We start from the raw sequence: 110,897 nt of genomic DNA on the forward strand, positions 1-110,897 counted from the left end.
GAGAAGGTCCACGCGACCTGCAGCTTGCCGACGTTGCCGGTATTGATCTGCTTGAGCTTGCTGTAGCGCTGGTTGTACATGTCACCAGCCTGCATCGCCCAGTTCTTCGGGTCGGCGATGTTCTTTTCCACATCCGCATTGGCGTGGGCCAGCGCGGGTAGCACGAGCATCGCGGCGGCGGCGAGGAACTGCCGCCATGGGACACGGGGTCTTGCCATATCAATGTCTCCTTTGAAATTGCGAACAGCGGGGGAGCTCAGGCCTGGAACGGGTGGGCGGCGGTCGCCTTGCGGGCGACGACGTCGGCGGCGGTCGGCTCGTTGTTCACCGCGCGCTTGATGGCTTCCTTGGTGGCGCGGTAGTTGAAGTCCTGGATCTTCTTGTCGTCCTCGGCCTGCCAGTGGATGAAGACGCCGACGCAGATGAACAGGTTGTCGGCCTCGGCCTTCGGGATCGTCTCGTCCTCGACGCAGTCGGCGACGGCCAGGGCGACGGCATGTTGCGCCGGGCCGAACATCTGGACGGCCTGCTTGGCGCCCTTGATGGTGACCTTGTTGAACATCACCGTGGCCGGCTTGGCGATCAGGTTCGGGGCCACCACCGCCAGCAGCGAGGTGAAGCCGTCCTTGTTGTTCACCAGGGCGTTGGCGAAGGCGGTTTCGGCGGGCGAGCCGCGCGGCCCGATGATGAGGTCGATGTGGGCGACTTCGTTGCCCTCGCCGACGAGGGATTCTCCAACCAGCATGCGGTCGATCTTGGCCATGTGCGTTCCTCCGGTCCGTTGTGGGGGATGGGACTCGCCCGGCTTCCGCCGCGGCGCACGAGTCCGCTCACACATTCCATGCCGGCTCGACTCAGTAGAAACGCGAAGACGGCGGCTGCGCCTGCGTCAAGGCCGCCACCAGGGCCACGGCGACGCACAGATCCGCACTGGTGCCGGGGTTCAGGCGGCGCGCCTTGAGGTGTTCGTCCCAGGCGGCGAAGGCCGGGTCGTCGTCCAGGACTTCCCCGCCGCGGGCGCGGGTGCGCCACTGCGCCGCCTCGCTCATGACACATTGCGCCACGGCGTCGCCGTGCTTTCGCACAATGTGTGAGTCGGGCAGGCCCGCCACGAATTCCACGAAGGTGCGCTGCATGCCGCGGCCCGGCGCACCGGCCGCCGCGAGGAAGGCGGGCAGTCCCAGCTCGAAGATGTCCGCGAACGCGTGCAGGTACTGCCAGGCGATGCGGTCCCGGTGGGCCGCCAGCGCCATCGCCTCGCGCAGGCCCACGCTGGGTGCTTCGGCCACGTCCTGCGCCGGCGCACGGCCCAGGCCGCCGGGGTTGGCGACCGCAATGGCGCGGTAGGCCGCGCGGGCGTCCTCCAGGTCGAGTGCGGCCAGCACCTCCTCCAGCGCCTCGCGCAGGGCGCCGGGCCCGCCCTCGCCGCCGCGCCGTTCGAAGGCGGCCAGCAGCGGCGCGCACAGCAGCACGATGCCCAGGTTGGTGTTGCAGTGGGTGGCCTGCCAGGCAGCGCGCACCGCCACCTCGATGCGCTCGCCGACCCCGGCGCCGGCCGAGCTGATCGGCCCGGCCGCCGCGGCCGCCGCCGCCTTGAAGTGGCACGCTTCCATGCCGTGGCCGGGCGAGGCTATGCTCACGTTGCCCGGTTTGCGCACCTGCACGTCGAGCGCGCAGGCGCGCAGGAAGGCGCGTCGGCCGAATTCCGCCCGCGCCGGGGCGGGCAGGGTGTCTGCGGGCTTCACGCCTGCCGGCGCAACGCGGAGGCCGGGCATTTGCGGTCCAGCAGGTCGCGCACCAGCGCCTGGGCGATGTTGAAGGGCGTGACACGCTGCAACCCCTGCCACGCGGCCACGCCGTTGACCTCGATGACCTGGGGGCCGTCGGCGGCCGGCAGTAGGTCGACGCCGGCGTAATCCATGTCCAGCGCGCGGCTCGCCGCCTCGGCCAGCCTTGCCAGTTCGGGGCCGATGCCTGCGCTGAGCGACTGCGGCTCGCAACGGGCGCCGCGCGCCACGTTGTGCACCCAGTCCTCGCTCACGCGGCGCATGGCCGCCACGGCGGTGCCGCCGACGACCAGCACGCGGTAGTCGTGCGCCGGTGCGGCGACGAAACGCTGCAGGTAGGCGAGGCTGCCGTAGGGGCCCTCCAGCGGCGGCAGCGGCACGTGCGCACCGTCGACCCAGCCGATGCGCTGCAGGCCCTGGCCCTGCGAGCCGAACAGCGGCTTGAGCACGAGCGAGCGGCCGGCGGCGCTTTCGCGGGTGACGAGTTGCTGCGCGGCGGCCGCCGATTCCATCGCCCAGGTCGGCGGCGTCGGCACACCGGCGGCGTGCAGCAGCAGGCTGGTCATGGACTTGTCGACGCTGCGCTCGATCGCGCGGGCGTCGTTGTAGACCGGCACGCCGAACTCGCGCAGCGCGTGCAGGATGCCCAGGCGCTTGGTCACCTGTTCGAAGCTGCCGCCGGCGATGCCGCGGACGATCACCGCGTCCGGCAGCGACTCGCCGAAGCCGGGGAGGACGAGGCCGTGCCACGCATGCGGGGTGGCGATGCGGCACTGCGCCAGGTCGATGCAGCGGCCGGCGCAGCCGCGCTCGCGCAGGGCGCGCAGCAGCTGGCGGGTGTGCCAGCCGGTCTCGTCGCTCATGATCGCCACGCGCAGGCCGGCGCGCAAGGGAAGAACCTCGCTCATGCCTGCTGCCACAGCTCGCGCAACAGCCCCATGTGCAGGCCCCCGGCGTGCCAGGTCTGGCCCGAGCCGACGTGGCTCACCCAGACCTCGGCGGGCGCGAACAGGGCGCCATCGAGCTGGTAGAAGTCGTAGCCGGCGGCCTCGAACAGCGCGCCGAAGGAGCGGCCGTGGTCGCGCGAATTGGCGGAGGGCAGCTTGAGCGCGAGTTCGCGGGCGGCGTCGGCCTCGCCGCCGACCGTCAGGTGCACCTGGCCGCCATAGAGGATGGCGTCGTTGGTGCGGGCCATCGCCTGCAGGCCGTCGGCGCCCACCGCCGGCAGGGGCGCGCAGGCGCTGCCTTCGAGGATGTGGTGCAAGGGAAAGCCCAGCCCGTGGGCCCGGTGCAGCGCCACCTCCAGCACGCGGGCGACCACCTGGGTCGTTCCGGCCAGGCTGGCCGTCGGCGTGAGCACGATCGCCAGGCCCGCCGGCTGCAGGGCGCAGTCGCGCAGCACCTTGTCGATCACGACGGGCGGCGGCGGCCGGTCCACCTCCAGCACGAGCACGCCGCTGTCGGCGCGGTCGCGGTAGGCCAGTTCCTCGAACAGCGGCTCCTTGCAGGCCAGGGCGCGCGCCGGCCCGGAGCCGAGGGCGAAGAACTTGCGGCCGCCGGTTTCCTCCTTGCTGGCCGCCAGGCTCCAGCCGGCGTACTGGCTCGCCAGGCAGGCCAGCACCGGCTGCGAGCTGCGCACCTGCAGCCAGGTCGGCCAGCCTTCGCGCGGCAGGCCGGCCAGGCGCACCTCGCCCAGGCCACCCATGCACAAGGCGCCGATCTGCAGGCCGGCCGCGATGCTGCCCGGCACGGCGATGCCCGCATCGATGAGGGTCAGCCCCGACGCCTCGCGCGTGACCGCGATGCGCAGGCGATCGGCCTGCGCAACGAGCTGCGCGAGCAGCGGGGCGGCCAGGCCATTGACGCTGGGGGCATCGGTGTTCACGCGACCAGCTCCTCGCAAGGACTCAGGCGGCGGAGCACGCCGCGTGCGCGCGCCTCCAGTCCGGCCAGCACGGCGTCTTCGTCGGCTGCGGCCGCGCTGACGGTGCACACCGGTTCGCCGGGGCCGAAACGCAGGCCCGGCGGCGGCAGGTCATGGCAGGCGGGTGACTGCGCCAGTTCGGCGGCCAGCGAGAGGCCGACGCGGCATTCGCGGCCGGCGAAGACGGTCAGGCAGCCGCGCACACCCGCTGGATGGGCGGGCGCAGCGGCCGGCAGCGCACCGGCGAGCGCCTGCACATGGGCCTGCAGCAGGCCGTCCGGCCAGGTGTCGCCGTGCAGGGCCATGGTCGCCGAAGGGCGCGCATTGATTTCCAGCAGCCAGGCCCTCCCGGCATGGGCCAGGAAGTCGAGGCTGGCCAGCCCGCGGAGGCCGAAGGCCGGCACGAGCGCGGCCAGGGCCTGCTCCAGTTCGCGGGCGAGGGCTGCGTCGTGCACCGGGCCGACGGCGCCCGCATAGACGTAGGGCAGGGCGCCGAGCGGGCGCACAATCAGCCGGTTCAGGGCCACCAGCCGCGCCTGCGCGCCATCGGCCAGGAACAGGGCCGACATCGGTTCGCCGGGATGGACCCGTTGCCAGTACACCGGAGGACCGCTTGCGCCTTCGCGCGCCGGGCGGATGTGCCAGCCACCGCATCCGGCGGCGCTTTTCGCCAGCCAGCCTTCGGGGCTGGCGGGCGGCTCGAAGGCAACCTCGGGGTGGGGCAGACCGAGACGATCGAGCCGGCCGAAGAAGGAAGCCGGCTCGCGCACGGCCCGCAACGCCGCGCCCGCCATGCCCAGGAAGGGCAGGCCCGGGATCCGCGCCTGCAGCAGCTCGGGCGCGGCCTCGAAGCCGCTGCCGGCGACCCAGCCGATCGCACCGCGCTCGCCCGCGGCCAGGTGCAAGGCGTGCCGCAGCAAGGCCGGCTCGATGGTGCAGGTGCCCGGATCGCCGATGCGGTGCCAGCGCAGGCCGGCGCGGCGCGTGTCGGCGTCCCCGAACAGGTCGAGCGCGATCACCTGCCAGCCGGCCTGCCGTGCCGACTCGGCGAGCACCCGCGCGCTCAGCCCGGCGACGACGACGGTGGCAGCCATGCCCGTCAGCGGCTCTTCTCGGCGACCACCTCGCGCGCGGTCGCGAAGGCCTCCGCGAAGCCATAGGCGACCGGACGCTCGGCCTCGCGCATGCGTGAGAGCAGCCGGTGCTGCACCTGGTATTTGACGTTGCCCACCGCCAGCGCGCCGATGCCGACCGCCGACGTGCCGGCCAGCGGCTTGCGGTCGTCCATGGCGCCGAGTCCGGCGATACCGGCCGGCGGCACCGCGTTGATGTCGACGGCGACGCGCAGCCGCCTGGCGACCGCCAGGTCCGCCTCGCTCGCCACCTGCACGCCCGCCGCGGCGACGCCCATCACCACGTCGGCCTTGGCCAGCGCCGCACGCAACTCTTCCGCGGTGCCGGTGGGCGCGCCCTGCAGGGCGACGCCGAAGCGCTCGCCGGTCTGGCGCGCCGCCTGCTGGGCGTCGGCTCCCTTGCGGCTGCCCAGGCTCACCCGCGCGCCTTCGCGGGCGCACAGCACGGCGGCGATGCGGCCGACCGGACCCGTGCCGCCCAGCAGCAGCACCTGTGCGTCCGCCAGGCCTTCCTTGCTGCCGTGGCGCAAGGCGGCTTCGGTGCAGGCCACCATGGCTGCCGCCGTGGTGTAGGCGCCGCTCGGGTCGGCGCAGACCGAGACGATGAAGGGCGGCACCATGGCCTTGCGGACGTGGTCCATCATCTCGTCGGCCAGCATCACGTCGCGCCCGCCGACGAAGAGCCCGGTGCGCGCCGCGCCCTTGGGCCCGCGCGAGAAGATCGCGTCCTGCGTCAGCCCGGTGATGCCCTCCAGGGTGACGTGGCAGTAGGGCGTGAGGATCTGGTAGCCGGCGTCGGCGGCCATGTTGACGTCGAACGGGCTCATCTGCGGGCCCGGCGTGAACATGTGCAGGATGTAGGGACGTTCCATGGTTCAAGCTCCTGCGCGCTGATCGGACACGGTGGCGCCCTGGTTGCGGGCGCGGATCACTTGCACGGCCAGGCCGGCATCGACGACGCCGGCCGCGCGCGCCGCAGCCAGCACCGCATGCGCCTGCGCCTCCGAGGGCAGGAAGGCGAAGCCGGTCGGTCCCCAGGAGCTCTGGCCGATGCCGGCCTGCGAGTTGCGGGCCACCCAGCGCAGCAGGCGTTCCACCGCCTCGCTGGCGAAGCCGCGGCCCTCCTGCGCGGGGGCGAAGTGCTCGCCCAGCAACTGCTGGATGTGCGTGAGGCCAGCGGCGAAAGGCTCGAATTCGGCCCCGGCCGCACCGGGCAGCACGCGCATCAGGACCTCGTGGCAGATGTCCGCCGCCGCCGCGCGGGGCAGCGGCGCGAGGCGCGCCAGGGCCGCCTTCTCGGCGGCGCCGCTGAGTCCCTGCAAGCGCGGGTCGAGCACCAGCAGCACCCGCCAGGCGGCCGGCAGGTCCACGCGTGCCAGCAGGGCCGCCGGGGAGCCGTCGGCGCGCGGGCCGCCGTCGACGAGCAGGCCGCCCTTCTCGAAGCCTGCCACGCCGACCCCCGAGCGCGCGCCGCGCCCCAGCGCGAAAGCGAGTTGCGGGGTGGTGAGCGGGATGTCGAAGGCGGCGCAGAAGGCGCTGCCCACCGCGAGTGCGAGCTGCGTTCCCGATCCGAGCCCCGCGTGCGCCGGCAGCACGCTGCGCAGGCGCAGGGCCAGCGGCGTGCGGCAGCCGGTGGCGCGGCGCAGGGTCTCGACGTGGGCGCGCGCCCGCGCCAGCGCATCCTGGTCGCGGGCCGGAGCGTCGAAGCTGTCCGCGCACGCCGGCCCGAGCTCGACGTGCGTCTGCGGCCCGTCGATCACCAGCCCCAGGCTGCCGAAGCGCCGCCCGAGCGTGCCGGCCGGATCGAGGAAGCCCAGGTGCAGCCGGCCGGGCGCGTGCACCTGCACCCGGCCGAAGGGCCAGGAGCGGCTGGCCGCTGCGACGCCGGTGTCGAACTCGGTGTGCATGGCGGGCCGCGGGATTCAGCGGCTGCCGGGAACCAGGCCCTGGCCGATCAGCCGCAACGTGGCGCTGCGTGGCGGCAGCGCCCGGGGCTCGCGCCGGCGCTCGATCATCACGCCGACCGCCGCCGTGTCCTCGAACTTGCGCGGCTTGGCGATGCGCACCCGCACCCAGTGGGCGTGGAAGTCGTCGATGGCGATGCGGGCGATCTGCTCCGCCAGCGCTTCGAGCAGCCGCACCCCGTGCTCCTGCAGCAGGCCGTGGATGCGCTGGCGCAGTTCGCCATAGTCGATGGTGTCCGCGATGCAGTCGGTCTCGCAGGCCCGCACGCGCGGCACACCGGCGCAGACGTCGATTTCCAGGGGCTGCGGCCGGTGCAGTTCGTTGTCGTGGATGCCGATCACCGTGTGGCCGGTGAAGCCTTCGATGAAGACCAGGTCCAGCGGTTCCGGCGCGGCGGCGCCCGGCAGGCGCTCGCCCACGGCGGCATGGTCAAGGACCTGGAACATGGAGACCCCCCGCAGATGCTTCGTTGCGGGCAGTCGAAGCAACTTGCGCGCCATTGGTTTCGCGCCGGCCGCACTGCCGTCCGCGGCGAGCATGGAAGTGCCCGGTACGGAAGTTCACAAATTCCTCAAGCGGTGCGCGACAGTCTGTTCCAGAATGTTGACGCACTGCCCGGGACACGTCCCCCGGCAGGCACAGCAGGGGGAGACAAACTCATGCCGAATTCGGATTCGCTCGCGCATGCGCATCGTGTGAACGATGTGGTGCGCGGTGGAATGCTCTACATCACGAGCGACGCCGTGGCGCACTCGTGGGCCCGCTGCATCAAGGAGCACGGGCTCGATCCGAGCGAACCGCGCAGGCCGCCGGTGCTGGGAAGCACGGACCTGCCCACGCGCCTGCGCCGCATGTCGGCGGTGATCGACTGCGCGCGCTACGAGATGACCACCCTGTACCAGCAGCTCGGCGATCCCGAGCTGGCCGTGGTCCTGACCGATACCGACGGCGTGATCCTGCACATGGTGACCTCGCAGGAATTCGAGCGGCTGGCGCAGCCGCTGGGCCTCGAAGTCGGCGCCGTGTGGAGCGAGGCCGAGGTCGGCACCAACGGCATGGGCACCTGCGTCGTGGAGGCCGGGCCGGTGGTGGTGCAGCAGGCCGACCACTTCCTGAGCCAGTACACGGGCCTGACCTGTTCCGCCGTCCCGATCTACGACCCCGCCGGCCAGATGACGGCGGTGCTGGACGTGAGCAGCCGCTCGGTGCAGCCGCAGAAGCACCTGCTGCTGCTGCTGGGCATGACGGCCCGCATGATCGAGAACCGCCTGATCGACATGCGCTTCCGCGAGGCGCACCCGATCCACTTCCACAGCCGCCCCGAATTCGTCTACACGCTGCACGAAGGCAAGCTGGTGGTGGACGACAGCGGCCGCATCCTGGCGGCCAACCGCAGCGCCCTGATGCAGCTGGAGATGAGCCACGGCCAGTTGCGCGGCGCCAAGCTCGAACAGATCTTCCAGACCACGCTCGACGACATGCTGGAACGCAGCCACCGCGCCGCCTTCCACCCGATCGTCACCTACCGCGCCCATGCCGCCAACCGCTTCTTCGCTGTGGCACGCCTGCCCGCGGGGGAGGAAAACGGCGGTCCGCCCAAGCTTGCGATCCCGACGCGACCGCGGCTGGTCCCGCCTCCTTCCTCGGCGGCGCTGGTGCCGGCCGCCCGCATGAACCGGCTGCCCGCCGGCCCCGGCCTGCCCGCCGCGACCTTCGGCGACCCGCGGCTGGTGGCGCACCTCGCCACCGCCCGGCGCGTGATCGCCGGCGGCACGCCGCTGCTGCTGCGCGCCGAGACGGGCGCCGGCAAGGAGGTGTTCGCGCGCGCCGTGCACGTGGCGGGCAACCGCTCGGACGGCCCCTTCGTGGCGATCAATTGCGCCAGCCTGCCGGACACCCTGATCGAGGCGGAGCTGTTCGGCTACCGCGCCGGCGCCTTCACGGGCGCCGAGAAGGGCGGCCGGCGCGGCAAGATCATGCAGTCCGATGGCGGCACGCTGTTCCTCGACGAGATCGGCGACATGCCCTTGCCGCTGCAGGCGCGGCTGCTGCGCGTGCTGGACGAGCGCATGGTCACCCCGCTCGGGACCGACGAAACGCGTCCGGTCGACTTCCAGCTGATCAGCGCGAGCCACCGCAATCTCGCCGACATGGTCGCCGAGGGCACCTTCCGCGAGGATCTCTATTACCGGCTCGCCGGCATCGAGCTGCAACTGCCGCCGCTGCGCGAGCGCACCGACCGCGCCGAGATCATCCGCAACCTGCTGGTGGCCGAAGGCCGCAGCGATGCCGCCGTCACCACAGCGGCCTGGGACTTGCTGTTACGCCATCCATGGCCTGGCAATCTCCGACAACTGCACCACGTGCTGCGCAGCGCGGTGGCGCTGGCGGCCGGGGCGCCGCTGGGGCTGGAGCACTTCCCCTCGCTGGGCGTGCCCACCGCGCAGCCGCCGGCCAGTCCCGTGGCCCCGGCCCCGGAGGCACCGGTGCTGCCGCCCCAGCTGGCCAAGGAGCGGCAGTCGCTGGTCAACCTGCTGGAGGCGCAACGCTGGAACGTGAGCCACGTGGCGAAGTCGCTGGGCGTGAGCCGCAACACTCTGTACCGCCGGATGCACAAGCTGCTCATCCCGGTGACGCACAGCGGCTGAGGACGGCCGCCGGCGGCCGCTTCGCCTGGGGCCTCACCGGCTCCGGCCATTTCCTGCTGGAATCGATCGCGCTGGCGCAGCGGCTGCCGCGGGTCGACCTGTTCCTGTCCGCGGCGGCGGAGGAGGTCCTGCCGATGTACGGCGTGCGGCTCGAATCGCTGCGCGACCGCTTCCGCATCTTCCGCGACAAGAGTGCCAGCTCGGTTCCGGTCGGCACCCTGTACGAGGAGCACTACCACACCCTGGTCGTGGCGCCCGCCACCAGCAACACCGTGGCCAAGTGCGCCTTCGGGATCAGCGACACGCTGCCCACCAACATGTTCGCCCAGGCCGGCAAGCTGGGCATCCCGAGCTACGTGTTCGCCTGCGACACCGAACCCGTGGTGGTCACCCGGGCGCCGCACGACTGGGTGGTGCTGCGGCCGCGCCGCATCGAATTCGAGAACCTGGAGCGCCTGCGCGCGATCGACCACTGCAGCGTCGCCTGCTCGATCGCGGAGCTCGAAGCCGCGCTGGGCGCCCGCCTGCAGGCCCTGTCCCTCGCATGGAACACATCGTCTTCCTGACCGGCCGGCTGGCCGAGCCGGCGTTGCAGCGCGTGCTGGGCCAGGTCGCGCCGCCGGGCAGCGATGCGCCCTTCACCTGGGAAGTGCGCGAGATCGGACTGCAGGTCGCCGCGCTCATGACGGCGGACATGGTGCAGCGCCGCGTGGCGCCGCCGGTGGCTGCCGACCGCATCCTGCTGCCGGGCCGCTGCCGCGGCGACCTGGAGGCGCTGTCGGCGCATTTCGGCATCCCGGTGCAGCGCGGCCCGGAGGAGCTGAAGGACCTGCCGCAGTTCTTCCGCCGCCAGGCCCGCCCGGTGGACCTGGACGCCTATGCGATCGCCATCTTCGCGGAGATCGTCGATGCGCCGCGCCTGCCGGTGGACGCCATCGTCGATCGGGCGCTGGCCTTTGCCGCCGACGGCGCCAACGTGATCGACCTCGGCGGCCTGCCGGACACGCCTTTTCCCCACCTCGAAGACAGCGTGGGGGCGCTCAAGGAGCGCGGCCTGCGCGTCAGCGTCGATTCGCAGGACAGCCAGGAGCTGCTGCGCGGCGGCCGGGCCGGCGCCGACTACCTCCTGAGCCTCACGCTCGACACCCTCTGGATCGCCGACGAGGTGGCTGCCACCCCGGTGGTGATCGCCCGCGACCCAACCGACGAGGCATCGCTGTGGCAGGCCGTGGAACGCATGCAGGCCAGCGGCCGGCCTTTCCTCGCCGACGCGATCCTCGATCCGATCCCTTACGGCCTGCTCGCATCGCTGGTGCGCTACCAGCGGCTGCGGGAGCGTTTTCCCGAGGTGGCCATCCTGATGGGGGTGGGCAACCTCACCGAGCTGGTGGAGGCGGACACGAGCGGGATCAACGCGGTGATGATGGGCATCGCGGCCGAACTGGGCGCCAGCGCCATCCTCACCACGCAGGTCAGCCCGCATGCACGGCGTGCCGTGCGCGAGGCGGACTGGGCCCGCCGGATCATGCATGCCGCCGTTTCGCAGCAGCTGCTGCCCAAGGGCCTGAGCGACCAGCTCATGACCGTGCACGCGAAAAGCCCGTTTCCCGACGCACCGGAGGAAATCGCGGCCATCGCCAGCCAGGTGCGCGACCCCAACTTCCGCGTGCAGGTGTCGCAGCAGGGCGTGCACGTCTACAACCGCGAGGGCCTGCACGTGGCGCAGGATCCCTTCGCGCTGTGGCCGCAGCTGCGGCTGCAGGACGACGCCAGCCATGCCTTCTACATCGGCGTCGAAGTGGCGCGGGCGCAGATCGCCTGGCAGCTCGGCAAGCGCTACGTGCAGGACCAGCCGCTGGACTGGGGCTGCGCCGTGGACCGCGAACGCGAGGACCTGCTGCGCTGGAAGGCGCCGGGCACGACGATGACGGACAGGGGAGCGAAATGAGCGAACGGATCTTCGAGACGGTGGTCACCACCTGCTCGCCGGCGGGCCAGGTGCACGTCGCGCCCATGGGCGTGCGCTATCTCGAGGGCGAGGTCGTGCTGAAACCGTTCCGGCCCTCGCAGACCCTGGACAACATCCTCGCCACGCGGCGCGCCGTCCTCAACGTGATCACCGACGTGCGCGTGTTCGCCGGCTGCGTCACGCGCCTGCGCGACTGGCCCACCGTGCCGGTCAACGCGCCGGACGGCTCCACCGCCGTGCGGCTCGCCTGCGCCCATTCGCATGCCTTGCTGTGCCTGACGCAGGCCAGCGAAGACGCGCAGCGCCCGACGCTGCGCCTGGTCCGCATGCACGAGGCCCAGCACTCGGCGTTCCCCGGCTTCAACCGGGCCCAGGCCGCCGTGATCGAGGGTGCGGTGCTGGTCAGCCGGCTGCACCTGCTGCCGCGCGAGAAGATCGAAGGCGAACTGGCCTACCTGCAGATCGCCATCGACAAGACGGCGGGCCCGGAGGAGATGGAAGCGTGGCTCTGGCTGCTGGAAGCGGTGGCGCGGCACCGCGCGCTGACGCCGGAGGCCGCATGATGCGGCTGCTCGTGAGCGTGCGCGACCTCGACGAGGCGCTGGCCGCCGCGCAGGCCGGCGCCGATCTCATCGACCTGAAGGAGCCGGCGGACGGCGCCCTCGGCGCCCTGGTGCCGGAGCACATCGCGCAGATCGTGTCCGCACTGCGGCTGCGCCATCCGCAGTTGCGCATCAGCGCCACGGTGGGCGATCTTCCCGTGGGCGAGCAGCGCGAGATCCTGCGCCGGGTGGCGCGCGTGGCCTCCTGCGGGGTCGACTACGTGAAGGTCGGCCTCTGGCCGGTGCCGTCGGCGCCTGGCGCGGCGCGTGGACTGGTCGATGCGCTGGCGGGTTGCCCGGCGAACATCGTGCCGGTGCTCGTCGTCGACGGTGGCGTGGACCAATCCCTGGTCGCGCACGCGCTGGAGTACGCGTCGTTCCCGGCGCTGATGGTCGACACGGCGGAAAAGCGCCGGGGCAGCCTGCTGGAACGCCTGCCGCTCGCGTCGCTGGCAGCTTTCGTGGAGGCGGTGCACGCGGGTGGCGCGCTGGCCGGCCTGGCCGGGTCGCTGCGCGCCGAGGATGCGCCTGCGCTGCGCGCGCTGGCGCCGGACTTCGCGGGCTTTCGCGGCGCCGTCACGCGCGGTGCCCGCACCGCGGTGCTGGACCCGCGGCGCGTGCGGCTGCTACGCCGCCGGCTTGCGGCGGGGACGTGCGCCCCGCTGGCTGCCGCTGCGTGAAGCCACCACGCGCGCCAGCGTCACCGGCGGCCTGAAGGCGGTGCGCCCGAGCAGCGCATCGCGCACCTGCTCCATCGCGTCGCATTCCACCACCTCGATCGGGAAGGGCGCTTCGCGCGCCCAGGTCGCGAAGCGCGCATCGAGCACGCCCTGGGCCGACAGCTCCGCGAAGCTGCTCCCCGGCGGCACCTTGCAGGCCTTCACCAGGATCAGGCGCTCCGCGTTGAGCACCCGCGCCAGCCACAGCGCGAGGCTGTCGCTCGTCACGTCCCAGGTGGTGAGCAGGTCCGGTGCGTCGCGCAGCAGGCCGAAGGGCAGCCACAGGGCCGGGTGCCCGGCATGCAGCTCGCGCCGGATGCCGGCCTCGTCCGCTGCCAGGGCCAGGCGCGGTTCCAGCGCGTGGAACAGGTGTGCGGTCTGCGCCATGGCGAGCACGGCCATGTTGTGGGCGGGCAGGTCGGTGAAGTGCCAGTGGCGCTGCGAGGCGCGCACCGCGTCGGCGAAGGCGCCGCCGCCGGGCACCACCGTCACCCGGCCGCCGCCCAGCTCCGCCAGCAGGGCGAGCCACTGCACCAGGCGCGGGTCATGCGCGAGGCTGCCACCGAGCTTGACGATCCACATCGCTCATTCCCGCTCGCAGGCGAGCAGCGCCACGGAAACCGCCGGGGCGCAGACGTCGGCCCAGTCGGCCAGCGCGGCGTCGGGCCCGCCGGCCGGCAAGGCGACTTCGGCGTAGCGCAGGAAGGGCCGGCCGCAGCGGCGCGCCAGGTCGGCGGCGAGGAAGGCGCCGCAGCCGGCGCCGACCACGGGTGCGTCGGCGGGCAGGCGGGCGTCCGCCGCCACGCGCGCGAGCTGCGTGCCGATTTCGCGCAGCTGCGCCTCCTTCCACCAGCGGGCGAGGGCCAGCCATTCGGCTGCGCTCGCATCGGCAGCGTCGCGGCCCACCATGCGCGCCAGGCGCTGGCGGGTGGACTGCGCGTCCTTGCCGCGGCCGTCGGCGGTGCCGGCCTGGTCGTGGCTGGCCGCCAGTTCGCCGGTCAGCCGGTAGACGTCCGCCGTGGTGGCGAAGAATTCGTTCATCACGTTCACGCCGCCGCCGCCCCAGGGCACCCGCGGCGCCAGCGCGCACAGGGGCGTGCGGACCACGCCCTGGTAGACCAGCTCGCCCGTGGCCAGCCGCTCGGCGTCGCTGGCACCTTGTGCCGCCACGCGTCCGCCCCGCAGCGGGATCAGGTCGGTGGTGGTGCTGCCGATGTCGATGAGCACGCCATCGCCGCAGCGCGCCGCGAGCACGCGTGCCGTCGCCTGCCAGTTGGCCGAGGCGATGGAGCGCCATCCGGGGCCGGCTTCGCCCGGCCTGCGCCAGCCGCCTCCGGCGTCGAACAGGCGCAGCGACGGCCCGAGCACCTCCGCGAGCTGGCCGGCGATGCGCGCCACGCCCTCGGCGCGGTCCTCGAACAGGTCGACCATTTCTCCCGTCATGGTGGCCGCGTGTGCCACGCCGGCTTCCCACGCGCCCGACCAGCGGGAACGCGCCTGGCCCAGCGCCGCGGCCAGGTGCTCCATGCCCTGCCACAAGGGGCAGGGCCACTGGGCGATGTCGCGCAGCGTGCCGCCTTGCAGCAGGCAGGCCTTGACGTGGGCGCCGCCGATGTCCCAGCCGAGTTGGAGCTGCAGGGCCTCAGGCCGCGACATCGGCACTCGCCTTGCTGTCCAGGGCCGTCGGCTGCAGGGCCAGGATGTCCTGCGCCACATTGCGCCGCAGGATCGCCGAGAGCCCCACGTACGCGCAGGTCACGCGCGGATTGACTTCGATGACCACCGGTCCTCCTCCTTCGTTCCACACCACATCGACCCCGACGTAGCCCCGCAGCCCCGGGATGGCCGAAGCGACGCGGGCGGCGAGCGCATGCAGCATCGGCGTGCGCGCGTCCCCGGGCGCGATGGCGGCTGGCTGCACGCCCAGGTCCTGCAGCCAGCCGTCGGCGTCCATGGCCAGGCGCTGCCGGTTCACTGCCAGCGCCCGTGCAAGATCCGGACCGACGATCATCGAGAGCGAGAGCGGCTCGCCTTCGACGAACGGCTCCATCACGGCCTGCTGGCCCGCTGCCCGCCGGTCCTGCAGGTCGGCTTGCGCCGCGGTGCGGCTGGGATGGCGGCGGGTCTGCAGGGTGCCGGCGCCGTCGTCGGGCTTGACGATCCAGGCGCCGCGATGCTGCGCCGCGAAGGCGAGCGGCGTCGCGACGCCCGCCGCCGTCAGCACCGCGGCCGTGGCGCACTTGCTGGCCGTGACGCGGATCGCCGCGGCGCTGCAGCCGATCCAGCGCGCTTCGCCCACGGCCTCGTGCAGGCGCAGCAGCAGCCCGCCGGACTCGGGTGCGACGATCCAGCACAGTTCGTGCTGCAAGGACTGCCGGCGCACGAAGGCGAGCGAGGATTCGCCCGCGGCCGGCCTGGCCAGGCGCAGCGCATGGCCTGCCTCTTGCTCGCCCGCCGCGACGGTGACCGCGACTCCCTCGATGTGCGCCAGGTCCGCGGCAAGGGCGTCGCGCATGGCGCGGCCGGCGGCGCGCATCTCTTCATGCGCAGCGCTGCCGGGCCCCAGCGCCCGGGCGGTTTCGGGGTCGTCGGCGCTCAGGGGTTCATACACGAAGATGCGAGTCATGCCTTCTCCGGACAATGCAGGGATCCAGGTCATCCCGGTGCTCGACCTCATGGGCGGCCAGGTCGTGCGCGGCGTGCGCGGCGAGCGCCACGCCTACCGGCCGATCGTTTCGCGGCTGGCCGACGGCAGTGCGCCGCGCGATGTGGCGCGCGGCCTGCGCGCCGCCGCACCGCCTGTGGCCGGACGCGAGCCCGTGCTGTACGTCGCCGACCTCGACGCCATCCAGGGCGGGCCGGTGCAGGCGGCGGTGCTCGTCGACCTGCTGCAGGCGCAGCCCGACCTGGTGCTCTGGCTCGATGCGGGCTTTGCCGAACCGGCGGCGGTGCAGGCGCTGCGCGCCGCGATCGGCCCGGCGGCGGCGGGGCGCGTGCGGCCGGTGTACGGCAGCGAGTCGCTCGCCAGCGCCGCGGCGCTGGACGAGGTGGCCCGCGAGCCGGATGCCATCCTCTCGCTCGATTCCCGCTTGGCGCGCCCGCTCGATCCCTCCGGCAGCTGGCAGCGCCCGCAGGCCTGGCCGCGGACGGTGATCGTGATGACGCTGGACCGCGTCGGCGCCGGCAGCGGCCCCGACCTGGAGACCTTCTCGCGCCTGCGCGCGCTGGCGCCGGACCGCACCTGGATCGGCGCCGGCGGGGTGCGCGACGCGGCCGACCTGCAGGCGGCGCAGGCCGGCGGCGCGGCGGGCTGGCTGGTGGCCAGTGCGCTGCACGACGGCACCTTGCAGATCGCCTGAACCCGAATGCCCGGCCATGGGCTGGCGAATCAGGAACCGTGCCATGCCAGGCCCAGGGGCCAGGCCCGTTTGGCTGCCGCCGACGCGCCCGGTTCACGCGCTGCTGCGGCGCAGCGCGTCACACACTGTTCCACTGCCGCAGGTCAGACTGCGCTTTTCGCACCTGCGCTGCCCGACGGGCGACTTGGCACACCCCTTGCGGTCGACCCCAGGGTGGAGCCCGACTGGACCTGCCCCTTCTGTTCGCTGCTGTGCGATGGTTTCGCGCTGGAGCGCGCTGCGCCGGCGCTGGTGCTGCGCGGGACCGACTGCCCGCGCGCCCGGGCCGGGCTTGCGGCGCACGCGGGGGGCGAGGCACCCGCTGCATGGATCGATGGCGGCGTCGCGCCGCAGGAGGAGGCGATCGCCGAGGCGGCGCGCCGGCTGGCGCGCTGGCGCCAGCCGCTGCTGGGCGGGCTGGGCACGGACATGGCGGGAGCGCGCGCGCTGTTCCGGCTCGCTGCCCGCACGGGCGCGATCTGCGACCACGGCGACGGCGAGTCGCTGATGCACGGCGCGCGTGCCGTGCAGGACCGCGGGCAGTGCTACACCACGCTGGCCGAGATCCGCGCCCGCGCCGATGTGGTCGTCTGCGTCGGCACGCAGGCCATCGCGCACTACCCGGAGTTCTTCCGCCGCTGCGGCCTCGATCGGCCCGACACGCCTTGCAAGCGCCTCGTGTTCCTGGGGGTGGAGCCGCCGCCGGGCCTGCCGGATGCCGTCCCCGTGCAGCGCATCGCTGGCTCCGGCGACCTGCTGGCGGATCTGCAGCAACTCGCGGCCTTGCTGGTGCCAGCGCGATGCCGCGCCCCGGATCCCGAACTCACCGAACTGGCCACCATGCTGCGCGAGGCGCGCTATGGGGTGCTGGTATGGGAAGCTGCGATGCTGCCGGCGCACGGCGCGCTGGCCGTCGAACTCCTGAACCGCATCGCCGGCACGCTCAATCGCACCACGCGCGCCGCGACCTTTTCGCTGGGCGGCAGCGACGGCGCCTATGCCGTGCAACAGGTGTTCACCTGGATGTCCGGCCTGCCGCTGCGCACGCGCGCGACGGCCGGCGGGCTGGAACACGACCCCGTCCGTTTCGCCGGCCAGCGCCTGCTCGATGGCGAGGCGGTCGACGGCCTGCTGTGGGTCTGGAGCTTCGCACCCGAGCGCCTGCCGCCGGCCACCCGGCTGCCGCGGATCGTGCTCGGCCCGCCCGGCATGGGACCGCGCTTGCAGCAGGCCGACGTCGCCCGGCGCTGCGTCTTCGTGCCTGTGGCCACACCGGGTCTCAACGCCGCGGGCCACCTGTTCCGCACCGACGGCGTGGTGGTGCCGCTCGTGGCCGCGCGCGACGACGCGCTGCCGGCCGTGGCGCAAGTCGTGGCGCGCCTGCTGGAACACCTGGAGTCGCCGGCATGACGACCCGGCGCCTGCGCGGCGGCCGCGTCTTCGATCCGGCCAACGGCGTCGATGGCGAAGTGCGTGACGTGGTGATGCGCGAGGGCCGCATCGTGGCGCTCGATGCGCGCGAGGCAGTCGACGAGGAGATCGATGCCGGCGGCTGCATCGTGCTGGCCGGCGGCGTCGACCTGCACAGCCACATCGGCGGCGGCAAGGTGAACCTCGCCCGGCTGCTGCTGCCGGAGGACCACCGGCGCGGGTTCGCGGCCCCGGCCGGATCCGACAACGCCCTCGAGCTTCCCTCCTGCGGAAACTGCGCACCGGGCACCCTGGCCACCGGCTACCGCTATGCGGAGATGGGCTACACCTCCGTGTTCGAGCCCGCGATGGCGGCCAGCAACGCGCGCCACGCCCACATGGAAATGGGCGACGTGCCGATCGTGGACCACGGCGCCTACGTGATGCTCGGGAACGACGAACTGTTCCTGGAACTGCTTTCGAAAGGCACCGACCCGCAGCGCCTGCGCGACTACGTGGGCTGGGTGGTGCATGCGACCAAGGCGCTGGGCGTGAAGGTCGTCAACCCCGCCGGCATTTCCGCCTTCAAGTTCAACCAGCGCAAGCTCGATGTCGACCAGGCGCACGTGCACTGGCAGGTCACGCCGCGGCAGGTGATAGGCGCCCTCGCGCGCGCAGTGCACGAACTCGGGCTGGCGCACCCGCTGCACATCCACGCCAGCAACCTCGGCGCCGCCGGCAACATCGCCTCCACCCTCGCGACCATGGAGGCGCTGGAAGGCCTGCCCGGGCACCTCACGCACGTGCAGTTCCACTGCTACGGCGCCGACGGTCCGCGCAGTTTCTCTTCCGCCGCCCTGGCCCTGGCGGAGGCGCTGGAGAAGCACCCGAACTGCTCCATCGACGTCGGCCAGGTGCTGTTCGGGCAGACCGTCACGGCCTCCGGCGACACGATGCGCCAGCACGGCAACGCCGACCTGTCGCACCCGCGCAAGGGCATCCTCGCCGACATCGAATGCGACTCGGGTTGCGGCGTCCTGCCGTTCCGCTATCGGGAGCAAAGCTACGTCAATGCCTTGCAGTGGAGCATCGGCCTGGAGCTGTTCCTGCAGGTGCGCGACCCGTGGCGCGTGGTGCTGACGACCGATCACCCGAACGGCGCTCCTTTCACCAGCTACCCGCACCTGATGCGCCTGCTGATGGACAAGCCCTTCCGCGACGAACAACTCGCGCGCCTGCACCCGGACGTGGCGGCGCAGTCGGCCCTGAAGCACATCACGCGCGAGCTGACGCTGTCGGAGATCGCGATCATGACGCGCGCGGCGCCGGCCCGCCTGCTCGGATTGCGCGAGCGCGGCCACCTCGGCCCCGGCGCGGCGGCGGATGTCGCGGTGTACCGGGAGCAGGGCGACGTGGAGGCGATGTTCACCCGCGCGGCCTGGGTCTTCAAGGACGGCGAACCCGTCGTGCGCGACGGCCGGGTGGTCGCCACGCCGGTGGGCGCCACGCACTTCGCGCAACCCGAGTTCGATCCGGGCGTCGAGCGCCTGCTCGACGAGCGCCCCCTGGGCGTGCACAAGCGCTATGCCGTGATCGGCCACGACGAGCTCTGTGCCTGCTGCAACGGCGGACGGCTGCTGCCCTCGGCCTGCGAGGCGCGGAGCGTGTGATGCGCATCAACGGCGTCGCCATCGACGACAGCTTCGCGGAGGCCTTCCCCATGAAGGCGACGCGGCTGGTGATCACCGCGCACGAGCGCACCTGGGCGATGCATGCGGCGGTCAGCGCCACCGGCATGGCCACTTCGGTGATCGCCTGCGGTTGCGAAGCGGGCATCGAGCGCGAACTGGCGCGCGAAGAGACGCCGGACGGCCGCCCCGGCGTCGCGATCCTGCTGTTCGGCGTCTCCGGCAAGGAACTCGCCAGGCAGGTGGAGCGACGCGTGGGTCAATGCGTGATGACCTGCCCCACGACGGCGGTGTTCGCCGGCCTGCGCGAGGGCGAGCCGGTGGCGCTCGGGCGCAACCTGCGCTTCTTCGGCGACGGCTGGCAGATGTCCAAGGTGATCCAGGGCGTGCGCTACTGGCGCGTTCCCGTGATGGACGGCGAATTCGTGGCGCAGGAAACCACGCCCGTGACCAAGGGCGTGGGCGGCGGCAACCTGCTGCTGCTGGCCCGCGACACCGACACGGCACTCGCCGGCGCCAGCGCCGCCGTGCAGGCGATGCGCAGCGTGCCGGGCGTGATCCTGCCCTTCCCGGGGGGCGTGGTGCGCTCCGGTTCCAAGGTGGGCAGCAAGTATGCGGCGGTGGTCGCGTCCACCAACGATGCGTTCTGTCCCTCGCTGGTCCACCTGAGTCCCCGCAGCGAGCTCGACGAGGAGGTGCGCTGCGTGCTGGAGATCGTGATCGACGGGTTGGCCGAAGCCGATGTGGCGGCGGCCATGCGCGCAGGCATCGCCGCCGTGGTGGAACGCGGGGCGCAGGCGGGCATCACGCGCATCTCGGCCGGCAACTACGGCGGCAAGCTCGGGCCCTTCCACTTCCGGTTGCACGCGCTGGCGCCGCAGGGGGAAGGGCGATGAGGCACACGCTGGTCGCGCGTGCCGCGCCGTCGCTGCGCATCGACGGCCGCGGCATCGTTCCGGCGGCGCTGTGCGCGATGACGCGGGAGGAGGTGCTGCGGCTGCCCCTGCCGCACGGACGCGAGTCCATGCCGCTGGGCGAGTGGTTCGCGGTGAACTCGGAAAGCGTCGACGACGCGAGCCCGTGCCTGCGGCTGGAAGGCGATCTGGCGCGCTTCGACGGCCTCGGCACCGGCATGGCGGACGGTCTCCTGGAGCTGCACGGCAGCGTCGGCGACAGCGCCGGCCTCGGCATGGCCGGCGGCACGCTGCGCGTCCACGGCAGCGCCGGCGTGCTGGCAGGCTGCGCCATGAGCGGCGGCTGGCTGGAAGTGGAGGGCGACGTCGGCGATTTCGCCGCCGGCGGCCTGCCGGGCGACATGGAAGGCATGCGCGGCGGAACACTCGTGGTGCACGGCAGTGCCGGCGCGCGCCTGGCCGACCGCATGCGCCGCGGCACCGTCGCCGTCCACGGCGATGCCGGCGAGTTCCTGGCTTCGCGCATGGTGGCCGGCACCGTCGCCATCGGCGGCGCCTGCGGGCGGCACCCGGGGTGGGCGATGCGCCGGGGCAGCATCGTCTTCGCCGGTGCCGCGCCTTCGCCGCCGTCCACCTTCGTTCCCGTGGCGTCCGATGCCCGGGTGATCTGGCAACTGCTGGCGCGCGACCTCGCGCGCCTCGGCGGGCGCTTCGAAGACCTGCCGCGGCGCGCGTTCACGCGCTGGGTGGGCGACCTCGCCGTGCAGGGCCAGGGCGAGTGGCTCCTGCCGCACTGAGGCCGGGCCGGCACCGCCGATGGACATCGCGCTGTTCGATCTCGACCACACGCTGATCCCCTTCGACAGCGGATCGGTCTTCACGCGCCACCTGGCGGCGCGCGGCGCGCTGCCGCCTGACTTCGAGGACCAGTACCTGGCGTACTGCCGACGCTATGCCGAAGGCACGGTGGACATGGTGCAGATGCATCGCTTCACCGTCGGCGCGCTCGCCGTGCACGCGCCGGCCACGCTGGCCCGGTGGCTGCTCGAATTCCGCGCGACGATCGCCCCGAAGATCCCGCGCCGCGCCCGCCAACTGGTCCAGCATCACCAGGGCGCGGGCCGCGCCTGCGCGCTCGTGACCGCCACGACCCGCTTCGTGGCGGAGGCTTTCGGCGCGGTGCTCGGGCTGGAGACGGTGCTGGCCACGCAGCCCGCGCTGGGACCCGATGGGCACTACACGGGGGAGATCGTCGGCCAGCCCTGCTTTCGCGAACACAAGCGCACGCACGTGCAGGAGTGGCTGGCAGGGCAGGGCGTGCGCTGGAGCGACCTGGGGCACAGCTGGTTCTATTCCGATTCCGCGAACGACCTCCCCTTGCTGGAGGCGGTGAGCGATCCCGTCGCGGTCGACCCCGATGCCCGGCTGCTCGCCGTGGCGCAGGCGCGGGGCTGGCCCGTGATCAGCCTGCGCGACGCGTAGCCGCCTTACCGCTGTGCCGGATCGGCTTGCGCGTGCTCGCAGTGCACGTGCAGCATCGACGCGCCGACGGGCAGGTACGCCCCATAGCGCAGGATGTACTCGCGCTGCACCGCATACGCCTGGTGCTCCCACTGGATCGACTGCTCGCACGAAGGCGCGATGTTGAACGCCACGCCGCCCTTGAGCGCGTCGTCGCCGCGCGCCACACCCTGCAGGTAGTGCACCATCTCATGGACGAGGATGGAGCTGGCGAACAGGTTGTTCTCGGGGTCGAGCGACGCGTCGATGTAGACGTTCTTGCCGCCGGCGTACCAGCCGAGCACCTTGCATTCCTGGCCGTGGCAGGCTTGCTCGGTGAAGAAGGCGTGTGGCTTGACCACGACGACGGGCGGCTCGGCCGGTGCAGGGTACCCGGACAGCGTGATGGCCCAGGACAGCAAGGTGGCGTACAGATCACTCATGGACGCCCACTCTATAGGGAAAACCCCAGATGAGCACGCAATGACCTGTCAGCCAAAGGACGTATCCCGGGCCGGACGGGTGCCCGAGGTGTCGAACGCCTCAACGGATGGCCTTGTCGACGTTCTCGGCCGATGCCATTCCCTTCGCCTCGGCGACCCCCTTGGCCCCACGCAGGATCGTGCCCGCCATGTCGGCTTCGGTGAAGTCGGCGCCCGTGACGTCGGCGCCGCTCAGGTCCGCGCCGGCCAGCTTGGCGCGGAACAGGTTGGCGCCCCGCAGGTTGCTGCCCCGCAGGTCGGCGAAGGAGAGCAGGGTGCGGTTCAGGTCGGCCCCCGCGAGGTTCACGCCGGCCAGGTTCGCGCTCGTGAGATCGGTGCGCATCTGGCCCATGCCCTGGTTCTTGATGTTCACGCCGATGCGCGCCTGCGCCAGGTCGGCGCCGCTCAGGTCCGCGCCCGGCAGGTCGGCGATCATGCGCGCACCGCGCAGGTTGGCCGACTTGAAGGTCGGCATCTTGCGCACCGTGCCGCCGAGGATCACGACCGAGAGCAAGCTCGCGTCGCGCAGGTCCGCGCCGGTGAAATCCGCGCCCATCAACCAGGCGCCATTGAGGTTCGCGCCGGCCAGGTCGACGCCGCGCAGGTCGGCCGAAACGAGCTTGCTGCCGAACAGGCTGGTGCCGCGGAAACTGGCGCGACGCAGGTCGAGGTTGCTCAGGTCGACGTCGGAAAGGTCCTTGCCGTCGAAGACCACGCGTCCGGAGGCCGCAGCCGCCAGGGCCGCCGAGACCTGCTCGCGCGAAAGCTCGCCGGCGGCTGCCGCCGCCCCCAGCGCGATCAGAACGAGGGCGCGCGCGCCGAGCGGGATGCACCTGCGCCAGGAAGTCACGGTGGCAGTCTCCAGGTTCTGGCCGGTCACAGGCACGCCGTCCCTGCGCGGGCCTCGTCAGAAGGGTCCCCGCCGACGAGGGTAGCACTGCGCAGCCGCAAGCCACGCAGAGGGCGACAGGAGGCGGCGCCGGGACGGCCCGGCCGGCCCCTCAAAGCTGCGCGCGGGTGATGGTGGTCGCGCCGAACTCGGCGCGCGCGTGGGCCACCAGCCCCTCGCGCCGGGACTCGGGGGCCTCCACCGTGAAGACGTGCCAGAACATCATCTGCCGGGTCTCGTCGAAGAGGACATGAGGGAACTGTTTCGCGAGGTAGTGTCGCAGCCCCCTCGCGCCGGTGACCGGGACCTTCAGCAGGACCACGTACTCGCCACGTTCGCCCTGCATCGAGGGTGTGGGCTGCTCCGCGTCTCCATAACGGCTCGGCTTCATGCGAGGCATTCTGGCTCTGCGGCTTGAAACTGCCTTGTAGGACTGCACCGCAGGCGAGGCGAGGCCGGACCCTACACGCCCAAGAGGGCTACGGGCGCCCGGCGCCAGATGCATTTGTGGAAATGGATTCCGCAGATGTCCTGTGCTGCGGCGTCGGCTGCCGTCCGGCAGGCGCACGCCAGGGGCTTTCGCCCTGACGCGGCCCATCGCGCACGGGCGTTGCAGCCCTGTCGGCATGGATGCACCTGTCGACGCCGTCACGGCCACGAGCTGGGTACGAGGCCTCCTCCGCGCTGGCGTGCGTAGTGCGGCCGCGCATTCGCGCCCCGGGTTCGTCCTTACGGGGGCCGCACCGCAAGGGCGCCAGCCTCGCGCGGGTGCCGCCCCAACGGACTGCGCGCCGCGCGCCGAGGAACTCCCCGCCCCGGTACCGATCCCACTTTCTCGCCCCTGAAGGGCTGGGAGGATGCATGCGGCGCACATGGAAACTTGCCGGAAGCCTGGCGTTCGTCCTGCTCGCGGGAAGCGTCGCTTCCCTCGCGGTGTGGCGCTTCGTCGGCCCGTGGGAGACGCCGGCTTCCGCCGACGTCGAGGCGGCGATGCAGCGGCGTGCGGCCTTGCGCGCCGCAGCCCAGGGAGCGGAAATGAGAGCGGCCGACGCCGTCAGCGCCGCCCTCAGCGGCCGCGGCCACTGCGAGTTCGCGCCCTTGCTCGCCAGCAGCGGCGGCGCGGACCGGCAGTTCAGCATCGCGAACGCCGTGCTGCCGGAACGCGGCGCGGATCCCGGGAGCTACCTGACCGTCGCCAGGGAGGCGCAGCAGCAGAACCGCCTCCGCGATGCCGAGGTCGCGCTGATCGTCGCGTGCCGGCTGGCGGCGCGGCAGCCGGAACGCCCGAACGTGGTACTCGGTGACGTCGAGAAGATGCTCGCGGACCACTACGCCGAGGTGGCGAACACCGCGGGCGGGGCGGCACCCCGCGGCGAACTGCTGGCGCGCGCGACCACCCTGATGCACGGCGCGCTGGAGACGTACCGCGCGGCGTTGGGGGAGCACTCATCCAAGACGCAGCTCGCGCAGCAGCGGCTGGCATCGCTCGATACCTCGTCGATGGCTGCCGCGGCGCTGCTCGCGGCGACCCGCACGGATCCCGAGCCGGTGCCGCAGCGGCGGCTCGCGCATTCCGCGCCGCCGAAGGCCGCTGCCACCACGCTGCGGGTCACGCGGGCGGCCCCGGCCCGCGGCAGCCTGCTGGACGAGCGCATCCCCGCGGCGCCAGCGGTGCGCGAGGATGTCCGCGCGGACGCCGAGCTGGCGCAGCTCGAAAGGGACCTCCAGCGGCTTCGCGCGCAGGTCGCGGCCGTGAGCGACGATCCAGACGGCCTGCGCCGGCGTTCGGCGCAGGCCGTCGCGCAGCGGGAACGCTGCCGCGACAAGGCCTGCCTGCTGCGCTGGTACGCCGCGCGCAGAGGCCAGCTGCTGGACGAGTTCTGATCCGCGCGCCGCGGCGGACCGGCCCGGCGGCTTGCGCTGCTCCAGGACGACCGCCGCGCCGCGCCGCGGCGTTTTGGTCCACAGTAGCGGCCATGCAGGATCCGGTGCTGATGGGCGCTGGTGCACGGCTTTCGCTGCGCCGGCTGTGGGTGCGGCTGCGGGCGAGCTTCTGGTTCACTCCGGCGCTGATCGTTCTTGCGTCCATGCTGGTGGCGGTCGTGCTGGTGGAGTTCGACGCCGTCCGATCCGCCGACCTGGCGAGATGGTCGCCGCGGCTGTTCGGCGCCGGCGCGGACGGCTCCCGGGCCATGCTCTCGGCCATCGCGACCTCGATGATCACCGTCGCCGGCGTCGTGTTCTCGATCACGATCGTGACGCTCTCGCTGACGGCCACCGAATACTCGCCGCGGGTGCTGCGCAACTTCATGCGCGATGCACCGACGCAGGTCGTGCTGGGCGTGTTCGTCGGCATCTTCGCCTATTGCCTCGTCGTGTTGCGGACGATCCGCGGCGGCGATGAAGGGGAATTCATTCCCTCGGTGGCCGTTCTGGTGGGCCTCGGATACGCCTTTGCCGGCATCGGCGTCCTGATCTACTTCATCCACCATGTGGCCCTGAGCATCCAGGCCTCGTCCATCCTGGGCCGCATCGCCGCCGACACGGAAAGGGCCATCGACCACCTGTTCCCGCAGGAGGTGGGGGAGGCGCTCGCCGGGCAGGCAGGAGAACGCATGCTGCCGCGGCAGTGGCACACGATCCAGGCGCATCGCAGCGGGTATGTGCAGTCCGTCGATGCCGACGTGTTGCTGCGGTACGCCTGCGAGCGCGACACGGTCGTGCGCCTGTGCGTGAACGTCGGCCAGTACGTCTCGGAAGGCACGCCCTTGCTCGAGGCCGGTCTCGGCGGCGCATCGACGCAGCAACTGGAGGCGCTGCGAAGTTGCGTGGGCGTGGGTCGGCAGCGGACGGTGGAGCAGGACGCTGCGTTCGGGCTGCAGCAACTGGTGGACGTGGCGCTGCGGGCCCTCTCGCCCGGCGTGAACGATCCCACCACCGCGTGCATGTGCGTCAACGAACTGGGCCGGCTGCTGGCGCGGCTCGTGGGGCGCGCCATGCCTGAATCCCATCGCTTCGGTGGCGGACGCCTGCGCGTGATCGCGACGGTGCCGGACTTCGGGCGCATGGTCGACGAGGCGCTGCTGCCCGTGGTGCGCTACGCCGCGGGCAATCAGCAAGTGCTGGCGCACGTGGCGGATGCGCTCGCCAGGATCCGCGAGGCAGCGCCGTTGCCGGCGCGCAAGGCGGCGCTGCGCGCCTGCTTCGCCGAGTTGCGGGCCGAGGTTGCACGCGTTCGGCCGCGGCGGCGCTCGGCGGCGTTGCGGCGGCGCCTGAGGGACATGGAGGCAGGACGGAGCTGAAGCTTCTTGTCCGCGCCGACGGCAGCGCCGCAGCAACCGGTCGAACAGCACGGTGACCGCCCTCCTTACAGCGAAGACGCGTGGCCTTCGCGTTCGCCCTTAAGGGCCGACCCGTTGTTTGCACGCCTGCCGCATGATGGACTTCCGCCCCGCTGCGCGATGTCCTACGGCTGCGCTTGCCACGCGGCGCGAGCATATGCCGATGGAATCTCGATTCAACCAAGGTCGCTCGAACGCAAGCCGCCCGGCTCCGGTGCATGCGCATCGGCGGCAGCGCGCCGTGCACGCCGCCCGGGAGCAGCAAGCATGAAGGGTGTTCCGGAGTTCTCCGAACTCGCGCAGTTCCTCGTCGCGCCCGGCGCGCCGTATCCCCTGGGCGCCACCTGCGACGGCGAGGGCGTCAATTTCGCGCTCTATTCCGAACACGCGACCAAGGTGGAGGTCTGCCTGTTCGACGCCGCGGGCAAGGAGTCGCGGATCTGCCTGCGCGAACAGACGGCTTTCGTCTGGCACGGCTACCTGCGCGGCCTGCAGCCGGGGCAACGCTACGGGTTCCGGGTGCATGGTCCCTACGACCCGGCCCGCGGCCTTCGCTTCAACCCGCAAATGGTGCTGCTCGATCCGTATGCGCGTGCCGTCGATGGACTGGAGGACTTTTCGCGGGGCGGCTTCGCCTATGTCCCGGGCTCGCCCGAGGCAGACCTGGAACCGGTGGGCTGCGAGCAGCGCGCCGCACCGCTTGGCATGGTGATCGATCCGTGCTTCGACTGGGGCGACGACCGCTGGCCCAACACGCCCTGGAACGAAACGGTCCTCTACGAAGCGCACGTGAAGGGCCTCACGATGCTGCATCCGGACGTCCCGCCGAAACTGCGCGGCACCTATGCCGGCCTGGCCCATCCGGCCATGCTGCGGTACCTGAAGAAGCTGGGGGTGACCGCGGTCGAACTCATGCCGGTGCACGCGCACGTGGACGATCCCTTCCTCGTCGACAAGGGCCTGCGCAACTACTGGGGCTATTCGACGCTCGGCTACTTCGCTCCGGACCTGCGCTACAGCGCCTCGTTCCGCCGGGGCGACGCCGCGGGTGCGGTGCGCGAGTTCAAGGAGATGGTGAAGGCACTCCATTCCGCTGGCCTGGAGGTGATCCTCGACGTGGTCTACAACCACACCGCGGAGGGCAACCACCTCGGGCCTACCCTGAGCCTCAAGGGCATTGACAATCCCACCTACTACCGGCTGGTGCCCGAGCAGCCCCGCTACTACTTCGACTACACCGGCACCGGCAACACGCTCAATGTGCGGCATCCGCAGGCGCTGCAACTCGTCATGGATTCGCTGCGCTACTGGCTCACTTCCATGCACGTCGACGGCTTCCGCTTCGACCTGGCCAGCACGCTGGCGCGAGGGCTGCACGAGGTCGACCAGCTTTCCGGCTTCTTCACCATCATCCACCAGGACCCGGTCCTCAGCCGGGCGAAGTTGATCGCCGAACCGTGGGACGTGGGCGAGGGCGGCTACCAGGTCGGCAACTTCCCCGTGAAGTGGACGGAGTGGAACGGCATCTATCGCGACTCGATCCGCGCCTTCTGGCGCGGCGAGGGCGGGCGTGCCAGTGACCTGGGCCTGCGGCTCACCGGTTCCAGCGACCTGTACCAGGGCGATGGCCGCAAGCCCTCGGCCAGCATCAACCTCGTGACGGCGCATGACGGCTTCACGCTGCGCGACCTGGTCACCTACGACCGCAAGCACAACGAGGCGAATGGCGAAGGCAACCGCGACGGCGACGACCACAACCGCTCGTGGAACTGCGGCGCGGAGGGACCCAGCACCGACGGCCAGGTGAGCGCACTTCGCGTGCGCCAGCAGCGCAATCTGCTGGCGACCCTGCTTCTGAGCCAGGGTACGCCGATGCTCGTCGCCGGCGACGAATGCGGTCGTACCCAGCGCGGCAACAACAACGCCTACTGTCAGGATAACGAAATCAGCTGGATGGACTGGCAGGGGCGGGACGAAAGCCTGCTGGCCTTCACTCGCAAGCTGCTTCGCATCCGCAGGGGCCACCCGGCGTTGCGGCGGCAGAAGTTCTTCTCGGGCCGGCCGATTCGCGGTGGCGACATCCGCGACGTGATGTGGTTCCGCCATGACGGGGAGACGATGACCGACGAGGACTGGAACAATCCGCACACCCAGTCGCTGGCGATGTTCCTCGCCGGCAACGGCCTGGAGGAGACCGACAGTTCCGGCCGGCCGCTGTGCGACGACAACCTGCTGCTGGTCATGTCGGCATGGAGCCAGGACATGGAGTTCACGCTTCCTGAACTGCCAGGCTGTGCGGGTTGGGAACTGGTCCTGGACACCAGCAGGGACGTTGCGGAGGAAGCTTGCAGGCCAGGCGAGGCAACCCTGCTCGTCGCGCACTCGCTCAAGCTGTTCCGGTCGCCCCTCGCCGGACCGCCAGCGTCCTGAGCACCGAGGCCCGCAGTCGCGGCCGGGTCTGCTCTTACGGAAACCGGGCCTTGCGCCTAGCATTCCGCGGCCGGCGCTCGCCGCGGCCGTGCGGCAGGATCGCATTTGTCCAAACAGATCCCGGCCGGCGGGTACGAAATCCCGCCGTCGGAGTGCGCGTACAGCGTCGCCTCGTGGGGTCCGAGTTGGTCGCTCCTCCGGCGCCTCCACCTGCAATGTGTTCGAATTTCCGGGAGATCCGAAATGCAGTCCAGACCCACCGTGCAGGCCGCACTGGCCGCATCCTTGCTTGCACTCGCTTGTGGCGCGAATGCGCAGCAGTACATCGTCGGCAGCGCCGACATGGACCATGATGGCATCGCCAACCGCTACGACCGCGACAGGGACGGCGACAAGGTCCCGAACTCCCGGGACCGCCACCCAAACCGGTTCGACCGGGTGGCGCGAACCGGCCCCCGCGGCGACCTCGACCACGACGGCGTGCAGAACCGCTACGACCGGGATCGCGATGGCGACGGCATCGTCAACGGGCGCGACTCCCATCCTGACCGCTTCGACAAGCGCGTCGCGCGCAACGGGCCGCGGGGCGACCGCGATGGCGATGGGATCCAGAATCGGCACGACCACGATCGCGACGGCGACGGGGTCGCGAACCGGCGCGACCCCCATCCGGATCGCAAGGATGTCGCAGGCGTCGGGCGCACCGGGCCGGGAAACGATCTCGACGGCGACGGCATCCAGAATCGCCACGACCGCGATCGCGATGGTGACGGAGTGCGCAACCGCAGAGATGACCACCCGAACCTTCGGCAGCGCGGCTAGGGTTGGTGGGGCGGGACCAGACCATTCCTCGCGAAGCTGAGGCCGCTTCATCTGTCTGAAACGCAAAAGAGTCAGCAGGCGCTAACCTGCTGACTCTTTTCTTGTTTGGCTCCCCGACCTGGGCTCGAACCAGGGACCTACGGATTAACAGTCCGGCGCTCTACCGACTGAGCTATCGGGGAACAAGCCTTAGATTATATACAGCTTTTCTGGCTCATCCGTGCGCGGGCCGAGATTCAGCAAATCGTCAGTCGAACACCGGCGTCTCGACGCCCAGCACCTTGTGCAGCTTCGGGCTGGTGGTCGTGTACTGCAGGTGGATCTTTCCCTTCTCGGGGAAGATGATGGGCGCGGCGCCGAAGGCGGCCAGCGCGCACTCGTGGAAGCCGGAGAGGATCAGCTTCTTCTTGCCCGGATAGGTGTTGATGTCGCCCACCGCGAAGATGCCCGGCACGTTGGTCGAGAACTTCTCGGTGTCCACCTTCAGCTGCTTGCGCTCGATGTCCAGGCCCCAGTCGGCGATCGGGCCCAGCTTGGGCGACAGGCCAAAGAAGACCAGCAGCATGTCCGTCGGCACGGTGCGGGTGACGCCATCGCCGCCGGTGACCTTGGCGGCCGTCAGCTTGCCGTCCTTTTCCTCGTAGCCGGTCACCTGGCCGACGATGAACTGCATCTCCATCTGCTCGCACAGTTCGTGCATCCGGGCCACCGAGGCGGGCGCGGCACGGAAGCCGTCGCGGCGGTGCACCAGGATCACGCTCTCGGCCTTGTTGGTGTTGCCGTCCTCGTTGCCGGGCGTGAAGTTCAGCGCCCAGTCCAGCGCGGAGTCGCCGCCGCCCACCACCAGCAGGTTCTTGCCGGCGAACTCGGCCGGGCTGCGCACGCGGTAGAAGAGCTGCCTGCCCTCGAACTTGTCGAGGCCTTCCACCTTCAGCGTCCGCGGCTCGAAGGCGCCCACGCCCGCCGCGATGAAGATGGTCTTGGTGAGGAATTTCGTGCTCTTGGAGGTCTCGACGTAGAAGCGGCCGTCGTCCTGCTGCTCGACCACCGTGACGGTCTGCCCCAGGTGGAAGGTGGCGCCGAAGGGCTCGATCTGCTTGAGCAGCGAATCCGTCAGTTCCTTGCCGGTGCAGACCGGGATCGCCGGGATGTCGTAGATCGGCTTGTCGGGATAGAGCTCGATCGGCTGGCCGCCGGGGTAGGCGAGCGAGTCGATGACGTGCGCCTTGATCTCCAGCAGGCCGAGTTCGAACACCTGGAACAGGCCCACGGGACCCGCGCCGATGATCACGGCATCCGTCTCGATCGGGCCGTCATGGGCGGCGGCGGTCTTGATCACTTCTTCGTTGAGATTGGGTTCCATGGTCCTTACTTGACAAGCTCCTTGAGCTTGTCTTTCCTGTCTTTCCATTCCTCCGCATCCGGCAGCGCGGGCTTGCGCTTGGTGATGCTCTTCCAGCCGGGGGCATGCGACAGCTGGGCGTTCAACTTGGTGAACGCGACCTGGTCGGCCGGCACGTCTTCTTCCGCGTAGATCGCGTTGACCGGGCATTCCGGGATGCACACCGCGCAGTCGATGCACTCGTCCGGGTCGATCACCAGCATGTTCGGCCCCTCGCGGAAACAGTCCACGGGGCAGACGTCCACGCAATCGGTGTACTTGCAGCGGATACAGGTTTCGGTGACGACGTGTGTCATTGTTGTACGGCAGGTCGGGGGAAGCGCCGATTTTACCGGGTCATGCAGGGCGGCCCTTGTGCCTGCCCGTATGCCCCCGCGGGTTTGCGCTGTGTCAACCGACGAGCACGGCCCCGGAGGTCTTGTGCGTGGCGGTATCCACCAGCACCAGCGCACCCAGGGACCGCGAGCGCGCATAGGGCAGGGTGGCCAGCGGCTCCTGCAGGCTCAGTTCCACGTGGCCGATGCCATTGGGCTCCAGGTGGTCGGCGTCGTGTTCGGCCAGCGTGTTCACGTCCAGCTTGTGCACGATGCGCTTCACCTTGGCCTTCACCCAGCGGTGGCCGTGCAGCGCCCAATAGGCGCGGCCGGCGACCAGCGGCTCGTCGTCGAGCCACGCGACCGTGGCGCGGATCTCGCGCGTGGGCGCGAAGGCGCCGGGCGCCAGCAGCCAGTCGCCGCGCGAGACGTCCACCTCGCGGTCCAGGATGATGCCGGCGCTGTGGCGGGCACCGATCTCGGTCGGCGTGCGCGCGTGATCCAGCACCTGCGCCACCTTCGCGGCCCGGCCGCCCGGAAGCACCGTGACTTCATCGCCCGGCCGCACGCTGCCGGTGGCCACGCGGCCCCAGAACACGCGGCGGCCCTGCGAGGTGTCCGCGGACGACGCGAACTTTTCCACCCACTGCACCGGGAAGGCGAAGGCTTCGGTGGTCTCCGCCGGCGTCACATCGATCTGCTCCAGCAGGGTCAGCAGCGCGAGGCCGTGGTAGCCGCACCAGCCGGGCTCGGCCTCGACCACGTTGTGGCCCTTCAGCGCGGAGATCGGCACGATCGCGCGGGCCTCGATGTTCCCCGCCTGCGTGAAGCGTTCCAGCGCATCGCGGATGTTGGTGAAGGCCACCGTGGGATCCGCCACCGCATCGAGCTTGTTCACCGCGAAGACGATGGCGGGCACGCGCAGCAGCTTGCACAGCAGCGTGTGGCGGCGTGTCTGCGGCAGCAGTTCCAGCCCCGGCTGCTGCCACTTGAGCTTGGTCGCGTCGACCAGCACCACGGCGGCGTCGGCGCTCGAGGCCGCCGTCACCATGTTGCGGGTGTACTGCTCGTGGCCCGGCGCGTCGCCGATGATGAACTTGCGCGCCGGGGTGGCGAAGTAGCGGTAGGCCACGTCGATCGTGATGCCCTGTTCGCGCTCGGCGGACAGGCCGTCGGTCAGCAGCGCGAGGTCGGCCTCGCCGGACTTGGAGACGGAGGCGAGCTGGTCCTGCAGGACGGCGCGGCTGTCCACCAGCAGGCGCCCGATCAGGGTGCTCTTGCCGTCGTCGACGCTGCCGCAGGTGATGAAGCGCAGTGCGGCGTCGTGGTCGGTGAGGGTCACGGTCATCAGAAATATCCGTCCTTCTTGCGCTTTTCCATGGAGGCGTCGGAGGTCTTGTCGTCCATCCGCGTGGCGCCCCGCTCGCTCACGTCGGCCAGCAGCGTCTCCGCCACCACCTCGCTGGCATTCGAGGCCGGGCTTTCCACCGGGCAGGTGCAGGTGATGTCGCCGACGGTGCGAAAGCGCACGGTGCGCGTCACGACCTCTTCACCGGCCTTGGGTTGCGTCAGGTCCGTCACCGGAACCAGCAGCCCGCGGCGCTCGACCACCTGGCGCCGGTGCGCGTAATAGATGGAGGGCAGGTCGATGGCCTCGCGTTCGATGTACTGCCACACGTCCAGCTCGGTCCAGTTCGAGATGGGGAACACGCGGAAGTGCTCGCCCGGGTGCAGGCGCGTGTTGAACAGCGTCCAGAGTTCGGGGCGCTGCGCCTTCGGCTGCCACTGCCCGAAGCTGTCGCGGTGCGAGAAGATGCGTTCCTTGGCACGGGCCTTCTCCTCGTCGCGGCGGGCGCCGCCGATCAGCGCGTCGAAGCCGAATTCCTCGATCGCCTCCAGCAGCGTGACGGACTGGTGGGCGTTGCGGCTCTCGTCGGGGCGCGCCAGGCGCACGGTGCCCCGGCGCATCGAATCTTCCACGCTGCGCACGATCAGTTCGGCACCGAGCTGCTCCGCGCGGTGGTCCCGGAAGTCCGTGACCTCGCGGAAGTTGTGCCCGGTGTCTATCATCAGCAGCGGATACGGGATGCGCCCGCTGCCGAAGGCCTTCTCGGCGCATTTCAGCAGGACCAGCGAGTCCTTGCCGCCCGAGAACAGCAGCGTCGGCCGCTCGAAGGCCCCCGCCACTTCACGCAGGATGAAGATGGCTTCTTCCTCCAGCGCGTCGAGGTGCCGGTTGCTGATGCGGCCCAGGAGCTGGGGTTCGGTGCGTGCGTTCATGCGGCGGCCTTTTCTTCTGTCTTGACGTGAAGCCCGCACTCTTTCGCGGCCTCGTCCTCCCACCACCAGCGTCCCGAGCGGAAGTCCTCACCGAGGCTGATCGCCCGGGTGCAGGGCGCGCAGCCGATGCTGGGATAGAACTGGTCGTGCAGCGGGTTGTAGTCGACCCCGTTGACGCTGATGTAGTGCCAGACGTCGCCCCAGGTCCAGTTGGCCAGGGGATTCAGCTTGGTCCGGCCGTTCGTGGCGACCTCCGATGCATCCACCAGGGGCACGTCGGCGCGCGCGGCGGACTGCTCGCGGCGAAGCCCGGTGATCCAGGCTTTCTGCCCCGCCAGCGCGCGCGCGAGCGGCTCCAGCTTGCGGATGTGACAGCAACTCTTGCGCAGCGCGATGCTGCGGTACATGGCCTCGCGGCCCTCCCGCGCGACGAACTGGATCACGGACTCCTGCACCGGCCGGTAAACCTCCACCGGCGCGCGCGAGCTCGCCTGGGTGCGTGCCAGCAGGTCCAGCGTTTCCTGGTGCAGCTCACCGGTCTCCAGCACGAACACCGGGATGTCCAGCTCCAGCGCGTTGATCAGGTGCGTGATCACGACGTCCTCGGCGCCCAGGCTGGACGCCTGCTTCAGCGGCGTGAACTCGGAAGCGGCCTGGATCAGCAGCCGCTGCGTCTCGGCGAGCCTGGCTTCGAAATCCTTCGAAGGCCGCGCGTGCAGGTCGATGGCGCTCATGTCAGCTTCGGGCGAACAGCGGCTGGGGCGTCACTACGTCGGCCTGGTAGAAGGCGGCGTAGCGGTCGAACTGGCGCTGGGCGTCGGCGATGTCCTTGCCTTCCTTGAGCACCGCGCTGGAAAAGCCGGTGCGCTGCATCTGCACCAGCTGGTCGATCAGCACGTCGCCGGTGGCGCGGATGTCGCCCGTGAACTTGCGGCGGCGCCGCAGCAGGTAGGCCTGGCTGAACGCGCGGCCGTCGCTGAACTTGGGGAAGTGCAGCTCGATGCGGTCGACGCCTTCGAGCGGCAACTCGGCGACGTCGGCGTCGTTGGCGACCACCAGCACGTTCACGTTCTCTTCCGCCTGCACGTCCTCGGCCTGCAGGATCCTGATCACACGCGCGGTCATGCGACTTCCCTTTCGACGAAACGGGCGCCATTGGCGGCCGCCTTGAACGGCTCGTGGCCCACGCGGCGCAGCGTGGCGATGAAGGTTTCGAACCTGCCGTCGCCCGTGGGCTGGCGCAGCTGGCGGTAGGCGTCGATCAGGGCGTCGATCACGCCGGGCACTTCCTCCTTCGCGAAGGAGGGGCCGACGATCTTGCCGGGGGTGGCCGGGCCGGAGAGCTCCGAGCCGTTGGAGCCGCCGAGCGTGATCTGGTACCACTCCTTGCCGTCCTTGTCGACGCCGAGGATGCCGATGTGGCCGGCATGGTGGTGGCCGCAGGAATTGATGCAGCCGGAGAAGTTCAGGTCGATCTCGCCGATGTCGTGTTCCTCGTCGAGGTCCTGGAAGCGCTCGGTGATGGCTTCGGCGATCGGCAGCGAGCGCGCGTTGGCCAGCGAGCAGAAGTCGCCGCCGGGGCAGGCGATCATGTCGGTGATCAGGCCGATGTTCGGGCGCGCCAGGCCCAGCTTGCGGGCGGCCGCCCACAACTCCGGCAGGTCGTCCTGGTGCACCCAGGGCAGCAGCAGGTTCTGTTCGTGCGTGACGCGCGCCTCGCCGGCGGAGAAGCGCTCCGCCAGGTCGGCGCAGGCATCGAACTGGTCGGCGTTGCAGTCGCCGGGGTTCTGGCCCAGGCGCTTGAACGACAGCACCACGGCGCGCAGCTCGGGGTTGCGGTGCGGCAGCACATTGCGCTGCAGCCAGCGGTCGTACAGCGGGTCGGCCTCGGCGTCGGCGCGGATGATCTCGTGCACGCGCGCATCGGCGGAGTCCCGCTGCGGGCGCCGGACCTCGGGGGCGACGAACTGCGCGGCGATGCGCGCGTATTCGGCCTGCGTGATGGTGTGCGGCGCGCCGTCGATCTCCAGGATCTGGCGGAATTCCTCTTCCACCTTGTCGATGTAGCGCTGGCCCTCGGCCTTCACCAGGATCTTGATGCGGGCCTTCCACACGTTGTCGCGGCGGCCGTACTGGTTGTAGACGCGGATGCAGGCCTCGAGGTAGGAGAGGATGTGCCGCCACTGCACGAACTCGCGCACCACGGTGGCGATCACCGGCGTGCGGCCCATGCCGCCGCCCACCAGCACCTTGAAGCCCAGTTCGCCGGCCTCGTCCTTCACGAGCTGCAGGCTGATGTCGTACCAGCCCAGGGCCGCCCGGTCTTCCTTCGCGCCATTGAGCGCGATCTTGAACTTGCGCGGCAGGAACGCGAATTCCGGGTGCACCGCGGCCCACTGGCGGATGATCTCCGCGAACGGGCGCGGATCGGCGATCTCGTCGACGGCGATGCCCGCCAGCGCTTCGGTCGTGATGTTGCGGATGGCGTTGCCGCTGGTCTGGATGCCGTGCATGTTCACGCTGGCCAGCAGCTCCATCACGTCGGCCGCCCTGGTGATCGGGATCCAGTTGAACTGCACGTTGGTGCGCGTGCTGAAGTGGCCGTAGCCGTAGTTCAGCTTGGTCACCACCTGGCGGTTAGTGCCGGAGATGGGCACCGGGCCGAGGGCCAGCTGCTTTTCCTGCGCCTCGGCCAGCAGCGCGGGATCCGGCCGGTCGTATTCGCGCGCCACCCGGGCCAGCACGCGCAGCTGCGCACTGGAGAGCTCGCCGTAAGGCACCGAGATGCGCGCCATCGGCGCGTAGCGCTGGATGTACCAGCCGTTCTGCAGCCGCAGCGGCCGCAGTTCCTCGTCCGAGAGCTTGCCCGCCTGCCAGCGTTCCAGCTGGTCGCGGAACTGGGCGGCGCGGGCGCGCACGAACTGCCGGTCGAATTCTGTGTATTGGTACATGGAGCAAGCCTGGGCGGCCCCTTACGGAGCCGGAGCCGAGACTTTAGGGAAGGGCGTTATGGGCGCGAACTATTTTTTTGTTCGCCTCTTATGCGGATAAGCTTATGCACGAAGGCTGGCAAGGCCCGGCGCGGCATTTCCGCAAGCGAACGGACAAGGCTTGTCAGGGAGCTGTCGCCGGCCGGCGATAATGACGAGTCATCACGGGAACATGGCCCAGCGCGTCTTCATCAAGGTGGTTGGTTTTTCGGACGAGGAGCGCCACGCCCTCAATACCGTCTTCCGCCTGTCCGAGCAGTGCCTGACCATGTACCAGCTCTGGACGCCGACGGCCCCCGAGCCCCCGCGTGTCGCCCTGCTGGACGGCCTGAGCTGGGAGGCCCGGGTCGAGGCCGAATCCCCCCTGCGCCGTGACCTGCACCTGCTCTGGGTCGGCCCGAATCCGCCGGCGGCCGTCTCGCGCGCCTTCCCGCGGCCGCTGCCCTGGCCGGACGTGGTCGACGCCCTGGACCAGCTCTTCGCCCCCGAAGCGGAACTCGACGTCGACCTGGCCCAGGGCCCCGATTCCGTCATGTCGCAGAAGCAGGCCCTGATCGTCAGTGCCAGCCGCGACCAGCGCCTGTACCTGCGGGCGCGCCTGGCGCTGGCGCGCCTCACGCTGGCCGACGAGGCCGAAACCGGCGCCGCGGCGCTGGAGCTGGCGCGCGCCAAGCAGTACGACCTGGCGCTGCTCGATTGCAACCTGCCGGACGTCGATGCGTGGCTCCTGCTGCGGCAGCTCAAGCAGGGGGCGCATGCGATCCAGCACGTCGCCATGACGCAGGCCGAGCGCACCGTGCCGGAACGCCTGCGTGCCTGGCTGGGCGGGGCGGACGCCCTGCTGGAGAACCCGCCGCACCCGGGCCGGCTCGATGCCTGGCTCAGCCGGATCGAGCTCGGTCCTGCCTCCTAGCGTCCAGGGCCTGCGCCAGCCGCGCTTCGAGCGGCAGCGGCTCGCCATGCAGGCGGGCGGCGATCAGTTCACCGCACAAGGCCGCGAAGGTCAGGCCGCGCGAGCCCATCGCGGTGCTCACCCACAGGCCGGGCTCCAGTTCGCCGGCCAGCGGCCGGCGGTCCGTCGAGGCGCAGCGCACGCCGCTCCAGGAACGCGTCTCGCGGCGTTGCAGCGCGCCCTGGAAGGCCGGGGCCGCGCGCGGCAGCACCTGCCGCACGCGCTCCAGGTTGGCGGCGTCGTCCTCGCGGCGCAGCGACTCGTCGGCATCGCCGCGGCCGTAGGTCGAGCCCGTGATCCAGGCCTCGCGTTCGACCAGGGGCACGCGCGGCAGGAAGTGGCCATGGCCGTTGACCGGAAAGGGCGGCAGCAGGGCCGCATCGTCGGCATGCGGCGCCCAGGTCACCTGGCCGCGGACCGGGTGGAGCTGCAGGCGGTTTTCGAGCAGTGCGGCGCTGTCATGCGCGGCGGCGACGACGACCAGCGAGGCCTGTCCCATCGCTTCGCCTGCACCGTTCTCCAGCCGCCAGCTTTCGCCCTGCCGCAGGACGCGCGCGACCTTGCGGCCGCCGCAGAAGCGCACCCCGGGCGTGCGCAGCCAGGAGCGCACCAGCGCGGCCGGCTCGATCCATGCCGCGTTGTCGTGCCACCAGGCGGCCTGGTCCACCGCGATCCCGGCGGCACGTTTCTGGCCTTCGGTCGCTTCGCGACTCCAGGGTTCGAGGGCTTCGCCGATGCCGGGCAGCGGCCGGTGATCGTCGGCGCGCCATTCGAGCACGCCGGTGCGGCGCCACTCCAGGCCGTCGGCCAGCCGCGCCTGCGCTTCCTGCAGCGTGAGGCGCACGCCGGCGCGCGACAGGCGCGACAGCAGGTTGTCGTCGGGCGACTGGTGCGGCGCGAGCAGGCCCGCCGGCAGATCCGAGGCGCCGGTGGCCGGGCCGGCAGCGGTGTCGAACACGCGCACCGACCAGCCGCGGCGCGCCAGGCTGGCCGCCGCCGCCGCGCCCGAGAGGCCGGCGCCGATGACGATGCAGTCTGCCGCCTCGGCCTCGCCTGGCGCCTCCAGTCCCTTGACTTCCCACCCGGGGTCGTAGCGGCCGGCCAGGCATTCGCGCTTGGGCGGCAGTCCGGCGCGCCGGGTCAGCTGCCAGCCGCAGGACTTCAGGTCGCGGCGCAACTGGCCGACGACCGACCACGTGGCGAGCAGGGCGCCCCGGTGGCACAGGCGCGTGACGGCCTTGAGCGTCTCCAGGCTCCACATCTGCGGATTGCGTTCGGGATCGAAGCCGTCCAGGAACACGGCGTCGGCGCGGAAGGCCTGTTCGCGCAGCATGGGCGCGACGTCGCCCACGCACAGCGTGAGCAGCACGCGGCCTTCGGCCAGGACGAAGCGATGGAAGCCCGGCGTCAGGCCCTGCCACTGCTGCGCGAGTTCGGTCGCCAGCGGCAGCAGGCCCGCTTCCGTGGCGGCGCTGCGCAGCAGGTCGTCGGCCGAGACGGGAAACGCTTCGATCGAGGCGAAGTGCAGCACGCGCGGCCGCTGCGGATCCTGCAGCCAGGCCAGCCAGGTCGCCAGGAAGTTCAGGCCCAGGCCGAAGCCGGTCTCCAGCACCCGCCATTGCGGGCGCCCGGCCCATGCCGCGGGCAGGCCGCAGCCATCGAGGAAGACGTGGCGCGCCTGGGCGAGGCCGCCGGTGGCCGAGCGATAGATGTCGTCGAAGCGCGGGCTGCGCGGCGTGCCGTCGTCGTCCCAGGCGACGACCTCGCTCATGGAATCATTCGGTGGGCGGGACGTATCCCGCGGCTGCGTCCGCGCCGCTGCCGAAGAAATGGTTTTCCATCTGGCGCTTCAGGTATTCGCGGGCGCGCTGGTCGGCGAGGTTCAGGCGGTTCTCGTTCACCAGCATCGTCTGGTGCTTCAGCCACTGCTGCCACGCTTCCTTGCTGACGTTCTCGTAGATGCGCTTTCCCAGTTCGCCGGGATAGGGTGGGAAATCGAGCCCCTCGGCCTCGCGGCCAAGCTTGATGCATTGCACGGTGCGTGCCATTCACGCCCCTTTCTTCGGATTAGCTTATGCGGATATGCAACCAAGAACTCTGTCGTTCGTGGCGCGCGCGCCGGCTTCCAGAATGCGCCCCATCGACAACGGGAGCATTCCATGAGCCTTCGCCGCGACTTTATCAAGATTCCGCTCACGCTCGGCGCGGCAGGCGTCCTGGGCCTGACCGGCCTGCCCACGCTGGCGCAGCCGCTGCAACTGCTCAATGTGTCCTACGACCCCACGCGCGAGCTGTACGTGGAGTTCAACCAGGCCTTCGCGAAGTACTGGAAGGGCAGGACGGGGCAGGACGTGCAGGTGAAGCAGTCGCACGGCGGCTCGGGCAAGCAGGCCCGCTCCGTCATCGACGGTCTCGAGGCCGACGTGGTGACGCTCGCCCTGGGCGGCGACATCGACGCGCTCGTCGCGCACGGCGGCTGGGTGGCCAGGGACTGGCAGAAGCGCCTGCCGCACAACGCATCTCCCTACACCTCGACGATCGTGCTGGTGGTGCGCAAGGGCAACCCGAAGAACGTGCGGGACTGGGACGACCTCGTGCGACCCGGCGTCTCCGTGATCACCCCGAACCCGAAGACCTCGGGGGGCGCGCGCTGGAACTACCTGGCCGCGTGGGAGTTCGGCAAGCGCAGGTACGGCGGCGACGCCAGGGCCAGGGACTTCGCCGCGCGGCTGTTCGGCAACGTGCCGGTGCTCGACACCGGCGCACGCGGCGCGACCATCACCTTCGCGCAGCGCAACCAGGGTGACGTGCTGATCGCCTGGGAGAACGAGGCCTGGCTGCTGCAGAAGGAGTTCGCGGGCAAGGTCGACATCGTGTACCCGACGCTGACCATCCTCGCCGAGCCGCCGGTAGCCGTGGTGGACCGCAACGTCGACAGGCGCGGCACGCGCGCCATCGCCGAGGAGTACCTGAAGTTTCTCTACGCGGAGCAGGGGCAGGACATCATCGGCAGGAATTTCTACCGTCCGGCGGTCTCGAAGGCGGCGCAGGCCAAGTACGCGCAGCAGTTCCCGAAGCTGAACCTGTTCACCATCGACGAGGCCTTCGGCGGCTGGGCGAAGGCGGACAAGGAGCACTTCGCCGAGGGCGGCAGCTTCGACCAGGTCTACACGCGCAAGTAAACAGGAGTACGCTGGCCGGCCAACCGCTGCGGCCTCGGCGAGGTCGCGTGACCCATGACAGGAGAACCAAGATGGCCTACCGCATAGCCGTGATCGTCGGCAGCCTGCGTCGCGAATCGTTCAACGGACAGCTCGCGGCCGCGCTGCAGAAGCTGGCGCATCCGCAGCTCGAGTTCACCACGGTGCGCATCGGCGACCTGCCGCTGTACAACCAGGACGAGGAGAACAACCCGACCGAGGCGGTGCGGCGCATGAAGACCGAGATCGCCGCCGCGCAGGGCGTGCTGTTCGTGACGCCCGAATACAACCGCTCGATCCCTGGCGTGCTGAAGAATGCCATCGACCATGGCTCCCGGCCCTATGGCCAGAGCGTGTGGAGCGGCAAGCCGGCCGCGATCATCGGCATCTCCGTCGGCGCGATCGGCACCGCGATCGCGCAGGGCCACCTGCGCACGGTCCTGGGCTACCTGGACATGCCGACGCTCGGCCAGCCGGAGATGTACCTGCAGAACAAGCCCGGCTTCTTCGGCGCCAACGGCGAGGTCGGTTCGGACGGCACCCGCGAGTTCCTGCAGAAGTTCGTGGACCGCTTCACCGAGTGGGTGAAGGAGCACGCGGACCGGGCGGCGAACCGCTAGCTAGGAGCCGTTGGCGGAGGCGCAGGCGCCCACGCGCACGCGCACGCGGACTGGAGATGGCGAACCGCTGGAACTCCCGTCATCCCCGCGGAGGCGGGGACCCAGGGCTTCCAGAGAAAAACCGCCCGCGGGCGGCTTCTCTGGGCCCCCGCCTTCGCGGGGGTGACGGCATGAGCGGGGGCGACAGCACAAGCGGGGAGACGCGTAGCGAGGCCCAACGCAGCGAAGTTCAGGCGCGGATCGCGGCCTTGCCCTCGTTCGCGGCTTCGGTCACGTGCGCCAGGATGTCACCCTCGGCCGCAGCCAGCCCCGCGGCCTTGGCGGCGTCGCCCATGGCCATGCCTTCGGCGCGCACGAAGCGCACGTCGGTCACGCCGAGGAAGCCCAGCACGGTGCGCAGGTAGCTTTCCTGGTGGTCCATCTGCGGCGCGCCCGCGTAGGCGCCGCCGCGTGTGGAGGCCACGATCACCGTCTTGCCGCCGGCCAGGCCCACCGGGCCCGCCTCGGTGTACTTGAAGGTGCGGCCGGCCTGCGCGATGCGGTCGATCCAGGCCTTCAGCTGGCTCGGGACGCTGAAGTTGTACATGGGGGCACCCACGACCACCACGTCGGCCGCGAGGAACTGGCTCACCAGCTGTTCGGACAGGGCGTTCTCGCGCTTCTGCGCCACGGTCAGCGTCGCGTCGTCGAGGCCGAGCCGGAAGCCGAGCGAGTCCATGTTCAGGTGGCCGGGCGCGTCCACCGCCAGGTCGAGGTACTCGACGACGGTGCCCGGACGGGTGGACTGCCACTGGGCCACGATCCGGCGCGTCAGTTCGCGGGAGACGGAGTTGGCGCCCAGCGGGCTCGAATCGATGTGCAGCAGTTTCATTGCAATCTCCTGTGGATCGGCCGGAGGGGGAATCGGCACTAGGAGAAGATTGTGCGGATGGATCGATACCGCGATAAGACGGCAATTTCGCGTTTGATTGTCCTGTACATGGGACAATCGGCCGCATGCAGGATCTCAACGACATGCTCTTCTTCGCGGAAGTGGTGGACCGCGGCGGTTTCGCGGCGGCGGGCCGGGCGCTGAACCTGCCCAAGTCCAGGCTGTCGCGCCGCATCGCCGACCTGGAAGGCCGCCTGGGCGTGCGCCTGCTGCATCGGACCACCCGCAAGCTGTCGCTGACGCCCGCCGGCGAGATCTACCACCGCCACTGCGTGGCCATGCGCGAGCAGGCCGAGGCGGCGGAGGAGGCCGTGCTGCACGTGCAGACGGAAGCGCGCGGCACCGTGCGCATGACGTGTCCCGTGACCCTGGCGCAGACCACGATCGGGCCGCTGATCCCGCGCTTCCTCGCCGCCCACCCGCAGGTGCGCATCGACATGCAGGTCACCAACCGCGTGATCGACCTGGTGCAGGAAGGCGTGGACATCGCGCTGCGGGTGCGCGCCAACCTGGATGACAGCGGCTCGCTGGTGATCAAGAACCTGGGGCAGACACACGGGGTGCTGGTGGCCAGCCCGCAACTGCTGCAGCGCTTCGGCGCACCCGCGAACCCTGAAGAACTGCATCACCTGCCGACGGTGGCCATGACGGCCGCCGACGGTCGCGCGACGATGCACCTGCTCGGGCCGCGCGCGGCGGAATTCGAGTTGCAGCACCATCCGGTCTATACCGCCGACGACCTCATGACGCTGAAATTCGCGCTGCTGCAGGGCGTGGGCATGTGCGTGCTGCCCGACTACCTGTGCCGCGCCGAAATCCAGCGCGGCGAACTGGCCGCCGTGCTCCCGGGCTGGGAGCCGCGCACGGCGATGGTGCTGGCGGTCTATCCCTCGCGGCGGGGGATGGTGCCCGCGGTGCGGCGGCTGCTCGATTTCCTCGGCGAGAACATGGTGGGCGAGCGGATCGTGGGCGAGCAGGGGTCTGCGTAGGCTGGTGGTTGCGTAGGCTGGTGGTGGAGCGAAGCGCAACCCCAGCGCTGCGCGCAAGCGCTGGGGTTCCCGGCGCGCTCCGCGCGCGGTCACCGCCAGCCTACGGATTCGCGTCGCGCGCGATCACCGCGTCAACCACGGCATTCGCGCAGTGCGCGGCCAGCGCCCGAATTACGGCACGGTGACTTCGCTCGCCGTCCCCCCATTCGCCAGCACGCTCGCGGCCTGGTACACCTCCAGGTACTGCAGCGCGCTGTCCTCCCAGCCGAACTCGCGCGCCATGCCGTTGGCCTGGATGCGGTGCCACTGCCGGCCCTGTTTCCAGGCGGCCAGTGACCGCACCAGCGCATCCTCCAGGCCGGCGGCGTCGCAGGACCGCATGACGAAGCCGGTGCCGTGCTCCGGGTCCGCCGTGGCATCGGTCACCGAGTCCAGCAGCCCGCCGACCGGCGCCACGATCGGCGGCGTCCCGTAGGCCTGGCTGTACATCTGGTTCAGTCCGCAGGGCTCGAAGCGCGAAGGCATCAGGAAGGCATCGGCACCGGCCTCGATCAGGTGCGCCAGTCCTTCGTCGAAGCCGAGCGTCACCGACACCTGCTTCGGATGCCTGCGCGCCGCCTCGCTCAGCGCGGCCTGCAGCTCCGGCGCGCCCTGTCCCAGCACCACGAGCTGGCCACCGGCCTGGACGAGGCCGGGCAGCGTGGCGAGCACGAGGTCGATCCCCTTCTGCGCGGTGAGCCGGCTCACCACCGCGAACAGGGGTGCCGTCTTGTCCGTGGCCAGGCCCACCCGCTGCTGCAGCACCGACTTGCACTGCGCCTTGCCCTTCATCGCATCGCGGCTGAAGCGCTGCGGCAGCAAGGCATCCTGCGCCGGATCCCACAGCTGGCGGTCGATGCCGTTCAGGATGCCGCGCAGTCGGGAGGCGCGCGCGCGCAGGATGCCGTCGAAGCCGACGCCGAAGGCCTCGGTCTGGATCTCGCGCGCATAGGTGGGGCTCACGGTGGTGATCGCATCGGCGAACTGGATCCCGGCCTTGAGCATCGACAGGTCGTTCCAGAACTCCACGCCTTCCATGCCGCGCCAGTGGTGCGGGATGCCCAGCGCATCGGCGTCGCCCATGGGGAAGACGCCCTGGAAGGCGAGGTTGTGGATGGTGAGGATGCTGGCGGCCGTGCGCTCGTGCGGCGCGATCATGCGCGACTGCGCCAGGTACAGGGGCGCCAGGCCGCAGGGCCAGTCGTTGGCATGCACCACGTCGGCCGTCCAGCCGCGCAAGGGCGAATGCACGGTGCCGAGCTGCGCCGCCACGCGCGACAGCAGGCCGAAGCGCATCGCGTTGTCCAGGTAGTCGCGGCCGTTGGCATCGACATACGGACCGCCGGGGCGCTGGTACAGGGCCGGGCAGGCCAGCAGCAGCAGCGTGACGCCGTTCTCGGTCTTCACCGGCACCAGCTGCGCGGCCGGCCAGTGGCTGTAGGCCGGCAGGTCCACGCCGTCGCCGATCTCGCCGCTGACCTTCATGCCGCGGTACGCGGGCATCAGCAGGTGCACGTCGTGGCCCAGTTTCGCCAGCATCGCCGGCAGCGCCGCGCTGACGTCGCCGAGGCCGCCGGTCTTCACGTACGGCGCGCACTCGGGCGTCGCGAACAGGATCTTCATGCGCCTTCCTCCGCTTGCGCCACCAGCACCGCGAACGGCAGCCCGCCGGCACCGGCGAACAGGTCCTGCAGGGGCAGGGTGGCTTCCTCCGTGCCGGCGACCGTGCTGTCCTGGCCGGTGAGCCAGTTGCGCCAGCGGCGAAAGCGCCGGATGCTGCCTTCGCTGCCGATGCGCAGCAGGGTGTCCTGCCACAGCGCCGGCGACCAGTTCTCGTCGTCGCCGTCGCACAAGGTGCAGGTCAGGCGGGCTGCCACCACCAGCACGGCGTGGCCGTCGCAGAGCCGGGCGAAGGCCAGCGCGTGTTCCTCCGCCGGGCCCTCCACGGCCAGCTGCACGTAGCTGCCCTGGCGGAACAGCTCCCTGCGCTCGCGCCGCAGGGCCAGCAGGCGCCACGTCACGAGCTGCTTGATGCGGCCGTCGGCGGCGTTGGCGTGCAGCGTCTTCCAGTGTTCCGCCATGGGCCAGCCCTGGCGGTACAGGGCCTCGACGGCCTCGAGAGAATGCGCCAGGGCCTGGTAGTCGACCGGGCGCCGGTTGTCCGGGTCCACCAGGCTGAAGTTCCATTGCTCGCAACCCTGGTACACGTCCGGCACGCCGGGGCAGGTGAACTTGAGGGCGAGCTGCGCCAGGCTGTTGCGAAAGCCGAAGGGCGCGATGCGCTCGGTGAACTTCTGCAGTTCGTCGGCGAACGGGTTGGGGCCGGCGCGCAGCACGCCGTCGACGTAGCGCTCCACCGCCGCCTCGTACTCGCTGTCGGGGCAGACCCAGGTCGTGTGCAGCTTGGCCTCGCGCACCGCCTTCTGCATGTAGGCCTGCAGGCGCTGGCGCAGGTCGGCGCGCTGCTGGTCGTCCGGCGGCTGCGCCGGCCACAGGCCGGCGAGGGTCTGGAACAGCAGCCAGATGTCGTTGGTGGAGGGCCAGGTGCCCTTGGGCGTGCGGGTCACATAGAGCTGCGCCCATTGCGACAGGCGCAGCAGGCAGTCCTCCCACTGCGCGGGGAGTTCCGACAGCACGTTCAGGCGGGCGCGCAGGTCCTCGCCGCGCTTGCTGTCGTGGGTCGACGTGCCGAGCAGGCAGTGGGGCCGGTCGCGCTGGCGCTTCTGGTTGGCGTAGTGGAAGGCCGAGACCGACACGCCGAAGCTGCGCGGCTCGCTGCCCACCTCGTTGAGCGACAGCAGCGGCACGTAGCGGTAGAAGGCCGTGTCCTCCATGGCCTTGGCCGTCACCGGCGCGGTGAACTGCTGCCAGCGGGCCAGGAAGCGCCGCCGCTCCTCGCGCTCCATGTGCTTCGCCTCGCCTTCGCCGAGCAGCACTTCCCGCAGGTACTCCAGCACCGTCGTTTCCGATGCGCCGAGCCGCCGCTGGGCGCTGGCGATCGCCCAGTCCAGGTGGCGGCGGTCCATCTCGCTGGCGGCTTCGTCCACCCGCAGGTAGGTGCGGTAGACCGGGAAGGCGGCCGCGACTTCGGCCATCGCCCAGCGCAGGCGGTTGCGCGTGAAATCACAGCGCCGCCGGTTGCCGCGCGTGAGCCGGTGCAGCGCGTGCGCCAGCCAGTTCAGCTCCGAGTACAGCGAGGTCTCGATGATCAGCTTCTTGCACTGGTACACGACCTCCTCGAACTCCGTCTCCTGCCCGGTGAAGGCTTGGTAGGCGGCGAGGATCGCGTTCTCGTTGCGCGCGTGGACGAAGACGCCGTTGACCAGCGTGCCGAAGCGGTAGCCGGTGTCGCCGTGCACCGGCCAGGTCTCCGGCAGCGATTCGTGTTCGGCCTGGATCTTCTCCACCACCAGGTAGAGCGCGCGCGGCTGGCGGCCGCCGACCTCGGCCTGCGCGACGTAGCGCGCCTGCAGCTGCTCGAAGTACGCCTGCGGATCGCTCAGGCCGTCGGGATGGTCGATGCGCAGGCCGGAGAGCTGGCCGTCCTGCAGCCAGTGCAGCACCTTGCGGTGCGTGGCGTCGAAGACCTCCGGCCGCTCCATGCGCAGCGCCGCCAGCGTGTTGACGTCGAAGAAGCGGCGGTAGTTGACGTCGTCGCTCGCCACCCGCCAGTCGGCCAGCCGGTAGGCCTGGGCCGCGATCAGCTGCTCCAGCGCATCGAAGCTGGCGGCCTCGCCGGGCTGGCCGTTGAGCCGCTGCACGCACGCCTCGATCCAGCGGGCCAGCCACTCGTTGCGCGCGGCCAGGCGCGCCAGCTGCCGCTTGTAGACGCCGCTGTCGCGCACGCGCGCCCTGCGCACTTCCGGGTCCGCGTCGTCGCGCGAGGGCAGGCGGCCGAAGGCATCGAGCAGCGCCTCGACCACCGCATGGCTGTCGCCTTCGCTGTCGTCGCGCGCCGGCGGTGCGGGCAGGGCGGCGAAGATCTGCGGATAGCTGCTCGGGTCGAGCGGGAACCGGTGCGCCCAGTAGCGCAGGCCGAACTCGCCGCTTTCCGCCTCGAAATGCAGCTGGATCTCGCCGGCTTCCAGCACCTTGCCGAAATGGTCGCCCAGCACCGGCAGCAGCACGCGGCCGGCCATCTCGGGCTGCGCCGGCTTCCATTCGATGTCGAAGGTGTCGGCGTGCGGCGAGGCGCGGCCATGTTCCAGCACGTCCAGCCACCAGGCGTTGTCGGCCTCCAGCACGCCCATGTGGTTGGGCACGATGTCGAGGATCTGCCCCATCCCGTTGCGGCGCAGCGCCAGGCACATGCGGGCATGCGCCGGCTCGTCGCCCACCTCGGGATTGAGTTCGCCGTGGTCGACGATGTCGTAGCCGTGGGTGCTGCCTGGGCGCGCCCGCAGGTAGGGCGAGCTGTACAGGTGGCTCACGCCCAGCGCCTTCAGGTACGGGATGGCCTGGGTGATGTCCTCGAAGGTGCAGCCCTTGTGGAACTGCACGCGGTAGGTGCCGCAGGGGATGCTGGCCGTGTCGAGCGAGGGCAGCTCCAGCGGGGCTTCGTCCAGCGGCTGTGGGCCGCTGCGCTCGGCCCGCAGCACCGCGGCGAGCGAGGCCCAGCGCGCATCGCTGGCCAGGCCTTCGACGCTGACCGACAGCTTGCGGCGCCAGTTGGGGAAGCGGTCTTCGGTGGTGCCGGGCACGTTCACCTGCAGCAACTGGCCGGTCACGTCTTCCAGCTGCACCCCCACCAGCCAGCACGGCGTGCGGGCGAGGTAGGCATACACGGCATCGACGAGGGCCTGCGAGGCATCGGGCAGGGACGTCGGTTGAACCGAGGTGCCCGGAGGCAGCAGGTCCTCGCGCTGCAGGGCGAGCAGCAGGTGCGCGCGGTCCTGCGCGCGGGAGAGCACCTGCTGGCCGTGGGCGGCCTCGTCGGGATAGAGCTGCAGCTTCGCCGCCAGTTCGATGTCCTCGCCCAGCCAGAAGCCGCGCAGCGTCGGCAGGTCGTGCGTGCTGACCACCGCCAGCGCCTTGGTCTGCCACTGCGAGGGCCGCCGGAAGCTCCCGTCTTCCTCGCGCTCGAACAGCAGCGGCTTGTACGACAGGAGGTTGCCTTCTCGCATGTGCTCGCGCATGCGCGGCGCCACGTTGCCCAGGTCCTCGCCGATCACCATGCACTGGTGGCGCTGGCTTTCCAGCGCCAGCACGCCCATCAGGTCCTCCAGCGGATAGTCGACGTAGGTGCCGCCGTCGGGGCCGGTCCAGAACAGGCGCATGAGCGCCATCACGTGGTCCAGCCGCAGCGCGCCGCTGTGGCGCATGTTGGCGCGCAGCGTGTCGATGAAGGGCTGCAGGCGGGCCTGCTTCAGGCGCTGCGGGCTCCAGGGCGGCAGGCCCCAGTCCTGTCCGGTGGGCGCGAGCGGATCGGGCGGCGCGCCGGCATGCATGCCGTGGGCGAACATCCCGTGCTCGACCCAGGTCTCGGCGCCGCCGCCGTTCACGCCGACGGCGAGGTCGCAGTACAGGCCGATGCCCATCCCGCGGGTGCGCGCGTAGCGCTGGCACGACTCGAGCTGCACTTCGGCCAGCCACTGCAGCCAGAAGCGGAAGCGCACGTCGGAGGCGTGTTCCTCGGCGAAGGCGCGCACGGCGGGGGCGTCGGGATCGCGCAGGTCGTCCGGCCAGGCCGGCCAGCCCCACACGCCGGGGTCCTGCGCGGACAGGTGGTCCTGCAGCGCCTCGAACAGGGCATGGCGGCCCAGCGTGTGCTCGCGCTCGCGCATGAACGACAGGAAGTGCGCACCGCGCGAGCGGTCCTTGTCCAGTTCGTGACGCTCGAAGTGGCGCCAGAGGATGCGCAGGACCTCGTTCTTGGCCGCCGCGACGCCGGGGTAGTCGACCATCTCGGCTTCGCGCAGCGCCCGCAGGCGTTCCTGGAAGCCATCGGACTGCACCTTCTGCACCGCCTCCTCGCAGCCGCCCAGGTCGACCAGCGTCTGCACGTCGAGGTAGATCGGATTGAGCGCCTTGCGGCTGGAGGGGCTGTAGGGGCTGGCCGCGGCGGGGTTGTGCGGGAACAGGGCGTGCAGCGGGCTCAGGCCGATGAAGGACGCGCCCTGGTGCGCCGCCGCGTCGCACAGGCGGCGCAGGTCGCCGAAGTCGCCGATGCCCCAGTTGCGCGAGGAGCGCAGGGCATAGGGCTGGATGGTGCAACCCCACCAGCGCGCGCCCTGCTGCAGTTCGGGCGCGACGTGGCAGGCCTTGGGCGCGATCACGACGCGGCAGTGTTCCTGGGCCGGGGCGCCCGCCAGCGTGAGGCGGTAGTAGCCGGGCGCGAGCCCCTCGGGCAGTGCGATCGCCGCCTGCTGGTAGCTGCGCTGCAGCTCGCCGCTGGCGACCTCGCTGCCGTTGTCCTCGTGGGCGAGGCGCCAGTGCGCCGCGGTGCTTTCGTGGCTGGTCCAGCGCAGTTCGACGCGGTTGCCTTCGCGCGCCACGTGCACCGGCGGCAACCCGAGGTATTGCGGTGGGCTGGCGTGGCCATCGCCCGCCATCGCGGCGACGGCCCGTTGCAGCACCACCGGCGGCACCACTTCCTCCTTGCCCCAGAAGCCGTGGTAGCGGTCGGCCACGCCGAGCCGGCGCGCCTGTTCTGCCAGCGAGGTGGAGTCCGTCTCCACGACTGCGCTCATAGCGTGATTTCCTCCCCGAGTGTCCAGCGCGCCGACCACGCCGGCCAGGTGCCGCGCGGCGTATTCGCCGGGCAGCGGTGCGCGAACACGCATTGCGCCTCCACGGGCCCCAGGTGCTGCGGCTCGACCTGCAGCGCGGCTGGCCCGAGATTCAATTCCAGCGACAGCATCTGGCCGTCGGAATAGCGCCATTGCACCGCGAGACCGCGCTCGCCGATGCGTTGCGCGGAATGCTTGCCCGTCAGCAGCAGGTGCTGGCGCGGGGTGATGCACTTGCGGCGCGCCACCAGCGCGGCGCGGATCGCTTCCAGCCGCTCGCGGCCGCCGTGGCTGCGGGCCTGCGCCGCATCGGGCCGGCTGGCGTCGAAGCTTGCGCTGCTGCACGGGTCCGGCAGGTCGGCGGCCTCCCCGTGGCCGAATTCGCGCTTGCGCCCCTCCTGCACGGCGCGGCGCAGTTCGCCTTCCCAGTCGGCGAAGTAGAGGAAGGGTTCGGCCGCGCCCCACTCCTCGCCGAAGAACAGCATCGGGATCGCCGGGGTGAGCAGCGCCAGCAGCGTCGGCAGGGCCGAGGCCTCGGGCGGCACGAGCTGCGCGAGCCGTTCGCCGCGCGCGCGGTTGCCGACCTGGTCGTGGTTGTGCGCGAAGTTCACCAGCGCCGGCAAGGGCTGCGGCGGCGCGGCCTGCACCACCTCCCGCGCGCCGCCTTCCCTGCGCTTCGATCCTTCGAACACCATGCCGTGCGTGAACGAGCGGGCCAGCAGGTCCATCGGCGAATCGCCGTAGTCGTGGTAGTAGCGATGGGTCTCGCCCGTCAGCGCCACGTGCAGGACGTGGTGGAAATCGTCGTTCCACTGGCCGTCGAAGCGCCCCGGCTGCGGGCCGGGGGCGAGATGCGCGTAGCCGTTGTCCTCGTTCTCCAGCACCAGGTGCACGTGGCGGCCGTGGGTCGCCTTGCGCACGCGCTCCGACAGCTCCTGCAGCACGTGCACCGGGCCGTCGTCGTGGATCGCGTGGACGGCGTCCAGCCGCAGCCCGTCGAAGCGGAATTCCTGCAGCCAGTAGAGCGCGTTGTGGATGAAGAAATCGCGCACCTGCCGGCTCTCGGGGCCGTCGAAGTTGATCGCCGCGCCCCACGGGCTGCCCTTGGTCTTCGAGAAGAAGCCCGGCGCATACAGCGACAGGTAGTTGCCGTCCGGCCCGAAGTGGTTGTAGACGACGTCCAGGAACACCATCAGGCCCAGGCGATGCGCCTGCTGCACGAAATGCTTCAGTTCGTCCGGCGTGCCGTAGGCATCGTGCGGGGCGAAGGGCAGCACGCCGTCGTAGCCCCAGCCGAAGCGGCCGGCGAAGTTGGCGACCGGCATCAGTTCGACCGCCGTGACGCCCGTGTCCGCGAGGTGCTGCAGGCGCTCGGCGGCCGCCTCGAAAGTGCCTTCCGGCGTGAAGGTGCCCACGTGGAGTTCGTACAGCACGGTCTCGTTCCATGGCCGGCCGGTCCAGCCGGTGTGGTCCCATTCGAACTGCTTCGGGTCGACCACGCAGCTCGGGCCGTGCGGGCCTTGCGGGTTCTGGCGCGAGGCCGGATCGGGCACCAGCTGCCCGCCGTCGATGCGCCAGCGGTACAGCGTGCCGGCGGTCGCATGCGGCACGTGGCATTCCCACCAGCCCTCGGCGTCGGCCTCGGCCGGGTGGATCTCGGGCGGCGCGCTGCCGCGATCGATGGCCACGTCGGCCATCCTGGCACCGGGGCCCCACAGCCGGAACGTGACGCCGCCGTTCTCGATGCGGGCGCCGAAAGGCATTTCATGTTGGCAGCGCAAGGTCACTCCTCCACCGGCTGCGTGAGCAGGGCCATCGAGTGGGCCAGCAGTTCCAGTTTGTCGTTCGCGCGCAGGCTGCGCGCCTCCTCGGGGTCGAAGAAGCCTTCGGGGGTGTAGACGCGCAGCGCCCAGTCGCCGTGGTGGCCGGTTGCTTCGGGCACCGTGAAGGTCACGTCCTCGCCCGTGGCATTGAAGGCCAGCAGCACGGACTGGCGCGATCCGTCCTGCGCCGGCGGTGCGAAGCGCGCATCGAGCACGGCGGCGATGCAGCGCACCGCCGGGTTGGTCCATTCCTCGCCCGTCATCTCCTTGCCCCACACGCTGAACCAGACAATATCGCGCCGGCGGTCGTGGTCGGGGCGACCGCTGAGCCATTTCGGCTGCCGCAGCACCGGCAGTTCGCGGCGCAGGCGCGTCATGGCCGCGGTGAAATCGATCAGCGGGTCCTGCAGTCGCTCCTCGCTCCAGTCGAACCAGCTCACCGGGTTGTCCTGGCAATAGGCGTTGTTGTTGCCGCCCTGCGTGCGGCTCATCTCGTCGCCGCCCAGCAGCAGCGGCACGCCGCGCGAGGCGAACAGGGTGGTGAGGAAATTGCGTTTCTGCCGCTCGCGGAAGGCCAGGATCTCGGGATCGTCGGTCGGGCCCTCGGCGCCGCAGTTCCAGCTGCGGTTGTGGCTTTCGCCGTCGCGGTTGTCCTCCGCGTTGGCCTCGTTGTGCTTGTCGTTGTAGCTCACGAGGTCGTTGAGCGTGAAGCCGTCGTGCACGGTGATGATGTTCACGCTGGCGCGCGGCGTGCGGCGCGAATGCGAGTAGACGTCCGCCGAGCCGCACAGGGCCGCCGCAAAGTCTCCCAGGCTGCCCTCCATGCCGCGCCAGTAGTCGCGCACGCGGTCGCGGTACTGGCCGTTCCACTCGCTCCAGCCTTGCGGGAAGCCGCCGACCTGGTAGCCGTGGTCGCCGAGGTCCCAGGGTTCGGCGACCAGCTTGGCGCGCTTGAGCACGGAGTCCTGCGCGATGGCCGACAGGAAGGGCCCGCGATGGTCGAAGCCGCCGTGGCCGTTGCGCGCGATGGCGGGCGCGAGGTCGAAGCGGAAGCCGTCCACGTGCATCTCCTCCACCCAGTAGCGCAGGCTGTCCATGATCAGCCGCAGCATGGCCGGGTGGCTGGCATTCAGCGTGTTGCCGGTGCCGGTGAAGTCCATGTAGTGCCGGTGGTCCTCGGTCAGGCGGTAGTAGCTGCGGTTGTCGATGCCCTTGAAGCAGAGCGTGGGCCCCAGGTGGTTGCCCTCGCAACTGTGGTTGTAGACGACGTCCAGGATCACCTCGATGCCGGCGGCGTGCAGCGCCTTCACCATGTGGCGGAACTCGTTCACGTCCTCGCCGGAAAGATAGCGTGGATCGGGGGCGAAGAAGCCGATCGTGTTGTAGCCCCAGTAGTTGGCCAGGCCCAGCTCGATCAGGCGGCGTTCGTCGTTGAAGGCCTGCACCGGCAGCAGTTCGACGGCCGTGACGCCCAGCCGCTGCAGGTGCGCGATGGCCGGTTCGCTCGCCATCCCGGCGAAGGTGCCGCGCAGCGGCTCCGGCACGTCGGGCATCTGCCTGGTGAAGCCGCGCACGTGGACCTCGTAGAAGATGCTGTCTTCCATGGGCGTGTCCGGATGCCGGTCGTCGCCCCAGTCGAAGTGCGGATCCACGACGATGCACTTGGCGGCCTGGGCCGCGTTGTCCGCGTGGTCGATGTGCAGGTCGCGCTTCTCGTGCCCGAGCGGATAGGCGTACTGCCAGGGCGCGCCGCGCAGCGGGCGGTCGATCGCCTTCGCGTACGGGTCCAGCAGCAGCTTGTGCGGGTTGCAGCGCCAGCCGTGGTGCGGGTCGTAGGGGCCGTGCACGCGCAGGCCGTAGCGCTGGCCCGCCTGCAGCCCCGGGACGAAGCCGTGCCACACGTCGTCGCTGCGCGCGGGCAGGGCGATGCGCCTTTCCTCCTGGTTGCCGCCGGCGTCGAACAGGCAGACCTCGACGCGCTCGGCGGCGCTGGCATGGACGGCGAAATTCACGCCGCCCTCGCAAAGGGTGGCGCCCAATGGCCACGGCCGCCCGGCGGGACAGGCGGCCGTGGGCCCGGCTGGCGCCGGTGGACTGCTGGGGCGGTGCGAGCGGGTTTTGCCGACGGCTTGCGCCGTCATGCAAGCACCTCCATCCTCGGCACCGCTTCGCCGAACTGCGCCGCTTCATCCAGCGGCGCCAGGAAGGGCGAGCGGGCGCGCACGCGCGCCGGGTACGAGCCCGCGGGCACCACCACGATGCCGGAGGGCGTGACCGGGAAGCGCCGGCGGTCCTGCTCCAGGTCGAAGCCGATGCGCTCGTCGGGCGGGATGTCGTTGTCCTGGTCGATGATCGCGTTGCGGACCTGCGCGCCGCGGCCGATGCGCGAGCGCTCCATGACGATGCAGTGCTCCAGCCGGGCGCCGCGCTCCACCAGCACCGAACGGCGCAGCATCGCGTGATCGAGCTCGGCGCCGTCGATGATGCTGCCCGAGCCGACCACCGAGCGGTTGATCACGCCGTTCTCGATCTGCGCCGATTCGGCCTGGTCGGGGCTGGCGTAGATCGGCCAGCGGCGGTTGGTCATGCGGAACTTCGGCTGCGCGCCCAGCGTGTCGAAGTGCGCCTGGTAGTAGGCGTCGATGGTGCCGACGTCGCGCCAGTACGCGTGCTCCTCGTACGGCTCGGTGCCCGGGATCTCGTTGGTGGCGAAGTCGTAGGCCACCAGCTTGTGGCTGTTCACCATCGAGGGCAGGATGTGCTTGCCGAAATCGGTCTCGCCGCTTTCGTGCATGCGCTTCAACTGGCGCAGCAGCACGTCGGCGTTGAAGATGTAGTTGCCCATGGAGGCCAGCGCGTGGGTGCGGCTGCCGGGCATCGGCTGGGTGGTCTTCGGCTTTTCCTTGAAGTCGACGATGCGGTGGTTGTCGTCGATGTGGACGATGCCGAACTGGTCGCACTGGTCCAGTTCCACCGGGATGGTGGCCACGCTCGCGTGGGCGTTGCTCTTGATGTGGAAGTCGATCATCTGCCGCACGTCCATGCGGTAGATGTGGTCGGCGCCGAACACGGCCACGATGTCGGGCTGCATGCTCTCGATCAGGTGGATGTTCTGGTAGACCGCGTCCGCCGTGCCCTGGAACCAGGCCGGCCCGTGCCGCATCTGCGGCGGCACCACCGTGATGAAGTGCTGCGGGATGAAGCGCGCCATGGTCCACGACTGGCGCACGTGCTCGATCAGCGACTGCGACTTGTACTGCACCAGCAGGTAGATCGAGTAGATCTCCGAATTCACCAGGTTGGACAGGACGAAGTCGACGATGCGGTGCTTGCCGTTGAACGGGACGGCCGGCTTGCACCGGTTGGCTGTCAGCGGGTGCAGGCGGGAGCCTTCACCGCCGGCCATGACGAAGGCCAGTACGTTTCTATTCGCGGGCATGAGGGACTTCCTGGATCTGGTTGGTAAGCGGGCGGTTCGAGAGGATCACGGTGCCCAGCGGGGGCACGGTGACGAGGGCGCTGGCCGGCCAGCCGCCCACGGGATGGGCGGTGGCAGTCACGCGCCCCAGGTTGCCGACGCCGCTTCCGCCATAGAAGGCAGCGTCGCTGTTCAGGATCTCGTGCCAGGTCCCCGGCTCGGGCATCGCCACGCGCAGCGCCTGCCGCGGCTCCGGGGTCATGTTGCAGATCACGACGGCCATGTCCTCTTCGGACCGGCCGCGCCTCAGGAAGGTCAGGAGGGTCGTCTCGTGCCGCTCGCAAGGCAGCCAGCTGAAGCCGCCAGCGTCGAAGTCGTTGCAGTGCAGGGCCGGCAGGCGCCGGTAGGCCCCGTTCAGGTCCGCCACCCAGCGTGCCAGGCCCGCGTGGTAGGGACGCGCCCAGAGGTGCCAGTCCAGCGTGCGCTCGTGGTGCCACTCTTCCACCTGCCCGAACTCGCCGCCCATGAACAGCAGCTTCTTGCCGGGGTGGGCCCACATGTAGCCATAGAGGTTGCGCAGGCCGGCGAAGCGCTGCCACTCGTCGCCGGGCTGCTTGCCGATCATGCTGCCCTTGCCGTACACGACCTCGTCGTGCGACAGCGGCAGGATGAAGTTCTCGTGGAAGGCGTAGACCAGCGAGAAGCGGATGTCGTCGTTGTGCCAGTGGCGGTAGAAGTGCGGCCGCGACGTGTAGCGCAGCGTGTCGTTCATCCAGCCCATGTTCCACTTCATGCCGAAGCCCAGGCCGCCGAAATCCACCGGGCGCGACACGGCCGGCCAGGCGGTGGACTCCTCCGCGATCATGTGCACGTCCGGGAAGTGCGCGTAGACGGTGGTGTTCAGGTCCTGCAGGAAGCGCACGGCCTCGTGGTTCTCGCGGCCGCCGTGCTGGTTGGGGATCCACTCGCCGTGCCGGCGCGCGTAGTCCAGGTACAGCATGGAGGCGACGGCGTCCACGCGCAGGCCGTCGAAGTGGTACTTCTCCAGCCAGAAGAGGGCGTTGGAGATCAGGAAGTCGCGCACCTCGTAGCGGCCGTAGTTGAAGATCAGGCTGTTCCACTCCGGGTGGAAGCCGCGCCGCGGATCCTCGTGCTCGTACAGCGCCGTGCCGTCGAAGCGCGCCAGCGCGTGGGGGTCGGCCGGGAAGTGCGAAGGCACCCAGTCGAGGAACACGCCGATGCCCTGCTGGTGCAGCGTGTCGACGAAGGCCATCAGGTCCTGCGGCGTGCCGTAGCGCGAGGTGGGCGCGAAGTAGCCGGTGGTCTGGTAGCCCCAGGAACCGTAGAACGGATGCTCGGTGATCGGCATGAGCTCCACGTGCGTGAAGCCCATGTTGTGGCAGTGCGTGGCCAGGCGGCTGGCGAGGTCGCGGTAGTTGAGGAAGCGGCCATCCTCCTCGCGCTGCCAGGAGCCGAGGTGGACCTCGTAGATGGAGATCGGCGCCTGCTGCGACTGGCGCTGCCAGCGCGTCTGCATCCACTCGTGGTCGCCCCACTGGTGCGACAGGTCCCAGATCTGCGAGGCCGTGCCGGGGGCGGCCTCCATGCGGAAGGCGTACGGGTCGGCCTTGTCCATCCAGTGGCCCCACGGGTTCTGGACGCGGTACTTGTAGCAGTCCCCGGGCCGCGCGCCCTCGAGGAAGCCGGTCCAGCGACCGCTGCCGTCCTCCACGCGGTGCAGGGGCTGGCAGTTCCAGTGGTTGAAGCTGCCGATCACGCCCACGTTGCGTGCATTGGGCGCCCAGACGGTGAACCACGCGCCCTTCTCGGTGCAGTGCGCGCCCATCACCTCGAACTGTCGATGGTGGTGGCTCGCTCTGCGCTGGACCGGAGGCTCGGGCCGCATGGTGGGCGGGGTGGTGTTCTCCTCGTGCTGTAGGTGGGGCTTCATGGCCTGCGTCGTTTTCGACCGGCAATTCTGGATTCCGGCAGGCTCTGGCGGTGAAGGATGCACCGACCAAGCGACGTAGGCGGGAACCTACACACGGACCAGAAGGAAGTCGCCAGTCCCGCGTCAGTGGACTACCGACGCCGAGCTGGATTCAGACGCCGAGATAGTGCTCGAGCAATTGCGGCTGTGCGCGCAGTTCGGCCGAGGTGCCTTCGAAGACGACTTCGCCCTTGACGAGGATCACGTTGCGATCCGTGACCTGGGTCACCTGCTTCCACGCCTTGTCGACGATGACGCTGGAGATGCCGCTCGCGCGGATGAGGTCGCAGATGCGCCAGATGTCGCGCGCGATCAGCGGCGCGAGGCCCTCCGTGGCTTCATCGAGGATGAGCACGTCGGGATTGGTCATCAGCGCGCGGCCGATGGTGAGCATCTGCTGTTCGCCGCCGGACAGCTGTTGCCCGCCGTGGTTCAGCCGTTCCTTCAGGCGCGGGAAGGTGTCGAGCACGCGTTCGTAGGTCCAGTCGCGCTGGCCCTGCGTGCCCGGCCGCGCGGCCATGACGAGGTTTTCCTTGACGCTCAGGTTGCCGAAGATGCCCCGGCCCTCCGGCACGTAGGCGATGCCGAGTTGCGCCACCTCGTAGGGGGGCCGGCCGAGCATGTTGCGGCCCTTGACCTCCACGGCGCCGCCGCGCGGCGGCACGATGCCCATCAGCGACTTGAGCAAGGTGCTCTTGCCCATGCCGTTGCGGCCCATCAGCCCGATCGTTTCGCCGCGCTCCACGTGGAAGTCGATGCCGCGCAGGATGTGGCTGGTGCCGTAGTAGGTGTGCACGCCGCGCGCAGAGATCAGGCGTTCAGCCATGTTCTTCTTCTTCCCCGAGATACGCGGATTGCACGTTGGCGTCCGCGCGCACCTGCGCCGGCGTGCCGCTGGCGATCACCTGCCCGTTGACCATCACCGTGAGGTGATCGGCGAGCGTGAACACGGCGTCCATGTCGTGTTCCACCAGCATGATGGCGTGCTCCTTCTTCAGGCGCAGCAGCAGTTGGACCATGCGTTCCGCTTCGGCCGTGCCCATGCCGGCCAGCGGTTCGTCGAGCAGCAGCACCTGCGGCCCGGTCGCGAGCGTCATCGCGATCTCGAGCTGGCGCTGCTCGCCGTGGCTGCTGGCCGCGGCGACGTGGCCGCGGCGATGCTGCAGGCCGGCGAGTTCGAGCGCACGCTCGGCGCGTTCGTTCGCTGCGCCCACGCTGTCGGCGAGCGTGAGCCAGCGCAGCGCGTGCGGCGTGCGTGACTGGGCGGCGAGCCGGATGTTCTCCCACACGGTGAACGGCAGGAAGATGTTGGTCTTCTGGTAGCTGCGGCCCAGGCCCGCGCGCGAGATGCGTTCCGGGCTCCAGCCCGTCACGTCGCGCCCGCCCAGCGCCACCGTTCCGGTGCTGGGCGCGATGTCGCCGGAGAGCAGGTTGGTCAGCGTCGACTTGCCGGCGCCGTTGGGGCCGATCACGGCGTGGATGCGTTCGCGCCAGAGATCCAGCGTCACGTCCTGCACCGCGGCGAGGCCGCCGAAGCGCTTCGTGAGCTTGCGCGCGGAGAGCAGGGCTTCAGTCGACATGCGCCGCCTCCCGTGCCGGCAAGGGCGGCGCTTCCTGGATCTGCGTGTCGCGCCGGCGCAGCGCGCGTTCGATCACGCCCAGCAGCCCGCGGGGCGCGAAGGTCACGACCAGCACGATGAACAGGCCCATCCAGAGCTGCCAGTGCTTGCCGGTGTCGAAGGCGCCGATCGCAGGCAGGTCCTTGAAGGCGTGCAGCAGGTATTCGAAGGCGAAGGCGCCGGCGATGGCGCCCGCGAAATTGCCCATGCCGCCGAGGATCACCATCATGATCGCGTGCGCGCTCATGTGGAAGCCCATGAGCTCCGGGTTGATGAAGCCGGTCTGCGCGCCCCACAGGTAGCCGGCGAGTCCGGCCAGTGCACCGGAGAGCGTGAAGGCGGCGAGCTTGTAGCCGAAGGTGCCGAAGCCCATCGCGCGCATGCGGTGCTCGTTGACGCGGATGCCGGCCAGTGCGCGGCCGAAAGGGCTGAACAGCAGCCGGCGCAGGAACAGGTAGACCAGCACCAGCACGGCGAGCGTGAAGTAGTAGAAGACGCGCTTGTCCTCGAGGTCGAACAGGCCGGCGTTCGGCTTGAAGTTGATGTAGACGCCGTCCGAGCCGCCCAGCACCTTGTTGTCGAAGAAGACGTAGAACACCATCTGCGCGAACGCCATGGTGACCATGATGAAGTAGATGCCGCGGGTGCGCACGACGAAGAAGCCGATCACCAGGGCGGCCAGGCCGGCCGCCGCGACGGCCACCGGCAGCGTCCACCAGAGGCTCACGGCACCGTCCTGCGGCGTGAGGAAGGCGAGCGCGTAGCCGGCCATCCCGAAGTACGCCGCGTGCCCGAGCGAGACGAGGCCGGTCACCCCGAGCAGCAGGTCCAGGCTCATGGCGAAGATGGCCAGGATCATCATGCGCGCGACCATCTGCGTGTAGAACTCCGTGCCCAGGAAGGGGAACAGGAGCAGGACGGCGAGCCCCAGCACCAGCAGGGCCTGCAGGCCGCGGGGCAGGGTTTCGAGATTGGCTTTGAGTGTGCTCACTGCTTGAACAGCCCTTCGGGTTTCCACAGCAGCACGGCCGCCATCAGCATGTAGACCAGCATGCCGGCCAGGTGCGGCAGCAGCACCTTGCCGAAGGTGTCGACCAGGCCCACGAGCAAGGCGGAAATGAGCGCGCCGCGCACCGAACCGATGCCACCGATCACCACCACCACGAAGCACATGATCAGCACCTGCGAACCCATGTTGGGATAGACGCTCGAGATCGGCGAGGCGATCATGCCGGCGATGCTGGCCAGGCCCACGCCGAGCGCGAACACCACGGCGTGGATCAGCTTCACGTTGATGCCGAGGGCTTCCGTCATCTGGTGGTTGAAGGCGCCGGCCCGGATCTTCATGCCCAGGCGCGTCTTCGAGATGAGGAAGTACAGCCCCAGCGCGAGCACCACGCACACGCCGGAGATGAACAGGCGGTACATCGGGTAGGACAGGTTGTCCGTCAGCGGGATCGAGGCCGAGAGCACCTGCGGGATGGCGACGCCATGGACGTCATCGCCCCAGAGGATGGAGCGCGATTCCTCGAAGATGTAGATCAGGCCGAACGTGAGCAGCACCTGGTCGAGGTGGTCGCGGTGGTAGAAGTGGCGGAACAGGAGGCGCTCCAGCACCAGCCCGAACAGCACCGACAAGGCCGTGCCCAGCAGGATGGCCACGGTGAGGCTGCCCGTCCTGGCGGCAAGCGACCACGCAAGGTAGGCCCCCAGCATGTAGAAGCTGCCGTGCGCGAGGTTCACGACGCCCATGATCCCGAAGATCAGCGTCAGGCCGGCAGCAAGCATGAACAGCAGCAGTCCGTACTGCACGCTGTTCAGGAGCTGGATGAGGAAGTTGGCGAAGTCCATGGGGGAAGCGGACGCGGGGGTTGCCTCTCGTAGGCTGGTGGTGGAGCGAAGCGAAACCCCAGCGATGCGCGAAGCGCTGGGGTGCCGGGCGCGCGTGGCGCGCCGTCACCGCCAGCCTACGCGGCCCCGCCCTGGCGCATCACGCCGCCAGCTTGCAACCCGCTCCCGAATCCGACAGCGCCTTTGCCGCCACGCCGATCACCTTGTTGTCGCCCTTTTCCACGCGGCGCAGGTAGATGTCCTGCACCGGATTGTGCGACTTGCTCATGGTCCACTTGCCGCGCGGGCTGTCGATGGTCTGCGTCTCGAGCGCCTTGTACAGCGCCTGCTTGTTGGCGATGTCGCCCTTGATGGCGGTCATGCCCTGCGACAGCAGCACGCCGGTGTCGTAGCCCTGCACCGCATACACGTCCGGCTGGCTCTTGAAGGCCTTGGCGTAGTCGAGGCGGAACTGGCGGTTCTTCGGGATGTCCAGCGAATCCGCGTAGTGCATCGTCGTCATGATGCCCTCGGCCGCGGGGCCGGCCGCATCGAGCACGCCTTCGGTGAGGAAGCCCGAGCCCCACAGCGGGATCTTGTCCTTCAGGCCGGCTGCCGCGTAGTCCTTGATGAACTTGGCCGCGCCGCCGCCGGCGAAGAAGCAGGCCACCGCATCCGGGCGCAGCGAAGCGATCTCGGTCAGCAGCGCCTGGAATTCGACGTTGGGGAAGGGCAGGCCCAGTTCCTTCACGATCGTGCCGCCGGCCTTGGTGTAGCTGTCGCGGAAGCCCTCGAAGGCTTCGTCGCCGGCGGCGTACTTCCACGTGATCCACACGGCCTTCTTCAGGCCCTTGTCGACCATCGGCTTGCCCAGCGCCAGCGTCGGCTGGCTGTTGGTGAAGGAGGTGCGGAAGACGTTGGGCGCGCACAGCGCGCGCGTGGCCGCATGCACGCCGGCGTTGGGGATCAGGCTCAGCACGCCGCTCTCGCGGGCCACGCGCTGTATGCCCATCTGCACGCCCGAGTGCACGGTGCCGATCAGCACGTCCACCTTGTCACGCTGGACCAGGCGGTTGGCGTTCTCCACGCCCTTGGACGGCTCCGATTCGTCGTCCACCTTGAACCATTCGATCTCGCGGCCGCCGAGCTTGCCGCCGCGTTCGCCGATCGCCATGCGCACGCCGTTCTCGATCGCGACACCGAGCTGCGCATAGGTGCCGGTGTAGGGCAGCATGAAGCCCACGCGGATCTTGTTCGATTGCGCGCGCGCGATCTGCGGCAGCAGCAGGCCGGTGGAGGCCGCGCCGACAAGGGCGGCACCGCGGGAGAGCACGAGGCGGCGGGTCGTCATGAAAGCTCCTTCGTTCGAATCGGCGCGCAAGGGACAGAAAGCGCCGGGATGTCTGTTTCGTTGCAGCCGAAATTGTCAGCGCATGTGGCACGCACGCGCCACATGGCTTTCCCTCACGCGTGCGCCTGCGCGCGCAACTTGAAGCGCTGGATCTTGCCGGTTGCCGTCTTCGGCAGCTCGGGAACGAAGGCGATCCAGCGCGGGTACTTGTAGGGTGCGAGCCGCGACTTGACGTGCGACTGCAGGTCCTCCGCCGAGGCCTGCCTTCCCTGCTTGAGGACGACGTAGGCCTTCGGTTTGACGAGGCCGTCCTGGTCGGCCACGCCGATCACCGCCGCCTCGAGGATCGCATCGTGCGTCGCAAGGCAGGCCTCGACCTCGAACGGCGACACGTAGATGCCGCCGACCTTGAGCATGTCGTCGCTGCGGCCGCCGTAGGTGTAGTAGCCGTCGGCATCGCACGTGTACTTGTCGCCGCTGCGCGTCCACTCGCCGGCGAAGGTGCTCTTGGTCTTCGCGCGGTTGTTCCAGTACATGAGCGCGGCGCTCGGGCCGCTGATCTGCAGTTCGCCGATCTCGCCGGGCCCGCACTCGCGGCCATCGTCGCCGACGATGCGCAGTTCGTAGCCGGGAACCGGCTGGCCGGTGGTGCCGTAGCGCACCTTGCCGGGACGGTTCGACAGGAAGATGTGCAGCATCTCGGTGGAGCCGATGCCGTCGAGGATCTCGACGCCGTACTCGCGCGTCCAGCGCTCGCCGATGTCGGCGGGCAGGGCCTCGCCGGCGCTGGTGCACACGCGCATCTTCAGCTCGGAGCGCTTCGGCCGCTCGGCGTCCGCCAGCAGCGCCGCATACAGCGTCGGCACGCCGCAGAAGATCGTCGGCTGGAATTTCCTCAGCACGCCGAAGACTTCGGCGGGCGTCGGCCGCGCGGCAAGCAGCACCGTCGTCGCGCCGACGCTCATGGGGAAGGTGAGCGCGTTGCCGAGGCCATAGGCGAAGAACAGCTTGGCCGCCGAATACACGACGTCGTTTTCGCGGATGCCGAGGATCGCCCGGCCATAGAGTTCGGCCGTCTGGACCAGGTGACTGTGCAGGTGCACCGTGCCCTTGGGCGTGCCCGTGGAGCCGCTCGAATAGAGCCAGAAGCAGGCGTCGTCGCTGCAGGTGCCGGCCACCTGGGCATCCGGCTTGCCGGAAGCGATCATGTGGGCCACCGAATGCTCGCCCGTTTCGCCGGCGATCACCATGTGCTCGAGGGTCGAGATCTTGCCGATCAGCGGCTCGAAGGTGGGCAGCAGCGGCTTGGAGACGAACAGCACCTGCGCGCGCGAATCGCGCAGCATGAAGTCGAAATCCCTGGTGGTGAGCAGCGTGTTGGCCGCGATCGGAACCACGCCCGCGAGGATGCTGCCCAGGAAGACGACCGGCCACTCCAGCGTGTCCAGCATCGCGATCATCACCCGGGTTTCCGGTGCGATCCCGCGCTGGCGCAGCGCGTTGGCGAAGCGGTGTGCCTGCTCCGCGAGTTCGCCGTACGTGAGTTGCGCGCCGGTCGCGGCGTCGACGTAGGCGACCTTGTCGGGTCGGGCGGCGTTGCGCGCCAGCAGGTCGTGCGCCGCGTTGTAGTCGCGCGGGATTTCCACGCGTGGCGGCGTGGTGCTGTGGTCGGCGTGGCTCAGGTGCATGCTTGTCTCCTGTTGCGCCCGGTGTCTCCCGGGTCGTCTGCTCCCATGGGCTGGGATCGCTGCAGGCGACACCAGCCTCGTCACGCCGGGATTCGCTCCGCGAAGCCCAGCCTACGCCGCTTCAGGCCGCCACTCTTTGCGTTGCCGCAATGGCTTCCTTCAGCCACTCGCGGCACCACACCGTCGCGAGTTCCTCCGGCATCGTGCCCGCGCTCGCGTCGTGGCACCACACCTCGCCGATGCGCTGGGCCCCGAGGCCCTGCAGACGCTCGTCGAACTTCTTGCCGCCGAAGCAGAAGGTCTGCCCGTAGGTACGATCGCCCAGCGCGATCACCCCATACCGGACCTGCCCCAGGAACTTCGGCTTGCTGTCCAGCGATTCGTACAAGACCCGGGCGTTGTCCGGGACATCGCCCGAACCGTAGGTGGACGTGCAGATGAGATATACCGCATCTTCATCGAAGGCGTCAATTTCCAGCCCGTCCATGAGGGCAATCTCGATCTCGTCCACGAGGTCGGCGCAGTCCATCTGGATGGCCTGGGCCACGTAATCGGCCGTGCTGGTCATGGTGCCGACGAGGATCTTGAGCTTCATGCGGGCTCCGGTTTTGAGTGCAGTAAATTGCTTGACAGCAGGATCACTGGAAGTATACTGCAATCTTGATCCAGAGCAAAGACCCTGCAGAAAAGGCTGCACTGCCCATGACCGAGATCGAACCCCGCGCCACCCTGGCGGAGCTCGGCGCCCGCGTCCGGGGCTGGCGGGCGCGCCGCGGCATGACGCGCAAGCAGCTCGCCACCGATTCCGGCCTGTCGGAGCGCTTCCTGGCCGATGTCGAAAGCGGCAAGGGCAACGTTTCGATCAACTCGCTGGAGGCTGCGGCCCGCGCATTGAACCTCACGATCCTCGACCTGCTGCAGGACGCGCCGCGTCCCGCCATGGCGCGGGTGCAGTCGCTGCTGACCCGCCTGGACGAGCATCAACTGGACCAGGCCTATGCGCTGCTGGCATCGTCCTTCGGCCTGGCCGATGCGCACGGGCGCGAGCAGCGCATCGCGCTGGTGGGGCTGCGCGGCGCCGGCAAGACCACGCTGGGCGCGCAACTGGCGCAGCAGCGCGGCGTCCCCTTCGTCGAACTCGATCGCGAGATCGAGCGCGAGGCCGGCACCAGCATGGCCGAGATCCTGCTGCTGCATGGCCAGGCCGGCTACCGCCGCTACGAGCGCCGCGCGCTGCTGCGCATCGCCGAGGAGCACGCCGAGGGCGTGGTGATGACCACCGGCGGCAGCATCGTCAGCGAGCGCGAAACCTTCGACCTGCTGCAAAGCCACTTCTACTGCGTCTGGGTGAAGGCGAGCCCCGAGGAGCACATGGGCCGCGTCGTCGCCCAGGGCGACATGCGTCCCTTCAAGGCGGCGCGCGGCGAGGAAGGCGAGGTCTCGCGCACCGCCATGCACGAGGCGCTGGAGGACCTGCGCCGCATCCTCGCCAGCCGCGAACCCCTCTATGCGCGCGCCGATGCCGTGGTCGACACGGCGGCGCGCACCGTCAAGCAATCCCTGAGGGACCTGGAGCGCGCCGTGCCCTCCGGCCAGCCCACGACCCTGGAGACCCGATGAACGCCATGACCGAACCGCTGCTGTTCAAGCAGGTGCTGGCCGGCGAGGAACGCGAGCTGGTGAGCTTCGCCACGCATCCCTCGCGCTACCGCCACTGGAAGCTGTCCGTGGAGGGCGACGTCGCGCACCTGAAGCTGGACATCGACGAGGACGGCGGCATCAAGCCCGGCTACAAGCTCAAGCTCAATAGCTACGACCTCGGCGTCGACATCGAACTGCACGATGCGCTGAACCGCATCCGCTTCGAGCATCCGGCGGTGAAGGTCGTGGTGTTCGAAAGCGGCAAGGACCGCATCTGGTGCTCGGGCGCCAACATCTACATGCTGGGCCTGTCCACGCACGCCTGGAAGGTGAACTTCTGCAAGTTCACCAACGAGACGCGCAACGGGCTGGAAGACTCCTCGCGCAACGAGGGCCTCAAGTCCATCGCCGCGGTCACGGGCGCCTGCGCCGGTGGCGGCTACGAGCTGGCGCTGGCCTGCGACCGCATCGTGATGGTCGACGACCGCTCTTCCACGGTGAGCCTGCCGGAAGTGCCGCTGCTCGGCGTGCTGCCCGGCACCGGCGGCCTCACGCGCGTGACGGACAAGCGCAAGGTGCGCCGCGACCTGGCGGACATCTTCTGCACCACCAGCGAGGGCGTGCGCGCCGATCGCGCCAGGGCCTGGAAGCTGATCGACGACCACGCCAAGCCGCAGCAGTTCGGCGCGCTGGTGGACAAGGAAGTCGCCGCGCTGCGCGGGCAGTCGGACCGCAAGGGGCCGGAGCAGGGCATCACGCTCACGCCGGTGAAGGCGGCGATCGACGATGCCGGCTACCACTACGAAGTGGTGGACGTCCAGGTCGACCGTGCGACGCGTACCGCGACGCTGACGGTGCATGCACCCGCCGCCGCCATCGCGTCCACGCCCGAGGCCATCCTTGCCGCGGGTGTGAACTGGTGGCCGCTGCAGCTGGCGCGCGAACTCGACGACGCCATCCTGAACCTGCGCACCAACGAACTCGAAATCGGCACCTGGGTGCTGCAGACGCGCGGCGACGCGCAGCGCGTCGCGCACGCCGCCGCCGTGCTGGAGCAGCACAAGGCGCACTGGCTGGTGCGCGAGACCCTCGGTGCGCTGCGCCGCACGCTGGCCCGCCTGGACGTGACCAGCCGCTCGCTGATCGCGCTGGTGGACCAGGGCTCCTGCTTCACCGGAACGCTGTACGAGCTCGCGCTCGCCTGCGACCGCATCTACATGCTGGACCTGCCGGATGCACCGGACGCCGCGCCGACGCTGCAGCTGACGCAAGCCAACTTCGGCCGCTATCCCGAGGTGAACGGCCTGACGCGCCTGCAGACGCGCTTCCACGAGGATGCGGCCACCCTGCAACAGCTCGCCGGCGTGAAGGACAGTGCCCTGCGCGCCGCCCAGGCACTGGAACTCGGCCTGGTCACGCTCGCGCCCGACGACATCGACTGGGACGACGAGATCCGCCTGATGCTGGAAGAGCGCGCGTCGCTCTCGCCCGACGCCCTGACCGGCATGGAAGCCTCGCTGCGCTTCCCCGGCCGGGAGACGATGGAAACCCGCGTGTTCGGGCGCCTCTCGGCCTGGCAGAACTGGATCTTCATCCGGCCGAACGCCGTGGGCGAGGACGGTGCGCTGAAGCTGTTCGGCACCGGAAGGAAGGCGAGATTCGACTGGAAGCGTATCTAGCGGCGGCGCAGTGCTGGGGTTCGGCCCTTCGGGCGCTCACCACCAGCCTACGAAATCGGCGACAACCCGCGACAACCCATTTGTACGCTGGCGGTGAGCCGCGAAGCGCGAACCCCAGCGATGAAAAAAACGGAGACTCCATGAGCACGATTGACCTGCAGGCCAAGATCCCCAACAACGTCAACCTGGCGGACAACCGCCAGCTCCAGCGCGCGCTGGAGCACTGGCAGCCCGCCTTCCTGCGCTGGTGGGACGAGATGGGGCCGAGCGACTTCCGCGCCAACGAGGTCTACCTGCGCACCGCCGTCGGCGTCGATGCGCAGGGCTGGGCGCAATACGGGTACACGCCGATGCCCGACTATCGCTGGGGCATCTTCCTGGCCGACCGGCAGGAGAACCGCAAGATCGGCTTCGGCGACTTCATCGGCCAGGACGCGTGGCAGGAGGTCCCGGGTGAATTCCGCTCCACTTTCCGCCGCCTGATCGTGACGCAGGGCGACACCGAGCCGGCGTCGGTCGAACAGCAGCGCCTCCTGGGCCACACGGCGCCCTCGCTCTATGACCTGCGCAACCTGTTCCAGGTGAACGTCGAGGAAGGCCGCCACCTGTGGGCGATGGTGTACCTGCTGCACGCCTACTTCGGCCGCGACGGCCGCGAGGAGGCCGAGGAACTGCTGGAGCGCCACAGCGGCGACCCGGACAAGCCGCGCATCCTGGGCACGTTCAACGAGCCGATGGACAACTGGCTGTCGTTCTTCATGTTCACGTACTTCACCGACCGCGACGGCAAGTTCCAGCTCAAGTCGCTGGCCGAGAGCGCCTTCGACCCTCTGGCGCGCAGCTGCCAGTTCATGCTGACCGAGGAAGCGCACCACATGTTCGTGGGCGAGACCGGCGTCGGCCGCGTCATCCGGCGCACGCTGGAGGTGATGAAGGAGCTGGACACCGACGACGCGAAGAAGATCCGGGAAGCCGGCGCCATCGACCTGCCGACGATCCAGAAGTTCATGAACTTCTGGTTCACCAGCTCGCTGGACCTGTTCGGGTCGGAAGCGTCGTCGAACGCCGCCAACTACTTCAGCAACGGCATCAAGGGCCGCCCGGACGAGGCGAAGTTCGCCGACCACGTCGAGACCGACACCACCATGACGATCCAGGTGCCGGACGGGCAGGGCGGCGTGCGCGACGAAACGATCACGGTGCGCAACGGCGTCAACGAGATCACGCGCCTGGAATACGCCAAGGACTGCAACATCGGCGTGACCCGCTGGAACATGCTGGTCAAGCGCGCCGGCGTGTCCTTCGAGTTCAAGCTGCCATCCACGCGCTTCCGCCGCCAGGTGGGGGCCTGGGCCGGCATGCACACCGACCCGCAGGGCAAGCCGATCACGCAGGCGCAATTCGAGGCCCGCCAGACCGAATGGCTGCCGACCGCAGAGGACATCGCCTTCGTCAAGAGACTGATGCAGCGCGTGACCGCCCCCGGCAAGATGGCCGCCTGGATCGCCCCCCCGGACCGCGGGATCAACGCCCACCCGGTCGACTACGAGTACGTGAAGCTCTGACCGTCACCCCCGCGAAGGCGGGGGCCCATCGCCTCCCTCAAGCCGCCAGCAACCGCGGCTGTTCCTCCCGGTGATGCACCCGGAACAGCGACACCGCGTGCACCAGCCGCTCGGCCTGGCGGCTCAGGCTCTCGGCGGCCGCGGCGGCTTCCTCCACCAGCGAGGCGTTGCTCTGCGTCACCCGGTCGATCTGCGTCACGGCCTGGCTCACTTCGGCGATGCCCTTGGTCTGCTCCTGGGTCGCGCTGCTGATCTCCGCCAGCAGCAGCGTCATCTGCTGCACCTGCTCCACCACGTCGTTCATGCTGTCGCCGGCATGCACGGCCTGCTGCTCGCCCGCCTGCACCTTCTGCACGCTGGCCTCGATCAGCGTCTTGATCTCCTTGGCCGCGCCGGCGCTGCGCTGGGCCAGCGAGCGCACTTCCGCCGCCACCACGGCGAAGCCGCGGCCCTGCTCGCCGGCACGCGCGGCTTCGACGGCGGCGTTCAGCGCCAGGATGTTGGTCTGGAAGGCGATGCCGTCGATCACGCCGATGATGTCGGCCATCCGGCGGCTCGCCTCGGTGATGCCGGCCATCGTGCCCACCAGCTGCGATACGGCCTGTCCGCTCGCCTCGGCGGAGCGGCTGGCGGTCGATGCCATGTCGCTCGCGGCGCGCGTGGTGTCCGCGTTGGCGCGCACCGTGGCGCTGATCTGCTCCATCGAGGCTGCCGTCTGCTGCAGGTTGCTGGCCTGCGTTTCGGTGCGCTGGCTCAGGTCCTGGTTGCCGGTGGCGATCTGCGAGGTGCCGGTGGCGATGTTCTCGCTCGACTGCCGCACCGTCGACACCAGGTTCACCAGGCTCGCGTTCATCTGCGACAGCGCCTGCAGCAGCTGCGCCGCCTCGTCGGTGCCGTGCGCGTCGATCTGCGAGCTGAGGTCGCCCTTGGCCACCGTGCGGGCGATGTCCACGGCCTGGCGCAGGCGCTGCACGATGCCGGTGCTGAGCAGCCAGCTCAGGGTGGCCAGCACGATGGCGGACACGAGGATGGCCACGGTGATCGCCACCTTGGCGAACTGGGACGATGCGCCGCTGTCCTCGTGCGCCGCGTGGGCGCGTTGCTCGATCAGGCCGCTGAGGGCCTCCATCTCCTTTTCCAGGGCCTTGAAGCTGGCCATGAAATCGCCCATCTGCGCGAGTGCCGAGGCGCGGTCGCCGAAGGCCAGCGGCACGAGCGCCTTGGCGCGCGCCAGGTACTGGTCGAGGGCAGGGCGGACCTTCGCCACCGCGGCGCGCGTCTCGGGATCGAGCTCCAGGCCTTCCAGGCGCTTGAGGCCGGATTCGAACTGCCTGGCGTGGGCCTCGAGGTCGTCGCGCACGCCCTGCATCGTGGCGCCCTTCGCATCCTGGCCCACCACCAGGGCTGCCAGCACGTCCGCGCGCAGCGCGTCGTGCGCCATGTCCGCCGCCATCTGGCTTTTCAGCGCCGTCTCCGCCTGCAGCATCAGCGCGGCGCTGGCCTCCTGCCGGCTGGTGGCCACGAAGCCGGTGGCGCCGACGGTGATGACGAACAACAGCGCCAGCAGGGCGAGGCCGGTGAGCTTGCGTGCGATCGTGAGCTGGAAGCCCATTCGTTGTTTCCCCTCAGTGCATTTCGTTGATCGAAACGCTTGACTTTTAGCGTGTAAGGAAAAGTAAGCCCGCCGAAGCTATCACGACACTTGCGAGGCGTCTAAGGCTCCAAGGTGCTGGCGCCGGCCGGAACCGGAGGAAAGGGTTCGAGCGGTCGGGGGCGGAGGATGAGCGGCATCGCGTGACGCCGGCCGATTCACGATGGTTGCGACACCGCCGGCCGGGCGCGGTTCGCCGGCGCGTGGCGGGCCGCATCGTAGAATGCGTTCGCGTCGGAGCGTAGCGCAGTCTGGTAGCGCATCTGGTTTGGGACCAGAGGGTCGCAGGTTCGAATCCTGTCGCTCCGACCATCGAAGCCATTCAGTTCCGGTCAGGAACTGCAGCGCGATCCGCGGTGTCGCGGCAACCGGCAACGCGCAAGCTGAGCATGGCGAAGATCGCTCTTCGTGTGGCGCCCTTGCCGCACCTCGCGACCGGCCGCAGTAACTTCACGGCAAAGCAGGAAGTAGTGCACTCGCGCGCATGAAACAATCCGTGACACTTGCGCCGTGAACACCTTCCAACCCGGCGATCAAGTGCAGGAATCCGGCGGCGACCGGCCTATGACGGTTCTCTGGTGCACGCAAGACCTCGTCTACTGTGCATGGTTCGAGGAGACGACCTTGGTCAACGGGCTCTTCGCGCCTGCAGACCTCACCACGGCCCGGACTCCGGACCCAGCCGGCTGAGAGGCCGCGCGGCCGCCGCGGTGCGTCGGCTACAGTGAGGACGATCGTGCCGCACCGAGCGGCCGCTGTGATCCACCTCTCCATGCACGACAGTCCCACCGCTCCTGCGGCACCGCGATGGCGCGACCTCGCAGCCGGCACCCTCATGCGCTTGCCGTCACCGGCGCCCCGCCGATGACCACCACCTGGCGGCCGTTGGCCGTGACGCTGGCCATCCAGGCGCTGGTCGCCATGGCACTGATCACGGTGCCCGTGATGGCGCCCGTCCTGGCACAGGACCTCGGCATCTCCAGCACCTACGTCGGCATCTACGTCGGCGTGGTGTATGCGGCCGCGATGCTCGCCAGCCTTTCCGCCGGTGCCGCAGTCGCGCGCTTCGGCGCCATCCGCGTGAGCCAGGTGGGGCTGCTGCTGTGTGCCGCCGGGCTCGCGCTGTCCGCGCTCGGATCGCTGCCCGCGATGGCGGTCGGCGCGCTGCTCGTCGGCCTCGGCTACGGGCCCGTGACGCCGGCCAGCTCGCACCTGCTGGCCCGCACCACGCCGGCCGACCGGATGTCGCTCGTGTTCTCGATCAAGCAGACCGGCGTCCCGCTCGGTGGCGTGCTCGCCGGGGCGCTGGTGCCGCCGCTGCTCGTCATGGGCTGGCGCGGCGCCTTGCTGGCCGTCGCCGCTGCGAACCTCGCGTGCATCTTCGTGGCGCAGCCGCTGCGCGCGGCGCTGGATGCCGATCGCGACCCGCAGCGGCCGCTGGTGCTGGGCAACCTCGCGCAGCCGATCCGCATCGTGCTGGCCCATCCGCCGCTGCGCCTGCTGGCGGGCTGCTCGTTCCTGTTCTCGATCGCGCAGCTCTCGCTCACCACCTATCTCGTGACCTACCTGCACGACATCCTCGCCTACGGGCTGGTCGCGGCCGGCCTGGCGCTGTCGGTGTCGCAGGCCGCCGGCGTCGTCGGACGCGTGCTGTGGGGCTACGTGTCGGATCGCTACCTGGGCGCGCGCCGCATGCTGGCCACGCTCGCCGCATTGGTGAGCGCGTGCGCCTTGCTCACCGCCGCATTGAACGCGGCGATGCCGGCGGTGGTGGTGCTGGTCGTGCTGGCGCTGTTCGGCGCCTCGGCGATCGGCTGGAACGGCGTGTACCTCGCCGAAGTGGCCCGCGAGGCGCCGGCGGGCCAGGCCAGCGTCGCCACGGGCGGCACGCTGGCGATCACCTTCCTCGGCGTGGTGCTGGGTCCGCCGGCCTTCGGCGCGCTGTCGGGTGCGACCGGCAGCTATCGCATCGGCTTCGTCGCCGTCGCTCTCGCCCTCGTCGTCTGCCTGTTCGCCTTGCTGCGGCCGCTGCGCAAGGCCGGCGCGTCCCTCCGGAGCAGTCCATGAACCCGTGCGTCCGCAGCTACCTGTTCGTTCCCGGCGACCGGCCGGAGCGCTTCGACAAGGCGCTCGCCAGCGGGGCCCATGCCGTGATCCTGGACCTGGGGGACGCCGTCACGCCGGAGCGCAAGGTGCAGGCGCGGCTGGCCATCGCGGCCTGGCTGGCGAAGGCGTCGGCGCGCGTGTTCGTGCGCGTCAACCCCGAAGGCACGCCCTGGCACGCGGACGATTGCGAGCTGCTGTCCGAATCCGCCCAGCTCGCCGGCCTGATGGTGCCCAAGGCCGAAGACCCGACCAGCATCGGGCGCCTGGCACGCCACCTCGGCGACGGCCACCAGCTGATCCCGCTGGTGGAGACGGTGGCCGGTCATTTCGAGGCCGCCGCGCTGGCCCGCATTCCGCGCGTGAGCCGCCTGGCCTTCGGCTCCTTCGACTTCATGGCCGATTCGGGCATCCAGTCGGACGCGCAGGAGCTCGATGCGATCCGCATGAACCTCGTGCTCGTCTCGCGCCACGCGGGCATCGCGCCGCCGATCGATGGCGTCTCGGCGGCGATCGACGATCCTGTGCAACTCGAAGCGGACGTGCGGCGATCGCGCCGCATGGGCATGGGCGCCAAGCTGTGCATCCATCCCAAGCAGGTCGCCATCCTTCACGCGGGCTTCGCGCCGACGCCCGAAGAAGTGGCGTGGGCCCGGCGTGTGCTCGATGCGCTGGCGAGCGGACCGCTGGGCGCCGTGTCGGTCGACGGCAAGCTGGTCGACCGGCCGATCGCCTTGCGCGCCGAAGCAATCCTGGCGGAAGCCGCGTCGGCCTCCGTCGGCTGATTCCGCCAGCGCACCAGCGGCCCGCCGGCCTGCTGGGCTGGACCTTCGCCAGCCGTTGTCAAGGTCGGGCTGCTTGCCGTTCATCGGCGGAATGGGCTCTTTGCACATTTTTAGTTGACTGTGCGCTTTGCACATTTAGACTTCCGCAAAGCCCGCCCGAACCCAATGGAACTCCGCGCCACCAGCCCCGCCCTGACCAGCGACACCGAAGTCGCGCTGACCAGCAGCTCGCCGCTGGAGCAGGGTGCCCTGCTGCGGGCCTGCCGGGCCGTGCTGCGTCCGCTGGCTCAGCTGGCCGTCGCGCGCGGCCTGCCGTTCACCGACGTGGCCGAAGTACTCAAGCAGAGCTTCGTCGAGGCGGCGCGTGCGGCGCACCCCGGCGTGCTGCCGCATCGTGCCGTCAGCCGGATCAGCACGACCACGGGCCTCAACCGCCGCGAGGTCACCCGCCTGATGCAGCGCCGCGGCGGCGAGGGTTCGGCGCGGACCTCCCCGGCGACCCAGGCCTTCACCCGCTGGCTGACCGATCCGGCCTTCACCGGCGAGGACGGCGTTCCGTCGCCACTGCCGCCGCAGGGGCCGGCGCCCAGCTTCGAAAGCCTGGCGCATTCGGTCACGCGCGACGTGCATCCGCGCACGCTGCTGGAGGAGTTGTCGCGCCTCGGGCTCGCCCGCGTGGACGAGGACGACGGCCGCGTGCACCTGGTGAACCGCGCGTTCGTGCCGCGGGCCGACCTCGACCGCATGCTGGCCTTCCTCGGCGCCAACGTGGGCGATCATCTGGCGGCGGCCGTCGCCAACGTGCTGAGCGACGGCAGGCGGCATTTCGAGCAGGCGCTCTTCGCCGACGAACTCTCGGACGAATCGCTGGACGCCGCCCGCGGCCTGATCAGCCGGCAGTGGCAGGAACTGCTGCACACGCTCGCCCCCGCCCTGCAGGCCCTCATCGACGCGGACAAGGCCGAAGGCCGGCCCGCCGGCCAGCGGCTGCGCATCGGCCTGTTCGCATTCACCGACGCCATGGATGCGCCCGCGGGCGCAACCGCTGCACGTCCCGCCTCCACCCCCACCTCGATTCGCAAGGAGTAGCCATGTCCGATCTGCCCGCCTCGTCCGTCGCTCCGCTCGTCCCCCGGCGCCGGGTCCTCGTCAGCCTGCTGTCGGCCGCCGGGGTCATGGCCTTGCCGTCCTGCGGCGGCGGCGGTGGCGGCGGCGGCGTGGCCGGCGTCGACACCGGCGGGACCGGCTCGTTCTCCATCGGCAGCATCGTGGGCTTCGGCTCCATCATCGTGAACGGCGTGCGCTTCGAGGACAACGCCGCCCGCGTCGCCGACGACGCCGGCGGCGTGCTGTCGGCCAACGACCTGCGGCTCGGCATGGTGGTGCGCGTGCAGGCCGGCACCATCACGCCCGGCAGCGGTGACGTGCTGCCGAGCGCGACCGCCACCTCCATCATCGTCGAGAGCGAGATCAAGGGGCGGGTGGAGTCCAAGACCGGCACCGACACGCTGGTCGTGTTCGGCCAGACGGTGAAGGTGAATGCCGCGACCGTCTTCGAGAACGTGACCTTCGCCACGATCGCGGTGGGCAACATCCTCGAGGTGTCCGGCTTCGCGGATGCCGCCGGGGTGATCACGGCGACGCGCATCGAGCGCGAAGGCGCCGCCAACGAGTTCAAGGTGCGCGGCGTGATCGCCAACCTGGACGCCGTGAACAGGACGTTCCAGATCGGCTCGGCCACCTTCATCTTCGCAGGCTCCGGCGTGCGCCTGCCGGCCACGCCCCTGCAGAACGGCCAGTTCGTGCGCGTGCGCACCACGACCCTCCAGAACGCCGCCGGCCAGTGGGTGGTCACGCGGATCGACCTGCGCGATGCCGTCGAGGACCGCGGCGAAGCGGAGGTCGAAGGCATCCTGGTGCAGAACGGCACGGCGCTGCAGGTCAACGGGATCACGATCGACACCAGCCGGCTTGCGGCCGGCTCCGTGCCTGCCGTGGGCCAGAAGGTCGAAGTCGAAGGCCAGCTGGTCAACGGCGTGCTGGTCGCGAGCAAGATCAAGCTGGAGGACGCCAACGAGGGCGCGCAGGTGGACGTGCGCGGTGCGGCGTCTGCCGTCAACAAGACGGCGCAGACGCTGGTCGTGCGCGGCTTGACCTTCCACTACACGCCGGGTGTCACGGAGTTCCGGAACGGCACCGTGGACACCCTGGTCGACGGCGCGAACGTGCGCGTGCGCGGCACGCTGCCCACGGGCGGGGCCGGCGCCATCGAGGCCACCCGCCTCGAATTCCAGTAACGAAGCGCCACGCAACACGCCTCCCCGGGAGCCGCAGTCGTCCCGGGCGATGGCGCCGTGTGCGGGCAGGGTGCCCGCACGCGGATCCGACTGCCTGATCGCTCCCCAGGGAGGACCCCATGCAGAACGCCACCAGTGACCGCATCGTGAAGTTGACGGCTGAACTCAAGGAGGTGCAGGCCATGTTGTCCGGGCAGCAGCGGGAACTGCTGCGTGCCATTTCGGCCGACGGCCCCGGGCAGGACCGGTTGCGCGGGCAGGTCCGTGCCCTCAGCTACAGCGCCATGGGCATCATTGCCGAAATCGACAAGGAATTGCAGCGCCGCCGCTCCCTCGCGGCCGAGCGGGTGCCTGCGTTCGAGGCCGAAACCCTGCGCTGAGCCGTGCTCCGTCGCGAGGCCGCATAATCGGCGCGCTGGCGGCCTCGCGCTGCCCGCGCGCCGCGCGAAGCCTGGATCGCCCGGCACCTTGTCGACGGGCATTCTGGTTGCACACCAGGATGCTCGGCTTTTGCTCGCGGCGGTAGCTCAACCGGATAGAGCACCAGCCTTCTAAGCTGGGGGTTACGGGTTCGATTCCTGTCCGCCGCGCCACCTTCACGCAGGCGCCGGCAGCAGACCCGCATCCGCGAAGAGGCGCCGGCTTTCGGGCTGCTGCACGTACGCCATCAGCCCCGTGGCAGCGGGATCCAGGAGTGCGCAAACGTACTCGGTCTGATTTTGCAGCGATGGCGGCAGCATCGCTGCGAGCGTCACGTGCGCGCTGCTGCGGATCACGCTCGATGGCGTGGCGCCCATGGCCACGCGCCCCGTGGCGACCCAGTCGACCACTTGCAGCCCCGACTCGGCGAGTTGCGTGCGTCCCCGCATCGCGGCGGCGATGCCCAGCTTCTCCAGCACGCTGGCGAAATGCATGCCGCTCGAATCGCCGTGCTGTGGGTCGCCATACGCCAGCGAGTCCGCCCGCAGCAGCGTTTCGCGCAGCAGTTCGGGCGAGGAGACATCCGGCAGCGTGCAGCCGGTGCGCACCGCCAGGCCGACGCCCACGCAGCCGAGGGAGTGGTCCTCGCGCACGAGGCCCTGGCGCCGCAAGGTCTCCAGCACCGGCTTGCTGAGGACGACCAGGTCCGCCGGCTCGCCCGAGGCCAGCCGCTCGCGCAGGCTGCCCACGGCCCCGAAACTGCACGTGACCGGGGTGCCGGTGGCTTGCTCGAAGCGCGCGGCCGCCGTGGAGAAGGGCGCCTTGACCGCGCCGGCGCACAGCACGCGCAGCGCGCGGCCTTCAGCCATCCGCGAGGCCCGTCTGCCTGACCATGCGCTTGTACGCCGCGTAGCTTTTCACCGCCTGGGCGGCAAAGGCGGAAGCGGTCCCGGGGGTGGCCTCGTAGCCGCTTTTCTGCATCACCTGGACCATGTCGGGAGCCGTCATCGCCTTCTGCACTTCCGCGTTGACCCTGTCGACGATGGGCGTCGGCAGGCCGGCGGGGCCCCACAGCGCGATGGACGTGTCCGGCATGGCGAAGTTCGGGATGCCGCTTTCCGCGATGGTCGGCACGTCCGGGTAGTTCTTGCTGCGGTGGTTCTCGATCACCGCGATCGCGCGCAGCTTGCCGCTCTGGATGTGCGGCGCGATGACCGACAGGATGAGGATGCCGACTTTCACCTGGCCGCCCAGCAGGTCCGTCAGGGCCGGGTTGCCGCCCTTGTAGCCCACGTGCAGCAAGCGCGCGCCGCTGCCGTGCACCAGCGATTCGCCGGTGAGGTGGTGCAGCGAGCCGACGCCCGCGGTGACGTACGGCACCGGCTCGCGGCTTTCCTTCGTGTACTCGACGAGTTCCTTCATCGTCTTCACCGGCACGCTCGGATGCACGACGACGACGGTGGGCGTGATCGCGGCGGAGATGATGGGGGTGAGGTTCTGCACCGGATCGAAGCCGCTCGTCTTCACCACCAGGCTGGAGAGGTACATGCTGGTGTCGGTGCTCGCCAGCAGCGTGTAGCCGTCTGGCGGCAAGCCTGCGACGAGCTGGGCGCCGATCAGGCCGCTGGCGCCCGCGCGGTTGTCGATCACCACCTGTTGCTTCAGCTGCTCCGAGAGTTGCCTGGCCAGCGGGCGCGCGAAGTTGTCGACCCCGCCGCCGGCGGCGAAGGGCACGACCAGGCGGATCGGCTTGTCCGGATACTTGCCGTCCTGGGCGGCGGCGACGCCGGGCAGCAGGGCGAGGGGCCATTGCGCGAAGGAGCGGCGGGAAAGGGGCATGTCTTGTCCTTTCGTTGATCGCTGGATATGGTATACAGAATCCAGGATATGCATAGTGGGGTTGTCATGGACAGGTTGCGCGTACCGATGCAGGACCAGGAGCGGTTCAACAACACGCTGCCGTGGCACGAACTGGCTGCCGACGTGACGCCTTCGGAGCGCGTGTTCGTGGTGCACCACCTCGGCATCCCGCAGATGCCGCCCGTGCAGGATTGGTACCTGGTGGTGGATGGCCTAGTTGAGCGCCCCTTGCGGCTGGGGCTGTCCGACCTGCAGGGGTTCGAGCGCCGCGAGGTGCTTGCCGTCCACGAGTGCGCCGGCAGCCCGCTGCGCCCCACCGTGCCGGTCCGGCGGGTGGCCAACGTGCGCTGGTCCGGGGTCACGCTGGCCAGCGTGCTGCGCGGCGCCGGCATCGCAGCAGCGGCGCGCTACGTCTGGGCCACGGGTGCGGACGGCGGCATCTATCCGCCCACGGGCCATCCCAACGAGTGCTATCGCAAGGACCTGCCGCTGGCCAAGGCGCTGCAGGACGAGGTGCTGCTCGCCTGGGAAATGAATGGCGCTGCACTCGACACGCGGCATGGCGCACCCGTGCGCCTGGTGGTTCCGGGCTTCTACGGCACCAACTCGGTGAAGTGGCTGACGGCCCTTTCGCTGCAGCCCGATCGCGCCGACGGCTACTTCACGCAGACCTTGTACAACGACGAGGTGGTGCGTGACGGTGAAAAGGTGGCGCAGCCGGTCTGGGCGACGGCGCCCAATTCCGTGATCGTGGCGCCTGCGCTGGGCGCGCAACTCCCCGTCGGCCGCTGCGACATCCGGGGCTGGGCATGGGGGGCAGCGCCGATCGCCACCGTGGCGGTGAGTACGGATGGCGGCCAGCGCTGGATGCCGGCGCAGCTGCGGCCCCGGCGGGAGTTCGGCTGGCAGGGCTTCGGCGCCAGCTGGGACGCAACCGCCGGCGCGCACACCTTGATGTGCCGCGCGACCGACGCGCAAGGCGTGGCGCAACCGCTTTCCGGCGCACGCAACGAGGTGATGCGGCTGGCCGTCAGCGTCGGCTGATCGCGGCCCTGGGGGCTTCGGCGGGTTGCGCCGCGTCCTGCTGCTCGCGCACGGCGCGCACCAGTTCCAGCCCATGCTCCGCGATGTGGCGCTTGAGCAAGGCCACGGCCGTTGCGGCGTCGTTGCGCGAGCAGGCCAGGGCCATCTGCTCGTGCTCGTTGAGGACCGCGGCCCATTCCAGCGTGTTGGCCTCGCTGCGCTGCTGCAGTGGCACCATCGGATCGCTTTGCTCGATGTGCATGCGCATGTGGCGCGCGAACAGCTGCTGCAGGTTGTCGATCGCCGCCAGCAAGCGGGGCCTTCCCGCCGGCGCGTACAGGCGCTGATGGAACTCCCAGTTGAGTTCGCCCCAGCGGCCTTCGAACTCCGCGGCGGCATGGCTCTCGCTCGCCGAGCGCATGATGGCGCGCGCGCGCTCCACCACGGCCAGCGCCGCGTCGGTGTCGGCCCGCGTGAAGCGCTGTGCGGCGCGCTCGATGGCCACCGTCTCCAGGGCCAGCCGCATCTCCAGGATTTCCTCGAAGTCCTCGGTGGACAGCGCGGTGACCACGACGCCGCGTCGCGGCTGCGTTTCCACCAGGCCCTCGCCCTCGAGCTTCAGCAAGGCCTCGCGGACCGGAACGCGGCTCACGCCGAACTTGCGCGCCACCTCCTCCTGCCGCAGGACCGTGCCACCCGGCAGCGCCCCGCGCAGGATCGCCTGCCGCAGCAGGCGCGTCACCGAATCCGTCATGGTCGGATTGATGGTCAACCCTGCCGCGTACTCGTCCAGATTCATTCTGGGGATTTTAACAGTTGACGCTCGTTCTGGATAATCGATACGATATCCAGTATACAAATTCGCCCCGCCCATGAACCCACCCAGCTCCGTCAACCGGGTCGCCGTCGTGCAGGCCGCTCCGGTGGCCTACGACACGCCGGCCACATTGCAGAAACTGCGCAAGTTCACGGAGGAGGCCGCCGCCAAGGGCGCCAAGCTGGTGCTGTTCCCTGAAGCCTTCGTCGGCGGCTACCCGCGCGGACTGAGCTTCGGGGCCACCATCGGCAACCGGTCCGCGGAAGGCCGTGACCAGTACCGCAGGTACTGGGAAGCGGCGATCGACGTCCCCGGCGAGGATTGCGAGCGCATCGCGCAGACCGCGGCCCGCTTCGGCGTGTACCTGGTGGTGGGCGTCATCGAACGGGACGGCGGCACCCTCTATTGCACCGTCCTGTTCTTCGGTCCCGACGGCAGCTACCTGGGCAAGCACCGCAAGCTGATGCCCACGGGCAGCGAGCGGCTGGTGTGGGGCTTCGGTGACGGCTCCACGATGCCCGTGTTCGACACGCCGCTCGGCCGCATGGGTGCGGTGGTCTGCTGGGAGAACTACATGCCCCTGATGCGCGCCGCGCACTACGCCAAGGGGATCCAGATCTACCTGGCGCCGACGGCCGACGGCCGCGAGACCTGGCTCTCCACCATGCGCCACATCGCCATGGAGGGCCGCTGCTTCGTCCTCTCGTGCAACCAGTACGCGCTGCGCAGCGACTATCCGGGCGACTACGTTTCCGAGCTGGGCGAGGAGCCGGGCAAGGTGGCCTCGCGCGGTGGCAGCTGCATCGTCAACCCGCTGGGCCAGGTGCTCGCGGGACCCGATTTCGAGGGCGAGACCATCCTCACCGCGGACATCGACCTCGCCGACATCGCGCGCGGCAAGTTCGACTTCGACGCCGTGGGCCACTACGCGCGCCCGGACGTGTTCCAGCTGGTGGTGAACGACAAGCCCACGGCTGCCGTTGTTTTTGAAAGGGACAAGCAGTGAAGATCCTGATCCTCGGCGCCGGCGGCATCGGCGGCCTGTTCGGCGGACGGCTGGCGTTGGCGGGAGCGGACGTGACCTTCCTGGTGCGCGACAAGCGCAAGTCGCAGCTCGATGACGATGGCATCCGGGTGGAGAGCCAGTTCGGCAATTTCTGCGTGCCGGTGCACTCGGTGACCGCCCGCGAAGTGAAGCCGGAGTTCGACCTCGTGATCCTGACCTGCAAGGCCTATGACCTGCCGTCGGCGATCGAGAGCGTGCGCCCGGGGCTGGCGCCGGGTGCGGCGGTGCTGCCCTTCCTCAATGGCCTCGCCCATCTCGAGGTCCTGAACCAGGCCTTCGGCGCGGCCAACGTGCTGGGTGGAACCGCCCGGGTGCAGGTCACGATGACGCCCGACGGCGTGATCCGCCAGCTCAATGACTGGCAGACGCTCACCATCGGCGAACAGGACGGGCGCGTGTCCCCGCGGATCGAAGCCCTGAAGGCCGTCCTGGACCAGACCGGCGCCGAAGTGAAGGTTTCGCCGCAGATCCTGCGCGAGCTGTGGCTGAAGCTGGTGCATCTTTCCACCGTGGCAGGCATGACCTGCCTGATGCGGGCGAACATCGGCGAGATCGTGCGCACGCCGGAAGGCTCCGCCCTGCTGGTGAAGTTCTTCGAGCGCAACGCCGAGATCGCGGCCCACTTCGGCCACCGGCCGGACGACAAGTTCAGGAGCACGTACCTCGCGCTGTTCCGCCAGGCCGACGCGATGTACGAGGCGTCCATGCTGCGCGACCTGGAAAAGGGCGGCCGGATCGAGTCGGAGCAGATCCTCGGCGACATGCTGCGTCGCTGCCGCGAGGCAGGCCAGCCCGACGCGCTCCACCTGGCCGCGTACACCCACGTGAAAGCTTTCGAGCAGCGCCGGGATGCCGGTCGCCTGCCTCGCTGAGGAGAAGACCATGACCCTCTCCCGTCGCAGCGTCCTGGCGGCAGCAACGGTGCTCGCGTGCGGCGCCGGTGGCGCCTTCGCGCAGCCCTTTCCCGGCAAGCCGATCCGGCTGCTGGTCGGCTTTCCGCCCGGGGGCGGGGTCGACATCATCGCTCGCGCGATCAGCCAGCGCCTGGGCGAAAGACTCGGCCAGCCCGTGATCGTGGAGAACCGGCCCGGCGCCGGCGGGAACATCGCGGCGGAGATGGTCGCGCGCGCGGCGCCCGATGGCTCGACCCTGCTGGTGAGCGCGGTGAGCAGCCTGGCGATCAGCGCCAGCCTGTACAAGAACCCGCGCTACGACCTGCTGAAGGACTTCACGCCCGTCGCCGTGGTGGCCTCGGTGCCCAACGTGCTGGTGGTGAATCCGGCGGTGAAGGCGCGCAACGTCGCGGAGCTCATCGCGCTGGCGAAGGCGAACCCGGGCCGGATCAATTTCGGTTCCGCCGGCAACGGCACCACCGTGCACTTCGCGGGCGAACTCTTCAAGTCGATGGCCGACATCGACATCGTGCACGTGCCGTACAAGGGCGCGGCACCGGCGATGAGCGACCTGCTGGCGGGGCAGGTGCAGATCATGTTCGACTTCCTGTCGGCCGCCAATGCGCACATCAGGAGCGGAAAGCTGGTCGCCCTGGGGGTGACGGGCGCCAAGCGCTCGCCGCTGCTGCCGAACGTGCCCACCATCGCCGAAGCAGGGCTGCCCGGATACGAGGTGCTCGGAGCCTTCGGCGTCATGGCGCCGGCCGGCACGCCGCCGGAGATCGTGCAGCGGCTCAATCACGACATCCGCGACGTGGTGAAGCTGCCGGACGTGCGCGAGCGGCTCGTTTCGTCGGCCGCGACGCCGGAGTACGAGACGCCGGAGGAATTCGCGGCGACCCTGAAGGCCGAAGTGGCGAAGTGGGCGCGCATCGTCGCCCGGACCGGCGTCCAGCTGGATTGAGCCCCGCGGGCAGGAGCAAGCGCATGAGCGATCCCAACATCGGCCAGGAGCGGCCATCGAGCGACTTCGCGGTGTCGTCCCGCAAGATCGTGGCCGAAGGCAAGGACGTCCAGGTCAAGGAGTTCCTCCTGGGCCCGGGCGAGGAGGTGCCTTGGCATCACCACACCGAGGTGTTCGACGTGTTCTACTGCCTGGAAGGCCGGCTGCACGTGCAATGCGCCGAGGTGTGGAGCGGCGAGGCTCGGGCCACGGTCGAACTCGGGGTCGGCCAGTCGCTGAAGCTCGAGCCGGGGACCGCGCATCGGCCGTTCAATCCCTCTGCCCGCGAGCGCTGCCGCTTCCTGCTGGTGCAGGGCATCGGTGAGTACGACTGGATACGCTACGAGCCCAGGACCCGTAGCGACTGAAGCGCCGGCGCGGCGGCTCGCCTGTCCGGGGCGCTCGGGGCAGGCCTTCGGCCCGGGCCACCCGACCTCGGGCCGCTGCTTCAGTAGCCGTAGAACTCCTCGCTGCGGATGTCGTCGTCGTCGACGCCCACGCGTTCCAGGGTCTCCCGCAAGCCGGCGACCATGGCCGGCGGGCCTGCCACGTAGTAGACGGGATCGGGCAGCTCGGCGGCCACGCGTTTCAGGAGCGCTGCGTCGACCAGCCCCGTCTCGCCCATCCAGGGCAGGCGGGACTCCGCCATGCGCGTCATCGTCGCGACCAGGCTGAAATTCGGGTAGTCGCCTTCGAGCCGCTGCAATTCGGAGAGGAAGGCGCTGTCCTCGGGCCGCCGGTTCGAATACACCAGCACCAGGCGCCGCTGCAGGCGCTGGTGGGCGGCGTGCCGCAGCATGCTCATGAACGGCGTGATGCCGATGCCGCCGGCCACGAACACCGCGGCACGCTCGGCCTTGTTGTGCAGGGTCAGCGCGCCGAACGGCCCTTCGACCTGCGCCGGTGCACCGAGGGCGAGCCCCGCCAGGGCGTTCTTGAACGCGGAGTCCCGCCTGCGCGTGGCCACCACCAGTTCGCCCTCGTGCGGCGCGCTGACGATGGAAAAGGCGTGGCGTGCGCCTTCCGTGCCGGCGATCGCCGGATCCGGCAGGATGAGGTCGATGGCCTGCCCCGGCTTGAAGCTGAAGCCGGCAGGCTTGTCGAAGTGGAAGGCCATCGTGCCGTGGGCAACTTCCTCGCGGCGCTGCAGGCGGACTGTCTCGGAGGTCATGGTGCGGCTCCTGCGCCGCGGCGCGCGCGGCATGGGGGGTGGTTGCGCGAAGGGCGCTCCCGGTCATTGGATGCCGCGAACCCGGCAAACGTGACAAGCCCCTGCACGCCGCATGGCGGACGGCCGCGCAGGGCGTCTGCAGCTCGGCCGCACGGTGGCGTGAGGGCTGCCCCGGGAAAATCCCTGTATTGCCGCCGGGACGAAAACCGATTGAATGGCGACTCCATCGTGTCCAGGAGCCCCGCCATGCCTGCAGACCACGGCCTTTCCCCCTTCCTTCCTCCCCGCCGCGCGGCGCTCGCGCTGGCCGCCGCCTCGCTGGGCCTGCTGCTCGCCGCGCCGACGGCGCAGGCGCAGGGCAAGCCGATCCGCATCGGCGTGCCCACCGCCATGCAGCTGCAGGTCGGCCGCGACACCCAGGACGCGGTGAAGATGGCCATCGACGACATCAACGCCAAGGGCGGGGTGCTCGGGCGCAAGCTGGAGATGGTGGTCGCCGACGAAACGGAGAACCCCGAGACGGGCATCAGCGCGATCAAGAAGCTCACTGCCGACGAGAAGGTCGACGTGCTGATCGGCGGCTACACCAGCGGCGTCACGCTCGCGCAGCTGCCGCACATCTCCGCCGCCAAGACCATCTACCTGGGGGTCGGAGCCGCCTCGCCGTCGATCACGCAGAAGGTCAAGGCCGACTACGACAACTACAAGTACGTCTTCCGCGTCGGGCCGATCAATGCGGCCAACCAGGCACGCGAGCTCACCGGCTTCATCGCCAACTTCGTCAAGGGCGAACTCGGCATCAGCAAGATCGCCATCGTGGGCGAGAACGCCAAGTGGGTGCAGGACCTGGTGCCGGTGCTGAAGAAGGGCGCCGTCGATGCCGGCGCGGACATCCGCGCCACCGAGTTCTTCGACACCCAGACGGCCGACTTCTCGCCGCTGTTCTCCAAGGTCAAGGAATCCGGCGCGCAATACCTGGTGGTGGTCCTGTCGCATGCCTCCAGCGACACCTTCGCCAAGCAGTGGTACGACTCGCGCTTCCCCATGCCCTACGGCGGCATCGACGTCAAGAGCATGGACGGCGACTTCTGCGACCGCATCGGCGCCAAGTCGGTCGGGCAGATGGCCGCGAACTTCGCCGTGCGCGCGCCGCTCACGCCGCGCACCATCCCCTTCTTCGACGAGTTCAGGAAGCTGACCAACCGCTCGCCCGTCTACACCGCGTTCGGCGCCAACGACGCCGTCTACATCTACGCCGATGCGGTCAAGCGCGCCGGCGCGACCGATGCCGACAAGGTGATCAAGGAACTGGAGAAGACCAACCACGTCGGCATCCCCGGTGTGATCCAGTTCGACGAGATGCACGACGTCAAGCCCGGCACGCCGACGTACAAGGGACCGTCCTTCCTGCTGGCGCAGTGGCGCGACGGCTGCAAGCGCGAGGTCGTCTACCCGAAGACGCAGCGCACCGCCGACTTCAAGTTCCCGAGCTGGATCAAGAAGTAGGGCCAGGGTGCTCGAAATCCTGATCGTGGGGGCGGTGAGCAGCGCGATCTACGCGATGCTCGCCGTCGGCTTCACGCTGATCTTCGGCGTGGCGCGCGTGCTCAATCTCGCGCACGGCTCCTTCTACGCGCTGGGCGCCTACGGCGCCTACTTCCTCACCTCCTCGCTGAAGTGGCCGCTGCTGCCGGCGGCGCTGGTCTCGATCGCGCTCGTGGCCTCGTTCGGCGTGCTCGTGGAGCGCGTCTTCGTGCGTCCGATGCGCAGCTCGCAGCTGGCGGTGCTGATGATCACGCTGGCGGTGGCGCTGGTGGTCGAACAGGCGCTGTTCCTCACCTTCGGCTCCGAGTACCGCAACGTGCCGTCCTTCGTCGATGCGAAGGTCACCCTCGGCGGCGTCGACGTCGCGGGCTCGCGCCTGCTGGCGCTGGGCGTGAGCACGGTGCTGATCGCGGCGCTGTGGCTGTTCATCCAGCACACCCGGCTCGGCTCGGCCATCCTGGCCATCTCGCAGGATGCCCAGGCGGCGCAGTACGTCGGGATCCCCAGCGACCGCATCTTCTCGGTGGTGATGGGCATCTCGGCCGGGCTGGCCGCGGCGGCCGGCATCCTCGCCGGGCCTTTCCTCAGCGTGCAGCCCACGATGTGGCTGCTGCCGATCGTGAAGGCCTTCGCCATCGTGGTGGTGGGCGGGCTCGGCTCGATCCCGGGCAGCATCATCGCGGCGCTCATGCTGGGTTATGCGGAAACGATCGTGGCCTACGCCGCCTCCACCTCGTGGACCGAGATCGTCTCGGTGCTCGCCACGCTGCTGATGCTGGTCGTGCGGCCGGCGGGGATCTTCGGCCGGCGCGCCGCCTTCTGAGGGGACCATGCTGCGCCACCGCCTCGACCTCACCGCCGCCGCCGGCCTCGTCGGCGTCATGGCGTTGCTGCCGCTCGTCTTTCCCAGCAACTACCTGATCGGCGTGCTCACCGTCAGCGCGATCTACGGCATCTGGGCGGTGAGCTGGGACTTCATGTCCGGGCTGACGGGCCGCGAGAATTTCGGCCACAGCCTGTTCATCGGCGTCGGCGCGTACACGGCGGGCTTCCTCAACACGGGCTTCGGTGCCAGCCCGTGGTGGAGCCTGCCGGCCGCCATGGGGGTGGCGGTCCTGTTCGCGCTGCTGATCGGCCTGCCGACGCTGCGCCTGAAGGGTCCGTATTTCGCCCTGGCCATGCTCTCCGGCGCGGTGATCATGCAGCGGCTGATGCTGATCTTCTGGGAACACACCGGCGGCGAGGAGGGCATCAACGGGCTGGCGCCGCTGATCCGCTCGCAGCTCGGGTTCTACTACTTCGTGCTGGGCACGCTGGTGCTGATCACGGCGGTGCTGCTGGTGCTCGCCCGATCGCACTGGGGGCTGATCCTGCGCGCGATCCGCGGCGACGAGGCCACCTGCCAGGCCGCCGGCATCAACGTCACGTTCTACAAGATCGCCTCGCTGGTGATCAGCGCCGCGTTCGCCGGCGCCGGCGGGGCGATGTACGCGCACTACCAGCTGCAGGTCAGCCCGCAGCTGTTCGCGGTGGTCACCTCCATCACGATCATCACCATGGTCTACGTGGGCGGCATGGGCACGATCTACGGGCCGGTGGGCGGCGCCGTGCTGCTGGTGCTGATGACGGAGCTGCTGCGCCGCTTCGGCGAATGGCGGCTGATGGTCTACAGCTGCGTCCTGATCGCGATCCTGTTCTTCCTGCCCAAGGGGCTGGTGGCGCCGCTGTGGACGCGCCTGCGCGCCGCCCTGAAGCGCGGGCGCAAGCAGCCCCTGGTGCCCGTGACGGACGGCCTGGAGCAGCAGGCATGACGGCGCTGCTCGAAGTCGCGAACCTGAACAAGCATTTCGGCGGGCTGCACGCCTTGCGCGACTTCGCCTGCACCGTGCAGCGCGGGGAGATCGTCGGCATCCTCGGTCCCAACGGCGCCGGCAAGACGACGCTCTACAACCTGCTCACCGGCTTCATCCCGCCCGATCCGGGCGCGCGCATCGTGTTCGAGGGCCACAGCCTGCTGCGCCTGCCGCCGCACCGCATCGCCGCCCGGGGCATCTCGCGCACCTTCCAGCTGTGCCGGCCGTTCACCGGCCTGACGGTGCTGGAAAACGTGGTCGTCGGCGCCCTCGGCGCGCAGCGCGAACCCCGCGCCGACCTGCGTGCGCGCGGCCGCGAACTGCTGCAGCGCGTGGGCCTGGCCGGGCGCGAGGACGTGCCGGTGGACGTGCTGTCCTATGGCGACCAGCGCCGGCTCGAAATCGCACGGGCCCTCGCCGCGCGGCCCCGCCTGCTGCTGCTGGACGAACCCTTCGCCGGCCTCGGCAGCGGCGAGATGGCCGAGCTCTCGGCGCTGATCCGGCAGGTGCACGCGCAGGAGGGCCTGACGGTGGTGCTGATCGAGCACAAGCTGCGCGAGTTCATGAGCCTGGTGCAGCGCGTCGTCGCCCTCGATTTCGGGGCCGTGATCGCGCAAGGCGCGCCCGAGGAGATCGTGCGCAACCCCGCCGTGATCGAGGCCTACATCGGCCGCGACGCGCACGCGCCGGAAGCCGCCCATGCTGCTTGAGGTGCGCCGGCTCTCGGTGGCCTACGGCAAGGCGGTGGCGCTGGAGAACGTCTCGCTGGACGTCGCGCCGGGCGAGTTCGTCGCCGTGCTGGGCCCGAACGGTGCCGGCAAGAGCACCTTGCTCAAGGCGATCTCGCGCGCGCAGCCTTCCTCGGGCACGCTGTCCTTCCGCGGCGAATCGCTGCAGGCCTTGCCGGCCCACGCCGTGGTCGGCAAGGGCATCTGCCACTGCCCGGAAGGGCGGCGCCTGTTCCCGGAACTCACGGTGCTGAAGAACCTGATGCTCGGCGCCTACCTGCGCAGCGACCGCGCACAGGTCGAAGCGGATCTCGAACAGGTCTATCGCCTCTTTCCCGTGCTCGAGGAGCGCGGCGCGCAGGTGGTCAGCACGCTGTCCGGCGGGCAGCAGCAGATGGTCGCCATCGGCCGGGCGCTGATGGGGCGGCCCGCGCTGCTGCTGCTCGACGAGCCTTCGGTGGGCATCGCGCACCGCCTCAAGCTGGAGATCTTCGACGCCATCAAGCGCATCCAGGCCGCCGGCACCGCGATCCTGATGGCGGAACAGGACGCGCAGTCGGCCCTGCGCGTGGCCGACCGCGTCTACGTGCTGGAGCACGGGCAGGTGGGGCGCTGCGGCAGCAGCGCGGAGCTGGGCGCCGACGACTACATCCGGCAGGCGTACCTGGGCGTCAACTAGCCGCGGCGGGGAGCGGCTGGCGGCGCAGTCGTCCGGCGGTGAGCCGGGCGCCCAAATCCGCAGCGTTCAGGAGCTGCGCAAGCAGCGCCTTGGTGCGGCGCGAATGCGGCGATGCGTCGAACAGCCAGTGCGCAACGACGGTGAGGAAGATCGTGGTCAGCACGGTCTCGGCGAGTTCGCGCCGCCAGCCGACTTCCGGCAGCATCGCCACTTCGCGGATCCACTGCACCGTGTCGCTGGTGCGCATGATGCCGCGCGCCTGCAGGTGCATGTGCTCCGGCTGCAGCTTGTAGCCCAGCATCTCGCGGGTGAGCTCCCGATGCGGAGCGAGGGCGTCCAGCCAGGTCGTGTACGCCTGCTGCAGGCGTTCGCGCTGCGGCAGCTCCCGCCAGCCGGGCACCTGCGGCAGCTGCAGCAGGGCGGCATCGGCGACGTCGAGCCAGGCCTCGGCGAGCGCGTCCTTGTTGGGGAAGTGGCGATGGATCTCGGCCAGGGGCACGCCCATCTCGCGCGCGATCTCGAACAGGTGGATCGCATCCCAGCTGCTCTGGCGGGCCAGGTGCAAAGCCACCTCGAGGATGGCGCTCCTGGCGACTTGCGGTTCCGATTGCATGGCGGCACCTCCCGCGGCAATGCTGCCACAGGAGATGTCGCTGCGCTCGCGAACCCGGGGTCGCCGCTAGGCTGCGAGCGCGAGTTCGGCGACGGGCGCCGCGCCGGGCGACAGTTCCCCGCCCAGCGCTTCCAGCAGGTCGGGAATCAGGGCCGACAGCTCGCCCGTGAGGATGGCGGCGTTGGTGTCGAAGCCTTCATCGTCCTTGCCCTTGGTGTCGTCGGCTTCCTTCACGACGACGTCCAGCATCTTGAGCTTGCGCAGCTGCCCGGCGTCGCTCAGCACGAAGGAGACGCGATCGTTCCAGGTCAGCGCGAGCTGGGTGGGCATCTTGCCGGCGGCTATGTGCTCGGCGACCTCGTCGATGTCCAGCGTGTGGCGCGAATAGCGCACGGTGGACTTCTGCTCGTCGGGCGCCTTCAACTCGCAGTCGCGGTCGACGGTGAAGCGCCAGGGCGCCTCGCGCGTGACCAGCCAGTGCGACATCGAGGCGGCCGGCGAGGTCTGCGTCTGCACCAGTTGCAGGTCGAGTGCGGGCCCGGCACCCGGCACCTCGAGCAGCGCCGCCAGCAGGGAGGAGACGATGCGGTCGGCGGCGGCCAGGCTGCCGGCGTCCACCACCAGCAGCCTCTCGCGCGGATCCAGCCACAGCAGGGTGGTGCTGCGCTTGCTGAAGGCGCGCGGCAGCAGGTCCAGCAGGACCTCCTCCTTGAAATCCTTCTTCAGCCTGGCCGGCACGCGCTCGTTGCCGGTTTCGAGCTTGTAGCGCTCGATCTTCTCCTCCACCGCGGCCTTGATGGCGGAGGAGGGCACCGCGCGCTTCTCGGTGCATTGCTTGAGGATCAGGTGGCCGGCGACGCTTTCGGCCATCACCTTGCTCTTGTTGCCGCGCGGCGGCACCCAGCCGGTGGATTCCGGCTGGGTGGGGCCGCAGGGGACGAAACGGGATTTCTGCAGGACGCGCTCGAGGGCGGCGAGGTCGGGCAGGACGAAGTCCTCCGCGACGCGGAAGAAACAGGCGTTCTTGAACATCAGGAGTCGAAAAGGTCGCCAGGCAAAGCGCCGGATTGTAGGCTGGCGGTGAGCCGCGCCAGCGCGCGAACCCCAGCGGTGCAGCCCCGGCACCACGGTCCCGTGCAATGCCCTTCCCCATGAACGTTTGCATGCCAACGGCTAGACTCCCGCCAGTGCAGAAGAAGTACGAAGAGGGGACGTCCGTCCTCCCCGACGGCCTGCCGGTGCCCGAACGCTATTGGGCCATGGCCGCCATCCTCCTGGGCATCGCGCTGTCGGTGCTCGATGCCACCCTCGTGAACCTGGCGTTGCCGGACATCACCCGGCATTTCGGCGCCTCGCCGGCCGCGTCGGTGTGGGTGGTCAACGCCTACCAGCTCGCCACGCTGGGCCTGCTGCTGCCCTGCGCCAAGCTGGGCGAGCGCGTGGGCTACCGCGCCGTGTACCTGGTGGGACTGGCCGTGTTCACCGCCGCCTCCCTGGGCTGCGTGGTGGCGCCCTCGCTGCCGCTGCTGGCCGGCGCGCGCGCGGTGCAAGGCTTCGGCGCGGCCGGCATGATGGCCGTCAACGCGGCACTGGTGCGACTGACGTATCCCGGCGCCGTGCTGGGGCGCGCGCTGGCGCTCAATTCCGTGGTGGTCGCGACCTCCTCGGTCGCCGGGCCGAGCATCGCGGCGCTGGTGCTCTCGGTGGCCTCGTGGCCGTGGCTGTTCGTGATCCAGGTGCCGCTCGGGGTCGTGCTGCTGTGGATCGGACGGCGCGCCTTGCCGCACAACCCGCCGCGTGTCGGCGGGCAGCCGCTGCGCGCCATCGAGGTCGCGCTCAACATCGCGATGTTCTCGCTGGTGTTCCTGGGTGCCGACGCCTTCGGCGCCCGCCGCGGCGGCGCCCCCGACGCCAGGATGCTCGCAACCGGTGCCGGCCTGCTGGCGCTCGGCCTCGCCGTCGCCTGGGTGTACGTGCGCGGGCAGCGGCGGCAGGCCGCACCGCTGTTTCCGGTGGACCTGCTGCGCATCCCGGTGTTCGCGCTGTCGATGTGCACGTCGGTGACCGCATTCGCGGCGCAGACGCTCGCCTTCATCGCCTTGCCCTTCCTGCTGTTGCAGGGCCAGGGGCGCAGCCACCTCGCCGCCGGCCTGATGATCACGGCGTGGCCGGCGGCCGTGGTCGTGATGGCACCGATCGCCGGCCGGCTGGTCGGGCGCCATCCGGCCGGCGTGCTGGGTGGCATCGGGCAGGGCGTGCTGTCGCTCGGGCTGCTGTGCCTGGCGCTGCTGCCGGCGCGCCCGGCGGACTGGCAGATGGCCTTGCCGCTGGTCCTCTGCGGCGCCGGCTTCGGGCTGTTCCAGTCGCCCAACAACCACACCATCGTGACCAGCGCCCCGCTGCCGCGGGCCGGCGCCGCCAGCGGCATGCTGGGGACGGCGCGGCTCACCGGGCAGTCGCTGGGCGCCGTCATGCTGGGGCTGATCTTCAGCGTGGTGGGCGTGGAGGGCGGCGGGCCGGCGATCGCGCTGGGGCTGGCGTCAGCGCTGGCGGCGGCGTCGGCGACGTTCAGTCTGTGCCGCTTGCGGGCTTGATGCGGGTGCGGGCGTAGGCTGGCGGTGAGCCGCGCCAGCGCGCGAACCCCAGCAATGCGCGAAGCGCCGGGGTTCCGTCGCGTTCGCGCGTCCCCCCCGGCCTGCGAGGACCATCCTCACCGCCGCTGGTACTGCGCCGCCCCGAACAAGATCTCGCGCGCCTTCGCATCCTCGGTGATCGGCTTGCGCAGTTCCGCCAGCACCTTCACGCCGCGCTGCACCGCCGGGCGCTGCGCGATCGTGTCGAACCAGCGCTGCAGGTGCGGATAGTCCTCCAGCTGCACGCCCTGGTTCTGCCAGCTGCGCAGCCACGGAAAGGTCGCGATGTCGGCGATCGAGTACTCGGCCCCACCGAGCCACTCGCTTTGCGCCAGGCGCTTGTCGATCACGCCGTACAGGCGCTTCGCCTCGTTGGTGTAGCGGTCGATGGCGTAGGCAATCTTCTCGGGCGCGTAGATGCGGAAGTGGTGGCACTGCCCCAGCATCGGCCCGACGCCGCCCATCTGGAACATCAGCCACTGCAGCACCTCGTACTTCGCGCGGTCGCCGGCGGGCAGGAAGCGCCCGGTCTTGGCCGCCAGGTACACCAGGATGGCGCCCGATTCGAACACCGGGATCGGCTCGCCGTCGGGCCCGTCCGGATCGACGATCGCGGGGATCTTGTTGTTCGGGCTGATGGCAAGGAAGTCGGGCCTGAACTGCTCGCCGGCGCCGATGTTCACCGGGATCGCCTCGTAGGGCAGGCCGCACTCCTCCAGCATGATGTGCACCTTGTGGCCGTTCGGCGTGGGCCAGGAATGGACGGCAATCGTCGACACGCAGGGACCTCCTGTTTCTCTATGATGAGGCAACTTCAGGGCAAACCGGCGCATGTTCGACCGCATCCGGAAAGTCTTCCAGCGCGGGACCACGCAAGGCGATGGCGGGCCGGGGTCCTCGCTGTCGCCCAACGGACCGGTGTCCGAATGGGCGGCCTCGCGCGGCCTGAGCTTTTCGATGGGGCCGCTGGGCCACACGGCGTCCATGCACGGCAAGGTCGGAGGCCACGCCTGGCGGATGGAACTGGGCAAGCCCACGCGCGACTACATCCACGGGGAGGAATTGCGCGCCCGCGCCGAACTCGGCGTGTTCGACGACGTCGGCGCGCTGATCATCAGCCGCCCGCTGAAGGACGCCCTGGAGCGGCGCGCCTACAGCATGATCACCGACACGCTGCAGACCACGGCCGATCCGCGCCTGCCGGAGGAAATGCGCTGGCTGGCGATGTACGACGAGATCGGCTGGGAGGGCGTGCCGCAGGCGTTCTGGAGGCGCTACGCCGTGCTGTCCGACCGGCGCGAACATGCGCTCGCTTGGGTCGACAACGCGCTGGTCGAGCTGCTTCTCGGTGCGCCCACGCCGCCGCCGGGCGTGCAGCAGCCCTTCATGCTCGTGCTGATGCGCGGCAAGTGCTATCTGCGCATGCAGTACCAGCCGGCGGTCACGAGCACGCTGGATCACGCCAGCACGGTGTTCATCGCGGCCTGCGAAAGCGCGCTGGGGGCGTTCGGGACGCGGCGCTGATCAGCACCGGGCGGACACGAAGCAATTCGAACGCAGAAACCGCAAAAGGAAGACGAAAGCCGCAGAAAACATCCGGTTCGATGGATGTCCTTCTGCGGCTTCTGCGTCACTTCTGCGGCTTCTGCGTTCTACCTGCGGGAACAGCCACCGGTTCTCGATGACGAGATCACGAACCCCTGGTCACCGGTGCCGGCGCGTCGCGGCCGCCGCTGCCGTACTTGCCCAGCTCCCACTTGGCGATGGCGTTGCGGTGCACTTCGTCCGGGCCGTCGGCGAAGCGCAGCGTGCGCGCGTGCGCATAGGCCTGCGCCAGCGGGAAGGCGCCCGAGACGCCGCCGCCGCCATGGGCCTGGATCGCCCAGTCGATCACCTGGCAGGCCATGTTGGGCGCTACCACCTTGATCATCGCGATCTCGGTGCGGGCGACCTTGTTGCCGGCCATGTCCATGATCCACGCGGCCTTGAGCGTGAGCAGGCGCGCCATGTCGATCTTGCAGCGCGCCTCCGCGATGCGTTCCTGCGTGACGGTCTGCTGCGCCACCGGCTTGCCGAACGCGACGCGCTCCAGCGAGCGGCGGCACATCAGCTCCAGCGCGCGCTCGGCCAGCCCGATCAGGCGCATGCAGTGGTGGATGCGCCCCGGGCCCAGGCGCCCCTGCGCGATCTCGAAGCCGCGGCCTTCGCCCAGCAGGATGTTTCCGGCCGGCACCCTCACGTTCTCGAAGTACATCTCCGCGTGGCCGTGCGGGGCGTCGTCGTAGCCGAACACGTCGAGCGGCCGCACGATGCGGATGCCGGGCGTGTCCGCCGGCACCACGATCATGCTCTGCTGCGAATGGCGCGGCGCCTCCGGGTCGGTCTTGCCCATCGTGATGTAGACCTTGCAGCGCGGATCCGGCGCGCCGGAGATCCACCACTTGTGGCCGTTGATCACGTAGTCGTCGCCCTGGCGCTCGATGCGGGTCTGGATGTTGGTGGCGTCGGACGAGGCGACTTCCGGCTCGGTCATCGCGAAGGCCGAGCGGATCTCGCCTTCCAGCAGCGGCTTCAGCCACCGCGCCTTGATCTCCTCGGAGCCGTAGCGCGCCAGCGTCTCCATGTTGCCGGTGTCGGGCGCCGAGCAGTTGAAGACCTCCGACGACCACGGCACGCGGCCCATGATCTCCGCCATCGGCGCGTATTCGAGGTTCGTCAGGCCGGCGCCTTCGTAGCCGGATTTCTGCGCGCTGTCGACGGGCAGGAACAGGTTCCACAGGCCGGCGGCGCGCGCCTTCGGCTTGAGCTCCTCGATGATCGGGATCGGCGTCCAGCGCTTGCCGGCATCGGTGTTGGCCTGCAGCTGCTTCTTGTACGTGCCCTCGTTCGGGTACACGTGGTCGTCCATGAACTTCTGCAGGCGGGCCTGGAGTTCCTTGGTCTTGGCAGAGTAGTCGAAGTCCATGGTGGATGCAGTTCCTCGTGGTTGGAGAGTCAGGCCCGCTGCGCGAAGCTCCAGGCCAGTTCCGCCATCGGCCGCGCGGACTTGCCGGAAGCCACCGCCTGCTGGCTAGAGGCGGTGCCGGCCTCCACGCGCTTGGCGATGCCCTGCAGGATGGCGGCGATGCGGAACATGTTGTAGGCCATGTAGAAGTTCCAGTCGGCCTTCAGGTCGGCGACGGTCGACAGGCCCGTGCGATCGCAGTAGCGGCGGATGTAGTCGTCCTCGCTCGGGATGCCCAGCGCGGCGTGGTCGAGCCCGCCGATGCCGCGGAACGAGCCGTGTGGGACGTGCCAGGCCATGCAGTGGTAGCTGAAGTCCGCCAGCGGATGGCCCAGCGTGGAAAGCTCCCAGTCGAGCACCGCCACGGCGCGTGGCTCGGTCTCGTGGAACATCAGGTTGTCCAGCCGGTAGTCGCCGTGCACGATCGAGACCTTGCCTTCGTCGCGCGCCGCCGGCGGGATGTGCGCCGGCAGCCATTCGAGCAGCCGTTCCATCTCCGGGATCGGCTGGCTCATGGGCCCGGCGCCATCGGTCGAGGCCTTGTACTGCTTGCTCCAGCGGCCGATCTGGCGCTCGAAGTAGTTGCCCGGCTTGCCGTAGCCCGCCAGGCCGCGTTCCGCGAATTTCACCGTGTGCAGCGCCGCGATCACGCGGTTCATCTCGTCGTAGATGCGGGCGCGCTCGGCCGGCGCGATGCCGGGGAGGGCCTGGTCCCACAGCACGCGGCCCTGCATGAACTCCATGATGTAGAAGGCGCGGCCGATCACCGACTCGTCCTCGCACAGCACGTGCATCCGCGGCACCGGGACATCGGTGCCGGCGAGCCCGCGCATGACGGCGAACTCGCGCTCCACCGCGTGCGCCGAGGGCAGCAGCTTGGCGACCGGCCCCGGCTTGGAGCGCATCACGTAGCTGCGCTGCGGCGTCACCAGCTTGTACGTCGGGTTGGACTGCCCACCCTTGAACATCTCCACCGACAGCGGACCGCGGAAGCCTTCGAGGTTGCGCTCCAGCCAGGCGGTGAGCGCATCGACGTCGAAGGCGTGGCGCTCGGACACCGGCCGGGTGCCGACGAAATGCTCGTAGTTCTGCTCGCTCATGGGGCGGTCACTTCTCGTTGTCGGCTTCGACGATGCGCAGCAGGCTTTCGCGATTGCGCACCACCAGGCCGCCCGGTTCGATGCGGATCACGTCTTCGCGTTCCATCTGCTTGAGCTCCTGGTTGACGCGCTGGCGCGAGGCGCCCAGCAGCTGCGCGAGTTCCTCCTGCGCGAGCTGCAGGCCGATGCGCACCTCGCGGCCATCGGCCAGCGAGGGCACGCCGTAGCTGCGCACCAGGTGCGCCAGCTGCTTGGCCAGGCGCGCCCGCAGCGGCAGCGTGTTGAGGTCCTCCACCAGCCCGAACAGCTGGCGGATGCGGCGGGCCTGCAGCCGCAGCAGGGCCTCGTACAGCTCCACGTGCTGCGACAGGATCTTCTGCAGGTCCGCCCGCGAGACGAGCAGCATGGTGGTGTCGCCGTGCGCGTAGGCATCGTGGGTGCGGCGCTCGCCGTCGAAGATGGCGACGTCACCGAACCAGATCCCCGGTTCCACATAGGTCAGGGTGACCTGCCTGCCGGTGATGGAGGTCGAGCTCACGCGCACCGCGCCGCGCGCCACCGCGCTCCAGAACTCGGCCGGGTCGCCGCGGGCGCAGATCAGTTCGCCGTCCTTGTAGCGTTTGACGAAGGCGCATCGGAGGATGTCGTGGCGCAGCGATGGGGAAAGGGAGGAGAACCAGCGGCCGTTGTTGATGGCGGCGCGCTCCTCGATGGTAAGAATGGGGTCGTCCATGGTCTGTCTTGTGAGCGACTGCCGGGCCTCCTGCGTCGCATCGGGGGCCGCGCTCATTCGTAGTCCGGCTTCTGCTTGGCCAGGAAGGCGCCGATGCCGATCCCGCCGTTGGCGTGGTGCAGGTTGCGCACGAAGTGCTCGCGCTCCGCGGCTAGGTGGCGGGCCAGGGGGGTGTCGCCCGCGTCGTTGACCAGCTCCTTGATGCTGGCGATCGCATTGGGCGCACGCTCGTTGAGCCTTGCGGCGAATTCCAGGGCCTCCTGCAGCGCCGCGCCGGGAGCGCTGACGCGGTTGACCATGCCGAACTGCTGCAGGCGCAGCGGACCGATGCGCTCGCCGCACATCAGCAGCTCGTTGACGGCCTGCCGCGGCAAGGCCTGCGCGAGGCTCCAGGTGCCGCCGCCATCCGGCGACAGCGCGACGCTGCTGTAGGCCATCACGAACACGGCGTCCTCCGCCGCCACGATGAAGTCGCAGGCCAGCGCCAGCGAGAAGCCCGCGCCCGCGGCGGCGCCTTCGACCGCGGCGATCACCGGCTTGGGAAAGGTGCGGATCGCCTCGATCCAGCCGTGCAGGCCGTCGATGGATTGCGCCTGCACCGCGGGCGGCTGCTCGCGATTGGCCAGCAGGCGCTGCAGGTTGCCGCCGGCGCAGAAGGTGTTGCCGGCGCCGGTGATGACGACGCTGCGCACCTCGGGGTTGCTGTCCGCCGCGTTGAGCGCCTCGACGCCGGCCGCGTAGATCTCCGGCCCCAGCGCGTTGCGCAGTTCCGGATTGCTGATGGTCAGGACCATGGTGCGGCCCTGGCTGGCGCTTTTCAGTTCCGCGGGCATGGGTTCAGGCCTCTTCCTGCAGCAGCGACAGGCCGATGGCGCCGCGGCGGCGCAGCCAGGGGCTGGGGCGGTAGCGCGGGTCGCCGTACACCGTCTGCAGGTTGAACAGAACTTCCAGGATGTTCGTCGGGCCCCAGCGGTCCCCCATGGCCAGCGGGCCGAGCGGATAGCCCAGGCCCAGCGTCACCGCCGTTTCCAGGTCGCGCGGCGAGCAGACGCGCTGCTGGCACATGTCGGCCGCGATGTTGACGATGGTGCCGACGACGCGCTGCGTGACGAAGCCGCCCGAGTCGCGGATCACGCTGACCGGCTTGCCGTCGCGGGCGAACAGGGCGTGGGCGGCATCGCGCATGTCGGGGCGCGTCGCGGGGTTGGTGGCGAGCACGCGGCGCTTCGTGGCGGCATCCTCGATCAGCAGGTCGATGCCGACGGTGCGGGCGGGGTCGAGCCGCTCCACCACCGCCACCGTGGTGACGTCGAAACCGAGCGGCGCCACCAGCGTGAGCGCCTGCGCGGAGGGCGACTGGCCGGTCTCCACCTTGGCGCCCAGGTCCTTGAGCAGCTGGAACAGCTCGGCCCGGCGCGCGGCACGGTTGGAAACCCACACCGGCGGAATCTCCTGCACCGTGGGCGCGGGCGCTTCGGCCGGCACCTGCTGCTTGCCCTCGGCGTAGCGGTAGAAGCCCTCGGCCGTCTTGCGTCCCAGCATGCCGCCGGCGACGCGCTGGGCGGCGATGGGGCTGGGGCGGTAGCGCGGCTCGTCGTAGTACTGGCGGTAGATCGACTCCATCACCGGATGCGAGACGTCCAGCCCGGTCAGGTCCATCAGCTCGAAGGGCCCGAGCCTGAAGCCGACCTGGTCGCGCAGGATGCGGTCGATGGTGGCGAAATCGGCCACGCCCTCGCCGACGATGCGCAGCGCCTCGGTGCCGTAGCCGCGGCCGGCGTGGTTGACGATGAAGCCGGGCGTGTCCTGCGCCTGCACCGGCGTATGGCCCATCTGCCTGGCATACGCGGTGAGGCCTTCGCACACGGCGGGATCGGTCTTCAGGCCGGCGATCACCTCCACCACCTTCATCAGCGGCACCGGGTTGAAGAAGTGGTAGCCGGCGACGCGCTGCGGTCGCTGCAGCCCGTTGGCGATCGCGGTGACGGACAGCGAGGACGTGTTGGTGGCCAGCACGGCCTCGGGCCCCACGATGCCTTCGAGCTGCGCGAACAGGGCCTTCTTCACGTCGAGCCGTTCGACGATCGCCTCGACCACCAGCTCGCAGTCCGCCAGGTCCTGCAGGCTGCCGGCGGCGTGCAGCCGCTGCTTGGCCGCCTGCACGGCCCCGGCCTCCATGCGGCCCTTTTCCTGCAGGCGGTCCCATTGGGTCGCCAGGTCCGCCAGGGCCCGCTGCACGGCCTCGGGCTGGGTGTCGTAAAGACGCACGGTGCTGCCCGCCTGCGCCGCGATCTGCGCGATGCCGCGGCCCATGGCCCCGGCGCCCGCAATGCCGATGGTGTTGTAACGAGTCTCCATGCGGGCATTATCGGCGGGCGCGCAGTGCCCTCCGGACCCAACTTTTTGGGGGACCGGGTTCCGGCTTGCCTAGAATGGGCGCCTTCATGTTGCACAAAGTTACCTGGCGCGCCGTAGGCCTTGCCGCATGCGGCTGGCTGCTTGCCTGCGAAGCCGGCGCCCTCACCGTGGGCCGCGCCCGCGGCGCCGTGCTCCTGGGCAGGCCGCTGGACCTGGCGATCCCAGTGACGCTGGACGCCGCCGGCGAGGACGCGCCGTGCGCCAGCGCCGAGGTTTTCTACGGCGAAGAACGCTTGCGCCGCGACCCTTCCGTGCGCTGGGAGCCGGGCGCCGGCGGGCAGGGCGTGCTGCGCGTGAACTCGCCGGTCCCGGTGGACGAACCGATGGTGACCGTCTACCTGCGCGTGGGCTGCGGCCAGAGCATGACGCGGCGCTTCGTGATGCTGTCCGAGGTGCCGCCGGACAACGAACCGGCCACCGCGCCGCGGGTGGCGAACGTGCCGGCGCAGCCGCCGCTGGCGAACCCGGCGCCGTCGCGGCAGTCCTCGCCGCAGGCACCGGTGGCCGCCGCGCCCTCTGCGGCGGGTCCGCGTGCCGCGGCACCGGGCCGCCGCGATGCCGCTGCAGCGGACCATGCGGCAGTGGCCGCCCTGCGGCCCGAAACCGCCCTGCCGGCCGCGCGTCCGGGCCGGCCCGCCGCGCCGGCTCCGGCCACCCGGGCGCGCAAGCCGGAGGCCGGCGAGCCCCGGCCGCGCCTGAAGCTCGAACCGCTGGATCTGGGCGCGGATGGCGATCCGGGACTGCGCCTGTCGTCCGAGCTGCGCAGCGAGGTCGCCACCGACCCGCAGCGCCGCGCGGAAGCGGCTGCGCTGTGGAAGGCGCTGCAGAAGGGGCCGGACGAGGCGCTGCAGGACGCGCTGCGGCTGCAGTCGGTCGAACGCGAAATCAAGTCCCTGCGCGAGCTGACCCAGCAGAACGCGAGCACCGTCGCCCGCATGCGCGAGGAGGTGGAGCGCGCCCGGGGCAACCGCGGCATCGCCGGCGGCCTGGTGGCGGCGCTGTCGGCCGTCCTGCTGGCGCTGCTGGCGTGGGTGGGCTGGCGCTGGTGGGGCGAGCAGCGCTTGAAGCGCGTCGGCCGCTGGTTCGACGAGCACGGCGAGGCCAGCCTGCGCGCCGGGTCGCGCGCCGGCCCGGAGGGCCTGCAGACGCAGCCGGCGGCCATCCTGCGCGAAGGCCCGCCCGCGCCCGTGCGGCCGCCCGCGGCGACGGGCGCCGTGACGGTGAACGGCGGCGTGAGGCCGGCAGCCGCGACGGCGGCGGCCTTCGGCGCGGCGTCCGTCGCTGGCGCTGCTGCGCGGCCCGCCGCCCGGCCGGCCGCAGCGATGCCCGCACTCGCCCGCGACGACTTCCTGGCCAGCCGTGGCGGCATCACGCGCATGGTGGGCGTGCAGGAACTGATCGACGTGCACGACAAGGCCGATTTCTTCCTCTCCATCGGCGAGGTCGACCAGGCGATCGCGCTGCTCGAAGCGCACGTGCACGACGACGTCGAAACGAGCGCGCTGGCGTGGATGGACCTGCTGGAGCTGTACCACTCGCTGGGTCGCCGGGCGGAATACGAGCGCCTGCGCAGCGAGTTCCGCCAGCGCTTCACGGCCAGCGTGCCCGATTTCGATCATTTCGGCGAGCCGGGCGATTCGCTGGAGAACTACGAGCGGGCGCTCGGCCGCATCGTGGCCCTGTGGCCCTCGCCGCGCGTGCTGGACGTGATCGAGGAATCGATCTTCCGCAAGCCGGGGCTGCCGGGGGCCGAGCCGTTCAGCCTCGAGGCCTACCGCGAACTCGTGCTGCTGTACCACGTGGCCAAGGAACTGGCGGAGCAGGCGGCGCAGGGCACGCCCGTCGCCGCGACCTTCCACGACACCGCGGTGCATCCGCTGAACCTCGTGCCGCGCTCCGAGCCGCTCGGGCTGGAGCGCGACCTGATGGTGCCGCCGGCCTCGGCGCGCCTGGGCGTGGACATCGACCTGGGCACGCTGCCGGAGGCCGCGTCGGGCCGGCGCGAGCTGCCGGCGCTGGACTTCGATCTCGACGAGCCCACCGGCAACCCGTCGCTGGACGAAGCGCCCCGGGACCTCTGAGGCCGGGCCTCGCTAGTGCTTCGCCGACGCGAAGCGGCTGGCCAGCGTGCTCGCCGCCATCGCCGCCAGCACCCCGGCCACCCCGGCCCAGTGCAGCGAGTCCATGCCGCCGCGTGCGATCAGCCAGCCGCCTGCGGCCGCCCCGACCGCCTGGCCGGCATACATGGCGGAGGAATTCAGGGCGACGGTGGCCGACGCCAGGTCAGGCGCCATGCCGACCAGGCGGGCCTGCTGCGCCGAGTTGGTCGAAAAGCAACCCAGCGCCCACGGCACCGTGACCAGCATCGCCAGCGGCAGCGAGACGCCGAGCGGGAACAGCACGAAGCTTGCGGCCATCAGGGCCAGCCCGATCATCACGCAGCGCGCCGCGCCGATGCGGTCGATGTGGCGCGTCATCAGCACGTTGCCGGCCAGGCCGAAGGCGCCGAAGCACAGGAAGTAGAGGCTCAGCGCGCCAGGCTCCAGCCCCAGCTTCTGGCGGAAGTAGGGCGCCATGTACGAGAACAGCACGAACTGGCCGGCGGCCGACAGCACCGTCACGCTCACGACGATCATCAGCGGGCGCGAACGCAGCGTCTGCTGCCAGGCGGCGAACGAGAGCGCCGGCGGCTTCACCCCGGTGGGCAGGGCGCGCCAGACCCAGGCGGCACTGAGCACGCTCAGGGCAGCGACCAGCACCATGGCGCTGCGCCAGCCGAGCGTCCCGCCCACCAGGGCGCTCAGCGGCATGCCCACCACCGAGGCCAGGGACCAGCCGAGGAAGATGAAGGTGATGGCGCGCCCGCGCTGCCCGAGCGGCACCAGCAGGCCCAGCGAAGCCGCCGCCTGCGGCGTGAAGATCGCCGGCGGCACCAGGGCCAGCACGCGCAATGGGAGCAGGGAGGCGAAGCCGGGCGCGAACGCGCAGGCCAGGTGCAGGGCGGCGTACCAGAGCATCGACAAGGACAGGAGCAGCCGCCTGTCCCAGCCGGCGACGACGGAGGCGCACAGCGGCGCGCCCACGCACATCAGCAGCGCGCCGGCCGAGATCAGCTGGCCGGCCGTCGACACGGAGACGGCGAGGTCGCGGCTGATCTCGTCGAGCGTTCCCGGCACCGCCATCACGCCGGTGCCGATCACGAAATTGCCGAACAGCAGCGGCCACAGCACCGCCGGCAGCGGCTCGCGCAGGGCTGGCGATGACGGAATGACCTCGCTTCGCATCGATGACGCGGCTGCCGCCGCATGACCTTTCACGTCATGGCGCGCTGCGCCGGTCATGCCGGCGCAGCCGCGTCATTCCGTCATCAGCGGCGGACCTGCAGGGCGCCGGGATTGACGATGTTGGTGGGCGTGCCCTTGATGAAGTTCACCACGTTGTCGAAGGCGGCGCCGAAGTACAGCTCGTAGCTTTCCTGCTCGACGTAGCCGATGTGCGGAGTGCAGATGCAGTTCTCGAGCCGCAGCAGCGCGTGGCCCTGCAGGATCGGCTCGCTTTCGAAGACGTCGATGGCGGCCATGCCCGGGCGCCCGCGGTTGAGCGCGGCGATCAGCGCCTCCGGCTCGATCAGCTCCGCGCGCGAGGTGTTCACCAGCAGGGCGGTGGGCTTCATGCGGGTCAGGTCCTCCAGCCGCACGATGCCGAGCGTCTCGTCGTTCAGGCGCAGTTGCAGCGTGAGCACGTCGCTGTCGGTGAACAGGGCTTCGCGGCTGGTGGCGGCCATGAGGCCGTCACCCTCGGCCCGGGCCCGCGATTCCGGGCTGCCCCAGACCTGCACCCGCATGCCGAAGGCCTTGCCGTAGCCGGCCACCAGCTGGCCGATCTTGCCGTAGCCCCAGATTCCGAGCGTCTTGCCGCGCAGGACCTGGCCGACGCCGAAGTTGGGCGGCATGGAGGACGACTTCATGCCGGACTGCTGCCAGGCGCCGTGCTTCAGGTTGCTGATGTACTGGGGCAGGCGGCGCATCGCCGCCATGATGAGCGCCCAGGTGAGTTCGGCCGGCGCCACCGGCGAGCCCACGCCCTCGGCCACGGCGATGCCGCGCTCGGTGCAGGCTTCGACATCGATGTGGGCGCCGACGCGGCCGGTCTGGGAAATGAGCTTCAGGCGCGGCAGCTTCTCGACGAGCTGGCGCGTGATGTGGGATCGTTCGCGGATCAGGACGATGACGTCGGCGTCGCGCAGGCGCACGGAGAGCTGGCCGATGCCCTTGACGGTGTTGGTGAACACCTTGGCGGGGTAGGCTTCCAGCTTGGACGCGCACTGGAGCTTGCGCACGGCGTCCTGGTAGTCGTCGAGGATCACGATGTTCATTCCCTCGATTGTGCCTTGCATGCGGTCGCGCCCATGGCTGCGCTGGGGCGGGCCGCGCCAGCCGGCGCGCGGCAGCCAGAAGGGGCCGGCGACTGGGGTTTCCCGCACGCTCCTAAGATGTCGGCTTTCAGCGAAGAGGAAATTTCCCATGACGATGTCGATGTACGCGGCGAGCATCCCCGTGTTCCAGCACATGCTGCGCAACCTGGCCTTCATCCTGGAGAAGGGCGAAGCCAACGCGCAGGCCCGCGGCTTCGACCCGGCAGCCCTGACCACCTACCGGCTGGCGCCGGACATGCTGCCCTTCACGCGCCAGGTGCTGATCGCCTGCGATGCGGCCAAGCTGTGCGCGGCGCGCATCTCCGGCGTGGAAGCGCCGAAGTTCGAGGACAACGAGGCCACCTTCGCCGACCTGCGGGCACGCGTGCAGAAGACGCTGGCCTACCTGGAGACGGTGCCGGCCAGCGCCATCGACGGCAGCGAGGACAGGCAGATCACCATCCCGGTGGGACGCGAGAAGACGCGCACCATGAGTGCCCAGGCCTACCTCACCACCTGGGCGCTGCCGAACTTCTTCTTCCACATCACGATGACCTACGCGATCCTGCGGCACAACGGCGTGGACCTGGGCAAGGCGGATTACCTGGCGGGCGCAGCGGGGCGCTGAGAGCGGTCTTCGTAGGCTGGCGGTGAGCCGCGAAGCGCGACCGAGCGCCGCTGGCGGCGCGTAGTCCGAGGCGCCAGCCTCGGCAACCCCAGCGTTCAGCGTGCAATCGCTGGGGTTCGCGCCTGCGCGGCTCACCCCAGCCTACGAAAGCTGCCGTATCAGCAACCTTGCGCCTCCAGCGCGGCGAGCCGGTCGAGTTCGGCGCAGACATCCGCCAGCCGGCCCGAGATCACCATGCGGCCGGCGGTGCTGCGCGGCGCGCTCGGCTCCAGCACGCGCACGACGCGCAGAGGCTTGAGCGCCTGGCCCGGCAAGGCCGTTGCCGGCACTGCGCGGGCGGGCGCAGCGGCCGAAGGCGCCGTGTGCGGTGCCAGGGTGGCGAGCAGCCGGCGGAAGGCGGCGGCCAGGCGGGAAAGCGAAACGAAAGCGGTTGCCATGTGAGAGCTCCTGGGGGAGAGAAACACAGGCAGGATTGACGAGGAAGGCTGCTGCCGCAGGGTGATGGCGATCGCTTCGCCATACGCCTGCCACCTGCGGCGGCCGCCGTGGCCTTACCTTACATGAGCATCGTGTTGCGGATCAGGCCGACCGCGACGCCCTCGATCTCGAATGGCTCGCCGGGCTCCACCACGATCGTGGGGTAGTCCGGGTTTTCGGCGTGCAGCTCGATCAGGTGCTTGTTGCGGCGGAAGCGTTTGACGGTGACGTCTTCGCCGAGGCGTGCCACCACGATCTGGCCGTTCTTGGCCTCGCGCGTGGCCTGCACGGCGAGCAGGTCGCCATCCATGATGCCGGCATCGCGCATGGACATGCCGCGCACCTTGAGCAGGTAGTCGGGGCGGCGCTGGAACAGGCCGCTTTCCACGTAGTACGTCTTGTCCACGTGTTCCTGCGCGAGGATCGGCGAGCCCGCGGCCACCCGGCCCACCAGCGGCAGGGCCAGCTGCAGCAGCGTGGGCAGCGGCAGGTCGAACTGCTTGACGCGGGCTTCCTGGATGGCGCGAAGCGTCTCGCCCTTCAGGCGGATGCCGCGCGAGGTGCCGCTCACCAGGTCGATCACGCCCTTGCGGGCGAGGGCCTGCAGGTGCTCCTCCGCGGCGTTGGCTGACTTGAAGCCGAGTTCCTCCGCGATTTCGGCGCGGGTGGGCGGCGCCCCCGTGCGCTCGATGGCGCTCTGGATCAGGTCCAGAATCTGCTGCTGGCGCGGCGTGAGCTTGGGTGGCTCCATAGCTGGCTCCTGGTCCGTTGCGGTGGCGGGCTGGCGGGCGATGCTTGCCATGGTGGGACTGTGTTGATATCCAGTATCTGTATTTTTGAACAGTTTGGGGCGGAATGCAAGCGCAGGAACGAAGAATCGTGGTACTGGCCACCGGCGGCACGATCGCCGGGCGCGCGGCGACGGCCAGCGACAACCTGGGCTACCGGGCGGCGCAGCTCGGGGTCGAGCAGTTGCTGGCTGGCGTGCCGGTGCCGGCGGGCTGGGCCGTGGAAGGCGAGCAGGTCGCGCAGGTCGACAGCAAGGACATGGACTTCGGCGTCTGGCGCGCCCTCGCGCAGCGCTGCGACCAGGCCCTCGCGCGCGACGACGTGGCCGGCATCGTGGTCACGCACGGCACCGACACGATGGAGGAGACGGCGTTCTTCCTGCAGGCCGTGCTGGCGCCGCGCAAGCCGGTGGTGCTGACCGGCGCGATGCGGCCGGCGACCTCGGTGGCGGCCGATGGACCCCAGAACCTCGCCGATGCGCTGTCGGTCGCCGCGTCGGGTCAGGCGCGCGGCGTGTGCGTGGTGTTCGCGGGGGCCGTGCACGGCGCCCCCGACGTGCGGAAGGTGCACGGCTATCGCGCCGATGCGTTCTCCTCGGGGGACGCGGGGCCGGTGGCCTATGTGGAAGAGGGCGCCCTGCGCGTGCTGCGCCCCTGGCCCGAAGGCACGGCGGTGCGCGATGTGCAGGCGCTGCCCCAGCCGGCGCAGTGGCCGCGGGTGGAGATCATCCTGAGCCACGCGGGCGCGAGCGGTGCGATCGTTGCGGCGCTCGTGAAGGACGGCGTGCGCGGCCTGGTGGTGGCGGGCACCGGCAACGGCACGGTGCATGCCGCGCTCGAAGGCGCGCTGCTGCAGGCGCAGGACCAGGGGGTGGTGGTGCGGCGCGCCTCGCGCTGCCTGCAGGGGCGCGTGCTGGCGCACGCGGGGGACCGGCTGCCGGTGGCGCAGGGGCTCACGCCGGTGCAGGCGCGGATCGCCTTGATGCTGGAGTTGATGGCGGGGTGATGAGCGCTGGGGTTCGCGCTGCCGCGGCTCACCGCCAGCCTACGCGCGCCGCGCGTGCCGCCTGCCCGTAGGCTGGGGTGACGCCAGGAATCCCAGCGATCGGCGCAGCGGCAGCGAGCCGGAGAATCAGCGTCCGCAATCCGCCAGCGCTTCCAGCGCCCGCGCGGTGATCTCGTCGACGCTTCCCATGCCGTCGATCTTGCGCACCTTCGGCGCGTTCTGCGGATCGCTCTTCGCCCAGTTGCTGTAGTAGTCCACCAGCGGACGCGTCTGGGCGGCATAGACCTCCAGGCGCTTGAGGACGGTTTCCTCGCGGTCGTCGTCGCGCTGGATCAGCGGCTCGCCGGTGACGTCGTCGCGGCCTTCGGCCTTGGGCGGATTGAACTTGACGTGGTAGGTGCGGCCGGACGCGGGATGCGAGCGGCGGCCGCCCATGCGTTCCACGATCGCGGCGAAGGGCACGTCGATCTCCAGCACGCAGTCGATCTTCACGCCGGCGGCCTTCATGGCCTCGGCCTGCGGGATCGTGCGCGGAAAGCCGTCGAACAGGAAGCCGCGGGCGCAGTCGGGCTGCGCGATGCGCTCCTTGACCAGGCCGATGATGATGTCGTCGCTGACCAGGGCACCGGAATCCATCACCTTCTTGGCGGCCAGCCCCAGCGGGGTGCCGGCCTTGACCGCGGCACGCAGCATGTCGCCGGTGGAGATCTGCGGGATGCCGTACTTCTCGCACAGGAAGGTGGCCTGCGTGCCTTTGCCGGCGCCCGGTGCGCCCAACAGGATCAGTCTCATGGGAATCCTCGGATGGTCTGGAATCGGTCGGCTGCGGGCCGAGCCAAGCCGTCGCGCGCCTGTTGCCGCCGAGGATAGCACGCAGCCTCCTGCGCGGAACTTACGCGCGCGGCGAGGTTCCTTGTCCTGCGGCAAAGAGGGCGCGCACCCGCTCGAGGTCTTCGGGCGTGTCCACGCCGGCCCCCGGCGCGGTGGCGCTCACGTGCACGGCGATGCGGTGCCCGTGCCAGAGCGCGCGCAATTGCTCCAGCGCCTCGCACGATTCCACCGGCGCCTGCGGCATGCGCGGAAAGGCGCGCAGGAACCCGGCGCGGTAGCCGTAGATGCCCACGTGCCGCAGCGGCGCCGGGTCGGGCAGCGCGCCCACACCCTCGGCGAAGCCGTCGCGCCACCACGGGATCGGCGCGCGGCTGAAGTACAGCGCCAGGCCGTCGGCCTGCAGCACCACCTTCACCACGTTGGGGTTCAGGAAGTCGGCCACGCTCGCGATCGGGTGGGCGGCCGTGCTCATGCTGGCCTGCTCACGGTCACGCAGCAGCTTCGCCACCGCATCGATCAGCGCCGGATCGATCAGCGGCTCGTCGCCCTGCACGTTGACGACGAGGTCGTCGTGCTCCAGCCCGAGCTGCTCGCATGCCTCCGCGAGGCGGTCGCTGCCGGAAGGATGGTCGGCACGGGTGAGCACCGCGCGCACGCCGTGGGCGCTGCAGGCATCGGCGATGCGCTCGCTGTCGGTGGCCACCACGACCTGCGCGGCGCCCGACTGCTCGGCGCGCTGCGCCACGCGCACGACCATCGGCAGGCCGGCGATGTCGGCCAGCGGCTTGTCCGGCAGGCGCGTGGAGGCGAGCCGGGCGGGGATCAGGACGGTGAAGCTCACGCGCGGGTCTGCAGCGCGGGTCAGACGAGGGGCGTGCGCGGGGGCAGGCGCTCCAGTTCCTCGTCGCCCAGGGTGCGCGCCTCGTCTTCCAGCAGCACGGGAATGCCATCGCGGATCGGGTACGCGAGCCGGGCGCTGCGCGAAAGCAGTTCCTGGCGCTCGCGGTCGAGGTCCAGCGGACCCTTGGTCACGGGGCAGACGAGAAGCTCAAGCAGGCGAGGATCCATGGGCGGATGATAGCTGTGCGTCCAGCAGGCGATCGAAGGCGTCCCAGAACGCCTGCGGGATCTCCACCTGCAGTGGCACGGCCCAGGCATCGGGCCGCAGGGCCCACAGCTTGACGGCATCCTTTTCCGTGCACAGCAGGCACGCGTCGGCCGGAATCGCCGCGGGCAGGTGGACGAAATCGTGGTGGTCGGGCAGGCCGTAGGTGGCGGTGAGCGTGAGGCCGGCAGCACGCAGCATGTCGAAGAAGGCCTCCGGCGAGGCGATGCCGGCCAGCGCGATCACGGGCACGCCACGCAGGTCCGCCAGCCGCCGGCGGGCGCCGTCGCCGCGCAGCGCCTCGGTCGCGAGCGTGCGCCGCAGGACGTGGCCCTCGATGCCGGGCGTTTCGGAATCGCGCAGCACCAGGTCGACCGGCCGCGGCCAGTGTTCCCGCATGGGGCCGGCCGGCAGCAGCAGGCCATTGCCGATGCCGCGGCGGTCGAAGACGCAGATCTCGATGTCGCGCGCGAGTGCGTGGTGCTGCAGGCCGTCGTCGCTGACGATCACCTGCGTGCCCGGATAGGCGGCGAGCAGCGCCCGCGCCGCCTGCGCCCGCCGGCGCGCGACGAACACCGGCAGGCCGCCATTGCGCCGCAGCAGCAGCGGTTCATCGCCGGTGAGGACGGGGTCGTCCTGCGGCCGCACTTCGCGGCAGTCCAGGGTGCTGCGGCCGTGGCCGCGCGAGACGACACCGGCGCGCACGCGCCGGCGGCGCAGGTGCTGCAGCAGGGCCAGCACCACGGGGGTCTTGCCGGCACCGCCCGCGATCACGTTGCCGACGACGATCACCGGCACCGGCAGGCGTTCGACCGGGCGCCGGCCCGAGGCATAGAGGCGGCGGTGCAGCGCGGTGCCGGCGCGATAGACGAGCGAGACAGGCCACAGCAGGCGAGCCACCGGCCCCCGCCGCAGCCAGGCGCGCTGCAGTCCGCTCACTTGGCGCCGGCCTGCGCCGAAGACTGCGTGGCGAACGTGATCTGGCTCAGGCCGATGCGGCGCGCCGCTTCCATCACCGTGATCACCGACTGGTGGGTGGCGGTGGCGTCGGCGCTGATGATGACGACGGAGTCCTTGCCTGCCTTGGACGCTTCGGCCATCGATTCGGCCAGGGCCTCGGGGCCGCGGCCGCTGACCGGCTGCTTGTTGACCATGTAGCGGCCGTCGCTCGAGACCGCGACGATCAGTTCGCGCGGGTAGTCGCGCTGCGCGTCGGTGTCGGCCACCGGCAGGCGCAGCTGCATCTCCGTGAACTTGCTGTACGTGGTGGTGAGCATGAGGAAGATCAGCACCACCAGCAGCACGTCGATGAACGGGATCAGGTTGATCTCCGGTTCGTCCTTGGCGCGAAGACGGAAGTTCATGCCCTGCGCAGGTTGATCAAATGGCGGGCGAAGCGCTCGGCGGAGAGTTCGAGCGTGAGCAGGTATTCGTCCACGCGCCCGCGGAAGTAACGCCAGAAGATCAGGGCCGGAATCGCGACGATCAGGCCGAAGGCCGTGTTGTAGAGGGCCACCGAGATGCCGTGCGCCAGCTGCGCGGGGTTGCTGCCCGTCGCCGCGCCGGCGCCCGACTGCGAGCCGAAGATCTCGATCATGCCGATGACGGTGCCCAGCAGGCCCAGCAGGGGCGCGGCCGAAGCGATCGTGGCCAGTGCGTTCAGGTAGCGCTCCAGGCGGTGCGCCACGGCGCGGCCGGTGTTCTCCATGTTCGCGCGCAGGTCCGCCTCGGTGCAGCGGGGATCGGAGTTGAGCGCGCGGAAGCCGCTGGCCAGCACTTCGCCCAGCGCGGAATTCTGCTCGAGCTGGCGCACGACGTCGGGCGAGGGCACGGAGGCGCGCGAGACGGCCAGCGCCTCGTCCAGCAGTTTCGGCGGGGCGACCTTGGCTGTCTTGAGGCTCAGGAAACGCTCGATGACGAGCGCCAGGGCCAGGATGGAGCAGGCAACGAGCGGCCAGATCGGCCAGCCTGCGGCTTGTATGATCGAAAACAAACGGGGTCCTCCGCCGGGGTGTACTGCTGGTCGGGCGGCGCTTGCGCGCTGCCTCGCGCGGATTATCGCGGCATGCCGCATTGTCGGACCAGTTTGCAAGGGTCGTAGGCGAGGTCGACGTATCCGTAGGACGACACTCACAAAAGTTGTGGATAACTTTGTTGAGAAAACCCCTTTGCCGCAGCGCCGACCCGCGCCAGTCCTGCACCGCGACAGAACGATGACCAAATGAGCAGGAAAAAACCGTTGAAAATCAAGGACTTGCTCCGAGGAATCAGCGTCCTGGCCCGTCCTGGGGTGTTTTTCCCCGATTCCGGGCTTCTGTGGATGAATTTCCATGGGGTTTTCACTAGGGAAGACCGGCTTTGTTGACGGACGGCAGCCCGGCTGCGCCGCGGGTCTGGGCGGTCGGCGCACTGTGCCGGGCCGTGGCCGACGCCCTGGAGGCGCGCTTCAATCCGGTCAGCGTGCGCGGGGAGATCACCGGGTTCTCGCGGGCGGCCAGCGGCCACTGCTACTTTTCGCTCAAGGACACGCAGGGGCAGGTCCGCTGCGCCATGTTCCGCCGCAGCGCCAGCCTGCTGGCGTTC

Annotated in this window: 105 protein-coding genes and 3 tRNA genes (2 of these 108 cut by a window edge); 46 read left to right on the forward strand and 62 right to left on the reverse strand. The window is 70.2% G+C overall.

Features of this window, described 5'->3' with window-relative positions:
- From JI746_RS06165 to JI746_RS06205, 9 genes are all read right to left on the reverse strand, one after another.
- Positions 1-170, reverse strand: the 5' end (the start) of a protein-coding gene (locus JI746_RS06165; RefSeq protein WP_201688184.1) for a methanol/ethanol family PQQ-dependent dehydrogenase. 1,597 nt of this gene lie to the left of the window's left edge; 170 of the gene's 1,767 nt are visible here — the first part of the coding sequence; its start codon is at positions 168-170; the stop codon falls past the left edge of the window.
- Positions 171-256: 86 nt separating this feature from the next.
- Positions 257-763, reverse strand: a complete 507-nt coding sequence (gene fae, locus JI746_RS06170; protein ID WP_201687929.1) for a formaldehyde-activating enzyme — start codon at positions 761-763, stop codon at positions 257-259.
- A gap of 91 nt (positions 764-854) precedes the next feature.
- Positions 855-1,745, reverse strand: coding sequence for a triphosphoribosyl-dephospho-CoA synthase (locus JI746_RS06175; RefSeq protein WP_330892955.1), 891 nt, complete (start codon positions 1,743-1,745; stop codon positions 855-857).
- Positions 1,742-2,695 (reverse strand): ATP-grasp domain-containing protein, encoded by a 954-nt coding sequence (locus JI746_RS06180; protein WP_201687931.1) that lies wholly within the window; start codon positions 2,693-2,695, stop codon positions 1,742-1,744. Before JI746_RS06180 ends, JI746_RS06175 begins: the two co-directional genes overlap by 4 nt.
- Complete coding sequence (mch, locus tag JI746_RS06185) at positions 2,692-3,672, reverse strand: methenyltetrahydromethanopterin cyclohydrolase (protein ID WP_330892956.1); 981 nt, start codon at positions 3,670-3,672, stop codon at positions 2,692-2,694. Before mch ends, JI746_RS06180 begins: the two co-directional genes overlap by 4 nt.
- The gene (locus JI746_RS06190) at positions 3,669-4,805 is read right to left on the reverse strand and encodes an ATP-grasp domain-containing protein (protein ID WP_201687933.1); all 1,137 of its coding nucleotides are present in this window, start codon (positions 4,803-4,805) and stop codon (positions 3,669-3,671) included. The genes mch and JI746_RS06190 overlap by 4 nt, the downstream gene beginning before the upstream one ends.
- A 5-nt stretch (positions 4,806-4,810) precedes the next feature.
- Positions 4,811-5,716: an NAD(P)-dependent methylenetetrahydromethanopterin dehydrogenase gene (locus tag JI746_RS06195; protein ID WP_201687934.1), complete on the reverse strand. Its 906-nt coding sequence runs from the start codon at positions 5,714-5,716 to the stop codon at positions 4,811-4,813.
- A gap of 3 nt (positions 5,717-5,719) precedes the next feature.
- On the reverse strand, positions 5,720-6,751 hold the full coding sequence (locus JI746_RS06200; protein WP_201687935.1) for a beta-ribofuranosylaminobenzene 5'-phosphate synthase family protein: 1,032 nt from the start codon (positions 6,749-6,751) through the stop codon (positions 5,720-5,722).
- 15 nt (positions 6,752-6,766) lie between these two features.
- On the reverse strand, positions 6,767-7,255 hold the full coding sequence (locus tag JI746_RS06205; RefSeq protein WP_201687936.1) for a dihydroneopterin aldolase: 489 nt from the start codon (positions 7,253-7,255) through the stop codon (positions 6,767-6,769).
- 213 nt (positions 7,256-7,468) lie between these two features.
- Here JI746_RS06205 and JI746_RS06210 point away from each other — a divergent pair, with 213 nt between their 5' ends.
- From JI746_RS06210 to JI746_RS06230, 5 genes are read left to right on the forward strand one after another with little or no spacing between them, the layout of a single operon-like run.
- A complete protein-coding gene (locus tag JI746_RS06210) occupies positions 7,469-9,457 on the forward strand; it encodes a sigma-54-dependent Fis family transcriptional regulator (protein WP_201687937.1) in 1,989 nt (662 codons plus the stop codon).
- Positions 9,454-10,023 (forward strand): flavoprotein, encoded by a 570-nt coding sequence (locus JI746_RS06215; protein ID WP_201688185.1) that lies wholly within the window; start codon positions 9,454-9,456, stop codon positions 10,021-10,023. The genes JI746_RS06210 and JI746_RS06215 overlap by 4 nt, the downstream gene beginning before the upstream one ends.
- On the forward strand, positions 10,002-11,405 hold the full coding sequence (locus tag JI746_RS06220; RefSeq protein WP_201687938.1) for a DUF6513 domain-containing protein: 1,404 nt from the start codon (positions 10,002-10,004) through the stop codon (positions 11,403-11,405). The genes JI746_RS06215 and JI746_RS06220 overlap by 22 nt, the downstream gene beginning before the upstream one ends.
- On the forward strand, positions 11,402-11,989 hold the full coding sequence (locus tag JI746_RS06225) for a DUF447 domain-containing protein (protein ID WP_201687939.1): 588 nt from the start codon (positions 11,402-11,404) through the stop codon (positions 11,987-11,989). The genes JI746_RS06220 and JI746_RS06225 overlap by 4 nt, the downstream gene beginning before the upstream one ends.
- The gene (locus JI746_RS06230; RefSeq protein ID WP_201687940.1) at positions 11,986-12,708 is read left to right on the forward strand and encodes a (5-formylfuran-3-yl)methyl phosphate synthase; all 723 of its coding nucleotides are present in this window, start codon (positions 11,986-11,988) and stop codon (positions 12,706-12,708) included. Before JI746_RS06225 ends, JI746_RS06230 begins: the two co-directional genes overlap by 4 nt.
- On the opposite strand, the gene JI746_RS06235 is transcribed toward JI746_RS06230, so the two are convergent.
- Genes JI746_RS06235 through JI746_RS06245 form a run of 3 tightly spaced genes read right to left on the reverse strand, consistent with a single transcriptional unit; the run spans position 12,655 to position 15,373 of the window.
- Positions 12,655-13,329 (reverse strand): amino acid kinase family protein, encoded by a 675-nt coding sequence (locus tag JI746_RS06235; protein ID WP_236599613.1) that lies wholly within the window; start codon positions 13,327-13,329, stop codon positions 12,655-12,657. The genes JI746_RS06230 and JI746_RS06235 overlap by 54 nt on opposite strands.
- Positions 13,330-13,332: 3 nt before the next feature.
- Positions 13,333-14,403: a hydantoinase/oxoprolinase family protein gene (locus JI746_RS06240; RefSeq protein WP_201687941.1), complete on the reverse strand. Its 1,071-nt coding sequence runs from the start codon at positions 14,401-14,403 to the stop codon at positions 13,333-13,335.
- Positions 14,390-15,373: an ATP-grasp domain-containing protein gene (locus JI746_RS06245; protein ID WP_201687942.1), complete on the reverse strand. Its 984-nt coding sequence runs from the start codon at positions 15,371-15,373 to the stop codon at positions 14,390-14,392. Before JI746_RS06245 ends, JI746_RS06240 begins: the two co-directional genes overlap by 14 nt.
- On the opposite strand from JI746_RS06245, the gene JI746_RS06250 reads away from it, so the two are divergent.
- The 6 genes from JI746_RS06250 to JI746_RS06275 all read left to right on the forward strand — a co-directional run bounded on the left by JI746_RS06250 (position 15,372) and on the right by JI746_RS06275 (position 21,639).
- Positions 15,372-16,106, forward strand: coding sequence for a HisA/HisF-related TIM barrel protein (locus tag JI746_RS06250; RefSeq protein ID WP_236599614.1), 735 nt, complete (start codon positions 15,372-15,374; stop codon positions 16,104-16,106). The two genes, JI746_RS06245 and JI746_RS06250, sit on opposite strands and share 2 nt — an antisense overlap.
- A gap of 213 nt (positions 16,107-16,319) precedes the next feature.
- Complete coding sequence (locus JI746_RS06255) at positions 16,320-17,555, forward strand: molybdopterin-binding domain-containing protein (protein WP_201687943.1); 1,236 nt, start codon at positions 16,320-16,322, stop codon at positions 17,553-17,555.
- Entirely contained in the window at positions 17,552-19,225 is a 1,674-nt protein-coding gene (locus JI746_RS06260; protein ID WP_201687944.1) for a formylmethanofuran dehydrogenase subunit A, read from the forward strand. Before JI746_RS06255 ends, JI746_RS06260 begins: the two co-directional genes overlap by 4 nt.
- Positions 19,225-20,139, forward strand: coding sequence for a formylmethanofuran--tetrahydromethanopterin N-formyltransferase (gene fhcD / locus JI746_RS06265; protein ID WP_201687945.1), 915 nt, complete (start codon positions 19,225-19,227; stop codon positions 20,137-20,139). Before JI746_RS06260 ends, fhcD begins: the two co-directional genes overlap by 1 nt.
- On the forward strand, positions 20,136-20,954 hold the full coding sequence (locus tag JI746_RS06270; protein ID WP_201687946.1) for a formylmethanofuran dehydrogenase subunit C: 819 nt from the start codon (positions 20,136-20,138) through the stop codon (positions 20,952-20,954). The genes fhcD and JI746_RS06270 overlap by 4 nt, the downstream gene beginning before the upstream one ends.
- Before the next feature lie 19 nt (positions 20,955-20,973).
- Entirely contained in the window at positions 20,974-21,639 is a 666-nt protein-coding gene (locus JI746_RS06275) for an HAD family hydrolase (protein WP_201687947.1), read from the forward strand.
- Between the two features lie 5 nt (positions 21,640-21,644).
- Here the strand turns inward: JI746_RS06275 and JI746_RS06280 are convergent, their stop codons facing one another.
- From JI746_RS06280 to JI746_RS06290, 3 genes are all read right to left on the reverse strand, one after another.
- A complete protein-coding gene (locus tag JI746_RS06280; protein ID WP_201687948.1) occupies positions 21,645-22,100 on the reverse strand; it encodes a hypothetical protein in 456 nt (151 codons plus the stop codon).
- Between the two features lie 100 nt (positions 22,101-22,200).
- A complete protein-coding gene (locus JI746_RS27965) occupies positions 22,201-22,989 on the reverse strand; it encodes a pentapeptide repeat-containing protein (RefSeq protein ID WP_201687949.1) in 789 nt (262 codons plus the stop codon).
- 151 nt (positions 22,990-23,140) lie between these two features.
- Positions 23,141-23,419 carry a hypothetical protein gene (locus JI746_RS06290; RefSeq protein WP_201687950.1) on the reverse strand — a complete coding sequence of 93 codons (279 nt, stop codon included), beginning with the start codon at positions 23,417-23,419 and terminating at the stop codon, positions 23,141-23,143.
- A gap of 470 nt (positions 23,420-23,889) precedes the next feature.
- On the opposite strand from JI746_RS06290, the gene JI746_RS06295 reads away from it, so the two are divergent.
- From JI746_RS06295 to JI746_RS06310, 4 genes are all read left to right on the forward strand, one after another.
- Positions 23,890-24,912 (forward strand): lysozyme inhibitor LprI family protein, encoded by a 1,023-nt coding sequence (locus JI746_RS06295; protein WP_201687951.1) that lies wholly within the window; start codon positions 23,890-23,892, stop codon positions 24,910-24,912.
- A 92-nt stretch (positions 24,913-25,004) separates the two neighbouring features.
- On the forward strand, positions 25,005-26,330 hold the full coding sequence (locus tag JI746_RS06300; protein ID WP_201687952.1) for a DUF2254 domain-containing protein: 1,326 nt from the start codon (positions 25,005-25,007) through the stop codon (positions 26,328-26,330).
- A 306-nt stretch (positions 26,331-26,636) separates the two neighbouring features.
- Positions 26,637-28,799, forward strand: a complete 2,163-nt coding sequence (gene glgX / locus JI746_RS06305) for a glycogen debranching protein GlgX (protein WP_201687953.1) — start codon at positions 26,637-26,639, stop codon at positions 28,797-28,799.
- A gap of 243 nt (positions 28,800-29,042) precedes the next feature.
- Positions 29,043-29,621 (forward strand): hypothetical protein, encoded by a 579-nt coding sequence (locus JI746_RS06310; protein WP_201688200.1) that lies wholly within the window; start codon positions 29,043-29,045, stop codon positions 29,619-29,621.
- Between the two features lie 106 nt (positions 29,622-29,727).
- Here JI746_RS06310 and JI746_RS06315 read toward each other — a convergent pair.
- The 8 genes from JI746_RS06315 to JI746_RS06350 all read right to left on the reverse strand — a co-directional run bounded on the left by JI746_RS06315 (position 29,728) and on the right by JI746_RS06350 (position 36,568).
- Positions 29,728-29,803 (reverse strand) — tRNA-Asn (locus JI746_RS06315).
- A gap of 65 nt (positions 29,804-29,868) precedes the next feature.
- A complete protein-coding gene (locus JI746_RS06320) occupies positions 29,869-30,984 on the reverse strand; it encodes an NAD(P)/FAD-dependent oxidoreductase (protein ID WP_201687954.1) in 1,116 nt (371 codons plus the stop codon).
- Between the two features lie 5 nt (positions 30,985-30,989).
- Positions 30,990-31,319, reverse strand: coding sequence for a ferredoxin FdxA (fdxA, locus tag JI746_RS06325; RefSeq protein ID WP_201687955.1), 330 nt, complete (start codon positions 31,317-31,319; stop codon positions 30,990-30,992).
- A gap of 94 nt (positions 31,320-31,413) precedes the next feature.
- Positions 31,414-32,685 carry a sulfate adenylyltransferase subunit 1 gene (locus JI746_RS06330; RefSeq protein ID WP_201687956.1) on the reverse strand — a complete coding sequence of 424 codons (1,272 nt, stop codon included), beginning with the start codon at positions 32,683-32,685 and terminating at the stop codon, positions 31,414-31,416.
- The gene (gene cysD / locus JI746_RS06335) at positions 32,685-33,617 is read right to left on the reverse strand and encodes a sulfate adenylyltransferase subunit CysD (RefSeq protein ID WP_201687957.1); all 933 of its coding nucleotides are present in this window, start codon (positions 33,615-33,617) and stop codon (positions 32,685-32,687) included. Before cysD ends, JI746_RS06330 begins: the two co-directional genes overlap by 1 nt.
- On the reverse strand, positions 33,614-34,351 hold the full coding sequence (locus JI746_RS06340) for a phosphoadenylyl-sulfate reductase (protein ID WP_201687958.1): 738 nt from the start codon (positions 34,349-34,351) through the stop codon (positions 33,614-33,616). The genes cysD and JI746_RS06340 overlap by 4 nt, the downstream gene beginning before the upstream one ends.
- 1 nt (position 34,352) lies before the next feature.
- Entirely contained in the window at positions 34,353-34,742 is a 390-nt protein-coding gene (locus JI746_RS06345) for a DUF934 domain-containing protein (protein ID WP_201687959.1), read from the reverse strand.
- Positions 34,739-36,568 carry a nitrite/sulfite reductase gene (locus JI746_RS06350; RefSeq protein ID WP_201687960.1) on the reverse strand — a complete coding sequence of 610 codons (1,830 nt, stop codon included), beginning with the start codon at positions 36,566-36,568 and terminating at the stop codon, positions 34,739-34,741. Before JI746_RS06350 ends, JI746_RS06345 begins: the two co-directional genes overlap by 4 nt.
- A 211-nt stretch (positions 36,569-36,779) precedes the next feature.
- Here JI746_RS06350 and JI746_RS06355 point away from each other — a divergent pair, with 211 nt between their 5' ends.
- Complete coding sequence (locus JI746_RS06355) at positions 36,780-37,520, forward strand: response regulator (RefSeq protein ID WP_201687961.1); 741 nt, start codon at positions 36,780-36,782, stop codon at positions 37,518-37,520.
- On the opposite strand, the gene mnmC is transcribed toward JI746_RS06355, so the two are convergent.
- Both mnmC and JI746_RS06365 read right to left on the reverse strand, forming a co-directional pair.
- Positions 37,489-39,330, reverse strand: coding sequence for an FAD-dependent 5-carboxymethylaminomethyl-2-thiouridine(34) oxidoreductase MnmC (mnmC, locus tag JI746_RS06360; protein ID WP_201687962.1), 1,842 nt, complete (start codon positions 39,328-39,330; stop codon positions 37,489-37,491). The genes JI746_RS06355 and mnmC overlap by 32 nt on opposite strands.
- A 4-nt stretch (positions 39,331-39,334) precedes the next feature.
- Positions 39,335-39,607: an oxidative damage protection protein gene (locus JI746_RS06365; RefSeq protein WP_201687963.1), complete on the reverse strand. Its 273-nt coding sequence runs from the start codon at positions 39,605-39,607 to the stop codon at positions 39,335-39,337.
- A gap of 111 nt (positions 39,608-39,718) precedes the next feature.
- On the opposite strand from JI746_RS06365, the gene JI746_RS06370 reads away from it, so the two are divergent.
- Both JI746_RS06370 and JI746_RS06375 read left to right on the forward strand, forming a co-directional pair.
- Entirely contained in the window at positions 39,719-40,741 is a 1,023-nt protein-coding gene (locus JI746_RS06370) for a sulfate ABC transporter substrate-binding protein (protein ID WP_201687964.1), read from the forward strand.
- A gap of 71 nt (positions 40,742-40,812) precedes the next feature.
- The gene (locus JI746_RS06375) at positions 40,813-41,379 is read left to right on the forward strand and encodes an NADPH-dependent FMN reductase (protein WP_201687965.1); all 567 of its coding nucleotides are present in this window, start codon (positions 40,813-40,815) and stop codon (positions 41,377-41,379) included.
- Positions 41,380-41,608: 229 nt separating this feature from the next.
- Here the strand turns inward: JI746_RS06375 and JI746_RS06380 are convergent, their stop codons facing one another.
- On the reverse strand, positions 41,609-42,250 hold the full coding sequence (locus JI746_RS06380) for an FMN-dependent NADH-azoreductase (RefSeq protein WP_201687966.1): 642 nt from the start codon (positions 42,248-42,250) through the stop codon (positions 41,609-41,611).
- A gap of 125 nt (positions 42,251-42,375) precedes the next feature.
- Between JI746_RS06380 and JI746_RS06385 the strand changes: the two genes are divergently transcribed.
- The gene (locus tag JI746_RS06385; protein WP_201687967.1) at positions 42,376-43,299 is read left to right on the forward strand and encodes a LysR substrate-binding domain-containing protein; all 924 of its coding nucleotides are present in this window, start codon (positions 42,376-42,378) and stop codon (positions 43,297-43,299) included.
- A 171-nt stretch (positions 43,300-43,470) separates the two neighbouring features.
- Here JI746_RS06385 and glgA read toward each other — a convergent pair whose 3' ends face one another.
- From glgA to JI746_RS06450, 13 genes are all read right to left on the reverse strand, one after another.
- Positions 43,471-44,961, reverse strand: a complete 1,491-nt coding sequence (gene glgA / locus JI746_RS06390) for a glycogen synthase GlgA (protein ID WP_201687968.1) — start codon at positions 44,959-44,961, stop codon at positions 43,471-43,473.
- The gene (locus tag JI746_RS06395) at positions 44,958-50,027 is read right to left on the reverse strand and encodes a malto-oligosyltrehalose synthase (protein ID WP_201687969.1); all 5,070 of its coding nucleotides are present in this window, start codon (positions 50,025-50,027) and stop codon (positions 44,958-44,960) included. Before JI746_RS06395 ends, glgA begins: the two co-directional genes overlap by 4 nt.
- Positions 50,024-51,829, reverse strand: a complete 1,806-nt coding sequence (gene treZ, locus JI746_RS06400; protein ID WP_236599615.1) for a malto-oligosyltrehalose trehalohydrolase — start codon at positions 51,827-51,829, stop codon at positions 50,024-50,026. Before treZ ends, JI746_RS06395 begins: the two co-directional genes overlap by 4 nt.
- A 20-nt stretch (positions 51,830-51,849) precedes the next feature.
- Positions 51,850-54,030 (reverse strand): glycogen debranching protein GlgX, encoded by a 2,181-nt coding sequence (glgX, locus tag JI746_RS06405; protein ID WP_201687971.1) that lies wholly within the window; start codon positions 54,028-54,030, stop codon positions 51,850-51,852.
- Positions 54,027-55,328: a glucose-1-phosphate adenylyltransferase gene (gene glgC / locus JI746_RS06410; RefSeq protein ID WP_201687972.1), complete on the reverse strand. Its 1,302-nt coding sequence runs from the start codon at positions 55,326-55,328 to the stop codon at positions 54,027-54,029. Before glgC ends, glgX (JI746_RS06405) begins: the two co-directional genes overlap by 4 nt.
- The gene (glgB, locus tag JI746_RS06415; protein ID WP_201688187.1) at positions 55,315-57,213 is read right to left on the reverse strand and encodes a 1,4-alpha-glucan branching protein GlgB; all 1,899 of its coding nucleotides are present in this window, start codon (positions 57,211-57,213) and stop codon (positions 55,315-55,317) included. The genes glgC and glgB overlap by 14 nt, the downstream gene beginning before the upstream one ends.
- A 196-nt stretch (positions 57,214-57,409) precedes the next feature.
- Positions 57,410-58,123, reverse strand: a complete 714-nt coding sequence (locus JI746_RS06420; RefSeq protein WP_201687973.1) for an ABC transporter ATP-binding protein — start codon at positions 58,121-58,123, stop codon at positions 57,410-57,412.
- Entirely contained in the window at positions 58,116-58,877 is a 762-nt protein-coding gene (locus tag JI746_RS06425; protein WP_201687974.1) for an ABC transporter ATP-binding protein, read from the reverse strand. The genes JI746_RS06420 and JI746_RS06425 overlap by 8 nt, the downstream gene beginning before the upstream one ends.
- Entirely contained in the window at positions 58,867-59,907 is a 1,041-nt protein-coding gene (locus tag JI746_RS06430) for a branched-chain amino acid ABC transporter permease (RefSeq protein ID WP_201687975.1), read from the reverse strand. Before JI746_RS06430 ends, JI746_RS06425 begins: the two co-directional genes overlap by 11 nt.
- Positions 59,904-60,767, reverse strand: a complete 864-nt coding sequence (locus tag JI746_RS06435; RefSeq protein ID WP_201687976.1) for a branched-chain amino acid ABC transporter permease — start codon at positions 60,765-60,767, stop codon at positions 59,904-59,906. Before JI746_RS06435 ends, JI746_RS06430 begins: the two co-directional genes overlap by 4 nt.
- Positions 60,768-60,906: 139 nt before the next feature.
- Positions 60,907-62,097 carry an ABC transporter substrate-binding protein gene (locus JI746_RS06440; RefSeq protein WP_201687977.1) on the reverse strand — a complete coding sequence of 397 codons (1,191 nt, stop codon included), beginning with the start codon at positions 62,095-62,097 and terminating at the stop codon, positions 60,907-60,909.
- Between the two features lie 113 nt (positions 62,098-62,210).
- Complete coding sequence (locus tag JI746_RS06445; protein ID WP_201687978.1) at positions 62,211-63,785, reverse strand: benzoate-CoA ligase family protein; 1,575 nt, start codon at positions 63,783-63,785, stop codon at positions 62,211-62,213.
- Between the two features lie 121 nt (positions 63,786-63,906).
- A complete protein-coding gene (locus tag JI746_RS06450) occupies positions 63,907-64,380 on the reverse strand; it encodes a flavodoxin domain-containing protein (RefSeq protein WP_201687979.1) in 474 nt (157 codons plus the stop codon).
- 65 nt (positions 64,381-64,445) lie between these two features.
- On the opposite strand from JI746_RS06450, the gene JI746_RS06455 reads away from it, so the two are divergent.
- The 3 genes from JI746_RS06455 (at position 64,446) to boxB (ending at position 68,670) form a co-directional block, all read left to right on the forward strand.
- Positions 64,446-65,405, forward strand: a complete 960-nt coding sequence (locus tag JI746_RS06455; RefSeq protein ID WP_269129415.1) for a helix-turn-helix transcriptional regulator — start codon at positions 64,446-64,448, stop codon at positions 65,403-65,405.
- A gap of 5 nt (positions 65,406-65,410) precedes the next feature.
- The gene (boxC, locus tag JI746_RS06460; RefSeq protein ID WP_408004082.1) at positions 65,411-67,105 is read left to right on the forward strand and encodes a 2,3-epoxybenzoyl-CoA dihydrolase; all 1,695 of its coding nucleotides are present in this window, start codon (positions 65,411-65,413) and stop codon (positions 67,103-67,105) included.
- 140 nt (positions 67,106-67,245) lie between these two features.
- Positions 67,246-68,670 carry a benzoyl-CoA 2,3-epoxidase subunit BoxB gene (boxB, locus tag JI746_RS06465; protein ID WP_201687981.1) on the forward strand — a complete coding sequence of 475 codons (1,425 nt, stop codon included), beginning with the start codon at positions 67,246-67,248 and terminating at the stop codon, positions 68,668-68,670.
- 37 nt (positions 68,671-68,707) lie between these two features.
- Here boxB and JI746_RS06470 read toward each other — a convergent pair whose 3' ends face one another.
- On the reverse strand, positions 68,708-70,282 hold the full coding sequence (locus tag JI746_RS06470; protein WP_201687982.1) for a methyl-accepting chemotaxis protein: 1,575 nt from the start codon (positions 70,280-70,282) through the stop codon (positions 68,708-68,710).
- A 274-nt stretch (positions 70,283-70,556) separates the two neighbouring features.
- Here JI746_RS06470 and JI746_RS06475 point away from each other — a divergent pair.
- The 8 genes from JI746_RS06475 (at position 70,557) to JI746_RS06510 (ending at position 76,099) form a co-directional block, all read left to right on the forward strand.
- Positions 70,557-70,633: transfer RNA gene (locus JI746_RS06475), tRNA-Pro, on the forward strand.
- A 198-nt stretch (positions 70,634-70,831) separates the two neighbouring features.
- Positions 70,832-71,011 (forward strand): hypothetical protein, encoded by a 180-nt coding sequence (locus JI746_RS06480; protein WP_201687983.1) that lies wholly within the window; start codon positions 70,832-70,834, stop codon positions 71,009-71,011.
- Positions 71,012-71,185: 174 nt separating this feature from the next.
- Positions 71,186-72,388 carry an MFS transporter gene (locus JI746_RS06485; RefSeq protein WP_201687984.1) on the forward strand — a complete coding sequence of 401 codons (1,203 nt, stop codon included), beginning with the start codon at positions 71,186-71,188 and terminating at the stop codon, positions 72,386-72,388.
- Entirely contained in the window at positions 72,385-73,209 is an 825-nt protein-coding gene (locus tag JI746_RS06490) for an HpcH/HpaI aldolase/citrate lyase family protein (RefSeq protein WP_201687985.1), read from the forward strand. Before JI746_RS06485 ends, JI746_RS06490 begins: the two co-directional genes overlap by 4 nt.
- Positions 73,210-73,374: 165 nt before the next feature.
- Positions 73,375-74,298: a DUF6502 family protein gene (locus JI746_RS06495; RefSeq protein WP_201687986.1), complete on the forward strand. Its 924-nt coding sequence runs from the start codon at positions 73,375-73,377 to the stop codon at positions 74,296-74,298.
- A 2-nt stretch (positions 74,299-74,300) separates the two neighbouring features.
- Positions 74,301-75,506, forward strand: coding sequence for a DUF5666 domain-containing protein (locus JI746_RS06500; RefSeq protein ID WP_201687987.1), 1,206 nt, complete (start codon positions 74,301-74,303; stop codon positions 75,504-75,506).
- A 119-nt stretch (positions 75,507-75,625) separates the two neighbouring features.
- Entirely contained in the window at positions 75,626-75,886 is a 261-nt protein-coding gene (locus tag JI746_RS06505) for a hypothetical protein (protein WP_201687988.1), read from the forward strand.
- Between the two features lie 136 nt (positions 75,887-76,022).
- Positions 76,023-76,099 (forward strand) — tRNA-Arg (locus tag JI746_RS06510).
- Positions 76,100-76,102: 3 nt separating this feature from the next.
- Here JI746_RS06510 and JI746_RS06515 read toward each other — a convergent pair.
- Both JI746_RS06515 and JI746_RS06520 read right to left on the reverse strand, forming a co-directional pair.
- Positions 76,103-76,795, reverse strand: a complete 693-nt coding sequence (locus tag JI746_RS06515; RefSeq protein ID WP_201687989.1) for a molybdate ABC transporter substrate-binding protein — start codon at positions 76,793-76,795, stop codon at positions 76,103-76,105.
- A complete protein-coding gene (locus JI746_RS06520) occupies positions 76,788-77,765 on the reverse strand; it encodes a Bug family tripartite tricarboxylate transporter substrate binding protein (protein WP_201687990.1) in 978 nt (325 codons plus the stop codon). The genes JI746_RS06515 and JI746_RS06520 overlap by 8 nt, the downstream gene beginning before the upstream one ends.
- A 66-nt stretch (positions 77,766-77,831) precedes the next feature.
- On the opposite strand from JI746_RS06520, the gene JI746_RS06525 reads away from it, so the two are divergent.
- Positions 77,832-78,830 (forward strand): molybdopterin-dependent oxidoreductase, encoded by a 999-nt coding sequence (locus JI746_RS06525; RefSeq protein WP_201687991.1) that lies wholly within the window; start codon positions 77,832-77,834, stop codon positions 78,828-78,830.
- Here the strand turns inward: JI746_RS06525 and JI746_RS06530 are convergent.
- On the reverse strand, positions 78,817-79,608 hold the full coding sequence (locus JI746_RS06530) for a GntR family transcriptional regulator (protein WP_201687992.1): 792 nt from the start codon (positions 79,606-79,608) through the stop codon (positions 78,817-78,819). The two genes, JI746_RS06525 and JI746_RS06530, sit on opposite strands and share 14 nt — an antisense overlap.
- A gap of 73 nt (positions 79,609-79,681) precedes the next feature.
- Here JI746_RS06530 and JI746_RS06535 point away from each other — a divergent pair, with 73 nt between their 5' ends.
- The 4 genes from JI746_RS06535 to JI746_RS06550 are packed head-to-tail and all read left to right on the forward strand — an operon-like array spanning position 79,682 to position 82,956.
- Positions 79,682-80,632, forward strand: coding sequence for a nitrilase-related carbon-nitrogen hydrolase (locus JI746_RS06535; RefSeq protein WP_201687993.1), 951 nt, complete (start codon positions 79,682-79,684; stop codon positions 80,630-80,632).
- Positions 80,629-81,564 (forward strand): ketopantoate reductase family protein, encoded by a 936-nt coding sequence (locus JI746_RS06540; RefSeq protein WP_201687994.1) that lies wholly within the window; start codon positions 80,629-80,631, stop codon positions 81,562-81,564. Before JI746_RS06535 ends, JI746_RS06540 begins: the two co-directional genes overlap by 4 nt.
- 10 nt (positions 81,565-81,574) lie before the next feature.
- On the forward strand, positions 81,575-82,549 hold the full coding sequence (locus JI746_RS06545; protein WP_201687995.1) for a Bug family tripartite tricarboxylate transporter substrate binding protein: 975 nt from the start codon (positions 81,575-81,577) through the stop codon (positions 82,547-82,549).
- 23 nt (positions 82,550-82,572) lie between these two features.
- On the forward strand, positions 82,573-82,956 hold the full coding sequence (locus JI746_RS06550; protein WP_201687996.1) for a cupin domain-containing protein: 384 nt from the start codon (positions 82,573-82,575) through the stop codon (positions 82,954-82,956).
- Positions 82,957-83,036: 80 nt separating this feature from the next.
- On the opposite strand, the gene JI746_RS06555 is transcribed toward JI746_RS06550, so the two are convergent.
- Entirely contained in the window at positions 83,037-83,759 is a 723-nt protein-coding gene (locus tag JI746_RS06555; RefSeq protein ID WP_201687997.1) for a ferredoxin--NADP reductase, read from the reverse strand.
- Positions 83,760-84,005: 246 nt separating this feature from the next.
- Between JI746_RS06555 and JI746_RS06560 the strand changes: the two genes are divergently transcribed.
- The 5 genes from JI746_RS06560 to JI746_RS06580 are packed head-to-tail and all read left to right on the forward strand — an operon-like array spanning position 84,006 to position 88,564.
- The gene (locus JI746_RS06560) at positions 84,006-85,265 is read left to right on the forward strand and encodes an ABC transporter substrate-binding protein (RefSeq protein ID WP_201687998.1); all 1,260 of its coding nucleotides are present in this window, start codon (positions 84,006-84,008) and stop codon (positions 85,263-85,265) included.
- 7 nt (positions 85,266-85,272) lie between these two features.
- On the forward strand, positions 85,273-86,127 hold the full coding sequence (locus tag JI746_RS06565; protein WP_201687999.1) for a branched-chain amino acid ABC transporter permease: 855 nt from the start codon (positions 85,273-85,275) through the stop codon (positions 86,125-86,127).
- A 7-nt stretch (positions 86,128-86,134) separates the two neighbouring features.
- Positions 86,135-87,115, forward strand: a complete 981-nt coding sequence (locus JI746_RS06570; RefSeq protein ID WP_201688000.1) for a branched-chain amino acid ABC transporter permease — start codon at positions 86,135-86,137, stop codon at positions 87,113-87,115.
- Positions 87,116-87,120: 5 nt separating this feature from the next.
- Positions 87,121-87,867 carry an ABC transporter ATP-binding protein gene (locus JI746_RS06575; RefSeq protein ID WP_201688189.1) on the forward strand — a complete coding sequence of 249 codons (747 nt, stop codon included), beginning with the start codon at positions 87,121-87,123 and terminating at the stop codon, positions 87,865-87,867.
- The gene (locus JI746_RS06580; RefSeq protein ID WP_201688001.1) at positions 87,857-88,564 is read left to right on the forward strand and encodes an ABC transporter ATP-binding protein; all 708 of its coding nucleotides are present in this window, start codon (positions 87,857-87,859) and stop codon (positions 88,562-88,564) included. Before JI746_RS06575 ends, JI746_RS06580 begins: the two co-directional genes overlap by 11 nt.
- On the opposite strand, the gene JI746_RS06585 is transcribed toward JI746_RS06580, so the two are convergent.
- Together JI746_RS06585 and JI746_RS06590 are read right to left on the reverse strand one after the other, a co-directional pair.
- Positions 88,557-89,177, reverse strand: coding sequence for a TetR/AcrR family transcriptional regulator (locus tag JI746_RS06585; protein WP_201688002.1), 621 nt, complete (start codon positions 89,175-89,177; stop codon positions 88,557-88,559). The genes JI746_RS06580 and JI746_RS06585 overlap by 8 nt on opposite strands.
- A 66-nt stretch (positions 89,178-89,243) precedes the next feature.
- Positions 89,244-90,209: a recombination-associated protein RdgC gene (locus tag JI746_RS06590; RefSeq protein ID WP_201688003.1), complete on the reverse strand. Its 966-nt coding sequence runs from the start codon at positions 90,207-90,209 to the stop codon at positions 89,244-89,246.
- A gap of 131 nt (positions 90,210-90,340) precedes the next feature.
- On the opposite strand from JI746_RS06590, the gene JI746_RS06595 reads away from it, so the two are divergent.
- Positions 90,341-91,771: an MFS transporter gene (locus JI746_RS06595; RefSeq protein ID WP_201688004.1), complete on the forward strand. Its 1,431-nt coding sequence runs from the start codon at positions 90,341-90,343 to the stop codon at positions 91,769-91,771.
- 116 nt (positions 91,772-91,887) lie between these two features.
- On the opposite strand, the gene JI746_RS06600 is transcribed toward JI746_RS06595, so the two are convergent.
- The gene (locus JI746_RS06600; protein ID WP_408004080.1) at positions 91,888-92,589 is read right to left on the reverse strand and encodes a glutathione binding-like protein; all 702 of its coding nucleotides are present in this window, start codon (positions 92,587-92,589) and stop codon (positions 91,888-91,890) included.
- A gap of 52 nt (positions 92,590-92,641) precedes the next feature.
- Here JI746_RS06600 and JI746_RS06605 point away from each other — a divergent pair, with 52 nt between their 5' ends.
- Positions 92,642-93,334 (forward strand): hypothetical protein, encoded by a 693-nt coding sequence (locus JI746_RS06605; protein ID WP_201688006.1) that lies wholly within the window; start codon positions 92,642-92,644, stop codon positions 93,332-93,334.
- Between the two features lie 166 nt (positions 93,335-93,500).
- Here JI746_RS06605 and JI746_RS06610 read toward each other — a convergent pair whose 3' ends face one another.
- Genes JI746_RS06610 through JI746_RS06630 form a run of 5 tightly spaced genes read right to left on the reverse strand, consistent with a single transcriptional unit; the run spans position 93,501 to position 99,005 of the window.
- The gene (locus JI746_RS06610; RefSeq protein WP_201688007.1) at positions 93,501-94,775 is read right to left on the reverse strand and encodes an acyl-CoA dehydrogenase family protein; all 1,275 of its coding nucleotides are present in this window, start codon (positions 94,773-94,775) and stop codon (positions 93,501-93,503) included.
- Positions 94,776-94,804: 29 nt separating this feature from the next.
- The gene (locus tag JI746_RS06615) at positions 94,805-95,914 is read right to left on the reverse strand and encodes a phosphotransferase (protein WP_201688008.1); all 1,110 of its coding nucleotides are present in this window, start codon (positions 95,912-95,914) and stop codon (positions 94,805-94,807) included.
- Between the two features lie 7 nt (positions 95,915-95,921).
- Positions 95,922-96,647, reverse strand: coding sequence for a Crp/Fnr family transcriptional regulator (locus JI746_RS06620; protein ID WP_201688190.1), 726 nt, complete (start codon positions 96,645-96,647; stop codon positions 95,922-95,924).
- A 53-nt stretch (positions 96,648-96,700) separates the two neighbouring features.
- Positions 96,701-97,480, reverse strand: a complete 780-nt coding sequence (locus JI746_RS06625) for an oxepin-CoA hydrolase, alternative type (RefSeq protein ID WP_201688009.1) — start codon at positions 97,478-97,480, stop codon at positions 96,701-96,703.
- Between the two features lie 4 nt (positions 97,481-97,484).
- Positions 97,485-99,005, reverse strand: a complete 1,521-nt coding sequence (locus tag JI746_RS06630) for a 3-hydroxyacyl-CoA dehydrogenase (protein WP_201688010.1) — start codon at positions 99,003-99,005, stop codon at positions 97,485-97,487.
- Positions 99,006-99,091: 86 nt separating this feature from the next.
- Here JI746_RS06630 and JI746_RS06635 point away from each other — a divergent pair, with 86 nt between their 5' ends.
- Complete coding sequence (locus JI746_RS06635; protein WP_201688011.1) at positions 99,092-101,146, forward strand: type IV pilus assembly protein FimV; 2,055 nt, start codon at positions 99,092-99,094, stop codon at positions 101,144-101,146.
- A gap of 12 nt (positions 101,147-101,158) precedes the next feature.
- Here the strand turns inward: JI746_RS06635 and JI746_RS06640 are convergent, their stop codons facing one another.
- Together JI746_RS06640 and JI746_RS06645 are read right to left on the reverse strand one after the other, a co-directional pair.
- Complete coding sequence (locus JI746_RS06640) at positions 101,159-102,349, reverse strand: MFS transporter (RefSeq protein ID WP_201688012.1); 1,191 nt, start codon at positions 102,347-102,349, stop codon at positions 101,159-101,161.
- A gap of 83 nt (positions 102,350-102,432) precedes the next feature.
- Positions 102,433-103,440 (reverse strand): D-2-hydroxyacid dehydrogenase family protein, encoded by a 1,008-nt coding sequence (locus tag JI746_RS06645; RefSeq protein ID WP_201688013.1) that lies wholly within the window; start codon positions 103,438-103,440, stop codon positions 102,433-102,435.
- 148 nt (positions 103,441-103,588) lie between these two features.
- Here JI746_RS06645 and JI746_RS06650 point away from each other — a divergent pair, with 148 nt between their 5' ends.
- Positions 103,589-104,107, forward strand: coding sequence for a DUF1993 domain-containing protein (locus JI746_RS06650; protein WP_201688014.1), 519 nt, complete (start codon positions 103,589-103,591; stop codon positions 104,105-104,107).
- A 158-nt stretch (positions 104,108-104,265) separates the two neighbouring features.
- Here the strand turns inward: JI746_RS06650 and JI746_RS06655 are convergent, their stop codons facing one another.
- Both JI746_RS06655 and lexA read right to left on the reverse strand, forming a co-directional pair.
- Positions 104,266-104,544 carry a hypothetical protein gene (locus JI746_RS06655; protein ID WP_201688015.1) on the reverse strand — a complete coding sequence of 93 codons (279 nt, stop codon included), beginning with the start codon at positions 104,542-104,544 and terminating at the stop codon, positions 104,266-104,268.
- Positions 104,545-104,663: 119 nt separating this feature from the next.
- The gene (gene lexA, locus JI746_RS06660; protein ID WP_201688016.1) at positions 104,664-105,335 is read right to left on the reverse strand and encodes a transcriptional repressor LexA; all 672 of its coding nucleotides are present in this window, start codon (positions 105,333-105,335) and stop codon (positions 104,664-104,666) included.
- Positions 105,336-105,439: 104 nt separating this feature from the next.
- On the opposite strand from lexA, the gene JI746_RS06665 reads away from it, so the two are divergent.
- Positions 105,440-106,378: an asparaginase gene (locus JI746_RS06665; RefSeq protein ID WP_201688017.1), complete on the forward strand. Its 939-nt coding sequence runs from the start codon at positions 105,440-105,442 to the stop codon at positions 106,376-106,378.
- 126 nt (positions 106,379-106,504) lie between these two features.
- On the opposite strand, the gene adk is transcribed toward JI746_RS06665, so the two are convergent.
- The 6 genes from adk to JI746_RS06695 form a co-directional block, all read right to left on the reverse strand.
- Positions 106,505-107,170 (reverse strand): adenylate kinase, encoded by a 666-nt coding sequence (adk, locus tag JI746_RS06670; RefSeq protein WP_201688018.1) that lies wholly within the window; start codon positions 107,168-107,170, stop codon positions 106,505-106,507.
- Positions 107,171-107,270: 100 nt separating this feature from the next.
- On the reverse strand, positions 107,271-108,050 hold the full coding sequence (gene kdsB / locus JI746_RS06675) for a 3-deoxy-manno-octulosonate cytidylyltransferase (RefSeq protein ID WP_201688019.1): 780 nt from the start codon (positions 108,048-108,050) through the stop codon (positions 107,271-107,273).
- A 20-nt stretch (positions 108,051-108,070) separates the two neighbouring features.
- Positions 108,071-108,277, reverse strand: coding sequence for a Trm112 family protein (locus tag JI746_RS06680; RefSeq protein ID WP_201688020.1), 207 nt, complete (start codon positions 108,275-108,277; stop codon positions 108,071-108,073).
- Complete coding sequence (gene lpxK / locus JI746_RS06685; protein WP_201688021.1) at positions 108,258-109,253, reverse strand: tetraacyldisaccharide 4'-kinase; 996 nt, start codon at positions 109,251-109,253, stop codon at positions 108,258-108,260. Before lpxK ends, JI746_RS06680 begins: the two co-directional genes overlap by 20 nt.
- Positions 109,250-109,678 carry an ExbD/TolR family protein gene (locus JI746_RS06690; protein ID WP_201688022.1) on the reverse strand — a complete coding sequence of 143 codons (429 nt, stop codon included), beginning with the start codon at positions 109,676-109,678 and terminating at the stop codon, positions 109,250-109,252. Before JI746_RS06690 ends, lpxK begins: the two co-directional genes overlap by 4 nt.
- The gene (locus JI746_RS06695; RefSeq protein ID WP_201688023.1) at positions 109,675-110,307 is read right to left on the reverse strand and encodes a MotA/TolQ/ExbB proton channel family protein; all 633 of its coding nucleotides are present in this window, start codon (positions 110,305-110,307) and stop codon (positions 109,675-109,677) included. The genes JI746_RS06690 and JI746_RS06695 overlap by 4 nt, the downstream gene beginning before the upstream one ends.
- Positions 110,308-110,672: 365 nt before the next feature.
- On the opposite strand from JI746_RS06695, the gene xseA reads away from it, so the two are divergent.
- On the forward strand, positions 110,673-110,897 hold the beginning of the coding sequence (gene xseA / locus JI746_RS06700) for an exodeoxyribonuclease VII large subunit (protein ID WP_201688024.1). It continues 1,074 nt past the right edge of the window; the window shows 225 of its 1,299 coding nt (coding positions 1-225); the start codon lies at positions 110,673-110,675; its stop codon lies off the right edge, out of view.

The organism is Ramlibacter alkalitolerans (assembly GCF_016722765.1).
GTDB classification, from domain to species: Bacteria; Pseudomonadota; Gammaproteobacteria; order Burkholderiales; family Burkholderiaceae_C; genus Ramlibacter; species Ramlibacter alkalitolerans.

Coding starts and splice junctions, on each gene's coding strand:
- JI746_RS06295 (WP_201687951.1), top strand. CDS start 23,890: ATGCGGCGCACATGGAAACTTGCCGGAAGCCTGGCGTTCGTCCTGCTC.
- JI746_RS06190 (WP_201687933.1), bottom strand. CDS start 4,805: ATGGCTGCCACCGTCGTCGTCGCCGGGCTGAGCGCGCGGGTGCTCGCC.
- boxC (WP_408004082.1), top strand. CDS start 65,411: ATGACCGAACCGCTGCTGTTCAAGCAGGTGCTGGCCGGCGAGGAACGC.
- JI746_RS06425 (WP_201687974.1), bottom strand. CDS start 58,877: ATGTCGACTGAAGCCCTGCTCTCCGCGCGCAAGCTCACGAAGCGCTTC.
- glgX (WP_201687953.1), top strand. CDS start 26,637: ATGAAGGGTGTTCCGGAGTTCTCCGAACTCGCGCAGTTCCTCGTCGCG.
- JI746_RS06650 (WP_201688014.1), top strand. CDS start 103,589: ATGACGATGTCGATGTACGCGGCGAGCATCCCCGTGTTCCAGCACATG.
- JI746_RS06615 (WP_201688008.1), bottom strand. CDS start 95,914: ATGAGCGAGCAGAACTACGAGCATTTCGTCGGCACCCGGCCGGTGTCC.
- JI746_RS06515 (WP_201687989.1), bottom strand. CDS start 76,795: ATGGCTGAAGGCCGCGCGCTGCGCGTGCTGTGCGCCGGCGCGGTCAAG.
- JI746_RS06280 (WP_201687948.1), bottom strand. CDS start 22,100: ATGAGTGATCTGTACGCCACCTTGCTGTCCTGGGCCATCACGCTGTCC.
- JI746_RS06555 (WP_201687997.1), bottom strand. CDS start 83,759: ATGACCTCCGAGACAGTCCGCCTGCAGCGCCGCGAGGAAGTTGCCCAC.
- JI746_RS06365 (WP_201687963.1), bottom strand. CDS start 39,607: ATGGCACGCACCGTGCAATGCATCAAGCTTGGCCGCGAGGCCGAGGGG.
- fdxA (WP_201687955.1), bottom strand. CDS start 31,319: ATGACACACGTCGTCACCGAAACCTGTATCCGCTGCAAGTACACCGAT.
- JI746_RS06395 (WP_201687969.1), bottom strand. CDS start 50,027: ATGAGCGCAGTCGTGGAGACGGACTCCACCTCGCTGGCAGAACAGGCG.
- JI746_RS06345 (WP_201687959.1), bottom strand. CDS start 34,742: ATGACCGCGCGTGTGATCAGGATCCTGCAGGCCGAGGACGTGCAGGCG.
- JI746_RS06310 (WP_201688200.1), top strand. CDS start 29,043: ATGCAGTCCAGACCCACCGTGCAGGCCGCACTGGCCGCATCCTTGCTT.
- JI746_RS06450 (WP_201687979.1), bottom strand. CDS start 64,380: ATGAAGCTCAAGATCCTCGTCGGCACCATGACCAGCACGGCCGATTAC.
- adk (WP_201688018.1), bottom strand. CDS start 107,170: ATGAGACTGATCCTGTTGGGCGCACCGGGCGCCGGCAAAGGCACGCAG.
- glgA (WP_201687968.1), bottom strand. CDS start 44,961: ATGAAGATCCTGTTCGCGACGCCCGAGTGCGCGCCGTACGTGAAGACC.
- JI746_RS06645 (WP_201688013.1), bottom strand. CDS start 103,440: ATGAACATCGTGATCCTCGACGACTACCAGGACGCCGTGCGCAAGCTC.
- JI746_RS06490 (WP_201687985.1), top strand. CDS start 72,385: ATGAACCCGTGCGTCCGCAGCTACCTGTTCGTTCCCGGCGACCGGCCG.
- JI746_RS06625 (WP_201688009.1), bottom strand. CDS start 97,480: ATGCCCGCGGAACTGAAAAGCGCCAGCCAGGGCCGCACCATGGTCCTG.
- JI746_RS06210 (WP_201687937.1), top strand. CDS start 7,469: ATGCCGAATTCGGATTCGCTCGCGCATGCGCATCGTGTGAACGATGTG.
- JI746_RS06300 (WP_201687952.1), top strand. CDS start 25,005: ATGCAGGATCCGGTGCTGATGGGCGCTGGTGCACGGCTTTCGCTGCGC.
- JI746_RS06240 (WP_201687941.1), bottom strand. CDS start 14,403: ATGTCGCGGCCTGAGGCCCTGCAGCTCCAACTCGGCTGGGACATCGGC.
- JI746_RS06470 (WP_201687982.1), bottom strand. CDS start 70,282: ATGGGCTTCCAGCTCACGATCGCACGCAAGCTCACCGGCCTCGCCCTG.
- fhcD (WP_201687945.1), top strand. CDS start 19,225: ATGCGCATCAACGGCGTCGCCATCGACGACAGCTTCGCGGAGGCCTTC.
- JI746_RS06580 (WP_201688001.1), top strand. CDS start 87,857: ATGCTGCTTGAGGTGCGCCGGCTCTCGGTGGCCTACGGCAAGGCGGTG.
- glgX (WP_201687971.1), bottom strand. CDS start 54,030: ATGACGGCGCAAGCCGTCGGCAAAACCCGCTCGCACCGCCCCAGCAGT.
- JI746_RS06370 (WP_201687964.1), top strand. CDS start 39,719: ATGAGCCTTCGCCGCGACTTTATCAAGATTCCGCTCACGCTCGGCGCG.
- mnmC (WP_201687962.1), bottom strand. CDS start 39,330: ATGAGCGAGGTCGTCGCCTGGGACGACGACGGCACGCCGCGCAGCCCG.
- JI746_RS06270 (WP_201687946.1), top strand. CDS start 20,136: ATGAGGCACACGCTGGTCGCGCGTGCCGCGCCGTCGCTGCGCATCGAC.
- glgB (WP_201688187.1), bottom strand. CDS start 57,213: ATGCGGCCCGAGCCTCCGGTCCAGCGCAGAGCGAGCCACCACCATCGA.
- JI746_RS06560 (WP_201687998.1), top strand. CDS start 84,006: ATGCCTGCAGACCACGGCCTTTCCCCCTTCCTTCCTCCCCGCCGCGCG.
- JI746_RS06500 (WP_201687987.1), top strand. CDS start 74,301: ATGTCCGATCTGCCCGCCTCGTCCGTCGCTCCGCTCGTCCCCCGGCGC.
- JI746_RS06275 (WP_201687947.1), top strand. CDS start 20,974: ATGGACATCGCGCTGTTCGATCTCGACCACACGCTGATCCCCTTCGAC.
- JI746_RS06340 (WP_201687958.1), bottom strand. CDS start 34,351: ATGAGCGCCATCGACCTGCACGCGCGGCCTTCGAAGGATTTCGAAGCC.
- JI746_RS06195 (WP_201687934.1), bottom strand. CDS start 5,716: ATGGAACGTCCCTACATCCTGCACATGTTCACGCCGGGCCCGCAGATG.
- JI746_RS06535 (WP_201687993.1), top strand. CDS start 79,682: ATGAACCCACCCAGCTCCGTCAACCGGGTCGCCGTCGTGCAGGCCGCT.
- JI746_RS06440 (WP_201687977.1), bottom strand. CDS start 62,097: ATGACGACCCGCCGCCTCGTGCTCTCCCGCGGTGCCGCCCTTGTCGGC.
- JI746_RS06375 (WP_201687965.1), top strand. CDS start 40,813: ATGGCCTACCGCATAGCCGTGATCGTCGGCAGCCTGCGTCGCGAATCG.
- JI746_RS06545 (WP_201687995.1), top strand. CDS start 81,575: ATGACCCTCTCCCGTCGCAGCGTCCTGGCGGCAGCAACGGTGCTCGCG.
- JI746_RS06530 (WP_201687992.1), bottom strand. CDS start 79,608: ATGAATCTGGACGAGTACGCGGCAGGGTTGACCATCAATCCGACCATG.
- JI746_RS06505 (WP_201687988.1), top strand. CDS start 75,626: ATGCAGAACGCCACCAGTGACCGCATCGTGAAGTTGACGGCTGAACTC.
- JI746_RS06680 (WP_201688020.1), bottom strand. CDS start 108,277: ATGGATCCTCGCCTGCTTGAGCTTCTCGTCTGCCCCGTGACCAAGGGT.
- JI746_RS06665 (WP_201688017.1), top strand. CDS start 105,440: ATGCAAGCGCAGGAACGAAGAATCGTGGTACTGGCCACCGGCGGCACG.
- JI746_RS06230 (WP_201687940.1), top strand. CDS start 11,986: ATGATGCGGCTGCTCGTGAGCGTGCGCGACCTCGACGAGGCGCTGGCC.
- JI746_RS06355 (WP_201687961.1), top strand. CDS start 36,780: ATGGCCCAGCGCGTCTTCATCAAGGTGGTTGGTTTTTCGGACGAGGAG.
- JI746_RS06620 (WP_201688190.1), bottom strand. CDS start 96,647: ATGGACGACCCCATTCTTACCATCGAGGAGCGCGCCGCCATCAACAAC.
- JI746_RS06200 (WP_201687935.1), bottom strand. CDS start 6,751: ATGCACACCGAGTTCGACACCGGCGTCGCAGCGGCCAGCCGCTCCTGG.
- JI746_RS06590 (WP_201688003.1), bottom strand. CDS start 90,209: ATGTTCAAGAACGCCTGTTTCTTCCGCGTCGCGGAGGACTTCGTCCTG.
- JI746_RS06235 (WP_236599613.1), bottom strand. CDS start 13,329: ATGTGGATCGTCAAGCTCGGTGGCAGCCTCGCGCATGACCCGCGCCTG.
- JI746_RS06330 (WP_201687956.1), bottom strand. CDS start 32,685: ATGACCGTGACCCTCACCGACCACGACGCCGCACTGCGCTTCATCACC.
- JI746_RS06635 (WP_201688011.1), top strand. CDS start 99,092: ATGTTGCACAAAGTTACCTGGCGCGCCGTAGGCCTTGCCGCATGCGGC.
- JI746_RS06245 (WP_201687942.1), bottom strand. CDS start 15,373: ATGACTCGCATCTTCGTGTATGAACCCCTGAGCGCCGACGACCCCGAA.
- JI746_RS06495 (WP_201687986.1), top strand. CDS start 73,375: ATGGAACTCCGCGCCACCAGCCCCGCCCTGACCAGCGACACCGAAGTC.
- boxB (WP_201687981.1), top strand. CDS start 67,246: ATGAGCACGATTGACCTGCAGGCCAAGATCCCCAACAACGTCAACCTG.
- JI746_RS06380 (WP_201687966.1), bottom strand. CDS start 42,250: ATGAAACTGCTGCACATCGATTCGAGCCCGCTGGGCGCCAACTCCGTC.
- JI746_RS06250 (WP_236599614.1), top strand. CDS start 15,372: ATGCCTTCTCCGGACAATGCAGGGATCCAGGTCATCCCGGTGCTCGAC.
- JI746_RS06630 (WP_201688010.1), bottom strand. CDS start 99,005: ATGGAGACTCGTTACAACACCATCGGCATTGCGGGCGCCGGGGCCATG.
- lexA (WP_201688016.1), bottom strand. CDS start 105,335: ATGGAGCCACCCAAGCTCACGCCGCGCCAGCAGCAGATTCTGGACCTG.
- JI746_RS06690 (WP_201688022.1), bottom strand. CDS start 109,678: ATGAACTTCCGTCTTCGCGCCAAGGACGAACCGGAGATCAACCTGATC.
- JI746_RS06520 (WP_201687990.1), bottom strand. CDS start 77,765: ATGCCCCTTTCCCGCCGCTCCTTCGCGCAATGGCCCCTCGCCCTGCTG.
- JI746_RS06420 (WP_201687973.1), bottom strand. CDS start 58,123: ATGGCTGAACGCCTGATCTCTGCGCGCGGCGTGCACACCTACTACGGC.
- JI746_RS06350 (WP_201687960.1), bottom strand. CDS start 36,568: ATGTACCAATACACAGAATTCGACCGGCAGTTCGTGCGCGCCCGCGCC.
- fae (WP_201687929.1), bottom strand. CDS start 763: ATGGCCAAGATCGACCGCATGCTGGTTGGAGAATCCCTCGTCGGCGAG.
- JI746_RS06290 (WP_201687950.1), bottom strand. CDS start 23,419: ATGAAGCCGAGCCGTTATGGAGACGCGGAGCAGCCCACACCCTCGATG.
- JI746_RS06550 (WP_201687996.1), top strand. CDS start 82,573: ATGAGCGATCCCAACATCGGCCAGGAGCGGCCATCGAGCGACTTCGCG.
- JI746_RS06595 (WP_201688004.1), top strand. CDS start 90,341: ATGCCAACGGCTAGACTCCCGCCAGTGCAGAAGAAGTACGAAGAGGGG.
- treZ (WP_236599615.1), bottom strand. CDS start 51,829: ATGCCTTTCGGCGCCCGCATCGAGAACGGCGGCGTCACGTTCCGGCTG.
- JI746_RS06320 (WP_201687954.1), bottom strand. CDS start 30,984: ATGGAACCCAATCTCAACGAAGAAGTGATCAAGACCGCCGCCGCCCAT.
- JI746_RS06385 (WP_201687967.1), top strand. CDS start 42,376: ATGCAGGATCTCAACGACATGCTCTTCTTCGCGGAAGTGGTGGACCGC.
- JI746_RS06260 (WP_201687944.1), top strand. CDS start 17,552: ATGACGACCCGGCGCCTGCGCGGCGGCCGCGTCTTCGATCCGGCCAAC.
- JI746_RS06655 (WP_201688015.1), bottom strand. CDS start 104,544: ATGGCAACCGCTTTCGTTTCGCTTTCCCGCCTGGCCGCCGCCTTCCGC.
- JI746_RS06485 (WP_201687984.1), top strand. CDS start 71,186: ATGACCACCACCTGGCGGCCGTTGGCCGTGACGCTGGCCATCCAGGCG.
- JI746_RS06220 (WP_201687938.1), top strand. CDS start 10,002: ATGGAACACATCGTCTTCCTGACCGGCCGGCTGGCCGAGCCGGCGTTG.
- JI746_RS06205 (WP_201687936.1), bottom strand. CDS start 7,255: ATGTTCCAGGTCCTTGACCATGCCGCCGTGGGCGAGCGCCTGCCGGGC.
- JI746_RS06610 (WP_201688007.1), bottom strand. CDS start 94,775: ATGGACTTCGACTACTCTGCCAAGACCAAGGAACTCCAGGCCCGCCTG.
- JI746_RS06180 (WP_201687931.1), bottom strand. CDS start 2,695: ATGAGCGAGGTTCTTCCCTTGCGCGCCGGCCTGCGCGTGGCGATCATG.
- JI746_RS06225 (WP_201687939.1), top strand. CDS start 11,402: ATGAGCGAACGGATCTTCGAGACGGTGGTCACCACCTGCTCGCCGGCG.
- JI746_RS06640 (WP_201688012.1), bottom strand. CDS start 102,349: ATGCGAAGCGAGGTCATTCCGTCATCGCCAGCCCTGCGCGAGCCGCTG.
- JI746_RS06585 (WP_201688002.1), bottom strand. CDS start 89,177: ATGCAATCGGAACCGCAAGTCGCCAGGAGCGCCATCCTCGAGGTGGCT.
- JI746_RS06605 (WP_201688006.1), top strand. CDS start 92,642: ATGTTCGACCGCATCCGGAAAGTCTTCCAGCGCGGGACCACGCAAGGC.
- cysD (WP_201687957.1), bottom strand. CDS start 33,617: ATGAACGCACGCACCGAACCCCAGCTCCTGGGCCGCATCAGCAACCGG.
- glgC (WP_201687972.1), bottom strand. CDS start 55,328: ATGCCCGCGAATAGAAACGTACTGGCCTTCGTCATGGCCGGCGGTGAA.
- JI746_RS06445 (WP_201687978.1), bottom strand. CDS start 63,785: ATGCACCTGAGCCACGCCGACCACAGCACCACGCCGCCACGCGTGGAA.
- JI746_RS06525 (WP_201687991.1), top strand. CDS start 77,832: ATGGACAGGTTGCGCGTACCGATGCAGGACCAGGAGCGGTTCAACAAC.
- JI746_RS06570 (WP_201688000.1), top strand. CDS start 86,135: ATGCTGCGCCACCGCCTCGACCTCACCGCCGCCGCCGGCCTCGTCGGC.
- JI746_RS06435 (WP_201687976.1), bottom strand. CDS start 60,767: ATGGACTTCGCCAACTTCCTCATCCAGCTCCTGAACAGCGTGCAGTAC.